Raw genomic sequence first — 113,063 nt, forward strand, 5'->3', positions numbered from 1 at the left:
AGTCTCCCGGAGCAGACGCGCCATCTCCTCGACCCGCAGCATCGTCAAGTACGCCAATGGGGTCTTGCCGTAGGCGTCTGTGAACACCCGGCCGAGCTGTTTCGAGGACAGATGCACCATCCCCGCCAGCTCGTCCAGCGTCCACGGCTCGGCGATCGCAGCGCTGAGCGCTTCACGCACCTCGGCCGCTTCCGCCCGTGTCGGGGCGAACCGCCGAACCCGCGGATGCACCGGAACGCTCTTCGCCCGCTGCGAGGATGAGATGCGACGATCGGTGACTCGGATGTGCGGAGCGATTTGGTCCATGACCGCGAACCAGAGGGCTTGCATCCGATGGAACCGTGCCTCCTCATCGTGGAGGCTGAGTGCGACCAGCTCATCGAGCCATGGCATGAGCAGCCCGGCTTGATGCTCGCCGAGGCGGATGATCTGGGCGGGCTCGGTGAAGGTCTCCTTGACGAACACCGGCGCATCAAGCCGGTCATGCAGGATGCCGGCGTACTGCCAAAAGGCCTGGTCGATCACGTAGTCGGTATCGGCATAGATCGTCGTGACCGTGATGTGCCCCTCGGGCTCGGAACCGCACAATACGTTCGGGCCGAGCAAGATCACATCCCCCGGCCGGACGGGCTTCTGTCCGAACTCGCTGAACAGGATCGCCGACCCATCACGGACGACGATGACCTTCACACAGTCGTATGCGAGCGGCCCGACGGGCCGGTGCACTGTCTGTGTCCGCGCCAGCAGGACTTGATAGTCCTGCAATGCCCGCCGCGCCATGGCCACTCACTACCGGACTCGGCGATACCCGGTGCGGGTGGATGACGGACTCATCCCATGATCCGTGTGTCCAACGGCGGGAACGCGGAGAAGTAGGTGATTTCGACCAGTGCGAACCCAGCGACTGCCCCGCCGGTGCTGCCACAGATGAGGAGCGCAAACTCTGTTCCCGTGAGTGTGACGGTGACCGCTCGTGTGAGTCCGCGCTCGGCGATCCTGCCGCCTAGCCCCGGGTCGCAACAACTTCTCGCGTCTCGTGCTGGGACTGGCGTGCCTGGAGAGCGAGGTCCCATCCCCAGAGCAGCAGGGCAAGGGTGGCGATGACGGCACCGACGGCAGGGATGGCCGGATAGCCGTGGCCGCCGGTGAGAAGGAGGCCTCCGATCCAGGGGCCGAGGGTGATCCCGACGTTGAACGCCGAGATGTTCCCCGACACCGCGAGCGTGGGAGCGCCGGGGGCGATGGCCATGAAACGGGAGTTCAGCGCCGGGTTGGTGCTGAACCCGAGCAGGCCGAGCGCGACGACGAGCACGACGGTCGCGCCCGCGTGGTGCGCGGTGAGAGCGAGCAGCAGCGATGAGACCAGGAGCCCCGTGAAGCCGACGCCCAGAACTCCCCGGGGGAAGCGGTCGGCCGCCTTCCCACCCACCGCGATGCCGATGAGGGCACCGAGCCCGTAGCCGAAGAGCACCGCCGGCACCCAGGCGGAGTCGAGGCCGGTGGTCTCGATCAGCATGGCTGCGAGGTAGGAGAAGGTGCCCAGCAGCGCGGTGGTCGCTACCGCGGTCATCGCGTAGGACAGCCACAGCCTGGGCGGCCTGAGCCCGCGCAGCTCCTCGCGCCAGCTCGCCGGGTTCTCCGGTCGCAGGGCGGGCACGGAGGCGACGAGGGCGACGGCGGCGATGGTCGAGAGGACCGCGACCGTCCAGAACGCCCCGCGCCAGCCCATGTGCTGCCCGATCCAGGTGCCGGCCGGCAGACCGATCACGGTCGCCACCGTGAGCCCTCCTGCCACGACGCTCATCGCCCGACCTCGGCGTTCGGGCCCGACCAGCGCCATCGCCGCGCTGCCGCCGACCGCCCAGAATCCGGCGTAGGCGAACGCACCGACGAAGCGCATCGCGAACAGCAGCCCGTAGCTGTCGGTCAGGGCGCTGACGACATGGCTGAGGACGAAAATCGCCATGAACACCAGCAGCGCGAGGCGGCGCGGCCAGCGCAGGGTCAGCACCGCCAGGATCGGCGCGCCGACGAGCATGCCTAGCGCGAACGCGCTGATGAGCCAGCCGGCCTGCGGGATCGTCACCTCCAGGTCCGCGGCCATCTCCGGGAGCATCCCGGCCAGCATGAGCTCGCTGGTGCCTTGCGCGAAGATCCCGAAGCCGATGCCCCAGACTGCCAGCGGCAGCCCGTCCCGTCTTGCTGTCATACCTCACTCCTTTTTGTAGCGGGCGCTAGTAAATACTGGGAGCCTAGCAGATGTGTAGCGTTCGGTATAAAATGAGTGCCATGGCTGCCACCACGACACCGACGCGAGGGCGTCCGCGAGGCTTCGACCGCGACGCGGCGCTGGACCAGGCGATCCGACTGTTCTGGCGCAAGGGGTACGAGGCGACATCGGTGCGCGACCTGAGCGAAGCGCTCGGCATCGGGCAGCCCAGCCTCTACAACGCGTTCGGCGGCAAACGCGCGCTCTTCGAGGAGGCCGTGGGCGTGTACGACCAGGAGTACGGGGGCTTCATCGATGCTGCGCTGGACGAGGAGCCCACGGCGGCGCAGGCGATGCGACGCATCCTCGCCGAGGCCCCGCGGCGGTACACGCGGCGCGGACTGCCGCGCGGCTGCCTCATGGCCGCCGGCGATCAGGGAACCGACGACGACCACATCCGCACCACGCTGTCCCGGCTGCGTGAGCAGAAAACCCACGAACTCCGACACAGGGTCGAGACGGACATCGCTGCCAGCCTGCTGCCCCAGAGCACGGACGCACCCGGGCTGGCCGGCTACGTCATGACTGTCCTAAGCGGACTAGTGCAACGAGCGCGCGACGGCGCGCCCCGGCGCGAGCTGGAGAACATCGCCAGCATCTCGGCCACAGCACTTCCGTGATCAGCTCGGCTCGACGGATCGAGCGATACTCACCCGCTCGATCGAGGCGCGGTGAGCCTCTGGAGCGCGTCCTTGATCGTCGTGAGCGCGGCGATCCGCCCGTCCGTGGACCTGGAGGTGCTCGCCGCCCCAGTAGTTGGCGCTGAACGCAGGGCGGGTCATTGACGCCTGCCGCTATTGGAGCCAGCAGTACACCGAAGTCAGCACCCTGTCGGATCGCAAAGGTAGTGGCGTCTCCTGCTCTGCGTGATCCAACAACGCCAGCCTAGCGTCGCGACGATGAGTACCCCCGCGAACCGATCCCGAATCGGGGGTCGCTGCCTATCGACACGACCTGCCATGGGGGCATGTGGCGCGGGTCACGGGAAGAGTGACGGACAGGGTTCTGGATTCTTAAGTACAGAATCTGGTAGGGTGGTCCTCATGGCCCGGACCCGCTCCTTCGACGAGACTGCTGCCCTCGATGCTGCCGCCGCACAGTTTCGTGTGTACGGCTACGCCGACACCTCCACCGAACAGCTCTGCGAGGCGGCAGGTGTGCGGCGCAGCAGTCTCTACAATGCGTTCCAGTCCAAGGACGAGCTTTTCGTGCGCGCTCTGGAGCGCTACGTCGAGACCACCGGTGCGGCACAAGCCTTGGTGCTCGAAGATGCGGAGCTTGACGGGATGTCTCGACTGCGTGGCGTGCTCGACCTCATCCTCGCCGAGGAAGATGAGGCGGCCGCCGATGGTCATGCCGCTGGATGTATGGTCGTCGGCTCGCGGATGACCCCCGACGTCCAGGGTCGAGATGAGCGCGTAGGGCGGCTCCTTGACAAGAGTCTCGACCGCCAGCTCTCTCTGCTTGCCCACGCCGTCGGCGTTGGCCAGCGCGACGGTACCGTGCGCAACGACATCTCCCCTCGCGAGGCCGCGTTGCTCGTCGTGTCGGCAATCTCGGGTGTTCGCGTGCTCGCCCAGGCCGGAATCCGGGCGGATGAACTGAGGCGCGTCGCCATGGCCACCCTCGACGGACTCCGCCCCTAACCACCCCCGCCCGCAGGTCGCGACTGCGGGCCACCCGTATGCCTTCATTCTGTACTCAGTAATCCAGAAAGGTTCGTTGTGAAGAAGTACCTCTACCTGCTCATGGTCACCATCATGGTGACGGTCATGAGCGAGCTCCAAGTGGCCGGCATGATGCCCGCCATGTCCGCCGACCTCGGCGTGACGACTGGACAGATCGGCCTGCTGGTCTCGGTCTACGCCGCCGGCATGATGATCGGCGGCCCGCTGTTCGCCTGGTTCCTCCGACACAGCCCACCCAAGGGAGCTCTGCTGACGATCGTCGCCCTCTACGCCGTCGCCCAGGTGCTCGTGCCTGTGGTCGACGCGTTTTGGTGGGTCGCGATCGTCCGGGTCATCACCGGCGCCTTGGCCGGCGCCTCGTTCGGGCTTTCGGTCACCTACGGGGCGGCTCTAGCCGAGAGCCCGCAGAAGATCGGCGAGGCCGTTTCGATCGTGCTGGGCGGCATCATGGTCGGCACCGTGCTGGGCCTGCCCTTGTCGAACTTCATCTCCAACTTCTGGAATTGGCAGGCGAGCTTCTACGTCCTCGGCGTCATCACGTTCGTGCTGTTCCTCGCAAGTCTTGCGATCCTGCCCAAGCGCGGCGCCGCGACTCAGGACGCCGCAGCGCAGGATGTGCGGAACCTGCGCATGCCAAGACTCTGGGCGCGTTACCTGGTGAGCCTGCTCACCATCGGTGCCGCCTACGCCTCGTTCTCATTCTTCACTCCGTTGCTGGAGGAGAACGCGGGCTTCAGCACAAACACGACGACGATCATCCTGCTCGTCTACGGCGTGTGCGCCTACATCGGCAACATGATCGTCGGGAAGTTCGCCGACCGGCACGCGATCGCGGTACTGCGCACCGGTCACGGCCTGCTGCTCGTGGCCCTCGTGCTGTTGGCGGCGTTCAACTACATTCAGCCGCTCACGCTCGTCATGGTCATCATCGTCGGCTTCGTCGGCATCACCATGAATCCCGCCCTCGTGACCCGCGTGGCCGAAGTCGGCGGTGCTGGCACGATGGTGAGCACGATCCACACAGCAGTGATCTCCGCGGGTGTGACCCTCGGCTCCGCCGTCAGCAGCGCCACGATGGGTACATTCGGCCACGACGACCCTGGAGTTGCAATGTGGACGGGGGCAGTCCTGGCGATCCTCGCCGCAATCGTGCTCGCGACTCAGAGTCGTTCACGCGAGAAGGCAAGCGCGGTGCCGGCATAGCCTCCGAGCCACTGAACATCGACGCGGGTCTTGGTGCAACCCTGACGGGGCGCACCAAGACCCGCATTCACTACCTCAGTACGTCGAAAATGGAACCCCGTGCGGTCGCAAAAGTAGCGGCGACCTGAGCCTGATTCTGCTGCTCTGAACCTACCGAGCATCGCCTGCTTCATGTCGCTCGTCGGTCTTGGGTATCCATCGCAGGGCGAGGATGCCGAGGGCTGCGCAGAGCACAGCCGCGATGCCCATCGCGATGTGCAGGCCGGTCAGGAACGCGGTCTTGGCTTCTGAGACCAGGCCCGCGGTCAGGTCGAGGTCGAGGGTTTCGTCCAGTGTCGGGGCGAGGTCGGGGCCGAGGAGCCGGAACAGGAGTGCTGCGGTGGAGCCGAGCAGGGCGATGCCGAGGGCGTTGCCGATCTCGTTGGAGGTTTCCGCGATCGCGCCGGCCGATCCTGCCCGGTTCGCTGGCACGGCGGCGACGGCGGTGTCGGCGACGAGGGCGAAGGAGATGCCGTAGCCGACGCCCGCGACGGCCGTGGAGGCAATGAACCAGCCGATCCCGCCGGTGATGGTGGTGAGGAGGAGCAGGGCGAGTCCTGCGGCCATCGAGAAGTGGCAGAGCACGAGTGCGGCGCGCTGCCCAATCTGCTCGACGATTCGTGGCGTGAGGATGCAGACCGTCGTGAGGACGATCGCACCGGGCAGGGCGAGCAGCGCCGCGGTCAGCACGGGCAGGCCGAGCACCGATTGGAGGTAGATGCCGGTGAGATACGCGGCTGCCGACCACGCGAACAGCGAGAGCACACCGGTGATGATCGCGACAGTGAAGACCTTCTCCCGGAAAAGGGTGACGTCCACGAGCGGGTATTCGAGTTTCCGCTGTCTGAGGATGAACCAGGTCGTCAGCAGCACTCCAGCGACTCCGAAGCCGAGTACAGGCCAAGACGGGCCGTAGGCGGCGAGCTCTTTGATCGCGTACACGGCAGCCAGCAGTCCCGCTGCGGAGAGCACGATGCTGAGCAGGTCGACCCGGCCGGGGCGGGTGGCTCGCACTTCGCGGAGCACGAACGGCGCTGCGGCGAGGAAGATGACGACGACGGGCAGGTTGATGAGGAACACCGACCCCCAGTCGAAGCGGGACAGCAGTAGCCCGCCGATGACCGGGCCGATCGCGAAGCCGGTGGCGAAGGTCGCCGCAAAGATGCCGATGGCCTGCGACCGCTGGCGGGGGTTCTCGAACAGCTCGCTGAGCACCGCGAGCCCGGACGGGAGGAGCGTCGCACCGCCGAGGCCCATGAGCGCGCGGAATCCGATAAGCCATTCCGGTGAGGTCGAGAACGCGGCCCCAGCCGATCCAAGGCCGAAGACAGTGGCCCCGATCATGAGGAGTTTGAGCCTGCCGAACCGGTCGCCCAGGTTCCCGAACGCGATCAGTAGCGACCCGACCGCGAAGCCGTAGATGTCGAGAATCCACAGCGCCTGATCCGCGGTCGGTGCCAGCGCGTGGGTGATGGTCGGCATCGTCAGGAACAGGATCGATCCGTCCATCGACACCAACAGCACCGGACCGAGCACGACCAGCAGGCCCAGCCATGCGCGACGGCCAGCCCGCACCTGATCCGGTGGCGACGAGAGGGAGGCGTTCGGGGTTGAGCTATGAGTCTGTTCGTTCACGCCTCCGATCCTCAGCCGCACTCATCCAGCACAGCCATCCCTGTGTCGTGGGTACCCCTGACAGGTGCAGGCACGCGAAGAGTCGGCAGAACTACGATGGGTCGCATGCAGACCGAGACCCTGGGCGTGTTCCTGAAAACGCGCCGCGACCGCGTCACTCCCGACGACGCCGGCCTGCACTCCTACGGCACGGTGCGGCGGGTGCCGGGCCTGCGCCGCGAAGAGTTGGCCCAGCTTGCTGGCGTCAGCGTCGGCTACTACACGAGGCTGGAACAGGACCAGTCCGGCACCGCCTCACCGCAGGTACTCGACGCGCTGGCCCGCGTACTGCGCCTCGACACCGCCGAGACCGCGCACCTGCACAACCTCGCTCATCGTTCTGGGCTCTCCCGACTTACCCAGCCAGAACCCGAAGTCCTCGCCCCCAGGGTGTCGGCACTGCTGGACTCGCTCGGTGAGAGCGTGCCCGCGATCGTGCTCGGCAGACGCGGCGACGTGCTCGCGTGGAACCGCACCGGTCACGCCCTGATCGCCGAACACCTCGACCACGACGCCCCCAGTAGCGCGGAGTCTCGGCCCTCGATCCCGCGGATGTTCTTCCTCGACCCCCTGCACCGCGACCTCTACCGCAACTGGGACGAACTCGCGCGCATCCACATCGGCTACCTGCGGCTGACCTCGGGCCGCTACCCAGACGACGCGAAACTCGCCGAACTCATCGGCGAGCTCACGATGCACAGTGCCGAGTTCGCGAAGCTCTGGGCCGCCGGCGAGGTCGCCGACTGCACCAGCGGGCCGATGCACCTGCAGCACCCCACGATCGGCGGCATCGAGGTCGACTATCAGGTCTGGCTTCAACCCGACAGCCCCGACCACCGGCTCGAGATCTACACGCCCTGCAACGACCCCTCCCGCGACGCCATAAAGCTCTTGTAGGAGTTCCGAGTCAGGCCCACTCGTCGCGGCGACTACATGCGTCCACGCCGAAACCGGAACGCCGCCTGGTGTCTAGCGCAGGCTTTCGGTACCTGCTGGGTGTGATCCCGACGCACTGCGGGCCAGCTGCGGGCCAGCTGCGGCCGTCAGCGCGAATTGGCGGTGGCGAGGGATCGTGCGGAGGTCGCGAGAGCACGTGTGTCGATGTCGATGAAGGCATCACGCACCGCCTCCAGTGCGGCAGTGCGGGCGGCTGCGTCGAGATGGGCGGGACCGTAGGTGATGATCGGTTGGAGGGCGTCGTAGCCAACGAACTCCAGCATGCCGCGATTGATGTGGAAGAGGAATCCGTCGATGTCGCCGAAGGTGCCCTCGGGCTCGAATGAGCCTGGTGAACCGCCTGTCGTTGCAAGGATCACGGCGCGTCGGCCTGTCATCGCGGCCTGTTCGTAGAGTCCGAACTCTCCACCGAAGACGGCCCCCATGACGAAGACCCGATCGAGCCAGCCCTTCAAGATCGCAGGTACGGAGAACCACCACAGCGGGAAGGACAGCACCAGCAGGTCTGCCCGCAGCAGCGCATCGAGGTCAGCGCGAACGTCCGGGGCAAGGGTGCCGGTATCGACGGCGTGGCGCTGTTCGCGCTGCGGCTTGAAGGCGCCCTCGAACGGGGCGAACTCGCCGCGATCCAGCACAGGGTTCCACTGGGCTGCGTAGAGGTCGATGAACTCCACGGAGTAACCCTGGGCTTCCAGAGCCTCCCGGGCAATCTGTGACTGCGCAGTGTTGAAGGAGGTGGGCTCGGGGTGGGCATGGACGATGAGGGCCGTCGGACGGCGGTCGAGGTGAGTGCTCATGCACCCATCGTATCGAATAATTGCGATATGTCGATCTGAGCTAGTGATCTCCCGCGAGAGCCTCGCCGATCTGACGCATCAGTGCTTCGTTGCGCTGGTAGTGGGTCCACTTGCCCACTCGCGTGGAGCGGACCAGACCCGCACGCTCCAGGGTTGCCATGTAGGAGGAGACCGTCGACTGCGCCAGGCCGCTCTTCGCGTGAATATGACTGACGCAGGCGCCGACCTTGTCACGGTCGGCGATGGGCTCGTAGTCGGAGAACTCCCCATCCGGGTCGCGCAGCCACTCCATGATCTGCAGCCGCACCGGGTTCGCCAGAGCCTTGAGTGCGTCAAGCAGCCGATCGGCTGACAGCTCCGCGTCGTTGACCACAGTGTGTGACCTCCTCACAAATCTACAATCCACTATATGTCGATAGACCTCCTGTTGGGATGCTGCTGACCTGCTCGGCAACGAGTCGGAGAGCTCCCGCGCCACGCCGCCCAAAACGCCCGGTCACCTTGCTGCTACCCGGAGCCGAGCACCCGATGCGGATGTAGGTAGCGTCGCGACCCGTGGCTGTGTCGTTCACCTCGTCGGTATGACGGTTTCGATGCGGGTGATGAGCGCGGGCGACGGCTATGAGTACCTGCTGCGCACAGTCGCTGCCGGTGATGGCGACAGGGATCTCTCGACCCCGCTCACCAGGTATTACACGGAAGAGGGAACTCCTCCCGGGTTCTGGATGGGGTCGGGTCTGCCGTACCTCGGCGCCGGGGAGCTCACCGAAGGTGGGCGGGTCTCGGAAGCGCAGCTCCAGCTCTTGGTCGGGATGGGCCGCGACCCGATCACCGGTGAGGCGTTGGGTGAGGCGTACCGGCAGTACACGAGCGTCCAGGAACGCGTCGACAAACGCGTCACCGACCTCGACCCAGAACTCGGACCCGTGACCCGCACCGAGCAGGTCGCTGCCATCGAGGCGGAGGAGGCCGAGCGCGGCACCCGACGTGCGGTCGCCGGCTACGACCTGACGTTCTCGGTGCCGAAGTCGCTGTCGGCGTTGTGGGGTGTTACGGATGCGGGCACGCAATCGTTGATCGCGGACGCGCATCACCAGGCAGTTGCAGAGGTGGTTGCATTCCTCGAACGAGAGGTTGCGACCACCCGCGTCGGCGCCGCCGGCCCGGAGGGTGCGGTCGCCTTCGCCGATGTCGCCGGGGTCCTCGCAACGGCATTCGACCACTACGACTCACGCAGCGGCGATCCCCAGTTGCACACGCACGTCGTCGTGAGCAACAAGGTGCTGACGGTGCAGGACCAGAAGTGGCGGACGCTGGCCGGTCGGCCGGTCCATGCCTCGGTCGTCGCTTTGTCCGAGCTGTACAACGCGACGTTGGCGGACCGGATCACCGGGACGTTCGGCATCGAGTGGGAGGCCAGGGAGCGGGGCCGGGATCGGAACCCGGCGTGGGAGCTCGCGCCGGTGCCGGAAGAGCTGGTGGCGGAGTTCTCCTCGCGTACCCGGCAGATCGAACAGGAGAAGACCCGCCTGATCGACGCCTACAAGGCCAGGCATGGCCGCGAGCCCTCGGCGAGGACGGTGTTGAAGTTGCGGGCGCAGGCGACGCTTGCGACGCGGCCGGCGAAGCAGGTGCATTCGCTCGCCGATCTCACCACTGACTGGCGGCACCGCGCCAGCACCCTGCTGGGTGAGGACGCGACCGGGTGGGCCCGCACCGTCACCACGACCGCGGAGAAGACTGTCCTGCTGCGGGCCGATGACGTGCCGCTGGACACGATCGCCGATCTCGGCCGCTCGGTGGTCGAGGTGGTGGGTGAGAAGCGGTCGACGTGGCGGCGCTGGAACCTCCACGCCGAGGCCTCCCGGCAGCTCATGGGTGTCCGGTTCGCGACGGCGGAGGATCGGGAGGCGATCGCGGGGATGGTGACCGATGCCGCTGAACAGGCATCGCTCCGGCTCACGCCTCCGGAGCTGGCGTCGAGCCCGTTGCTGTTCCGCCGCGCGGACGGGTCGAGCCGGTTCCGCCATCCGGCCGCCGTCTTGTTCTCGACGGAGGAGTTGCTGGCCGCCGAAGACCGTCTCCTCGACCGCTCCCACGCCACCATCGGCCCGACCGTCGAGTTCGCGAACGTCGAGAAGATCACCAGCAAGCCGGATCTGGAAGGGCGCCGCCTCGGGCAGGATCAGTCCGAAGCGCTCCAGCGAATCGCCGTCTCCGGCCGCGTTGTAGACGTGCTGGTCGGCCCGGCCGGTGCGGGCAAGACGACGGCAATGAACGCCCTGAAACGGGCCTGGGAGCAGCAGCACGGCCAGGGCTCTGTGGTTGGGCTCGCCCCGTCAGCGGCCGCGGCGCAGGTGCTTGGCGAGGAGTTGGGGGTCGAGGCTGAGAACACGGCCCGTTGGTGGCAGATGCACCTCGTCCACGGTGACACCTTCGCGAAGGATCAGCTGGTCATCGTCGATGAAGCCTCCCTCGCCGGCACCGGCTCCCTCGACCGCATCACCGGCCTCGCCGAACACGCCGGCGCGAAAGTGCTGCTGGTGGGCGACTGGTCGCAGTTGCAGGCGGTAGATGCGGGCGGGGCGTTCGGGATGCTCGTGCACGACCGCGACGACGCCCCCGAACTGACCGACGTGCACCGGTTCTCCGCCCGGTGGGAGAAGGCCAACTCCTTGAATCTGCGCCACGGCCGCACCACCGCGATCGACACCCTCATCGAACACGAACGAGTGCGGGGCGGTGAGCAGGATGCGATGGTTGACGCCGCCTACGCCGCGTGGCGGGCAGATGTGCAGGCTGGGCGGGCGTCGATCCTGGTCGCGGAGGCGTGGGAGACGGTGACCCAGCTCAACGAGCGTGCCCGCGCCGATCTCATCCTCGATGGCGCCATCACCCCCGGCCGCGAAGTCACCCTTCATGACGGGCTGAGCGCGTCAAAGGGTGATCGGGTCATCACCCGTGAGAACGACCGGCGGCTGCGGTCGAAGAACGGGAGATCGTGGGTGCGCAACAGCGACCGGTGGACGGTCACCGCCGTCAGCGAGGACGGGTCGATCACCGTCCGCCCTGAGGGGCGTCGCTTCGGCGGCGCGATGGTGCTGCCCGCCGCGTATGTGGCGGAGCAGGTCGAGCTCGGGTACGCGATCACCGGTCATCGCGCCCAAGGGATCACGGTCGATACCGCGCACGCGGTGGTGACGGCGACGACGACGCGGGAGAACTTCTACGTCGCGATGACCCGGGGCCGGCACGGGAACCACGCCTACGTCGCCACCGACACCGCCGACGATGCCCATGTCGCCCCGCACCCGTCCGACAACCCCGACGCCACAGCGCGGAGCGTGCTCTACGGGGTCCTCCAACACGTCGGGGCTGAGCTGTCGGCGCACGAGACGATCACGGTCGAGCAGGACCGGTGGGGGTCGATCGGTCAGCTCGCCGCGGAGTACGAGACCATCGCCCAGGCCGGCCAGCACGACCGCTGGGCGGCTCTCCTGGAAACCTCGGGCCTCACTGAGGGGCAGGTCGATGTGGTGCTCGGCTCTGATGCTTATCGTGCGTTGTCGGCGGAGTTCCGGCGGGCGGAGGCGAATCACCACGACCTCGACGACCTCCTCCCGCGCCTGGTGCGAGCACGGGGCTTCGAGGATGCCGACGACATCGCCTCCGTCCTCCACCATCGCCTTGCCCGGGCCACTGCCCGCCCCGCCGGTTCCGGCCGCACCCGGCAGGCGCCACGGCTCATCGCAGGCCTCATCCCGTACGCCGCCGGGGTCACCGACCCGGAGATGCACCAGGCCCTCACCGAGCGACAGCAGTTCATCGAGCAACGCGCCAGCGCCGTCCTCACCCAGGACTTGGACGAGGGAGCGCCGTGGACGAGCGCGCTCGGGAGGACACCTGCGGATGTGAAGACGGCGGGGGCGTGGCGGCGGTTCGGGCAGGTGGTCGCGGCGTACCGGGACCGCTACCAGATCACCGACGACACCCCGCTCGGAACGATCGCGGGATCGGATGCGCAGAAGATCGACGCCGCCCGCGCCGAGACCGCCCTGAAGCGGGCGAAGCAGCTCAGCCAGCAGACCCCGGACACCGAGCAGCCGGACCTCACCATCGAGACCCGGCAGGGCCGCACCCTCTGAAAGTGCAGGCGGAGCTACAGACGGCGGCCCGGTTCGTCGCGCTCGGCCCGCGCCTGTTCGAGGTCCAAGCTCGATCCCGTGGCCGTCCGGCCCGCCGGTCGGCTCTGCGGCGAGCCGGGGCGGTCCATCAAGGCCTGCGCATCCAGTGCACTGGTGACGAGCGTGGCGTGGCGGTCTTGGATCAGCATGTGCGGTCCCGTGCTCGCAGCGCTCGTAACCGGTCCGGGCACCGCACCCACGCCGCGGCCCAGGCGGAGCGCGTGCTCGGTCGTGACGAGCGCACCCGAGCGCGCCCCAGCCTCGGGCACGATCGTCGCCGCAGACAACGCCGCGAGCACCCGGGAACGGGCCAGGAAACGGGAGCGCGTCGGTGCGGCACCGGGCGGCTGCTCCGAGACCACCGCCCCGACAGCGCGGATCGTGTCCAGCAGCTCAGTGTTGCCGCGCGGATAGTTCCGGTCGATCCCTCCCGCCAGCACCGCGATCGTGCTCCCACCCGTGCTCAGAGCGGCGCGATGCGCCGCCGCCTCAATCCCATACGCACCACCGGCGACGATCACCTTGTCCTCCTCGGCGAGACCTGCCGCGATCTCCCCGGCCACGAGGTCGCCATAGGAGGTCGAGGCGCGGGAGCCGGTGATCGTGACCAGATCAGAGACCGGCCGCGACAGCAACGAGGTCGCGCCCTCGGCCCACAGCACGTAAGGGGCGCGCTCACCCAGATCGACCAGGCCGGCCGGCCAATCCAGGTCGCCGGGGATCAAGGGCGTGTACCTGCCATCGAGCAGGCGCGGCATCAGCTCATCGAAGTCCGCACCGTCGGATGCCAGCCGTACCCGGTGCCGGAGCACCTCGGCATCCTCGCGCCGCAGCTCGGGCATCGCCGTGTCGGTGTCGAGCAGCCGGATCGTTTCGACGCCACCGACTCGGTTCAGCAGCCGCCCCACTCTCGCGTCGCCTGGTTCGGCGACGATCGACAGCATGACGCGGGCGGTGCGGTCATCGGGGGCGTAATCGGCCAGTGAAGCCATGATCGGGTGTCCTTCCACTTCTTGCGGGCACTACCAATCAGGTGCACCGCAGCACGACAATGCAGGGTTCCGTTCGTCGGAGGTCCGGCGTATCGTGGAAGGTGAAGCGGAGCTTCCCATCTGTAGGGCTCTTCGGGGCCGCCCCTTCCTGGGGCCACCACCAACACGCCGCTTCTCGACAGTGTTCGACGTGTTGAATGGAGGCCCGCAATGTTCCCCACCTCAGCCCCGGTCCGCCGCCACTGGCGACGGAGCAAGCGCACCGCCGAAGCCCTCACCCCGGTACGCCGGTTCCTGCCAACGAACCAGATCCGAGACGCCGTGATGACCCGCCGCGGCCTCAAATGGGGCGTGCCCGCGATGCTGCTCGCCGCCCCCTACCTCCTGGCCATCAAGATCCTCACGGACTTCATCGCGCAGGCCGGCCCCGGCTGGGGCTGGCTCCACTTGGTCGTGCTGCTGTGCGCGTACAACACCTGCAAGATGTTCTGGCTCGGACCCATCAGCCTCATCCACCTCGCCCGCGCCCGCCTGCACGAGCACGCCGAGCACCGCAAGGCAGCCCGCGCAGTACAGGTGGAGAACGAGCCGGTCCCCGTGATGGCGGGAGCAGCATCATGACCGCCGTCACCTATCGCCGAAGCGCAACCCAGAACCCGAGCTGGCTGGAGAGCCAGGAAGCCGAGTGCCGCACGTACGCCCGCGAGCACGGCCTGACGATCACCGACACCTTCACGAACATCGGCCGCACCGGCGACGGACTCGCCGACCTCCTCGAAGCCACCCAGAGCGACAGCGTGGACGCGGTGATCGTCAACGACCTCGCCCGCCTCGGCACGAGGACCACCGACCACCTCACCACCGTGCAGCGACTCCACGACGCCAGAGTCGAGATCCACGTCGCAAAGGAGCGCGCGACGAGCCAGCGCGACGGACTTCTGGTCGGTGTCATGCAGGCCTACGTCGAGACCGACACCCGACTCGTCGGCGACTCATCCCGGGAGGACTGAGTACACGCAAGTTCGTGCTCGGAGGTGGGAGGTTCGCACTTCCCGTCGTCAGTTCGAAGCAGGACGAAGTGGGCAAGGCCGCACCGCGTCCTGATGTCGGCGTGGATCGGTAGCCTCAGAGCCGTCCACGATAGACTGAGAGCCACGGATGCTGGCACGAGATTGGGGAGGCAGGACATGGCGCGAGCAGACCTACTCCTAGACCTTGTCGAAGCGGAGCGCCGGGGTGATCGAGACCGCTTCCGGGTGCTAGTCGAGTCGGTCATCGCTGAGGAGCGTGCCAATCAGCACCACTTGGTTGCCGACCGCCTCTCGGAGCTCATCACGACGACCGGCCAGAGCCACGTGCGCGACGACCACTCGGCGGCGATCCGCGACTTGGTACAGGAGATCGTTCCGAGCCGTCGTCTGAGCGATATCGAGCTGGCGCAGGTGCCGCACCGAGTCTTGACGGAACTCGTTGAGGAACAGAAGCGTGCCGAACTGCTGCGCAGCTACGGGATCGAGCCACGTAACCGTCTACTGCTGTCCGGACCTCCCGGCAACGGCAAGACCAGCGTCGCTGAGGCCATCGCTGCCGAGCTTATGCTTCCGTTCTACGTCGTCCGGTACGAAGGCGTCGTTTCGAGCTTCCTCGGAGAGACTGCCGCGAGGCTCGACAACGCGTTCGAGTTCGCCCGCACTCGTCGATGCGTTCTGTTCTTCGACGAGCTCGACACCATCGCCAAGGAGCGGTCGGACGAGCACGAGACCGGAGAGATCAAACGAGTTGTCTCCACATTGCTGCTCCAAGTCGACCGTCTCCCGGCGCACGTGATCTTCATCGGTGCTACTAACCACAGCGAATTGCTTGATCGCGCGGCATGGCGTCGATTCCAGATTCGTGCTGAACTCGACGCGCCTAGCCGCACCCAAGCAACGCAGTTTCTTGAACGACTCGCTGCTCGTCTTGGCGGCGACCTCGGATTCGCCCCCCGCACGCTGGCAGATAAGCTCGCCGGAGCGAGCTACGCGGAGTTGGAAGAGTTCGCCCTCGATGTTCGTCGCCGCGCAATTCTGGAGCTCCCGGAAAACAATCTCCGTCGGATAGTCCAGGAGCGACTTGAGCATCGGCGCGGTCAGGCAACGGGGTGACCGCGGAGCCTAGGCCGCTCCTGGCATTCGCACCGCCAGTCGTTGATGCTCGGCCCTCACAACGTCCGCGCGACATGCCGCGCCTCTCTAAACCAGGCACGGGCCGCCAGAGCGCACGGCTCTCTCCCCAGTTCAGAGAGCTCACTGCCGCCTTTGATGCCGAGCGAGCACGCCTCGCCGAAACCGCCCCGGACGAAGTAGATCCTGCGTTGGTCGTCGTGTTCGATCTGGCGGGCACCGTACAGGACTTCCAGAACGCAATCGACAAGATCGACGGATTCGAGTTCTTGTCCCAGCTCCTGGGGGATCGCACCGATCCCGACGACGACTTCCACATGACCGAACGAGAGGCTGGTCGCACAAACAAGCCCGTACAGCACTCTCTATACATGGTGATGTCGAGTGCTAAAGCGATCGATGAACTCCTGCGACTCTTCGCGCTGTGGCAAGCAGACCCGTCCGCTAAGTTCGAGCATGGACTCGGCAAGTTCAAGGATGCGTTCCATCAGCTGACTTCGATCAGACGATGGGGACCCGAAGACCGCATCCGAGAGACCGGCCTTCGCGAGCGTTGGCAAGAAACCCTCGACATGATTGGCCAATCGGTCAGCACCGTAAGAGTCGAGGTAGAGCTTTGGTATAGGCGGGACTCCTCGCAACGAGCTGCGGCCGAGTCGCACGTGGAGCAGGTTATCGCCGCGAGTGGTGGTCGTATCCTGGATCGTTCACAGATCGGCGACATCACCTATCACGCTCTTCTTGCAGAGCTGCCGATCCAGCAGGTGCGGACGGTGCTCACTGATGGGGCCGCTGCAATCCGTTTGCTCACCACCGACGATGTGATGTTCGTCAGCCCGTTCACACCCATGACTGTTGCTCCGGCCGCCACAGACCCCGTGGCGGAAGTGCGGCTGCCCGCAGGCGAGCGTGTCGAAGGGTTGCCGCGGGTCGCGCTCTTGGATGGGTTGCCCTTCCAGAACCATGATGCGTTGACTGGCCGACTCATGATCGATGACCCAGAGGACCTCGGCGACAACTACTCAAATGCTGCCCGTAACCACGGCACTGCAATGGCATCGCTCATCATCCATGGCGATCTGTCGGCGCCTGCTGAGCCGCTAGATCGTCCACTTTACGTGCGACCAATCATGAGGCCGCACGAACTGTCCACGACCCATGAACAGGTCAATCCGGAGCGACTCTTCCCCGACCTGCTACACCGCGCGATTCGCCGCATCCAAGAGGGTGAAGGCGGCCGGGACGCCACTGCTCCCAGCGTCCGAATCGTCAATCTATCCATCGGAGCTCAGGCACGGGCTCTTGCTCGCCGGATGAGTCCTGTCGGTCGACTACTGGATTGGTTGGCGCACACCTACAACCTTCTCTTCATCGTCAGCGCTGGCAACCACACCGCCCCCATCACGATTCCCGCAACCTCAGCAAGCACGGTGGAGACGGCGCGACACGCGGCGACCCGGGCGGTCCACGAGAAGAGCATCCTCAAAGGAATCCTGCCTCCTGGCGATGCACTCAATGCTCTAACCATCGGCGCCACCCACAACGACGGGCTAGGCGACACCGAGACCTCCGACGCGGTATGGGACATCACCGATCCAGGAGCGCCGGCCTACTACGGGGCGACGGGGCCTGGCGTTGATCGCTCTATCAAACCTGACCTTCACCACATCGGGGGTCGGGCGCTCTACGTCCGACCCGTCATCGTGCCTGGCCAGGACAAGGTGGACCTCGAACTAGCCCATACCGCCCTGACCGGACCCGGACTTCAAGTTGCGGCACCTGGAAGGAGTGGCGCAACGAATCGCACGATTTTCACCTTTGGCACTAGCAATGCCACGGCACTGGTCACGCGTGAAGCGAGCCGTCTGTTCGACATCCTTGAAGCTGACGTTGACGGAAAAGAAGACTCGCCCCTGCCAGGCCCGGAGTATCACCCACTTCTGGTACGAGCACTCCTCACGCACGCGAGCAGTTGGGGGGAATGGGAAGCTCGATTTCGCCGAGATCTCGGTATCCCCGCGCAGGATGCTCGCCGTAAGCTCTCAGCGATGCTCGGATACGGCAGACTCGATACCGCCCGCCTCGGAGCAGCCGCCACCAATCGTGCTGTGCTTATTGCCGGCGGCCGCATTGGCGGAGACCAACGACACACGTACGAGCTCCCTCTCCCGCCATCGCTCCGATCACGAGCGGCGTGGCATCGCTTCACCATCACGCTTGCGTACGCGGTACCTACGGTGGGACAGCTCACGCGTTATCGCGGGGCTAAGGTCTACTTCGACACCCCGGACACGAAGCTCGCGGCAGGAGATCGGATAGAAGGGGAGCACTTCACTGTCAGGCGTGGAAGCCTCCAACACGAACTCGTCCAAGGTTCACGAGCGATGACCTTCGGGGACGGCGACGCGTTCCCGATACACGTCGAGTGCATGGACGATGCCCAGCATCTTCCCAAGAAGAAGAACGTTCGCTACGCCCTCGTCGTTTCTATCGAAACAGCTGAGGAAGTCTCGACTACCATTCATGACGAGGTTCGGGCCAGACTCCGCCAGCAGGCGCGCGAACGAGCCCAAGAGCGTGTGCGGAGCTAGCAGAGCGCTCAACGTGCCATGCGGTATTCGAGGTTAGGCGACTCGGAGAGCAACGAGCGATCTTTCCTTCTGCTTTTGCGGATCGAGATTGGTTTCTTCTGTTGTGCCTCTACCGCTCCCGGCCGTGAGGATCGCGGAGCGCGACACCTGCACGGAGCAGGTTCGTGCGAACTGTGCTCGCGTTGAAGCCCACCTTGGCGCCGACCCGGGCCAGCGACTCGCCCTGCTCGTACCGGCGGCACATCTCCAGCACCTGCTCCGGTGACGGCTGCTCACCACGCAGTCGTACCCCGCGGTCCCGCAGACGCTCAGCGAGCCGCTGACGACTTACCCCCAGATCGCCCGCGATCAGCCGCAGGATCTCACCGGACCTGTAACGGCGCTCTGCCTCGTCCAGCATCGCCTCCGTGAGACGCGGCACCGGGCACGGCAGACGCTGCGCGAACTCCCGCGAAATCGCCGCTGGCCTGGGCCGACGCCGGATCATCCGGTGCGTGGCGATGACCCGTTGCAGGGGCGGGGCAAGGTTCGAGCACTGTCGCGCTACCTCCACGGTGTCGCAAGGCCCGTTTCCACTCAGTCGAGGGGGAACGGGCCTTTCGCATGTCCGGGGCATGCTCAGCTCGCCCCTGTGGACTCAGCCCCCCCCATTCACCGCGCCCCTTGTTTGCCGCCCCGTTCGCCGGACCTGTTCGCCGCACCTGTTCACCGCGCCCCCGGCGATCATGCACACTGGGGAGAATGAGCGACGAGACACCCACCGCCGGTCCGGTGACACCCGTGGAGGACAAAGGTCCCGCCCGCAACGGCGGCATCCCGTGGGGTGACGTGGTCCGCAACTCCCTCCTGGTGATCGTGTTCTTCGCGATGCTGTGGCTGGCGTTCCACGTCCGCCTGCCGTCTGCGGAGGTGCTGCGCGGGGACCTCGACCGCTGGGGCGGCTGGGCCTGGGCGGTGTTCGTCCTCTTCTACGCGGTGCTCGCGATCACTCCGATCCCGGTCTCGGTGCTCGCCACCACCGGCGGCCTGTTCTTCGGTGTGGTCGAGGGAAGTTTCCTGTCCGTCATCGGGGCCATGCTCGGCAGCTGGGCAGCCTACTGGCTCGCGCGGGGGCTGGGAAAAACCACCGTCATCAAGCTGCTGGGCAGCCACGCGGACCTCGTCCAGGAGCGGCTCGCGGAGGCCGGCGCCTCGGGCACCTACCTGCTGCGCCTGACGCCCGGACTCCCCTACTGGGTGGTCAACTACGGCAGCGGGGCCTTCGGCGTCTCGCAGCGTGCGTTCCTGGTTGGCAGCCTGCTGGGCGCGATCCCGGGGCAGGTCTCGCTCGTGGCCATCGGCGCGTTCATCGCCGAGCCGGGCGTGGGCAACGGCGTGGTGGTCGCGGTCGCGTGGATCGTCGTCGCCGTGCTGACGTTCTTCGCCTTCCGCGAGTTGCACCGCACCCGGAAGGCCTCGAACGCCGCCAAGGCCAGCGGCGCCGCCCACACGGCGAGCGCCACCCCGGCCACGAGCACCGCTCAGACCGGGAGCGCCACCCCGACCGCAGATGTGGAGCACCCGGAGCAGCCGGAGCGCTAGCCGCTCAGTTGCAGCGGCGAGGCTCTTCGATCCTCGGGGCCGGCGCGGTGAGGTCCAGGTTCCCGAGCACGCCCTGCGGGTCCGAGACCGTGACCTCGTACCCTTCCGCGAGCAGCGAGCGGATGGACCACTGGGACATCTGCGCGGCCACGTCCGTGACCTCGTCCACCCGGTCCAGGTCGAAGACCACGTGGTGCGTGCTCGGCGGATCGTCCACGAGCCTGCGGATCAGTGCGTCCGTGCTCGCGAAGACCAGGTCGCCCTGCAGCTCGTAGACGGTGCTCTCGTGACCGCCCCTCTCCTCCACGCGCACGTCCCGGATGGCCGAGCGGGAAGGCCGCGCCGCCTCCATGACGTGCAGGTTCATGTCCTCGGAGAGCATCTCCATCATCCGCACGCCGCGCACGCTGTTGCCGTGCGAGTCCAGCCGCGGGGAGAACACCGCCAGGCCGATCTGCCCCGGCAGCACCCCCACGATCCCACCGGAGACCCCGCTCTTGGAGGGGATGCCCACGCTCGTGAGCCAGTCCCCCGCGGCGTCGTACATGCCCGCGGACATCATCACGCTCAGCACGTGGCGCACGAGCCGCGGTTCCAGCAGCCGTTCCCCCGTGCGGGGCTGGACGCCGCCGTTCGCGAGCGTGGCCGCCATCATCGCGAGATCCTCGACGGTCACCGAGACCGAGCACTGGCGGATGTAGCCCTCGACCACGTCCACGAGGTCGTCCTCGATGATCCCCACCGAGCGCAGCAGGTGCCCGAGCGCGAGGTTGCGGTGTGCCTCGCCGAGCTCCGAGTCCGCCACGGCGTCGTCGATCCCCAGCTGCCGCCCGGCGAAGCGCAAGTAGAAGTCGACCACGCGCTCCAGCCGCTGCTCGGGGGTGTCTGCCGCCACGAGGCCGTGGGTCGTGATCGCCCCGGCGTTGATCCTGGGGTTCAGGGGTCGGCCGGTGCCGGGTTCCAGGGAGATCTCGTTGAACGCCTCGCCGGAGGGCTCCACGCCCACCTTGCGCCCCACGCCGTCGATCCCGAGGTCCGCGAGCGCGAGCGCGTACGTGAACGGCTTGGACATCGACTGGATGGAGAACGCGGCGTCCACGTCACCCTGCGTGTAGACGGTGCCGTCCGCCGTGGCCAGCGCGATCGCCACGCGGTCCGGGTCCGCGGCGGCGAGTTCGGGGATGTAGTCCGCGACCGCTCCGCCGGTGGCGGCAGCCGACGCCTCGAGGACGTTCTTCAGGTAGCTCGGGACGGGAGATTCCTTGGTCCCAGCCTAGGCGCTGCGCCCGGTCGAGGGGTGGGGCAGGGTCGTGAGAGGGCGCCCCACGACGCCGGGCCCCGTCAGGCGGGCGGCAGCGCGGCGGGGCGCCGCGGCGTCGTCGTCGGGCGCGAGGACGAGGCGGCCGACGACGACGCGGGGCCCGGCGGCGTCGTACCCGGCGCGTCCGCGAGGGGTGGGGTGCGAGGTGACGACGGCGCGCACACCAGTACCACGAGCACCGCCCCGATGACCGCGAGGCCGGCCCACCCCAGGGCGTTCAGCCGCTCGCCGACCACCAGAACCGCGAGCACGGTGGCGACCGCCGGTTCCAGCAGCGTGACCGTCGTCGCCGTGCTCGCCGGGACGCACGTGAGGCCGAAGCCGAAGAGGACGTACCCGCAGAACATGGGGACGAGGGCCATGTAGGCGGCCACGGAAAAATTCTGCGCGGAGGCCAGCAGGGGCGCGCCGGTGGCAAGAAGCACCGGCACGAGCAGCAGACCGCCCGCGCCGAACACGGAACCCATCGCGGCGCCGCGGCCGATCCCCCGTCCCAGCAGCCGGTGCACGGCCCACGAGTACCCCGCGTAGCTGGCGCCCGCCACAAGTCCCAGCAGCATGCCCCAGACCGTTCCCGCGGAGAGCCCGGCACCGCTCTCCATGGTCGCGGGGCACAGCATGACGCTGCCGGTGACCCCCAGGACGGCGGAGAGGGCCCACCAGCGGTCCAGCGGCACCCTGTCCACGAGCCGATCGAGCACGCCCGAGGCCAGCGGCGCGGAGGCCAAGGAGATCACGGAGCCGATCGCGACCCCGGCCAGGTGCATCGAGCTGTAGAACGCGAGCGGGTACACGGCCACCGAGACGGCACCGAGCAGCACCGTCTCCGCGCTGGAGCGCAAGGACCGCCCTTCCCGGCGCAGGGACGGAAGCGCGATCACGGCCTGCAGCAGACCGCCGATCCCGAGGGCCGCCGCGCCGATCGCGAGCGGCCCCACCCCCGGGGCGAACGTGGCCGCGGTTCCGGTCGTTCCCCACAGCACGGCGGTGAGCGTGATCGCGGCGAGGCCCACCGCGCGCTGCCTGTTCACTGCCCGGCCTGGTTGTTGCCCGTGCGGGCCTTCGGCCCGGCCTTCTCCTCGGTTCCGGCATGCATCGTTGCGCCGGTGGACGTCTTTGCGACGGCGAGCTCCCCCGTCCCGCCAGGACCATGCGGCCCAGCGGGGGCGTGCACTCCGAGAGGGTCCGGTGCTCCGGTAGGGTCCGGTGCTCCGGCCGGCACCGTGGCGAGCATGTCTGCGGCCAGGGCGCGGGCGGTGCGCAGCCGCTCATCCGTTCCTTCGAGCCCGGCGCGGGTCATCGCCCCTTCCAGCAGGAAGGAGAGGCGCTCGGCGAGGCCCGCGGGATTCGGCAGCCCGGCGTCCGCCAGGTGATCGCGCAGGATCTCCTGCACCTGCTCCTTGTGCGCGCGCACCACCTCCCGGCCGGGGGCACCGGCGGGAAGCTCCGCGGCCGCGTTGAGCAGCCCGCAGCCCCGGAAACCGTGCTCGTAGGCGCAGTGGGCGTGGTCCAGGTAGGCATCAAAGACCGCGAGCACCTTCCTCACGGGGTCAGTCAGACCCTCAGCGCGGGCGCGGTACAGCCCGAGCCACTCCTCGTGGCGCGCGTGAATGTACGCGACCACCAGGTCCTCCTTGGACGCGAAGTTGTTGTAGAGGCTCATCTTCGCGACGCCTGCCTCCGCGGTCACGGCGTCGATGCCCGTGGCCGCCATGCCGCGCGCGTAGAACAGGCGGGAGGCCGCGGCAAGGATCCGGTCCTTCGCGGGTTCGCGGGTGCGGGTCGACATGGGTGGCTCCTCGGAGGTGCAGCGGGTGCGGCAAGGGCACCGTGTGGGGATGTTACTAGGTAGATCAGTCTACCTAATTACCTGCCTCCGCCAAGAGGCCCCTTACTCCTCCGTCAAACCCCCGCCGAGGAGGGGCGGATACGGTGAGTTCATGAAGATCCTGGTGACCGGGTTCGAGCCTTTCGGGGGCGAGAGCGAGAATGCGAGCGGCGTCGTCGTGGACAGGCTCTGCGGCACCGCCCTGCTGGACGGTCTGGAGGTCGTCACGGCGATCCTGCCCGTGACGTGGTCCGGCGCGGGCCCCGCGCTGCTACGGGCTGTCGAGGCCCACCGGCCGGACGCCGTCGTCGCAGTGGGTGAAGCGGGTGGCCGGGCGGTCGTCACGCCGGAGCACTGGGCCCGGAACCTGGGACACGGTGGCACCGCGGACAACGACGGCGTGGTCCGGGCCCCGACCCCGCTCGCGCCCGGTCCCGACCGCCTCGAATCCCGCATCAGCCCCACCGCGCTCACCCGCGCGATCCGCGACGCGGGTGTGCCCGCCGAGACCTCCGAGGACGCCGGCGCGTTCCTGTGCAACGCCGTGTTCTGGTCGGCACTGGACGAGACGGCCCTTCCCGCCGCTTTCATCCATGTACCGGCGGTCAGGTCACGCGGGGTCGCAGGTATCGGCGCGGAGACCGACCCGGACGGCGCCCCCGCGCACTCAGCACTCGGGGTCGACGACCTCGTGCGCGCACTGGCAGCCGTGGTGCACGCCGTCACGCTGGAGTCAGGGACCCAAGCATCCTGAGACGACCGACTGGGCGGGCAGCACTCGTGCGGAGGAGCCACCTCGCCGCCCCCCGAGGGGCCAGACAGTGCGGACGGCGCACCGTGCTCGCCGCACCGCTGTCACTCCTGTGGTCCTGTGACGCCATAGAGCGATATCATCGTTCTATGGCGATTGATCCGCAGGAACTCCCCACCCTGGACGCCCGCGCCACCGCGGCGTACTCCCACCTCTTCCAGGCGCTGAGCGAACCCACCCGGCTCGCGGTACTCCAGCACCTCGCGGGCGGCGAGCATCGGGTCCGGGACCTCGTGGAGCACATGGGCCTCGCGCAGTCCACCGTGAGCAAACACCTGGCGTTCCTGGCACAGTGCCACCTGGTGCAGGCACGGCCGGAGGGCCGCTCCACGTGGTACTCGCTGACCCACCCGCACGAGCTCGCCGGCGTCATCACCGCCGCGGAGCACGTCCTCCACACCACCGGCACGGACGCCGCCCTGTGCAGCCATCTGCACCATCCGCTCGCCGCGGGGACGACGCCCGACGCCTCGTCGATCCCCACGGACGACGCCGCACCGGCCGCCGTCGTCGCACCGGGCACCGTCACCCCGGCCACCGCAGGGGGTGAGCGGTGATGGGCGCCGGACACGCGCACGGTCACAACCACGACCACGCCGCCGGCGCGCAGGGCACCACCTGGCGCCTGTGGGTCGCGTTCGGACTCACCGCGGGCATGGTGGTGGCCCAGGCGGCCGGTTCGATTGTCACGGGAAGCCTCGCCCTGCTCACGGACACCGTCCACGCCCTCACGGACGCCCTGGGTCTGCTCGTCGCTCTCGTCGCGGCGCACCTGATGTCCCGACCCGCGAGCTCCAAGCACACGTGGGGCTTCCGACGGGTCGAGGTGATCGCGGCGCTCGCCCAGGCCTCCCTGCTGCTCGCCGTCGGCATCTTCGCCGTGGTCGAGGGCGTCCGGCGCCTCATGGAGCCCCGCGAGGTGCCGCCCACCGAGCTGCTGGTGTTCGGCGCCCTGGGCCTCGCGTGCAACGTGATCGCGATCCTCGTGCTCTCCTCGAGCCGCGGCGCCAACTTCAACATGCGCGCCGCGTTCCTGGAGGTTGCCAACGACGCCCTCGGGTCGCTGGGCGTGATCGTGGCCGCCGTCGTCATCGCCACCACCGGCTTCGAACGTGCGGACACCCTCGCCGCCCTGTTCATCGCCGCGCTCATCCTGCCGCGGGCGCTGCGGATCATGCGCGAGACCGCTGCCGTGCTCATGGAGTTCACACCGCAGGGGCTGGACCTCGACCTGTTCCGCGAGCACATCATGGGTCTGCACCACGTGCTGGACGTGCACGACGTCCATGCCTCGACCGTGGCCACCGGCCTGCCCACCGTGAGCGCGCACGTGGTCGTGGAGGACCAGTGCTTCCGGGACGGCCACGCCGCGGACCTGCTCAAGGACGTCAAGACCTGCGTGGCCGAGCACTTCGACGTCTCGGTGCACCACTCCACGTTCCAGATCGAGACCGCGGAGGTCATGGACTCTGAGTCGCACGAGATGCTGCACGACTGACGCGGACGCCGACGCCGCACCGCGCCTTGGGCGCGTCAGCCGCGGTGCAGCCGCCCCCACGCGAGCTCGGCGAGCGCCGCGGCCTGGGCGCCCAGGACGGCATCGTCGTACCGCACGTTCGGGGAGTGGTTCCACGGTGCGGTGGCGACGTCCACGTCCGCGGGGCTGCACTGCAGGAACATGTAGCAGCCGGGGACCTCGCGGAGCACGAAGGAGAAGTCCTCCGAGCCCATGCGCGGGTTCTCCATCACCCGGACGTGGTCGGCGCCGAACATGCGCGTGAGGGTCTCGCCGGTGAAGCGGGCCTCCTCGGGGTCGTTGATGGTCGCCGGGTAGAACTCGTTCCAGTCGACCTGCGCCCGGAGGCCGTGCGCGGCGGCGATGCCGTCCGCGAGCTCCCGGACCAGGTGCGGGAAGCGCTCGGTCGTTTCACGGGAGAGCGTGCGGACGCTGCCGGCCATGCGAGCGCTGTCCGGGACCACGTTCATGGCCTCGCCCGCCCAGAGCTGCGTCATGGTGGCGACCACGGGGTCGAACACGCTGAAGCGACGCGTGACCATGTTCTGCAGCGCGGTGCCGAACTCGAAGAGCGCGGGCAGCGGATCCTTGGACGTCCACGGCTGGGAGCCGTGCCCGCCCCTGCCGTGGAACGTGACGCTCAGATGGTTGGCGCCCGCCATCAGTGTTCCGGGGCGGTACGTGAACACGCCGGGCTCCCCCGGGCTCACGTGGATGCCGTACGCGGCGACGACGCGCTCTCCCGCGGCGTCGAGCACGCCCTCCTCGATCATCGGGGCCGCCCCGCCGGGACTCTCCTCGCCCGGCTGGAACATGAAGACCACGGAGCCGGGCAGCTCGTCCCGGCGCGCGCTGAGCAGCCGCGCCGCCCCCACGAGGCCGGCGGTGTGCAGGTCGTGGCCGCACGCGTGCATGGCCCCGTTGGTGGAGGCGAAGTCCAGGCCGGTGCACTCCTCGACGGGCAGAGCGTCCATGCCCCCGCGCAGCAGCACCGCCGGACCGGGCAGGCCACCCCGCAGCACAGCGACCAACGAGGTCAGCGACTGCCCGGTGGTGATTTCCAGGTCGCAGCCCTCGAGGGCCTCGATCACACGCGCCTGGGTCCACGGGAGGTCGTTGCCCAGTTCAGGGTGTGCATGCAGGGTGCGGCGCAGGTCCACGAGCTCGGGCTGCAGCAGCTGGGCGTCCTCCAGGAATAACACGTGGGGGCTCCTTCGATCTCGGTCTCGGTCGGTCGGTCAGGCGGTCGGCCGGGCCGCCGGTCGGCCCATCGGCATGAACGCAGGCTCTGCCGGGCGCGTTCGCGGGCTCCTGCCCGGGCCCGTCACGCCCGCGAGTGGTCACTGGCTCCACCATCTCACCTTTTTCCTGCAGACGTGACGTGTCGCACACCATGCGCGGCGACGTCAGTCCCCCTGCTCGGGTCCTCCCGCGAGTTTGGGGCCCGGTGCCAGCCGGACGGGTCCCCGCGCGGTCGCGAGATCCACCGCCTCACCCTTATGGGTCACCGTGGTCTCTCCGGTCCTGGCGAGTTCACCCGCCACCTCACGCACCTGCGGCATGAGCTCCCGCCACTCCTCACCGCCCAGGCACCGGGCCACGTCCGAGGGGCAGATGGTGGACCCGCCCCGGTGGCGCAGCAGGGCCCGGATGGTCGCGGCCTCGCGCGCCCGCAGCCCGTCCTCGGACGGCGTCTCCCACCACGGCTCGCCCCGCTCCCCCAGGGCAACCTTCGCGTCCTGGACCCGCTCCCGTGCCGCACTGTCCCGCGACTTCACGGCCCGGCGCGCGCTCATCAGCTCCTTCACCAGTTCCGCGCGCAGCGTCTCCGGGATCCCCGGATCCGTGGCACGCCACTTCCGCCCGTTGACCACCACGTGGTGCCCGTCCGGCGTGTGCTCAGTCATCGCGTGCTCCGTCATCGTGTGTGCTCCGTCATGGCGTTCGCCGTCATCCGCGCAGCCCGAGTCGCTCGATCAGGCCCGCGTGCCGGGTCAGCCCCGCGCCCACCACCGAGGGGTGCTCCGCGTACCAGCGCAGGTGGGCCCACGTCACCTCCTGTTCGGTGATCCGCTCCCCGCGGACCAGCCAGTCCTCCCGGGGCCCACCCTCGAGGTCTGCAGGATCGTGCCCGAGGGCTTCGAGCGTGCTCTCGTGGATCGGCGCGCGGATGCCTCCCAGCAGCACGCGCCCCGGGTCCGGCACCGGCGCCGAGAGGCCCGCCCTGTCCAGGACCGCGGAGGCCACCGCACGCAGCACCTCGTTGCCCGGGTGGTTGATCACGTGCACCGCGTTGGCCCCGGCCGCGTCCAGGATCGAGGCGGCGTCCACCGTGTCGTGGGCTCGCTGCCGCGTCCACAGCTGCGCGAGGGACTCCTCGCGCGCCACCAGGGCGGCGTGGGGCGAGGGCGGGCCCAGCGTCACGGCGCTCTCGCCCCTGGCCGCCGCGGTCAGGACCCTCAGGTCGTGGTACGGCACCACCGGCGGGTCACCCACCCCCGGGGCCCGCACGATCGCGAGCGTGGGCATCAGCGCGGACCAGCGCATGACGGGGACGCGCACGACCCGCACGTCCGCGCGCAGGTGGAGTGCGACGTCGTCGTTGCCCAGGGGCAGCCCGCGGTACCCGGCCGCGACCGGCTGGGTGACGAGCAGCCCCACCCGGGACAGCAGAGCGCACAGGTGGGGCAGGTCCTGCGCGGTGAGTTCGTGGACGGGTGGCATGCGCACGCCGTGCCACCGGCCCTCCAGGGCACCGTGCATCAGCACGCGCAGGGACTCCGCCTGGCAGTTGCCGTACACGGCGAACAGCGGCAGCTCGGGTGGCTCCACGAGACCGTAGAACTCGCCGTAGTGGGCGCGCCGGCCGGCGTCGTGCGGATCGGTCTCAGCGAGCATGTCCCACCCTGTCCTCGACTCTGCGGCCGGTGTCCGCGGCGTGCACGGGGACTTCTGGGTCCCCGGGGCACAGCTGCGTGGGCGCCGACTCGCCCCGGTGCACCGCGCGGACGTCCCGCACCGTGAGCAGCCCGGGCACCTCACTCTCGCCCCGCTCGCACCAGGTCCGCAGGGCACCGTCCACCGTGAGCGGGGCGTGGACGTCCACGAGGTGGACCGCTCGGTCCACGATCTCCTCCGGGGGCAGGCCCGCCCGCACCCGCGGATCCGCGGCGAGCGCCTCCGGAACGCCCTCACGGTCCACGAACCACACCCCGGCGTCCGTTCCCCGGAGCACATGTGCGGCACTCAGGTACGCCTCGGCGTCGTCGTCGTGGCCGTGGACCCGCACGACCGCCCAGGGCTGCTCGAAGACGACCCCCGCTCCCCTCGTGCTGGGCAGCGGAATGCGCCGGGCCAGGGCGAGCGTCTCCGCATCCTTGACCGCGCGCGTGCTCCCGCGCCCCGCGAGGTCGGGCCCGTCGTGCCAGGCGCGCGCGGCGGGAACGTGACGCAGGGCGGCCCCGAGCCGGTGGCAGCGGTAGGCAAGGTCCCAGTCCTCCCCGCCGTAGCCCACGAGGGTCTCGTCGAAACCGTCGCAGCGTTCGAGCAGCCGCCGGTCCACCGCGAGCAGCGCGCTGATGACGAGCCGGAAGTCCTCGATCCCCGCCGCCCTGAGGTTCTGCGTGCGCGCATAGCCGTCCGCGAGCCACGCAGGGTCTTCGAGTCGCCGGGCACCCTCGGCACGTCCCGCGCTCACCCAGTCCAGCACCGCGGACAGGTCGCATCCGGAGAGGTCCGCGTGGTGGCGCGCTCCCACGACCAGCGCGCCGTGGCCGTCGTCGGCCTCCCTCACCCCGGACACCATGGTCGAGACGAAGCCCGGTTCCGGGATCATGTCGCCGTCCAGGAAGAGGACCACCTCGCCCGAGGACGCCCGCGCCCCCAGGTTCCTCGCGGCGGCCGCCCTGAATCCGCGGTCCTCCTGCCGCACCACGCGGCACGCGAACGGGGTCCGCGGGAGGACCGGGGGCACCGCGGAGCCGTCGTCGCTCACGACCACTTGGGTGTCCGCCGCGGGAAAGTCCTGTCGTGCGAGAGCAGCGAGCAGCCGGTCCAGCCCGCGCTGGTTCTCGAAGTAGGGCACGACGACGCTCACCACGGGGCCCGTCACCGCCCGCCTCCCGCGGTGCGCTCGGAAGGTCCGGAGAAGCCGACGACGCCGCCCCCGCGCCCGTCGTCCGTCCCATCCGCGGCTCGCGAGCCCCGCGATGCGCCCGGCACAGAGGTCGTTGCAGAACCCGTTGCGAAAGCGGAGTCCACGCCGGACGGAGCCGTGATGAGCGACCACTGCCTGGCGGCGGCGGACGCGGTGGACGGCAGGGCCTCCCCGTCCCAGCAGGCGGGATCGATCCACGTGGACACCGGATCCGCGAGCGCCGCGGCGAGCGCGCCGGGGAGGTCGTCGGTCAGGGTCAGCGCCCACGGCGCCCGGGCGGCGAGCTCCTCGAAGAACGGGTGCGGCGTGACGATGGGGGCCCGCCCGGCGGAGATCCACCGTCCGATCGACCCGGAGGCCGAGACGTGGGAGGGCGCAACCACCGGGACCGTGACCCGCTGCGCGGCACGCGTGAGGGCGGCGTCGTCCAGGAAACCCGTGGCGCGGAAGCTGTGCCCGTGCCGACGCGCGGCGGCGTCGAGCCGCGGCACGAGGTCCTCGTGGCCGTCCGAGGGCCTGCCCAGGGCGAGCACCTCGAGCCCGCCCCCGACTCCCGCGAGCGCCTCGACCACCCGGTCGTGACCCTTCCCCGGGTAGAGGAAGCCGAGGACCGCGACGGTGGCCACGGCGTCGTCGCCCGGAGAGACACCTCGGACCGCAACCGCACGGGAAGGCCCCGCCTCCGCGCCCACGAGGCGCCCACCGCCCACGCGGCACCGCTCCAGTCCGGCTCGCCACGATCCAGGCTCCGGCGGGTCGACAGGCAGCGGGTTGACGTCCACCGGCACTGCGGGCGGACCGGGAAGAGACCGCGCGAGCTGATCGCGCTCGGAGGCGCTGCACACGATGACCATGCGGGCACCAGCCACGACCCGCGCGTAGGCCTCACGGCGCGCCGCGTAGGCGTGCCCGTCCGAGGGCTGCGGGATGTCGTGGAGGGTCACCGAGACCGGGCGGACGGCAGCGATCTCCTCGACCGCCCGCGCCGCAGCCTCCGGGGACGCACCGAACACGCGGTCCGTGAAGTGCAGGTGGACCGGGCCGTGGCCGGTGAGCAGCGTGGGCCGCAGCTCCGCGAACGTGCCGGCCACGGCCTCCGCGCCCGCCGTGTGCGAGGCAAGGTCCTGGGCGTGCATGCGGACGCCGTGCTGTGCGGGGCCCACGCAGGCCAGGAGCGGTGTTATCACGCGTTCACCCTATCCAGGGCCTCGGACACGCACAGGAGTGAGCGAGATCATGCCGGGCGGGCAAAGTCTGCACTTGTGCAAGTTTGCACTCATGCATAAAGTTGACGCGTGTCCGAATCCACTCCCTCGCTGCGCGAACGCCACCGCACCCGCACCCTCGCCGAGATCCACCAGGCTGCCCTGGAACTCGTGGGCGAGTGCGGCTACGGGGACACCGCGGTGGAAGCCATCGCAGAACGCGCCGGGGTCTCCCGGCGCACGTTCTTCAACTACTACCCGAGCAAGGAGGCCGCGGTCCTGGGAACCACCACACCGCGGATCTCCGACGCCGCGCGCGAACGGTTCCTGGACACGAGCACCGGCGACGAGTTCGCCCGCACCGTCCGGCTGTTCATGGACGTGCTGCGGGACGCCACCGGTCCTCCGCAGCTCACGGCGCAGCGCTACGAGCTCGTGGAGAACAACCCCGAACTCAAACGCAGCGTGGGCATGCACATCAACACCGTGGAGAGCCTCGTGGTCTCCACGGTCATGGAGCAGCCCGCGCACGGCCCCACTCCTCGTTCCGAGGAGACCTCGCACGCTTTCGTTCTACTGGCGGGTGCGGTCATCAAGTTCGCGTTCCGCACCAACACCCACCTGGCGACCACCCTCGACGACGACGCCGTCCAGCGCGCCCTCGACCACGCCATCGGCGTCTTCCGCACCGCCCTCAAGGAGATTTCATGACAACCACCCTTTCCCGGGCTGAGTTCAGCCCCGCCACCGAGGAGAAACCCACACACCTCGGATGGCTGTTCGCGAGCCTCATGGTCGTCATGCTGCTCGCGTCCCTCGGCCAGACGATCCTCTCGACCGCCTTGCCCACCATCGTGGGCGACCTCGGCGGCGTGGACCACATGAGCTGGGTCATCACCGGCTACATCCTGGCCTCCACCGTGATGATGCCCGTCTACGGGCGCATCTCGGACATCTTCGGCCGCAAGCCGGTGCTGCTCGGCGCGATCGTGCTGTTCATCGCGGGCTCCGTGATCGGCGCCTCCGCGGGCACCATGGGCTGGCTCATCACCGCCCGCGTGGTGCAGGGCCTGGGCGGCGGCGGTCTGATGATCCTCGCCCAGACCTCCATCGCGGACGTCGTCCCGGCACGTGAGCGCGGCAAGTACATGGGCGTCATGGGCGCCGTGTTCGCCGTGTCCTCCGTGGCCGGCCCCCTGCTCGGCGGCTGGATCACGGAGGGTCCCGGCTGGCGCTGGGCGTTCTCGTTCAACATCCCGCTGGGCATCCTGGCGATCGTCGCCGTCATCGCGTTCCTGCACCTCCCCAAGCGCGAGCGCGACAAGAGCGAGCGCATCGACTACCTGGGCATGATCCTGCTGGCCGCGGCCACCACGTGCCTGATCCTCGTGTGCACGTGGGGCGGCACCCAGTACGACTGGAACTCCCCGCAGATCCTGTGGCTGTGCGCCACCACGCTCGCCGGCATCGTGGCCTTCGTGGTCGCGGAGACCCGCGCGAGCAGCCCCGTGATCCCGCTCTCCCTGTTCAAGGACCGCAACTTCACGCTCACCACCGTCTCCGGCCTGGCCGTGGGCGTGGCCATGTTCGGCGCGCTCGGCTACATGCCCACCTACATCCAGATGGTCAAGGGCGTGGACGCCACGGAGGCCGGTCTGCTGATGACCCCCATGATGGGCTCGCTGCTGATCACCTCCATCGCCTCCGGCCAGATCGTCTCGCGCACCGGCCGCTACAAGTTCTTCCCGCTGATCGGCATGGTCGTCATGGGTGTGGGGCTGTGGCTGCTGTCCACGCTGCAGGTGGACGACACCACCTTCAAGATGTGCGCCTACCTGGCGGTCTTCGGCGCGGGCATCGGCCTGAGCATGCAGATCCTGGTGCTGATCGTCCAGAACTCGTTCCCCAACAAGATCGTGGGCACCGCCACGGCGGCGAGCAACTTCTTCCGCCAGGTGGGCGCCACCGTGGGCTCGGCCGTCGTGGGCTCGCTGTTCATCTCCCGCCTGAAGGACCTGCTGGCCGAGAACATGCCGAAGGTCCCCTCTGCCGCCGGTGCCGGGGGCGGAGGTGGCATGAACGCGAACTCGTTCACGCCGCAGAGCGTCCACGCGCTGCCGGAGATGTTCCGCGACCCGGTCATCCAGTCCTACAACGATGCCCTGCTGCCGATCTTCCTCTACATGATCCCGCTCGCGGTCGCCGCGTTCATCATGCTGGCGTTCGTCGTGGAGAAGCCGCTGTCCACCCGCGTGGACCGCGAGGTCGTGGAGGGCGAGGAGCCCGATGCCACCACCGGCCAGCTCGCCGTCGCCACCGCGACCACGGGCGCCGGGCAGAGCTACGACCCGTCGACCTCCGAGCACGACACGACGACGCCCGCGGCCTCGGCACCGCACGCACCGTCCGAGCCGACCCACCGGGCGGGCCGCTCGCGCCGGCGTCGTCGCTCGGCTCCGCGGCACAGGGCGTGACCGGCCACAGGGCCTGATCGCCCACGGGGCGTGACCGTACAAGAGAGGGGCTGGGCGACCGACCGGGGAGAGATCCCCGACCGGTCGCACAGCCCCTTCGTCGTGCCCGAGGGCCGAGGCGGTCAGTGCTTCTCGGGCAGGGTCTCCTGCAGGTCCTCCACGAGGTCCTCGAGGATCTCCGGGGCCTCCAGCAGTCCGTTGCGCAGGTCCGAGAGCTCGATGCCGTGCAGCAGGCCCACGGCGTAGCGGTCCCTGCCGGTGCGCTGCAACGAACGGGCCACGCGCGCCAGCCACTCCTCCATGACCGCGGCGTCCGTGACCACCCCGAGGTCGTCCTGGTAGTCCTTGGCGACGACCGCCGCCCTGATCCGCTTCTTCCCGGCCTTGGCGTGCGCGTGGGCGAGCGCCTCCGAGACGTAGCGCGCGGACTTGGCGGCCTTGCGGGTCTCGTGCAGCACCTCGAAGGCCACCGCCGTCTGACGGGCGTCCTTACCGGGGATGCTCACCCGCTCCCCCACGACCGCCGCCATGGTGCTCACGGTGACCTCCTCCGGATCCTCCGGGGCAGTCGTGGCAGTCGTGGCAGCCGTGCTCAGCACGCGGTTCAGCGCGGCGCCCAGGACGGTCTTGGCGAACCGCTTCGGGGAGAGCTGCGCGGCTTCGTCCGTGATGCCCTCGCCGCGGGAGAGCTCTCGCAGGTCCCGCAGCAGCTGCAGGTAGGCGGGGCTGTCGAGCTCGCGGCGCACGGCGCGCGCGGCGTCGTCACCCCGGTGCTCGGCCGCCTCCCGCAGCTCCCGCGCGGCCGTGGCGCTCACGAGATCCGCCGACTGCGCGTCCAGCAGGGCGTCGAGCCGCTCCCGGGCCACCTCCTGGTCCCTGGCGTCACCGAGGACCCGCGCGAGCAGCTTCAGCCGCTTCTCCAGGTCCGAGCCGACCTCGGGCGAGATGAATCCCCGCGATGCCTGCAGTACGCTGCGCAGCGTACGGGAGCGCACCCGCAGCTGGTGCACGGAGTCGGCCGCGCCCAGACGCACCGCGAAGTCCCAGGACTGCAGCTCTCCGACGAGCCGGTCCAGTACGGCCGCCAGCACGTCCGCGCCCGTGCGCTTCGGCTGCTCTGAGGTCTCGCGCTTCTGGGCATCCTTGCCCTTCCCCGACGACGCGGCCCGGCCCTTGTCCTTGCCTGCGCTCTTGTCCTTGCTCTTGCCCTTGGACGCAGACTTGGTCTTGTCCTTGGCCTTCTTCTTCGCCTTGTCCTTGGACACCTTCTTGTTCTTGGCCAGCCTCGTGCCGGACGTCGACAACGCGCCGTCCTCGTCCTTGCCCTCGCCGGGCGCCTCAACCACCCGCACGACATCCCCGCCGTCCTGACCCAGGGCTCGCGCGATCTTGGCCACGGAGGACGACGTCCGCGCACCCGCCGCGAACAGCACCGCCTCCACGGCGTCGAAGACCGTCCGTGCCTGCTCATCGCCGAGGTCGTGCCGAGAGAGCTCCACCTCGCACTCGAACCACGCGCGGGTGACCCCGGCACGCTCGTCCCGCGCCGTCACGGCGTCCAGGCACAGCTCGGCGTCCTGACCCTGCGCGCCCAGCACGGGGTACTCGGTGCGGTGCGTGTCGATCGTGGCCACCGGCGTGAGCTCTTCACCCAGGGTCAGCCCGAGCAGCACCTTGCGCAGGGCGGCGGGGATCCGGGTGGGCGCGGTCTTCAACGGCTCGTGGTGGATCTCGCCGCGGGCGTCGCCTGTCTGGTACTTCACGTGCCAGCCGTCGTCCGATCCCCCACGACGACGCCGCAGCGCCACCTTCGCACGCGCGAGCTGCAGGTCTGCGGTGTCGTAGTAGGTGGCGCTCATGTCGTGCTCCACGGGTTCCCCCACCGTGAAGCCCTCCAGCTCGTGCAGCGCGAGCTCGGGCCGGTCGTGGCCCGGCACGTCGTACTTGCGTTCGATCTCAACCTGTTGCGTGACCATGGCTCTCCCAGTGTGAAACGCGCCGCGGCCCTGTTCGGGTCCCGCGGCGCGTTGCTGTCGTCAAGGTGGGTGATGCGGTGGGTGTCAGGCGCGGCGCCGCTTCAGGACGTCGTCGAGGTTCAGGGCGGTGCTCTCCTGCTCGCCGGTGCGCACGGCGTCCTTCAGGGTGGTGGTGCGGGCGGCGGGACGGGCCGGGACCTGCAGCGGTTCCGGCTCGCTGCGCTGGACCACGGGGGCCTGGGTGTACAGCGGCTTGGGCACCGGTACCGGCTCCCACGTGGTGGTGTCCGCCCCCGTGCTGCGGGCGACCTTCATGGCCTCCGCGCGCAACTCGGCCACGGTGTACACGCGCTCGGGGGCGCGCTGCGGGGTCTGCTGCTCCTCACGGGGCTGCTCCTCCGCGGCAGGCATGTCCAGAGCGGCTTCCGCCACGCGGTTTTCCTGGTCCCGGTCCTGGCGGACCTCGTCCTCGTTGTCGAAGATGGCGTGCTGGGCGGGTGCGACGGAGCGGGAGGTGGAACGGGCGGCACGCTGGCGGCGGTCCTCGACCGCGAGGTAGCGCAGGCCCGCCACGCAACCGGCGCCCAGCAGCAGGAGCACTACCGGGACGGCCCAGGAGATGGAGGTGAAGGGGGCGAGCAGCGCGCAGATCAGCGCCGCCGCGACGAGGACGGCACCGGTGAGGAACACGATGGTGCGGTCCCACTTGATCCGCAGTCCGGCCAGCGAACCGCGCTGGAGGGTGATGGCGGACGGCGCGTGTGCCGATGTCTCCATGGCGGTGGTCTCCCGTTCGTGTACCTGGGCTGGGGCGGTGGTCGTCACCACTCTACTGGGCGCGGGGGCCGAGCGCTCGTGGTTGTGGAGGGCGCTGCCGATCTGCAGGTCCGGTGCCTCCACCTGGGCGTGGACGGGCATGCTCGTGCGACGCACCACGTGAGGTGCGAACCACATGACACTCAGCACGATCACGACGGCCAACACCGCCGAGCTGCTCACCCATGACAATCCCACCGGTCCAGGGTAGGGCAGTAGGGATAGATTCCCCGCGTGGAATGCGCGTGTTGCCTACATCAATGTAATTCGATGGTGTTTTTTGCGCCGAAACCGCCCCGCAGGCCCCTGACGTGGGGCGCAACGCGGCCCGAGCGGCGTCGTCAGCGCGGCGCGTGCCGCACGGTGATGTCCTCGTCCGCCCCCGTGAAGCGCCGCACGAGGCCCTCCGGGACCTCCTCCGTGGTGAGCGCAAAGCTGCGGTGGTCCGCCCAGGAGCCGGCGATGTGCAGGAAACGCCTGCGCAGCCCCTCGTCGCGGAAGCAGAGCTTCTCGACCACGCGCAGGGACTTGGCGTTCTCGGGGCGGATGTTGATCTCCATGCGGTGCAGACCCAGGTGCTGGAAGCAGTAGTCGGTGGCCATCGCGACCGCCATGGGTGCGATGCCGCGGCCCGCCTGCGCGCCGTCCACCCAGTAGCCGAGCGTGGCGGAGCGGAACGAGCCGAGGGTGATGCTCGAGACCGTCAGCTGCCCCACGAGCTCAGCCCGGCCGCCACCGGGCCCCTGCTCGACGATGAGCCACGGCAGGCTCTGCCCGTTGCGTGCCTGCCGACGCATGAGTCGCACGAACGCCCGGTAAGACGGCGCCGCGCCACCCTCGTCAGGGTTGCTCGCCTCCCACGGCTCGAGCCACTCCCGGTTCCGCGAGCGGACCCGGTCCCACTCGTCCCGGTCCCCCATGGCCAGTGGGCGCAGCACCAGCTGCGCCCACTGCACCGTGACCGGCCACACGGCCTGCGAATCCACGAGAGGTGGAGCCTCAGTCCGCGAGTTTCTGGGCGTAGTCCTTGATCCAGGTGCGCAGCCCGGGACCGAGGTCCTCCCGCTCGCACGCCAGCTCGATGTTGGCCTTCAGGTAGGACAGCTTGTCCCCGGTGTCGAAGCGGCGGCCCTTGAAGACCACGCCGTACATGCCGTTGGCCTCGTCCCCGCGGTCCGCCACGGTCTGCATGGCGTCGGTCAGCTGGATCTCGCCGCCGCGGCCCGGGGCGGTCTGCTCGAGGATCTCGAAGATCTCCGGGTGCAGCACGTAGCGGCCGATGATCGCGAGGTCGGAGGGGGCGTCGTCCGGGGCCGGCTTCTCCACGAGCCCGTTGACCTGCACGTAGTCCTCGCCCTCGACCGCGGAGACGTCCGCGCAGCCGTAGGCGCCGATGCTCTCGTGCGGGACCTCCATGAGGGCCACCACGGAACCGCCGGTGCGCTCCTGGACCTCGATCATCCACGAGAGCAGGTCCTCCTTCTCGTCGATGAGGTCGTCACCGAGCAGCACGGCGAAGGGCTCGTCCCCCACGTGGGTCTTGGCGCGCAGCACCGCGTGCCCCAGACCCTGGGGATCCTGCTGGCGCAGGTAGTGGATCTCGCCGAGGTCCGAGGCGTGCTCGACCTCCACGAGCAGGGCGTCCTTGCCCGATTCCTTGAGCTGGGCCTCGAGTGCCGGGACGCGGTCGAAGTGGTCCTCCAGGGCACGCTTGGAGCGGCCGGTGATCATCAGGACGTCGTCCAGGCCGGCGTCGACCGCTTCCTGGACCACGTACTGGATGGCGGGACGGTCCACGACCGGCAGCATTTCCTTGGGCATGGCCTTGGTCGCGGGAAGGAAACGGGTACCCAGCCCCGCGGCGGGAATGACCGCCTTGTGGACGCGCTTGTTCTCGTGATGACTCATGGAATTAGGGTAGACGAACACCACCCCGTATCACCGCTGTGAATCCCGTGAAATGCACGGATTTCCGGCTTTTCCGGGGAATGTACTCCCAAGAGCGGACACGGCCGGAGGGGCGGGAACGGATGGATGCCACGGACGGGCCCGCTGCGGCCAAGGCGCGGCTGCGCACCCGGGTCCTCGAACGACGTCGACGCCGCCCCGCCGCCGCGCGCGAGCGGGACGCCGCAGGTTTTGCCCGCCACCTCGCGCGGATTCTCGCCGACCACGGTCCCGGCGACGTCGCCGCGTTCCTCCCGCTGCCGGGCGAACCGCCCGTGCTGCCCGCCCTGGCCCGGGTCGACGCCGCCGGGCACCGGGTGTGGGTACCGGCCGTGGAGGCGGGACACCGGATGAGCTGGGTGCGGTGGCGCCCGGACGCGATCCTGGCGCGCGGCGCCCTGCCCGGGCTGCTCGAACCCGCGGGCCCCCGCCACGGCACCGAGGTCTTTGCCACCGTCTCCGTCCTGCTCGTGCCCGTGGTGGCCGTTGACCGCGGCGGGGTCCGGCTCGGCTTCGGAGGCGGGTACTACGACCGCTTCCTCCCCGACCTCGCACGCGCAGGGCACGAGCCCGCGGTCTTCGCGTGCTGCCACGTGGACGAGATCCTCCCCGCCGGGACAGTGCCGCGCGAAGCGCACGACGCGGTGCTGACGCGGGCGCTCACGGAGCGCGGACCGGTGCGCCTCGGGTCCTGACGGAAAGGGTGTGCAGGGACCGGGAAAACAGTTCGGTGTCGGCAAGGCCCGCCAGACATCGTGAAGCACGGCCCCGCGCATGTGGGGCGGCCGGGTCCAGGACGCCGTGCGAGTAGGATGTGACGGCGGCAATCCACCGCACCACCACCCCTCGAAGGAACGCACCGTGCCCGTTTACGCCTATGCCTGCAAAGACTGCGGTCATGAATTCGACATCCGCCAGTCCTTCTCCGACGACGCACTGACGGTCTGCCCCGAGTGCGGCGGTCACCTGCGCAAGAAGTTCAACTCCGTGGGCGTGGTCTTCAAGGGCTCCGGCTTCTACCACAACGACTCCCGCGCGGACGCCGGCAAGAACGGCGGGGGCGGGAAGTCATCCTCCGGCTCGGAGGCGTCCGGTGGCTCCTCTGACAACCACTCGTCGAGCAGCGACTCGTCCTCGTCCTCCGGGAAGGACTCCGGCGCCTCAGGCTCCGGCAGCGGTTCCGGGTCGAGCAGCTCCGGCTCGCAGAGCGCCGGCTCAAAGAGCGCAGGAAAATCCTCCTCGGCGTCCTGATCCCTCCCCAGGTCTCGACCCCTGGTTGCTGGTTTCGGACCACGGGCCATCATTCTCCGAGCACCACGCTTCTCCTCCACGGCGAGCGCACTGCACACCCCCGCTCCTGCGGGGCCCGCAGGATGCCGCACTGCACCCCGCCTGGATCCACTCTCGTATGGTGATTCCCCGCGGTTAGCGTCCGGGCATGAGTTCACGCTCCCGTCCCCGCTATCCCCTGGGTCTGCGGCTGCGCACCGCGGTCCGCCGACGCCACCGGCTCGTGGCCGCCGCGCTGTGCGCCGTGGCCCTGACGCTGGTGATCCTTCGCCTCGCTCCCCCGGACGCCCGCACCACCCCGGTGCTCACCGTGGCAGCGGACCTGCCCGCGGGGCACGCCCTCACCGCGGAGGACGTCACGGTCTCGCAGTTCCCGGTCGCTCTCGCCCCGGCCGCGGCATTCAGCAGCCCGCAGGATGCCATCGGTCAGCGGACCACCGTTGCTCTCACGCAGGGTCAGGCGGTGACGTCCTCCACGGTCCTCGGTCCCGGGCTCCTCACGGGTCAGCCGACCGGAACCACCGCGGCGTCAGTGCGCGTCGCGGATCCCGCCGTGCTGCGGCACATCCGGCCCGGGGACCTCGTGGACGTGGTGCACCACACGGACCAGGCGTCCTCCGGGGCGGGGAAGACGGTCGCCCGCTCGGTCACCGTGCTGTGGGCCGCCACCAGTGACCCGGGCGGCGGCTCCTCGATCCTGTCCTCGGGAGGTTCCGAGGACGACGCCGGTCTCGTGGTCCTCGCCGCCCCGCGGGACACCGCGACCGACCTCGCCACGCTTGACGGCACCGGCAAGATCTCCCTCGTCCTGGTCTCGCCGTGAGAGCACTCCCTGACGGATTGCCCGGTGCGGCGTTTCAGCCCCGGTGGGGCGGCCTCTCGCGACACGACCGCTCATCGTGCGCTACCTCGCTCTGCGTCTCAGGAGGGGCCGGTGCGGGAAAATCCGGGCGTCGCTGTCCCCTCCGCAAAGCTTGTGAGTTACGCGGTCAGCCCCAGTGGGGCGGACGCTGCCGCCTCAACCACTCCTCGTGGCCGGCCTCGCTCTGCCTTTCCCGGGGGTCCGGGGCGTCGGCACCGAGCGTCTCGGACGGCTCACCCCACGCCGGACCGCCCAGGGCACGCTCCGGACGAGGAGCGGTGCCGCCGGTCGCCCGGCGGTGGCTCCCCCGGCGACGCCCGTTCGTCGCACCGCCCTCGGACGGCGTCCCCTCAGAAACCACCCGTGCGGCTCCCGCGGTCCACCCCGGTCGGACCGTCGTACGCCGCCGGGGCTGACGGCGCCGACGCACCGGCGTTGCGTTGCGCACCCGGCCGGGCGGCGTTGTCGTGACCGGAGCGCCCGTGCACGCCGGCGTGACCGGAGCCCGCAGCAGCCCCCGGGGCGCCTCCCTCGGCGGCCTCGGAAGCTCCCAGGCCCAGGTAGCGCTGGACGAGCGACGCGACGGTCTGCGGATCCGTGAAGACCTCCACGGACCACAGGCTCACGTAGTTCCACCCGGCGCGCTCGAGCTGCTGCGGGATCAGCCGCGAACGCTCGCGCACGCTCAGGGCGCGGCTGGACTCGGAGCCGTCGGAGCGCATGGCAACGGGAATCCGCACGGGCTCCTCCGCCGGACCGCGGTGCAGCACGGCACCCGCGGACAGCGACTCCGCGTCCGCGTGGGCCGCCATGTCCACCGCGTGGGCGTAGCCGGTGTGCACGGTGGCGCCGCCGGCACGCAGCCGGCGCGCGAGGTCGTCCACCAGGGCGTCCGGCGCGGTTCCCGTGGCGTCCGCGGTGGTCTCGGCCCGCTCGGACGTGGTGCCCTCGCCGAAGAGCATTTCCAGCATGTGGTACATGTCCTTGGCGCCGTACTGCAGCCGTCGCAGCTCGGTGTCCTTGGGGTGGATCGAGGTGACGATGTGCGTGTGCCTGCGCGCACGGGTCATCCCCCGTACGAAGGCCTGCCGGCCGTCCCGCTCCGACAGCGAACCCAGCTGCGGGGTGCTCCGCCCGGAGGTCGTGCGCCCGAAGCCCAGGGAGAAGATCACGGTGTCCCGCTCGATCCCCGCGGCACGGTGGAGCTCCACCACGCGGAAGGACTCGTGGCCCGGCGCGAAGAACTCCTCGGACTCGCCCGTCTCGCGCAGCCGCCGCTGCACCGCCTGCGCCACGCGGGAGGCGTGCATCGCACTCGCGGTGACCACGGCGAGCGAGCGCTCCGGGTGCCGTGCGGCGTGGGCGAAGACCAGGTCCACGGTGCGGTGCACCTCCGCCGCGGGGGCCTGGACCCCCTCGCTGCCGGCCGTGAGCACACCCACGCCGTCCTCCACGTACTCTGCGGACAGCCCTGTGGTGGGGCTCATCAGCTCGGAGGCGAAGGGCACGCGCGTCAGGGCGCCGTCGTAGAAGGCCTCGTTGAGGTAGGCGAACAGGCGAGGGTCCAGCGGCCGCCGCACGGACGTCAGGGAGCGAGAGTCCACGACCCGCGAGAGGGCGTCGTGGACGGAGTCGACCTCCGCGACGGGCCGCGACTCGTCCCGGGAGACCAGGCGCGGAGCCACCGTGAAGGGCTGCGGCCCGCCCGCGTGACGGTCCCCGAACGCGATGACCTGCTCCGCCTTGACGATCGCGGGCAGTGCGGCGGCGAGCGGCGTGGACTCGGCGTCCAGGACCACCACGGCATCCACGGTCTGGGCCTCGCCCAGGGTCGCGGTGAGCACCAGGGGACTCGCCGTCCACACGGGGACGAGAGACGGGGTCAGGTGCTGCACCCGGTCCAGCTCCTCCGTGCGCACGTGCCCGCTGCGCAGCATCTCGCGCAGCGCGACCGCCTCGCGGGGGTTGCGCCGGGTGTCGCGGGCCCACCGCTCGGCGAGCTCGTGCTCGAGACGCGCGGGTGCGGCGGCAACGTGGGCGGAGTCGGCGCGCCGGAACGCGGACTCGGTGCGGCGCAGCTCGGCGCCGTCCGGCATGGCCACGAAGTCGTCGCCGCTGATCATGGCCTCGAGCACCGACTGCCACCACGCGAGCTCCAGCTCGTCGCGCACGCGCTCCGCGGGCACACCCCGGGTCTCGAGGTCCTGCAGGAACTCGCCCAGGCCCCGGGCCCGCAGGTCGTCCAGGAGCACGGTGCGCTCGGGCAAGGTGCTCAGGTGGGGCTCGTCGTTGATCAGCTCGTCGAGGATCACGCCGAGCTCGTCCACGGTGGCGTTCTCCAGGCGCGCAGCCGTGGGCGAGCCCTCCAGCGCGATGGCCAGGCCCTCGAGGTCCTCGCGGAAGCGCCGGTGCGTGCGCAGGGTCTCCTCCGCACGGTCCGAGACGGCCGGCTGCTCGAGCGTGGTGGCCCACTGCCGCCAGCGCTCGCGCTCGGACTGCACCTTCACCAGCGCTGCGTGCAGGTCCGAGAGGTGCACACCCGGGCGGATGTACTCCTTGGCGGCCTTGCGCAGCCGCGAGCGCTGCAACCCGCTCAGTTCGATCTCGTGCTCTCGGCGCCACGCGGCCGATGCCGTGGCCGCGATCAGGTCCGTCACGGGGCGGTCGTAGATGTCCGGGGTCAGGTGGTCGAGGGACTGCCCCACGTCGATCACGAGTTCGAGCTGCTGCTCCCACTCGGCGATGGTCGTGCCCACGCGCAGGCCGGAGACGCCCAGGACGTTGCGCATGGCGGTGGTGAGCGTGGTCAGCTCGAGCAGGAGGGACTTGGCGAGGTCGTGGGCCTGGTGGGCCTCGTCGTCATTGACCAGCCGGGCACCGTGCCACGGGCTGCTCAGTGCGGACTCGTCGAAGGCTCCGAGCGCCGCCGCGCGCTGCAGCTGCCGCTGCACCTCGCTGCGGTGGGAGACGGCGTCGAGCACCGAGCGGCGGAAGCGCACGGTGGTCTCCGGGCCGGGATCGCGGGCCGTCAGCTCGGCGAGGGACTGCATGGCCTCGTACGGGGAGGCCTGCCAGCGCGGACGACGCGCGTGCAGGGACTCCTCGTGCAGCCGCAGCTGGTCGCGGGAGTGGCGCAGCGCCTCGTGGACGGCCTCGGTGTCCGGCTCCGGGGCGCGCTCGTTGCGGGCGACGGCGCGCACGAGCCGCGCGGCGACGTCGTCCGGGCTCAGGTGCGAGCCCAGGGGGAGCACGAGCGAGTCCAGGCCCGTGCGGTTCCACGCGCGGTTGAAGGAGGCGAGGGTCGTGCGGGACTCCCCCAGTACCAGCACGCTGCGGCCCCGGTGGACGAGGGCACCCACCGTGGCGACCACGGTGTCGATGCTCGCGGTGCCCACCGGCGTGTTCACCACGAAGCTCTCGCCCTGCTCCGCGAGGTCCACGACCTCCTGCTGGTTCGCGTCCAGGTCCGTGAGCAGCAGCTCGCGCGCCGGATCGCGGCCGTCCAGGGCGGGGGCGCGGTTCTCGAGCCGCCGCACCACGGGAAGCTTGCCCACCTCGGGGTTCTTCAGCCGTGCGAGCGCCTCCACGACCTCCGTGCGGGCCACCACGTGCTCATCCGCCGGGCGCTCGTGCAGGTCCGCGAACGTGGAGACCACCAGCTGATGGTCCACGTGCATGCCGGGAACGTCCACGGCGAGCTGACGCAGGATCTCGAGCACCGGAGCGGGGTCCAGCTTGCGGGTGCCGTAGGCCAGCCGGGACATCTCCGCGGTGGCCAGCTCCACGCCGTGGTCCTCGCGCAGTCGACGCACCAGCGCCGGGTTCAGGCGCGCCGGACCCACGATGTGCAGTTCGAAGTCCTTGTGGTCCGGGCGCAGCTTAATGGTCACCGGGGCGAGCAGCACCGGGGCGATGAACCGCCGCAGCCCGTCCGCGACCGGGTCCGCGAGCCACGACGCCGTCCCCGCGGCGAGGTAGGCGGCGTCCAGGCCGTGCATCACGGACAGCTCGTGGATCTTCGTGCGCAGGGCGCGCGCGGAGCGCACCGCGCGGTCGTACGCCGGGGTGTCCTGGTGGATCATCGTGGACAGCCGGGTGGGACGCTGCATGAGCAGCTGCGCCTGCCCCGAGGAGTTGGCCTCCGTGAGGTCGATGCAGACGTTGTCCACCTGGTTGAAGTCCAGCAGCGTGTCCGGACCCGTGTAAGCGTCCATCTGCTGGGTCCAGGACCTCAGGGACACGCGCGGGGCCTCGGACCCGGTGCGCGCACCGTCCGTGACCTGGGGGGTCGGTCGGTCCTGGGCTGGGGGTGTCGACATGGTGCTCCTACTCACGAGTGCGCCGGTCTGCACGCCACGGGGGATGGGGCGGACCGGCGCACCGGGACTGACGATGACTCAGGAAGGGGGATTCATTCCCACTCGATGGTTCCCGGCGGCTTGGACGTGACGTCCAGCACCACCCGGTTGATCTCCTCGACCTCGTTGGTGATGCGGTTGGAGATCCGCGCGAGCAGCTCTGAGGGCAGCCGCGACCAGTCCGCGGTCATGGCGTCCTCGGAGCTCACGGGGCGCAGCACGATGGGGTGGCCGTAGGTGCGGCCGTCGCCCTGCACGCCCACCGAGTGGACGTCCGCGAGCAGCACGACCGGCATCTGCCAGACCTCGTCGTCCAGGCCGGCGCGGGTCAGCTCCTCGCGGGCGATCGCGTCCGCGCGGCGCAGGATGTCCAGGCGTTCCTCGGTGACCTCACCGATGATGCGGATGCCGAGACCCGGGCCCGGGAACGGCTGGCGGCCCACGATGTTCTCCGGCAGGCCCAGCTCGCGGCCCACCGCGCGGACCTCGTCCTTGAACAGCGCGCGCAGCGGCTCCACGAGGTCGAACTGCAGGTCCTCGGGCAGCCCGCCCACGTTGTGGTGGCTCTTGATGTTCGCCGCGCCCTCGCCACCGCCGGACTCGACGACGTCCGGGTAGAGGGTGCCCTGCACGAGGAAGCGCACCGGCTCGCCGTCCTGCGCCTCCTCGCTGAGCACCTTGTGCTCCGCGGCCTCGAAGGCACGGATGAACTCGCGGCCGATGGCCTTGCGCTTGGTCTCCGGGTCCGTGACGCCCTTGAGCGCGTCCAGGAAGCGGTCCTGCTCGCGGGCGATGTGCAGCTTGATGCCCGTGGCGGCCACGTAGTCCTTCTCGACCTGCTCGACCTCGTCCTGGCGCATCAGGCCGTGGTCCACGAGCACGCACGTGAGCCGGTCCCCGATGGCACGCTGCACGAGGGCGGCGGCCACGGCGGAGTCCACGCCGCCGGAGAGGCCGCACAGTGCCTTGCCGTCGCCCACCTGGGCGCGGATCGCGGCGACCTGCTCCTCGATGATGTTGCCGGTGGACCACGTGGGGGTCAGCCCGGCGCCCTGGAACAGGAAGTTCTCGATGACCTTCTGGCCGTACGCGGAGTGCTTGACCTCCGGGTGCCACTGCACGCCGTAGAGCTTGCGCTCCCGGTTCTCGAAGGCGGCCACGGGGGCGCCCTCGGTGGTGGCGAGCGTGGTGAAGCCCTCGGGCGCCGCCGTCACGGAGTCACCGTGGCTCATCCACACGGTCTGCACGTCCGGGGTGCCGTCCAGCACGGTGCCCACGGTGTCCGCGGTGCCGGTGGCCGTGGTGGCGCCGTACTCGCGCACGCCGGTGCGCTCGACCTTCCCGCCCAGGGCGTTGGCCATCACCTGGAAGCCGTAGCAGATGCCCAGGACGGGCACGCCGGTCTCGAAGAGCTCGGCGTCACGCTGCGGGGCACCGGGCGCGTACACGGACGCGGGGCCGCCGGAGAGGATCAGTGCAGCGGGGTTGCGCTGGAGGATCTTCTCGGTGGACCAGGTGTGCGGGACGATCTCGGAGTACACGTTCGCCTCCCGCACCCTGCGGGCGATCAGCTGCGCGTACTGCGCACCGTAATCGACCACGAGTACCGGGCGTTGCTCCAGGTCGCTCAGGTTCTCAGGGGATTCAGTCACGCGGACAAGTCTAGAACACCCCGCCGACACGCCCCGACGGTCTCAGTAGCGCTTCGCGGCCTTGGGATTGGCCGCCAGCTCGGCCTCCGTGGAGCGGTGGATCTTGCGCTCCACGATGAAGGAGAGGAACGGCACCACGCCGCCCAGCGCCATCACGATCAGCTGCGCGAAGGGCCACCGCATGAGCGACCACACCCGCAGGCACGACAGGACGTAGACCACGTAGAACCAGCCGTGGATGATCAGCACCCACGTGGAGATGTTGACGCCGCCGGCCAGGTTCTCCAGGTCCAGGTTCTGCCATCCCAGAGCCACGGTGGCCCCCGTGGCCTTGTCCGTGCCGCCGGCGATCAGGTCGTAGTGGAACACGTAGCGGGTGATCATCTCCACCACGAGCAGCAGCAGGAAGGTGCCGGAGACCCACGCGCACACCTTGTAGACGTTCAGCGCGGTGCGGATCTGGGCCTCGGTGCCGCCGAAACGACGCCGCGGCTTCAGCGCGGCGGCCTTGGCGCGCACGCTGTCAGGCACGGTGGCGCGCTCGGGGCTCGCATCCTCGGGTGCGGTGACGCGCACCCCATCGGTGCGGCGGACCGGGCGGGGGTGCAGATCGGGCTGCGGCGTGTGGTCAGTCATCGGTTGCTCCGTCGTCGGATCTCGGGGTCTGGTTCTCGTGCGGCGACAGGGTCCGGGCGGCGTCCGCACGGGCCTGCTGCGCGACCGCGGGCTGGTCGTCGAAGTAGTAGTAGCACCGGTCCTCGGCATCCCAGTAGTAGTAGGACTGCTCGGCCTCGTCCCAGAAGTAGTCGCCCTCGAAGTAGAAGTACTGCTCGGGGTTCTCCCGCCGCAGCTGCTCGTCGCGCACGAAGCGCCACCACATGAAGAAGGCGAAGCCGGCGAAGACCACCCACTCGATGGCGTAGAAGAGGTTCAGCGCGTGCAGGGAGGTGTCCGTGGGCTGCTGGTCGATCTGCAGGCGCCCCAGCCCCGCGCTCATCAGACCTGCCGACGGCTCGAGCGCGCGGTCTTTGGTGACCGGGGCGAGCTCGGCCGCCGGGTTCTCGGAGAACGCGGCCACGTAGCCGGAGTACACGGGGGCGTCCCACAGGTTGCTCAGCTGCGCGGAGGACACGGACCCCACCTGCCCCGCGGGCAGGTTGTGGTCCGGCAGCGGGGCGTCCGTGGGCAGCAGGCGTCCGATCACACGCACCTCGCCCGACGGCGCCGCGGGGGCCTTCTCGGGTGAGGCCACCCAGCCGCGCGCCACGGCAAGACCGAGGTCCGAGTCCGCGACGTCCCAGCGCCCCCGGGAGTCCGGGATCACGAGCTCCGTGACCACCCAGTACCCGGTGGCCCCGTCCTGCAGCCGCCCGGGGACGAGCACGGTGGAGTCCGCGCGGTAGCGCCCCTCGACCGAGACCACGTGGTCCGCCTGCTGCGAGGTGACCGTCTCACCGGGAGCGGTCACGTCCTGCAGCGAGGACACACGGTCCTTCGCGGGGTCCGCCACGGTGGTGGAGCGCAGGGAGGCATTGAGCTGCCACATGCTCAGGGACACGAAGAGAGCCGCCACGAGCAGGGCTACCGCCAGGAAGGCCAGTGAACGGGGTCGCAGGGCGGTTTTGAGCACGCCTCAACCCTACTGTCACGCCCTGGGCGTTTCCCAACGAGCCGGGCCGGCCTGCCACTGGGCTCAGTCGCGGATGACCACGTCCGCGCGCTGGAACTCCTTGAGGTCCGAGTAGCCGGTGGTGGCCATGGCGTGGCGCAACGCTCCCATGACGTTCGAGGAGCCGTCCACGTGCCGGGAGGGCCCGTTGAGTAGCTTCTCGAGCGGGCCCACGGTTCCCACGTGGGTCCGCACCCCGCGCGGCGAGTGCTGGTGGTGCGCCTCCGCGCCCCACAGCCAGCCCTGCCCCGGTGCCTCCTCCGCGCGGGCCAGCAGGGTCCCGAGCATCACGGCGTCCGCACCCATGGCAATGGCCTTGACGATGTCGCCGGAGGTGCCCAGACCGCCGTCGGCGATCACGTGGACGTAGCGCCCACCGGACTCGTCCAGGTAGTCGCGACGCGCGGCCGCCACGTCCGAGATGGCCGTGGCCATCGCCGCGTGGATGCCGAGGATGGACTCGGTGCGCAGGGACGCTCCCCCGCCGAAGCCCACCAGCACACCCGCCGCGCCGGTGCGCATCAGGTGCAGCGCGGGCGTGTAACCCGCCGCACCACCCACGATCACCGGGACGTCGAGGTCGTAGATGAACTTCTTGAGGTCCAGCGGCTCCTGGGCCCGCGACACGTGCTCCGCGGAGACGGTGGTGCCGCGGATCACGAAGAGGTCCACCCCGGCCTCCAGCACCGTGCGGTAGTGCTCCACCACGCGCTGCGGGGACAGGGAACCGGAGACGATGACCCCGGCCTCCCGGATCTCCGCGAGGCGCGCGGTGATCAGCTCGGGCTGGATGGGCGCGGAGTAGAGCTCCTGCATGCGGCGCGTGGCCTGCGGCAGGTGCTCCGAGCTGAGGTCCGCGATCTCGTCCAGCACGGGCTGCGGATCCTCGTAGCGCGTCCACAGACCTTCGAGGTCGATCACGCCCAGACCGCCGGCGCGTCCCAGCTCGATGGCCGTGGCCGGGGACATCACCGAGTCCATGGGCGCGCCCACCACGGGGATGTCGAACTGGTACGCGTCGATCTGCCACGCGGTGCTGACGTCCTGGGGGTCCCGCGTGCGGCGCGAGGGGACCAGGGCGATCTCGTCCAGGCTGAACGTGCGGCGCGCCCGCTTGGAACGCCCGATTTCCATGTCGTAACTCACGAGAGGTCCTTTCACCGCGCGTCAGGCACGGAGGGTCTGCGGCGTGCTCAGCGCTTGTAGTTGGGCGCTTCCACGGTCATGGTGATGTCGTGCGGGTGGGACTCCTTGAGGCCCGCCGGGGTGATCCGCACGAAGCGGCCCTTCTGCTTGAGCTCCGTGACGTCGTGCGCGCCCACGTAGAACATGGTCTGGCGCAGCCCGCCGTCCAGCTGGTGCAGCACGGAGGCCAGCGGGCCCCGGTACGGCACCTGGCCCTCGATGCCCTCAGGGATGAGCTTCTGGTCGTCGGAGACGTCCGCCTGGAAGTAGCGGTCCTTGGAGTAGGACGTATTCTTCCCACGGGACTGCATGGCACCCAGGGAGCCCATGCCGCGGTAGGCCTTGAACTGCTTGCCCGCGACGAAGACGAGCTCTCCCGGGGACTCGTCGCAGCCGGCGAGCAGCGAGCCGAGCATCACGGAGTCCGCACCGGCCACCAGGGCCTTGCCGATGTCGCCGGAGAACTGCAGACCGCCGTCCGCGATCAGCGGCACGCCGGCGGGGATGGTGACCTGGGCGGCCTCGTTGATCGCGGTGATCTGCGGGACGCCCACACCGGCGATGATGCGCGTGGTGCAGATGGAGCCGGGGCCCACGCCCACCTTCACGGCGTCCGCGCCGGCGTCGACGAGGGCCTGCGCACCCGTTCGGGTGGCGGCCTGACCGCCAATCACGTCCACGTGGGCCGCCGCGGGCTCCTTCTTCAGCCGGGCGATCATCTCGAGCACGCCCTGCGAGTGGCCGTTGGCGGTGTCGATGAACAGGGCGTCCACGCCCGCGTCCACGAGCATCATGGCCCGCTCCCAGCCGTCACCGAAGAACCCGACGGCCGCACCGACGCGCAACCGGCCCTCGTCGTCCTTGGTGGCCAGCGGGTACTGCTCCGCCTTGGTGAAGTCCTTGACCGTGATGAGCCCGGTCAGCCGGTCCTGCTCGTCCACGAGGGGAAGCTTCTCGATCTTGTGCGTGGCCAGCAGCTTGTGGGCCTCGTCCTTGCTCATGCCCACCTTGCCCGTGACGAGCGGCATGGGGGTCATGACGTCGCGCACGAGCCGGGTCTCGAAGTCGCTCTCCGGCAGGTAGCGGGTGTCCCGGTTGGTGATGATACCCAGCAGCCGCTGGTTCTCGTCCACCACGGGCAGGCCGGAGACCTTGAAGTAGCCGCACAGCCGGTCCAGCTCCGCGAGGGTGGCGTCCGGGGACACGGTCACGGGGTTGGTGATCATCCCGGATTCGCTGCGCTTGACGCGGTCCACGTGGTCCGCCTGGTCCTGGATGGACAGGTTGCGGTGGATCACGCCGATCCCGCCCTGACGGGCCATGGAGATCGCCATTGCGGATTCCGTCACGGTGTCCATGGCCGCCGAGAGCACCGGGGCCTGGAGCGTGATCCTGCGCGACAAGCGCGTGGTGGTGGAGGCCTCCGACGGGATCACGTCCGTGTTGCCGGGCAGCAGCAGCACGTCGTCGTAGGTCAGTCCGGTGAATCCGAACGGGTCGTCCATCAGTGCCGTGGGCACGGGTTCAGTCACGAATAGTCCCTTTCAGACGAGGATGTCCGCACCAGTCTACGGCGCGGCTCCGACGCGTTCGCGCCGCGGGCTCAGCCGGCGGTGCCTGCCTCCACGGCGGCCACGAGGCGCTCGCGCAGCAGCGGCGCCATGCTGCGGGTGTAGTCCCCGGTGAGGTGGTGGGAGTCGAGCCACACGGCCACCCGGCCGATCTCCGGCGGGCACGCGTCCCCCGGGCAGATCAGCCCGGTCGGGTCGATCCCCACGAACCCGGGGACCGACTCCAGGGACTCAGCAGGGTTCCGCTCCCCCAGCACGCTCGTGCGCGGCACGCGGCAGGAGGAGTCCTCCCAGCCCTTGCGCTGGGCGCAGCGCGTGGGGTCCACGTCCAGCCTCGGGTTGTCGCGCAGGCCGAGCACCGTGGTGCCCTGCGCCGTGAGCTCCCGGGTCACGGCCTCGAGACCGCTGACCACGTGCTCGGCCCGGGCGTCCATCAGCTCGGAGCGGGTGGAGGTGGTCACCACGGCGTCCGGGTGCAGCTCCTCGAGGTAGGAGAGCACGGCCTGGTTGCCCGCCCTGCACGTGTCCGACTGGCCCTCCAGGCCGAAGCCGCAGCCAGGCTGGAGCAGGGAGACCAGCTGCCAGTGGCGCTGCCGCGCGACCGGGATGATCGCGCCCATGTACTGCTCCATATGGGAGTTGCCCACCACCGCCACGACCCGCGTGGGGTTCTCCACCGGCTCGTCCTGCCGGCAGAATCCCTGGGCCACCGGGTTCGCGCTCGCGTAGTCGGCCTCGCAGGCACGGGGAAGGCCCACCCACTGCTCCTCCATGGTGGCGGGGACCACGGGTGCGCTGGGGTCCCCGGTGGGGTCGTACCCCGGGGCCAGGGACTGCGCCCCCGGGTTGCTGCTCCCCGCCTGCGCCGCCAGCTGCGAGGCGCGGCGGCCGTCCAGCGCGGCCCACGTGCCGGCGGTCGCCAGCACCAGCCCCGGGCACACCGCGATCACCAGCGCGAGCCGCCACCTCCTCGCCTCCGGCCACGCCCAGCGCCGCAGCGGTGTCTCCACGAACCGGGTCAGCAGCACGGCGAGCAGCACGGAGACCACCACGATCCCCGCGCCGGCCCACCACCCGGCGGCCGAACGGTCGCGCACCACCAGCCAGGTGACCAGCAGCGGCCAGTGCACCAGGTAGAGCGCGTAGGCGGCGTCGCCCAGGCGCACCACCGGACCCCACGCCAGGAGGCGGTCGACGCCCACGGGCGAGCCGCTGCGCCCGGCGACGACGATCGCGGCCGCGGAGAGAAGGGGCCACAGTGCGATCCACCCCGGGAACGCCCCGGCCACGTCCACGACGATCCCCACGGACACGAGACCCACCAGCCCGCACCACCCCAGCGGCACCCGCGCACGCACGGGAAGCCTCAGGTACGGCACCGCCAGGGCCAGGAGCGATCCGAGCGCGAACTCCCACAGCCGGGCCCGGGTGTCGAAGTACGCGAAGTTCTGCTGGGTGTGCGTGCTGATCACGGACCACGCCAGCGAGGCCCCGAAGACCGCCCCGAAGCAGACCGCGAGCACCGGCACGCTGCGCCGCCCCGTCCGCCGCTTCACGAGCCAGGCCAGCCCGAAGACCAGGGGCCAGAGCAGGAAGACCTGCCCCTGCACGGACAGGGACCAGAAGTGCTGGAACGGCGAGGCGGCGGAGCGGTCCGCCGCGTAGTAGTCCACGGCGTGCACGGCCAGCAACCAGTTCTCCGCGTAGAGCACGGAGGCCACGCCCTGCGAGCGCAGCCCACTCGCGTCCTCGGCGGGGTAGAAGCACCACACGAGGACGAAGGTCGCCAGCACCACCAGCGTGGCCAGGGGCAGCAGACGCTTGAACGTGTGCAGCCAGTAGCGGCCGATCGTCGGCCGGCGTCCGCCCTCGATCCTGCGCACGAAGGACAGCGTCATGAAGAACGCGGAGAGGAACAGGAATACGTCCACCCCGCCTGCAACCCGGCCCATGAACACGTGGTAGAGCACCACGAGCAGCACGGCCACGGCGCGCAGTCCCTGCACCTCGGGGCGGAAACCGGGCGGTCCCACCACCGGGTCCCGGAACCGGCGGCCCACGGAGGAGGACCGGCGTGCGCTCTGCATCAGGACAGCCTAGACCGGCGGCACCCAGGCCGTGGGCGTGCGTCCCGGCGGAACCGACCGGCTCCGCCGCGGTCCGCACCTGCTACGACGACGACCGGCGGCCACCCCGTTCAGGGTGGCCGCCGGTCGTGCGGTGGACCCGGACCGCAGCCCGGGGCCGTGCCGGGGACTCAGTCCTCCGGCTCGTCCTTCTTCTCCGCGACGAGCGTCTCGGTGGTGAGCACGAGCGCCGCGATGGACGCCGCGTTCTGCAGCGCGGAACGCGTGACCTTCACGGGGTCGATGATCCCCGCGGAGAGCAGGTTCTCGTACTCGCCGGTCAGCGCGTTGTAGCCGTTGCCCGGCTCCATGTCCGCCACGCGGGCGGCCACGACGTTGCCGTCCTGGCCCGCGTTCTCCGCGATCCAGCGCAGGGGCTGGACCAGGGCACGGCGCACGATGTTCACCGCGGTGGCGGCGTCCCCGGTGAGTCCCAGGTCCGTGCCGTCGAGCGTCTTGGAGGCGTGCACCAGGGCGGAACCGCCGCCGGCCACGATGCCCTCCTCGAGCGCCGCACGCGTGGAGGACACGGCGTCCTCGATGCGGTGCTTGCGCTCCTTCTGCTCGACCTCGGTGGCGGCGCCGACCTTGATCACGGAGATGCCACCGGCCAGGCGCGCGAGGCGCTCCTGCAGCTTCTCGCGGTCCCACTCGGAGTCCGTGCGGGCGATCTCCGCCTTGATCTCGGCCACGCGCTCGGCGACGGCGTCGGAGGATCCGGCGCCGTCCACCAGGGTGGTCTGGTTCTTGGTCACGGTGATGCGCCGGGCGGTGCCCAGCTGGGAGAGGTCCACGCCGTCGAGCGAGATGCCGAGCTCCGGGGTGATCACGGTGGCGTCCGTGAGCACCGCCAGGTCCTGCATGATCGCCTTGCGGCGGTCGCCGAAGCCGGGGGCCTTCAGGGCCACGACGTCCAGCGTGCCGCGCAGCTTGTTGACCACCAGGGTGGACAGGGCCTCGCCCTCGACGTCCTCCGCGATGATGGTCAGCGGCTTCTTGGCCTGCAGCACCTTCTCGAGCACGGGCATCAGGTCCTGGATCGAGGAGATCTTGCCCTGGTACAGCAGCACGTAGGTGTCGTCCAGGACGGCTTCCTGACGCTCCTGGTCCGTGATGAAGGACGGGGACAGGTAGCCCTTGTCGAACTGCATGCCCTCGGTGACGTCCAGCTCGACCTCGGTGGAGGAGCCGTCCTCGATGGTGATGACGCCGTCCGTGCCCACGGTCTCGAAGGCGCGGGCGATCAGCTCGCCGATCTCCGTGGACTGCGCGGAGATCGCGGCCACGTGGGCCACGTCCTGGCCCTCGACCGGGCGGGCGTTGTCGAGCAGGCGCTGGGACACGGCGGCCACGGCGGCCTCGACACCGCGCTTGATGTCACCGGGTGCGGCACCGGCGGCGACGTTGCGCAGGCCTTCCTTGACGATGGCCTGGGCGAGGACGGTCGCGGTGGTGGTGCCGTCACCGGCAACGTCGTTCGTCTTGGTGGCGACCTCCTTGGCGAGCTGCGCACCGAGGTTCTCGTACGGGTCCTCGAGCTCGACCTCGCGCGCGATGGTCACGCCGTCGTTGGTGATCGTGGGGGCGCCCCACGTCTTGTCGAGGACGACGTTGCGTCCCCGGGGCCCGAGGGTGACCTTGACGGTGTCCGCGAGGCGGTTGACACCGGCCTCGAGTGCTTTGCGGGCGGTGTCGTTGAACACCAACTGCTTGGGCATGTGTGCTCCTTACGAGAAGAGGAAATGACGGCGCGGTGCCCACGCTGCCCGTGCGGGCGGACGGCGGGCACCGCGCTCAAAAGACGTGGGGTGGTTACTTCTCGATGACGGCCAGCACGTCGCGCGCCGGGAGCACGAGGTACTCCTCGCCGTTGTACTTGACCTCGGTTCCGCCGTACTTGGAGAAGATGACGACGTCACCCTCCTTGACGTCCACGGGGATGCGGTTGCCCTTGTCGTCCACGCGGCCCGGGCCCACGGCCAGGACGGTGCCCTCCTGGGGCTTCTCCTTGGCGGTGTCCGGGATGACCAGACCGGAGGCGGTGGTCTGTTCAGCGGCCAGCGGCTGAACCACGATGCGATCCTCGAGGGGCTTGATGGAGACCGACACGATCTCTCCCTTTCTTCTAGGCGTGTGAGACGGTGTGCGTCCGCGCGGTGTCACGGGGTCCCGTGACCGCGGGCGCCACAGGCCAGTTGGCGTGCCAACCGTCGTCGCGGTGCCGATTGAGCGCCTGGCCTTTAGCACCCTCACCAGGAGAGTGCCAAGAATTACTGTAGGGAGGCCGCCCGCGCCCGGTCAAGGCGGCTTCGCGGCGCTCCCCTGTGGGCTGAATACGGGTCGACGACGACGCCGCGGCGGGGCTCCGCGCGCGACGCCCCACCCGTGGTGTGATGGAGCGGTGAACACCTCTCCCGCCCCCGCCGACCCCGAGGCCGCCGGCCTGGCCCACCTGCTCACCCCCGAGGGCATGCGCCTGCTCGACGAGCTCGGCCCCTACGACCCCTCGGCCACGCTCGCCCTCTCGGAGTCCCTGCGGGCGCGAGGGCACTCCCCCGAGCTGGTCTCCGCCGCCCTGACGCAGTCGCGGCTGCGCGACCGGGCGCGCACCAAGTTCGGGGAGTTCGCGCAGCACATGGTCTTCACGCAGGACGGCGTGGAACAGGCCACGCGCTGGTCCGTGGCGGCCCTGCACGCGCAGCGCTTCGCCCAGGCGGGGGTCCGGCACGTGGTGGACCTCGGCTGCGGGGTGGGTGCGGACTCCCTCGCCCTGGCCGCCCTGGACCGCACGGTCACGGCCGTGGAGCTCGATCCCCTGACGGCGGCGGTCGCCACGGTCAACCTCACGGGCTGGCCGGACGCCCGGGTCGTGTGCGCGGACGCCGAGACGCTGGACCTGGACGGACTCGAGGCCGGCCCCGCGGACGGCGTGTGGCTGGACCCCGCGCGCCGGGCGTCCGCGGACGGCCGCACGCGCCGGATCTTCGACCCCGAGGCCTTCTCTCCCCCGCTGTCCTTCGTGACCGCCCTCGCGGACACGGGCCTGGCGGTGGGCGCCAAGCTCGGCCCCGGGCTGCCCCACGAGCACGTCCCGGCCACCGCGGAGGCGCAGTGGGTCTCCGACCACGGGGACGTGGTCGAGGCGGTGCTGTGGTTCAACACCGTGCGCCGCCCGGACGTCGCCCGCGCGGCACTGGTCCTGGGGCGCGGCCCGGGCCCCGCGGCGTCGTCGTCGGAGCCCGCGGAGGACCACGACGCCGCCGGGGCGGCCGCGGAGCTGACCTCCGACTCGTGGCACTCCCCGGCACCCGAGGGCGAGCTGCTCGGTCCCGTGGGGCGCTACCTGTACGAGCCCGACGGCGCCGTGATCCGCGCCGGGCTCGTCACGGACCTCGCCCAGCGGATGGGCGCGCACCTCGTGCACCCCACCATCGCCTACCTGAGCTCCGACGAGCTCGTGCGGACGCCGCTGGCGCGGGCCTACGAGGTCCGGGAGGTGCTCCCCCACACGGTGAAGGTGCTGAAGAAGTGGGTGCGCGAGCACGACGTGGGGACCCTGGAGATCAAGAAGCGCGGCACGGACGTCACCCCCGAGCAGCTGCGCAAACAGCTCGCCCCGCGCGGTTCCGCACGCGCGACCCTGGTGATGACGCGCGTGCAGAACTCGCAACGTCAACGACGTGTGGTGCTGGCGGTGGACCCCGTAAGCTGATGCTCCCTGTGCCGCGGTGAGGGGCCGGGTCCCGGAGGACGATCTCCGCTCAGGGCCACGACCACCACCCCCGGCGCACCCACGAGAGGACCACGCCGTGCACATTGATTTCCGCAGCTCAGAACGTTCCACCCTCGGCGTGGAGTGGGAAGTGGCCCTGGTGGAACGCTCCACCGGCGAGCTCGCCCCGCGCGCGGAAGAGGTCCTCGAGGCCGTCGTGGCGCAGCACCCGGAGCTCGGCGAGGAGGGGGACCACCCCCGGGTCACCGGCGAGTTCCTGCAGAACACCGTGGAGATGGTCACCGGCGTCAGCGACACCGTGGCCGAGGCCGTCGAGGACCTCGCCCAGACCCAGGACCGGATCCGGGAGATCACCGACCCCCGCTCGCTGGAGATCTTCGGTGCGGGCACCCACCCGTTCTCCGACTGGACCGAGCAGCCCGTGGTGGACAAGGAGCGCTACTACAAGGTGCTGGACCGCGCCCAGTACTGGGGCCGCCAGATGGTGATCTTCGGGATGCACGTGCACGTGGGGATCAACCACCGGGACAAGGCCCTGCCCATCCTGGACGGCCTGCTCAACTACTACCCGCACCTGCTGGCCCTGTCCGCGAACTCCCCGTACTGGTGCGGCCACGACACCGGCTACGCCTCCCACCGCGCCCTGATCTTCCAGCAGCTCTCCACCGCGGGGCTGCCCTTCCACTTCGACACGTGGGAGGAGTACGAGTCCTACGTGGGGGACCTCATGAGCACCGGCGTGATCGAGGAGATCTCCGAGAACCGCTGGGACATCCGCCCCGTGCCCCGTTTCGGCACCGTGGAGATGCGCGCGTGCGACGGGCCCTCCACGCTGCGCGAGGTCGGGGCGCTCACGGCCCTGACCCAGTGTCTCGTGGAGTCCTTCTCGCGCTCCCTGGACCGCGGCGAGGCGATCCCCGTGATGCCCCCGTGGCACCACCAGGAGAACAAGTGGCGCGCGGCGCGCTACGGACTGGAGGCGATCGTGATCCAGGACGCACAGAACCACGAGCGGCTCGTCACCGAGGACCTCACCGAGCTGCTCGAGAAGCTGGACCCGATCGCCCGCGAGCTGGACTGCGCCACCGAGCTCGCGCACGTGGAGGACATGATGACCGGCGCCACCGGCTACCAGCGCCAGCGGCGCGTGGCCGTGCAGAACGGCGGGGACCTGCGCGCCGTGGTCCGTGACATCGTGGAGCAGAACCGCACCACGCGCTGAGGTCTCCGGTTCAGACCGCGGCGGGCATGGCCACCGTGGTCACCGGCAGCCCGGGGTCCGCGGTGAACGCGATCCCCGTGGGAGCCACCCCCTGCGCGACCAGCCGGGAACCGAGGGCCGCGACCATCGCGCCGTTGTCCGTGCACAGGGACAGCGGCGGCACGACCACCGTGATCCCGTGGCGGGCGCAGCGCTGCGTGACGACCTCCCGCAGTCGGGAGTTCGCGGCCACGCCGCCGCCCATGAGCAGCGTGGTGATGCCGTGCTCGGTGCAGGCCAGCACGGTCTTGCGCGAGATCACGTCCACCACGGACTCCTGGAAGCTCGCGGCCACGTCCGCCACCGGAATGGGCCGGCGGGCGGCGTGGAACGTCTCGACCACGCGCGCCACCGCGGTCTTCAGCCCGGAGAAGGACATGTCGTAGCGGTGCGGTCCCGGATTCTCCGCCGAGCCCATGTACTTGCCCGCGGTGAGTCCCCGCGGGAACGAGAACGCCTCGGGGTCCCCCTCCGCCGCCGCCCGGTCGATCGCCGGGCCACCGGGGTAGGACAGGCCGAGCAGCCGGGCGACCTTGTCGTAGGCCTCGCCGGCGGCGTCGTCGATCGTGGAGCCGAGCAGGCGGACGTCGCTCGTGATGTCCTGGACCGCCAGGATCTCCGTGTGCCCGCCGGAGACGAGCAGCGCGCCCAGGTGCGGGGGCAGCTCGCCGCCGTCGCCCAGCAGACCCACCCCCACGTGGGCCACGAGGTGGTTGATGGCGTAGAGGGGCTTCCCGGTGGCCACCGCGAGCGCCTTGGCCGCGGCAACGCCCACCATGAGCGCTCCGGCGAGCCCGGGCCCGGAGGTCACCGCGATCGCGTCGATCTCAGCCATCCTCACGCCGGCGTCCGCAAGCGCGGTGCGCACGGTGGGGACGAAGGCCTCGAGGTGCGCGCGGGAGGCGATCTCCGGGATGACTCCCCCGAAGCGCACGTGCTCGGCCATCGAGGAGGAGACCGTGTTGGTCAGCAGCTCGGTGCCGCGCACGATGCCCACGCCGGTCTCGTCGCACGAGGACTCGATGCCCATCACGAGGGGGTCAGCGGTGTTCATGGACGGTCCTTCCGTCCGCGCTACGCTCCTGCCGGCCGGCGGGCTCCAGCTCGCAGCGCATGATCAGGGCGTCGTGGCCCGGGCCGTAGTAGTCGGCGCGGGTGTGGATGTGGTCGTAGCCGAAGCGGCGGTAGAGCGCCTGGGCCCGTGGGTTGTCCGCGCGGACCTCGAGCATCATCTCGTGCGCGCCGCCGCGCAGGGCCTCCTCGTGGAGCACGCGCAGCAGCGTGGCCCCCAGTCCCCTGCCCTCGTGCTCCCGGGCCACGGCAATGGTCTGCACGTCCGCGACCGGCGGGATGCACATCATCCCCGCGTAGCCCACGACCTCCCGGTCCCGGGTCACCACCCAGTAGCGCCGCGTGGGGTGCGCGAGCTCCTCGTGGAACATCTGCGCGGGCCAGGCGTCCTCGGGGAACAGCTCGGTCTCCAGCGCGTGGACGACCTCCAGGTCCTCCGGCTGCATGGGCCGCAGCGCGTAGCCGCGGGGCAGGCCGGCCACGGCCGCGCTCGCCGCGCCGTGCCCGCTCACGAGGTCGCCCGCTTGGGTGCCCCCGGGACCTTGGCGTCCGACTCGCGCAGGTAGAGGGGCGAGGTGTCGGTGCTCAGCTCACCGCCGCGGCTCGTGACGGACCACGCCGCGCGGGCCAGGTCTGCCGCGCTCGGGGCCACGTCCGTGCCCTCCACGGCCGGGCGGGGCACGCGGTCCGGGTACAGCGCCGTTCCGGAGCCGTAGCAGGGGACGTCCGGCAGCTGCTCGGGGGCCGAGACCTGAGGATCGCCCGCGGGCAGGACGACGACGCCGCCCTCCTCCGCCACGCGGTAGCGGCGCCAGTACAGCTCCTTGCGCCGCGCGTCGATCGCCACGGCGAACTCGGGGTGCCCCGCGGCGAGCGCGAGGGGCCCCACGCGGTGGGCCACGGCGTCGAGCGAGCACAGCCCGTGGACGGGCAGGTCCCAGGCGAAGCCGAGCGTGCGCGCGGTCACGAGCCCGGCGCGAAGACCCGTGAAGGGCCCCGGGCCGGTGCCCACGAGCACCGCGTCCAGGTCCGCGCCGGTGAGTCCCGCGCGGGCCATCAGCTCCTGCACGGCGGGAGCCAGGGCCTCCGCGTGGGAGCGGGTGTCGGTGGTGTCGAAGCGTTCGAGCACCTCACCGTCCCGGGACAGCGCCACGGACGCGATCGACGAGGAATCCAGACTCAGCACAAGCACCCGGACAGTCTAGTCCCGCACGCACGGAGCCCCTCCGGGCACTCCCGGTGGGAGGCTCGGAGGGGCTCCGTGCGGTGGTCGCCTACTCCTGGGTCGCCAGGCGCTGCGCCGCGCGGGCGTCGCTGCGCTCGATCATCCCGAACAGCACGCGGTAGGCCAGCAGGCCCACCAGGGTGATGCCCACGAGCAGCCACAGTATGGTCCCGAAGTAGTCGCCCTCCGGGGTGCCGCCCACGCTCAGCCCGCTGAACCACGTGGGCTTCCCGGACATCAGCATGGCCGTGTAGGCCACGCCGATGGGAGAGGCCACGTTGATCACCAGGTTGTAGAAGCCCACGGCCACGCCGGACTTCGCGGCCGGCATGAGCAGCAGCGCGCTGGACAGCAGCGGCGCGTAGAGCAGCCCGAAGCCCACCGAGAACATGGCCATGGCCACCACCATCGCCACCACGGAGACGTTGACGAAGATCCCCGCGACCGCCAGGGCCGCCGCGAGCAGGCACAGCGCCAGCGTGACCGCCTGCTTCGAGTCCAGCCGCTTGCTGACCACGCCGGACAGCGCCGCCGTGGACGCTCCCAGCACGTAGCCGGGGATGGTGAGCATCGAGACCTTGTCCATGGCCATGCCGTGGACGCCGTGGATCGCGAACGGGAACAGGAACACGAACGCCAGGTTGACCGAGTAGATGATGAACACGATCACCAGGGCGCTCATGTAGGGGCGGTTGGTGAAGAAGGACCAGTCCACGAGCGCGTTCGGGTTGGTGCGCACGTGGCGGATGAACAGGGCACCCGCGATCAGCACCGGGATCCACCACCACCAGGTGAACGCCTGCATGAACATAATCACGCCGGTCGCGATCACCGCCACGAGGAACAGCCCGTAGACGTCCACGCCGGAGCTGGTGTGCGCCACGTCGTCCGGCACGCGCTTCTTGATGAACGGCAGGGAGAGCACCATGAGCAGGGGCACCAGGAACATCCAGGTCCAGGACACGTACGTGGCCAGGAAGCCCGAGATCAGCGTGCCGATCAGAGACGCCAGCTGGAAGGACATGTTGGAGAAGCCCAGGTACTTCTTCAGCTCCACGCCCTGGAAGTGCTTGGTCACGTAGACCACGTAGAGGGTCTCCGCCGCGGCGAGGCCCGCCGTCTGGACGATGCGCCCCACGAGCACCACCCCGAAGGACGCGCTGCCCACGAAGCCGATCACCGAGCCCACCACCACGAGCCCCACGCTGAGGTAGAGCAGCTTGCGGATGGCGATCGAGTCCGCGAGCGCGGAGTACACCACGGCGCCGATGCCGATCAGCACGCCGGTGAGCGTGGCCTGCAGGCTCACCGTGGACTCGCTGAGGTTCAGCGCCCGCGCCATGGGCTGGGACGTGAACTTGAAGCCCTGGTCCACCACCAGGCAGAAGATGAACAGGAACAGCAGCACAGGCACGGCCCGGCGGGGGTCCACGCCACCCGTGCGAGGGCGGGCAGCCGGCGCCGCCGTGCCCGCCCCGGTGGCCGGGACCGCCGCTGCCGGGGTCGAGGCCGCGCTGACGGGTCCCGCGCTCGCGTCGCCCGCGCCGCGGTCCGGGTTCTGGTCTGGGTGCGTCATCTCGCTCACAGCTCCGTCACGGTTGCGGCCAGCTCGATCATGTTCGCGAACCCCGTCTGGCGCTCCTCCGGGGTCATCTGCGCGTGGGTCACGAGGTTGTCCGAGACCGTGAACACGGCCAGCGCCTCCACCCCCGCCGCAGCTGCGTTCGCGTACAGCCCCACGGTCTCCATCTCCACCGCGAGCACTCCCATCTTCGCCCAGCGCTGCGCGGTGTCCTCCTGCGCGTGGTAGAAGGTGTCCGAGGAGAACACGTTGCCGGCGTGGGCGGTGAGGCCACGCTCACCGGCTGCGCGGTACACGTGGTCCAGCAGCCGGAAGGACCCGGTGGGTGCCCACGTGCCGGGCAGGTCGAACTGCGCCAGGTAGTTGGAGTCCGTGGACGCCGCCTGGGCGAGCACCAGGTCACCCAGGTCAAGGTCCCCGGAGAGACCGCCGCACGAGCCCACGCGCACCAGCTTGGTGCACCCGAACACGTGGATCAGCTCCCAGCTGTAGAGCGCGATCGAGGGGATGCCCATGCCCGTGCCCATCACGGACAGCTCCCGGCCGCGGTAGGTGCCGGTGTAGCCGTACATGTTGCGCACGGAGTTGAACTGCACGGCGTCCTCGAGGAACGTCTCGGCGATGAACTTGGCGCGCAGCGGGTCCCCGGGCAGCAGGATCGTCTCGGCGATGGGCGCCCCGTCGGGCTTGATGTGCGGTGTCGATGTCCCTGTCGCGGGCATTGCCTTCTCCTCGGGTCGGTTCGCAAAGTCTGCAGACCGCCCGCGGGCCGACTGCGACGTCGAGACCCCCGGGGCCGTGCCGCCGGGCGTGACGTGCAGGCTCACCCGCATTCTGCCACGCGGGCCCCCGCGACACGCGGGCGGGCGGGCCTGTCGAGCCGGGGCCGACCATGCTCGTCGACGCCGCCCCCTCAGAGGTCCAGGCGGTCCGACCAGCGGGGCCCGTAGCCGCGGATGATCAGCGTGCGGGGCTCGTCGCCGTCCTGATCCTCGTCCTCCCACTCGTGGTTGAGGGCGCGGATCGCGTCCGCCACGTCACCAGCCTCCCCGGCGTCGGGGTCCTGCGTGGTGGCCGGTTCGGCCACCACCGGGACGGCCCCGGTGACAGGGGCCGGCTGCGTGATCACGGGCAGACCGGCGGTGTCGAGGGAGACGGTGCGGCCGGCGTCGTCGCGGTGCAGCTGGTACTGGAGCGTCGGCGGCCCGTGGTGCTCCGGCCCCACGGCGCTGACGCCCTGGGGCCGCACGACGTCGACCACCAGGCGGGACTCGCTCAGGTGCTCGACCTTCGAGGAGCCCCACTCGACCACCGTGACGCACCTGTCGAGCGTGTCCTCCAGGTCGATGGACTCCAGGTCCGCGGCCGTGTCCAGGCGGTACGCGTCCACATGCACGAGGTCCGGGCCCCCGGGGCGCGGGCCGTCCGGGAGGTTGGGGTGACGGCGGCTGAGCACGAACGTGGGCGAGATGATGCCCTCGCGCACGCCCAGGCCGTGGCCGAGCCCCTGCGTGAAGGTGGTCTTGCCGGCCCCGAGCTCACCGTTGAGCATGAGGAGGTCCCCGGCCCGCAGGTGAGGGGCCAGGCGCTCGGCGATCCCCCGCGTCTGCTCCGGGCTCGTGGGGTGCAGCGTGAGCGTCCAGTTGGGCTGCTCGAAGGCCTCGCCCTCCGAGGCACGCGTGGGGCGCGGGTCCTGCGGCATGCTGTGCGCGGCGAGGGCGCTCGCGCTGCGGGAGACGGTGACGTCCCCGAGGGTCAGGTGGCTGTGGCTCGTGTGCTCGCGGGGCACGCGCTGGGAGATCCGGGTGACCACCTCGTAGTTGATGGTCCCGGCGGCGTCGGCCCACTCGGTCACGGAGGGGTGGTCCCCGGCCCCGAAGAGCACGGCCTCGTCCCCGATGTGCACGAGCGGGTCCACGGCCTCGTCCACGACCGCCTCGGCCTCGGGAGCGCCCGCGGGCGTGACCGTGTGGCCCAGGGCGAGGTCCACGACGCACTGGTCCATCGCGATCCGGCCCACCACGGGGTAGACCCGGCCGCCGATGCGCACGGGTGCCCCGGTGGCCACGCGCGGGACACCGTCCGCGTAGCCCAGCGGGATCAGGGCCAGGTGGGTGTCCCGCGCGGTGCGGTAGCCCAGCCCGTAGGAGACTCCGCTGCCCCGGGGCACGGCCTTGACGTTGGCCACGCGGGCGCGCAGCGTCATGGCCGGAATCAGGCCGAAGTCCTGCGGCGTGCGGTCCTCGAAGGGGCTCAGACCGTAGATGCCCAGACCCACGCGCACGGCGTCGCGCAGCATGGAGTCGGGGTCCTCCAGCCGGTCCGCGGAGAGCAGGCCCGGTGTGTTGGCGGCGTGCACGAGCGAGGGCGTGAGGCCGACCCTGCGCGCGGTGCGCACGGCGTCCGTGAGGGCGTCAAGCTGCTGCTGCGTCTCCTCGCGGCCCGGTTCGTCCGCCACGGCCAGGTGCGTGAACACGCCCTCCACCCGCAGCAGGCCCTCCTCCTGGGCACGGGCCGCGCGCTCCACGAGCCCGGGCCACTGCTCGGGGGTCGCGCCGTTGCGGCCCAGCCCGGAGTCGAGCTTGAGGTGGACCACCGCAGTGGTGCCGGTGCGGCGCGCGGCCTGCAGCACGGCGTCGAACTCCCACCCGCTGATGCCCAGCCGCACGTCCTGGTGCAGGGCCTCGTCGAAGTCCGTGGACATGGTGTGCAGCCACGCGATCACCGGCGCGGCGATCCCCGCCTCGCGCAGGGCCACGGCCTCGGACACGTGCGCCGTGCCGAGCATGGCCGCCCCCGCCGCGAGCGCCGTGCGGGCCACCTCCGGCGCCCCGTGGCCGTAGGCGTCCGCCTTGACCACGGCGATCAGCTTCCGGCCGCGGGCGAGCTGCGTGAGTCTCACCACGTTGTGCCACACGGCGGAGAGATCCACCACGGCACTGCGCTCGCTGGGTTCCTGGGGCTGCCACGACGTCATCACACTCACGCACCCCATTGTGCCCTGCGCGCGGGGCGGGCGGCACAGGAGTCGGACGACGACGACGCCGCGACAGCGCGCGCCGGTAGTGTGGTCCCGTGCCCCACCCCGATCCGCGCCACGTCCTGCTGCTGAGCATGCACACCTCTCCGGTGGACCAGCCCGGCTCCGGGGACGCGGGCGGGCTCAACGTCTACGTGTGGCACCTGGCGCGGGCCCTGGGCCAGGCCGGGTGGCGCGTGGACATGGCCACCCTGGACCGCAACCCCTCCCACGAGCCCGGCGTGCGCGAGACCCGCGTGGCGGACGGCGTCCGGCTACTGGGCGTGGCGCTGCCGGGTGCGGCGCAGACCCCCAAGGAGGGCCTGCCGCGCTTCGCCCCGGACTTCGGACGTGCGCTCGCCACGCACTACGGGCGGACAGGACGTCGCCCGAGTGTGCTGCACGCCCACTACTGGCTCTCCGGCGTGGCCGCCCTCGAGGCCGCCCGCAACCTGGACGTCCCGGTGGTGCTGACCCTGCACACCTCCGCCGCCGCGAAGAACCTGCGCGCGGGTCCCGGTGAGACCCCGGAGCCCCGGGAGCGCGAGGACGCCGAGCGCAGCGCCGTCGCCGGCGCCTGCCGCACGGTGGTGAACACGCCCGTGGAGAAGGAGCAGATGGTCCGGCTCTACGGCGCGGACCCGCAACGGGTGACCGTGATCCCGCCGGGGGTGGACCCCACCGTCTTCCACCCGCCCGAGGACCCCGACCGCGCGGCCCGTCCCGGTTTCACGGTGCTCTGCGCCGGGCGCATGCAGCCCTTGAAGGGCCAGCAGGTGCTCGTGCGCGCGCGGGGCATCCTGCGGCGCGAGCACCCGGAGACCCCGGTGCGGGTGGTCCTGGCCGGGGTGGGCTCGCCCGCCTTCCTGGCCGAGCTGCACGCCACGGCCGCCGAGGAGGGTGTGGCGGACGCCGTCGAGTTCATCGGCTCCCTCCCCCGCCGGCAGCTCGCCCGGCTCATGGGTGACGTGGACGCCGTGGCCGTGCCGTCCTCCTCCGAGACGTTCGGGCTCGTGGCCGTGGAGGCCCAGGCCTGCGGGACACCGGTGATGGCCACGGACGTGGACGGTCTCCGGTTCGCCGTGCGCCACGGCGAGACCGGGTGGCTCGTGCCCGGCCGGGACCCGGCACAGTGGGCGAACGCCATGCACCGCGCCGCCCGGGACCCCGGCGCCTGGCGGGCCATGTCCCACGCCGCGCGGCTGCGGGCGGACGAGCTGACCTGGGACGACGTCGCCGCGCACCACGCGGACGTGTACCTCGCCTGTGCGCGTGCCGCCCGCAGCGCCTACACTCCCACGTGTGACCACCGCGTACCTGAGCCGTGACGCCCTCGCCCGCTACCTGGACCGTTCCCGCATCACCGGGGCCGTCGCCACCCCCCGCGAGGCCAATCTCCGCAACATCCAGGGCTTCCTGGACGGCGACCAGCACCAGCACATGGGTGTGAAGCGGCGCAAGGACTGGACCTGGGACTCCGTCTTCGAGCTCATGCGGGACCGGGTGGGCATCAACGACGACCCCTCCTACACGCAGGGCCAGGACTCCATCTCCGCGCAGCTGTGCGTGAGTGCGCTGGACGCCTACGCCGAGGTCTTCAGCCAGGCCGTCCAGGGTCGCAAGCGGCTGCTCTTCGCCACGGGCCACCCCGCAGGACTCGCTCCGGTGTACGCCCGGCTCGCCCGCGTGGCACGCGCCGCGGGCGCCCGCGTGATCCGCTTCGACGAGGCCCTGCCCTTCGAGGACGGCGACGTCCGCCAGGTCGAGGACGTCGTGATGGCCGAGCAGTACGGCGGGCTGCGCCACACCCACTTCCCCGAACCCATGAAGCTCGTGCTCGAGCACCTGCGCGAACAGGGACGAGAGATGCCGGACCTGGTGGTCGCGGACCACGGCATGGCGGGCTACGCCGGCTCCCGCGCGGGCCTGACGACCATTGCCATCGGGGACTGCAACGATCCCGGGGTCTTCGTGGCCCAGGCGCAGGACCAGATCGGCGTGGTCGTGCCCATGGACGACAACGTGGCCCCCCACCTCTACGACCCGCTCGTGGACTACGTCATCTCCCGCGCGGGCCTCGCGGGCCAGGACCGGGCCTGACGGCTCCGCCGCCGCACGCCCCCGCCCGCCTGGAGCACTCGGACATCGGAGCACCGCAACACCGGCGTACCAGAGTGCCTTAACACCGAAGTACCGGAGTACCGGTAAGCCTGGGCAGCGGAAAGCCGCAGCGTCGGAACGCCAGCGCGGCCTCCACGAGCAGACCCGCTGCGACCGCCAGGAAGACGACGCCGGAGACCATCTCCACCTCCGCTGTGCGGTCCCGCAGCCGCGCGGCGAGCGCCGGGATCGAGCCCACCCACGCCACGAAGAGGAACCACACGAGCGCGACCGCGATCAGCAGGCCCAGCGCCGTGAGTGCCCCGGCCCAGGAGACGTCCGCGGGGACGAACGAGCCGAAGAGCGCCACGAAGAACACGAGGGCCTTGGCATTCGCCAGGTTGGTGACCGCGCCCTGAACCAGGGCACGCCACGGGGTGAGGCCGGCGGCCCCCAGGAAGCCCGAGCTCCTGCTCTGCTCCGCGATCTCGTGCTCCAGCACGGCGTCCTCCGCGGCCAGGGGCTGCCCGGCGAGCCCGGGCTGCTCGTCGAGCGAAGGCTGCTCGGCGGACAGGGGACGCTCCGCAGACACCGGCTGCGCGGCGTCGTCGTCACCCGGCACTCCCGTGCCGCCCACCGCCCGCCCCGTCGAGCTCGGCCGAGCGGCGCGCGTGGCCAGACCGCCGCGCAGCGACCCGTAGCCCATCCGCGCCAGGAAGAGCGCGCCCGCGATCTGCACGAGCAGCTTGAGCACGTGGTTGCCGCTGATCAGCACGGTCACGCCCAGCAGGGACAGCGTGATCCACACGGCGTTGCCCACCACGATCCCCACGGCCGTGAGCATCGCGTTGCGGCGCGTGGAGAGGAAGGCGTTGCGCAGGATCAGGAAGACGTCCGGGCCGGGGATCACGATCCCCGCGATCCACACCCCCAGCAGTGCCGCGTACTGCCCAGGGCTCACGCGTGCTTGGATGCGGTGGCCGCACCCCAGATGTTGATGCCCGCGTCCGTGACGAGCTCGTCGATGCGGCGCACCTCGTCCTGCGTGAAATCGAGGTGCTTCACCGCCCGTGCGGAGTCCTCGATCTGGCGCGCGGAGGAGGCCCCCACGAGCGCGGAGGTCACCTGGCCGGTCTCCTGCGGGCGCTGCACCCAGGCAATCGCCATCTGCGCGAGCGTCTGCCCTCGCTCACCGGCCATGGAGTTCAGGGTGCGGACGCGGTCCAGGGTCTCCTCCGTCAACCAGTCCGGGTTGAGCGAGGAGCCCGCCGCCGCCCGGGAGCCCTCGGGCACACCGTCCAGGTACTTGTCCGTGAGCATCCCCTGGGCGAGCGGGGAGAAGGCGATCGAACCCATGCCGCACTCGGTCAGCGCGGCCAGCAGGTTCTTCCCGTCCGCCGCATCCACGGGCTCCTCGATCCACCGGTTGAGCATCGAGTAGGAGGGCTGGTGGATCAGCAGCGGCGTGCCCAGCTCGCGCATGATCCGCTGCGCCTCGAGCGTGAGGTCCGCGCCGTAGGAGGAGACGCCCACGTAGGTCGCCCGTCCCGAGCGCACGATGTGGTCCAGCGCGCGCATGGTCTCCTCGAGGGGAGTGTCCGGGTCCGGGCGGTGGTGGTAGAAGATGTCCACGTGGTCCAGGCCCATGCGCTGCAGGGACTGGTCCAGGGACTCCACGAGGTACTTCCGGGACCCGCCCACACCGCCGTACGGGCCGGGCCACATCTGCCACCCGGCCTTCGAGGAGATCACGAGCTCCTCGCGGTGGCGCGCGAAGTCCTCGCGCAGGATCCGTCCCACGTTCAGCTCCGCGGAGCCGGCGGGCGGACCGTAGTTGTTGGCCAGGTCGAAGTGCGTGATCCCCAGGTCGAACGCCCGGCGCAGCGTGGCCCGCATGCCCGCCACGGGCTTGTCGTCGCCGAAGTTGTGCCACAGCCCCAGCGAGATGGCCGGCAGCTTCAGCCCCGACTCCCCCACGCGCCGGTAGGGCATGGTCTCGTAGCGGTCCTCAGCGGGTGTCCAAACGGTGTCGTCGCCATACGTCAGCATGGTCCCAGTCTGCCACCGACCCCGCGCCGCGCACCTCCCGCGCTCCGTCCGCACCGGGGACGACGACGCCGCGCGGCCCCTTTCGGGGGTGTGCGCCTCCGTCGCGTGGGGAGACCCCGCGAACCACCCGCGGTGGCACGTGCACGGACCGCACGGGCATCTCTCGCCCCGCCCCCGCACACGGACGACGCCCGCCCCGGCCGGGAGCGGGCGTCGTCGTCAATGGGGCGCGGGATCAGACGCGCAGCACCGCCGCCGTCTCCGGGGCCAGACGCACGGTGCCCTCGGCACCCGGCTCCGGCTGCGCGCCGCTCGCAAAGAGCAGCTGCGGCGCATCCCCGCCCATCAGCGGCAGCTCGCGGGGCTCGTGGGCCAGGTTGATGGCCACGACCACGCCGTGCACGGACTCCGGCTCGCTCATGCGCTTGAGCACGAACCACTGCTCGGAGTCGCTGGCCTGGGTGGCCACGGCGTCCCAGTCCTGGTTCGTGAGTTCCGGGGTCTCACGGCGAAGCCGGATCAGGTCCCGGTACGCCGTGAAGATCCGTTCGTGATCGCCCTCGTGGACCTCGTCCCAGCGCAGCTTGGAGCGCTCGAACGTGGCCGGGTCCTGCGGGTCCGGCACGGTGTCGTGGTCCCACGCCATCTGCGCGAACTCCGCCTTGCGGCCCTTGGCCACGGCCTCCCCCAGCTCGGGCTCCGGGTGCGCCGTGAAGAACTGCCACGGGGTGCTCGCGCCGTACTCCTCGCCCATGAACAGCATGGGCGTGAAAGGCTGGGTCAGCAGCCAGGTGGCGGCCGCGACGGCCCGGTCCACGCTCATGGACTGGTTCATGCGGTCACCGGCGGCGCGGTTGCCCACCTGGTCGTGGTTCTGCAGGAACGTCACGAACTGGTACGGTCGCTGCTCGATCGGGTCGATCTCGCGCCCGTGCGAGCGCCCCCGGAACGTGGAGTACGTGCCGTTGTGGAAGTACGCCGTGTGCATGGTCTTCTCGAGCGCGTGCAGGGACGAGAAGTCCCCGTAGTAGCCCTGGGTCTCCCCGGTGAACGCGGTGTGCGCGGCGTGGTGGACGTCGTCGAGCCACTGGGCGTCCATGCCGAGCCCGTGCCGGTCCGTCTCCGCGATCATCCGGGGGTCGTTGAGGTCCGACTCCGCGATGGTCACCAGGTCCTTGCCGGTGCGCTGCGCCTCCTCGGCCACGCGCTCGGCGATCTCCTCGAGGATGTGCTTCGCCCGGGAGTCCGCGAGCGCGTGGACGGCGTCCAGGCGGAAGCCGTCCACGTGGTACTCGCGCAGCCACATGGTGATGTTGTCCAGGATGTACTCGCGCACCCCGTCCGCGCCCCACCCGTCCAGGTTGATGAGGTCGCCCCAGCTCGAGGCTCCGGGCTTGAAGTAGTCCGCGAACAGCGGCAGGTAGTTCCCGCTCGGACCCAGGTGGTTGTACACGACGTCCTGGATGACGGACAGGCCCTTCGCGTGGCACGCGTCCACGAAGCGCTGGTACGCGGCCGGGCCACCATAGGACTCGTCCACGGTGTACCACGCGACGCCGTCGTAGCCCCAGTTGTGGTCCCCGTTGAAGCCGTTGACGGGTAGCAGCTCCACCCCGGTGACGCCCAGCTCCACCAGGTGGTCCAGCCGCCCGATCGCGGAGTCCAGTGTGCCCTCCGGCGTGAAGGTCCCGGGGTGCAGCTCGTAGAGCACGGAGTCCTGCAGCGGCAGCGGCCGCCACCCGGCGTCGTGCCACTCGAACTCGTCCGGGTCGAACGTGCACGAGAGCTCGTGGACGCCCTGGGGCTGGCGGCGCGAGCGGGGGTCCGGCAGCACCGGGGAGACCTGCTCGCGCTCCTCGGACGTGCCCTCGTCGAAGGTCTTGCCCAGGATGTAGCCGTAGCGCACCACACCCTGGGGCGCGGCGTCGTCCTCGGCCAGCGTGAACCAGCCGGGGCGGCCGGGCAGGCCCACCATGGGGTGGTCCTCGCCCTCGATGCGGACGGTCACGGTGCGGGCGTGGGGCGCCCACACGTCGAAGCGGTGGTCAGTGCTCATGGGGTCAGTCGTCTTTCCGGCGCAGGATGGCCACGGGGTAGGGGGTCAGCAGGTCGGCGAGCGCCACGCCCTCGCCCGGGGCGGCGGTGACCTCGCGGAGCGTGAGGACGTCCTGCCACGTGCCGGCGGCGAGCTCCACGGTCTCGTCCGTGAAGCCGCCGGCCGCGGCGAGGCCGGCCGGGAAGCGCGTGACCACGGTGGCCACGCCGCCGCGGTCGAAGCCCAGGGCGTGCTCGGCGAGCGCGCCGCTCACCGTGAGGGGCGTGTAGTCCGCCAAGAGTTCCGGGTGCTCGCGGCGCAGGCGTAGCACCCGCGAGGTCAGCAGCATCCGCGCGGCACCGGAACCGTCCACGGCGGGGGTGGCCTCCGCGCTGCCGGGCGCGGCGGCGTCGAGCTGGTCGAGGAGCCCGGAGCGCGCGGCGAAGTCCACGGGGCGGCGGTTGTCCGGGTCCACGAGGGACGGCTCCCACAGCTCCTGGCCCTGGTAGACGTCCGGGACGCCGGGCAGGGTCAGCTGCAGCGCCGTGGCGGCCAGGGCGTTGTGCCAGCCGGGCTCCGCGAGGCGGGCCACGCAGCCCTCGACGACGCCGCGGGCCCCCGGGTCCGTGAGCAGCAGGTCGATGAACCGGGTGAGGTCCGCCTCGAACTCCTCGTCCCCGTCCACCCACGCGGTGGACACGGAGGCCTCCCGCACGGCCTTCATGGCGTAGTCCACGGCGCGCTCGCGCTCGATGGGCCAGGCACCCACCACGGCCTGCAGCACGAGGTTCGCGGCGGGCCCGTCAGGCAGGCTCAGACCGGCCTCGTGACCGCGGGCGACCAGGGTGGAGACCGTCTCGGACCACGCCTGCGGCTCCTCGGCGAGCACGGTGATCCGCGCGCGCACGGCGGCGGAGCGCTTGGTGTCGTGGGTCGTGAGGGCGTTCATGGTCAGCGGGGACTCCCGCTGCCGCCGTGCCGCCTCCGCGTGGAACTGCTCGGGCGTCAGGGAGAAGACCGACGGGTCGCCGCCCACCTCCGTGAGGGAGGTCAGCTGGGTGTAGCGGTAGAACGCGGTGTCCTCCACGCCCTTGGCCATGACCATTCCGGAGGTCTGCTGGAAGCGGCGCGCGACCTCCGCGAGGTCCTCGGCGCGCGCGGCGTCGGCACCGAGCACCGCGGCGAGGTCGTCGATCACCGGGGCGAGGTCCGGGCGGGACTGCCGCGCCGCGGCCACCGCCTCGCGCAGGTGATCCGCGCCCTCGGGCAGGTAGGTGCGGTAGACGGGAAAGTTCGAGAGGATCTCGGCCAGGGCGTCGTAGCAGCGCTCGGCGTCGTGGCCGAGATCGGCGGGCAGCTCGCGCACCAGCCGGTGCACCTCCGCCGCCAGCCCGTGGTCCGCCATGCGCCGCTTGGTGCCGCGGATCACCTCGTCCCAGCGCACAGGGTCTCCCCCGCGCAGTTTCGTGTCCAGGGACGCGAGCTCGTACTGCCCGTTCGGATCGGTCAGCACGCGGTCGATCCAGCCCAGCGAGTCGTAGCCGGTGGTGCCCGCCGTGCGCCACTCGCCCGGCAGGTACTCCCCCGGCTCCAGGATCTTCTCGACCACGGTCCACGCCCCGCCCGAGAGCTCCGCGAGCTTCTCCAGGTAGTCCTGCGGGTCCCGCACGCCGTCCGGGTGGTCGATGCGCAGGCCGTCCACGAGGCCCTCCTCGAACCAGCGGGAGACCTCCGCGTGGGACTCGTCGAAGACCTCGCGGTCCTCCACGCGCACGCCCGCGAGCGTGGCCACGGTGAAGAAGCGCCGGTAGTTCAGCTCGGAGTCCCCGCGGCGCCAGTTGATCAGCTCGTAGTGCTGGCGGGAGTGCACCTCGGCGGGGTCGTCGCCCTCGCTCCATGTGCCCTCCGCGAGCGGGTACACGTTGTCGTAGTAGTGCAGCGTGCCGTCCTCGACCGTGAGGACGGAGAGGTCCTCGTCACCGTCGCCCAGCACCGGGATCAGCACCTTGCCCCCGCCGGCCTCCCAGTCCACGTCGAACGCGCTCGCGTAGCGGCTGTCCCGGCCCTCGGCCAGCAGCGACCACCACCACGGGTTCTGGTCCGGGGCGGCCACGCCCTGGTGGTTGGGGACGATGTCGACGACGACGCCCAGCCCCGCCCCGTGCGCCGCCTCCGAGAGCGCCGTCAGCCCCTCGGAGCCGCCGCGCTGCGGGTCCACCTGCGTGGGGTCCACGACGTCGTAGCCGTGGTCCGAGCCACTGGTCGCGCGCAGGATCGGCGAGAGGTAGACCCAGTCCGCGCCGAGGCGCTTGAGGTAGGGCACGAGCTCCGCCGCGCGGTGGAGGTCCTGCTCGGAGGTGATTTGCAGCCGGTACGTGGAAGTGGGTGTCAGCACCCTTTCAGTCTTGCGGAGTGCGACGGCTCGTGCCAGTCGGTCCGCCCAGGGCGTGACCTCCCGCGACGGCGCACGGGCCGCTGACCCGCGGGTCAGCGGCCCGTACGCCGGATCAGACCTCGTCCGTGGTGGCGGCGTAGACCGCCGCGGAGGCCGCGACCGAGGCGGCGACGGAGGCGTCCGGCTCCTCCTCCGGCTCGTGCCACGCCCGCAGCAGGACCGTGGACTTGCCCTCCATGCTCAGCACGCTCGAGTGCTCGCGCACGGCGCCGCCCGAGTGCTTGCCCGCCGTGTCCAAGATCGCCTCCCAGCGGTGGCCGTACTCGGCCGGCGGGAGAGTGACGTCCACGGACTCCGGGTTGGAGTTGAAGTACACGATGAAGTTCTCGTCCGTGATCCGGCGACCCCGCATGTCCACCCCGGCGATGCCCTGCCCGTTGAGCCACATGCCCACGGAGCGCGCCAGCGGCTCGTCCCAGTCGGCGGGCACCATGGGCGTGCCGTCCGTGTTCAGCCACGCGATGTCCGGCATGGGATCGCCCTCGGAGTGGTCCCCCATCTCCACCGGGCGGCCGTCGAAGAACTGCGAGCGCCGGAAGGTGGGGTGCTCGTGGCGCAGGTGGGTGATCGCGGACGTGAACTCCACGAGCGGAGCGTCCACCTTCTCCCAGTTGATCCACGTGAGCTCGTTGTCCTGGCAGTACGCGTTGTTGTTGCCGCGCTGGGTGCGCCCCAGCTCGTCGCCGTGCAGCAGCATGGGCGTGCCCTGCGAGAGCATCAGGGTGGCCAGGAAGTTGCGCTGCTGGCGCGCGCGCAGGGCGAGCACCTCGACGTCGTCCGTGGGGCCCTCCTCGCCGCAGTTCCAGGAGCGGTTGTGGGACTCGCCGTCGTTGTTGTCCTCGCCGTTGGCCTCGTTGTGCTTCTCGTTGTAGGACACGAGGTCCCGCAGCGTGAAGCCGTCGTGGGCCGTCACGAAGTTCACGGAGGCGAAGGGGCGGCGGCCGCTGTTCTCGTAGAGGTCCGCCGAGCCCGTCACACGGGACGCGAACTCGCCCAGGGTGGCCGGCTCGCCGCGCCAGAAGTCGCGCACGGTGTCCCGGTACTTGCCGTTCCACTCGGTCCACTGCGGCGGGAAGTTGCCCACCTGGTAGCCGCCGGGGCCGATGTCCCACGGCTCCGCGATGAGCTTGACCTGCGAGACGATCGGGTCCTGCTGCACGAGCTCGAAGAACGTGGAGAGCTTGTCCACGTCGTAGAACTCACGGGCCAGGGTCGCCGCAAGGTCGAAGCGGAAGCCGTCCACGTGCATCTCGGTCACCCAGTAGCGCAGCGAGTCCATGATGAGCTGCAGCGAGTGGGGGTGGCGCGCGTTCAGCGAGTTCCCGGTGCCCGTGTAGTCCATGTAGAACTTGTGGTCGTCGTCCACGGTGCGGTAGTAGGCGTTGTTGTCGATGCCCTTCATGGACAGCGTGGGGCCCATGTGGTTGCCCTCGGCGGTGTGGTTGTACACCACGTCCAGGATGACCTCGATGTCCGCCTGGTGCAGCGCGCGGACCATGGCCTTGAACTCCTGCACCTGGCTGCCCAGGTGGGAGGCGGCGCTGTACTCGTTGTGGGGCGCGAAGAACGCGATGGTGTTGTAGCCCCAGTAGTTGCGCAGGCCCTTCTCCAGCAGGGTGGAGTCCTGCACGAACTGGTGCACGGGCATGAGTTCCACCGCGGTCACGCCGAGCTTCTTGAGGTGGGCGATCACGGACGGGTGGGACACGCCCGCGTAGGTGCCGCGCTGCTCCTCGGGGACCTCGGGGTGCTGCTCGGTGAGCCCCTTGACGTGGGCCTCGTAGACCACTGACTTGTGGTACGGGGTGTGGGGAGTGCGGTCGCCGTCCCAGTCGAAGAACGGGTTGATCACCACGCCCTTCATCATGTGCGCGGCGGAGTCCTCGTGGTTCTCGGAGTCCTCGTCGCCGAAGTTGTAGGAGAACAGGGACTCGTCCCAGTCGATCCCACCCTCCACTGCCTTGGCGTAGGGATCCAGCAGCAGCTTGTCGGGATTGCAGCGCAGCCCCTGGGAGGGGTCCCACGGACCGTGCACGCGGTAGCCGTAGCGCTGACCGGGCTGCACGGACGGCAGGTAGCAGTGCCACACGTGGCTGTCCACGGCGGTGACCTCCACGCGGGTCTCCGTGCCGTCCGCGTCGAACAGGCACAGCTCCACGCGGTCCGCGACCTCGGAGAAGAGCGCGAAATTGGTCCCCGTCCCGTCGAACGTGGCGCCCAGCGGGTACGGGTGTCCTGGCCAAACTTCCATGTACTTCTCTCCTCAGCGTGTGGTGGGGCCGGTGCGCGGGTGCCCGCTCACCGGCCGACAACCCACCCTAGCCGCTCCCCCCGGGGCCTACGGACGGGTGAGAACCGCCCTCACGTGCTCCGCGAGCACCGACGGCGGCACGGGCCCCTCGCCCCCGGCCCGCGACGCGAGTGCGTGCAGTCCCGCGCCGAGCGCAGCCGCGGCGGCCCAGCGGCCCTCGCCGCGCGCCCACGGTCCGAGCTCCGCGAGCGCGTCCGGGTGCTCGGCCACGTGGGCGAGCACGGTGCCCAGCACCCCGGCGAGAGTGTCCCCGGACCCGGCGGTCGCGAGCCACGGGCTCGCGTCCCCCACGCTCAGGCACAGGCACGGCTCAGCAGGCTTCCCGCCCTGTCGGCCACCGCCCTCGGAGGCCGACGCCGCCGCGGCACCCGGGGCGGCGTCGTCGCCGTTGCCCGTGGTCCCGGCCGACGACGTCCCGGCGTCCGTGGTCCCGGCCGACGACGTCCCGGCGTCCGAGGTCCCGGCCTCCGACGCCGCGGTGTCCTGGGTGCCCGCCTCACCCCCGGGCACGGCCACCGGGGAGGCGATCACCGTCGTCGCCCCCTTGAGCAGCACGGTGGCTCCGGTGAGCCGGGCCGCCTCGCGGGCCCAGTGGAGCGGGCTGGCCTCGATCTCCGTGCGCCGCACGGGGGCGTCCGCCACGCCGAAACCGGCGAGCCACTCGAAGATTTGCGAGAGCTCCCCCGCGTGCGGTGTAAGGATCTTGTGGGGTCCCAGGGGCCCGTCCGCGACCGAGCGTGCGGCGGCGTCGAGCGCCCCGGCGTCCAGCACGGCGGGCTCCTCGGCCTCGATGATCGCCTGGACGCGCGCGGCCTGGGACTCGTCCCCGACCACGCCGGGCCCGGCGAGCCACGCCTGCACGTGCACGTCCCACGGCTGCTCGTCCGAGCGCACGACCTCCGGGCTGCGCGCGAGCACCATGGCCCGCGTGGTGGAGTCACCCAGGAAGCGCACCATGCCGGCGCCCGCCTGGATCGCTGCCTGCGTGCACATGATCGCCGCACCCGGATAGCTGGGAGCACCGGCGACGATGCCGAGCACCCCGCGCGTGTACTTGGTGTCGGTCGCGCCGGGGCGGGGCCATGCGGCGAGGACGTCCGCGGCCTGCACCCGGTGCACGTCGACCTCCCCGAGCCTCTCCTCGATCCCGATGGGCACGACCGTGAGCGCTCCCCCGGCCTGCTCGCCCGGCGAGACCACGTGCCCCGTCTTCGCGGCACCGAACGTGATGGTCGCGTCCGCCCGCAGCAGGGGTTCGGGAGCCTCACCGGTGTCCGCGTCGACCCCCGAGACCAGGTCGCACGCCACGATGCGCGGAGTTCCGTTCTCCGCCGTGCCGCGACGCTCCCGCTGACCACCCCGAAACGCCGTCACGAGCTCGGCGGGCAGTCCGCGCAGTCCGCCGCGCGCACCGGTGCCGAGCACCGCGTCCACCACGAGGTCCGCCGAGGCCATCAGCTCCGCGGCCGCCTCGACCCCCACCGGCCGCGACGCCGCCATGGCCTCGGACGTGCCCTGCCCGGGCGCCCCCGCACCGGATCCGTCCGGCACGAGCCGCACCGCGCTGCCGCCCGCGGCCAGCAGCGCGCGCAGACCCGCCTCGTGAGCCCTCGTCCCGGTGAGGATGGCCGTCACGGCCACCCCCGCGGACCGCAGGAAGGACCCCGCCCACAGTCCGTCACCGCCGTTGTTGCCCGGGCCCACGAGGACCACCGCGGTCTTCCCGACCACGGTTCCCCGGGGTTCCGTGAGCCGCAGCTGCTCCTCGCACCCGCGGAACAGTCCGTGGGCCGCGCGACGCATCAGGGTGCCCCCCAGGCCCTCGTCCAGCAGCGGCTGCTCGGCGGCGCGGATGCTCCCGCCGGAGTACGCCTCAATCATGTGCCTCACCTTCCCGGCCCTCGGCCACCACGAACGCCACGGCCATGCCGCCGTCGTGGGAGATCGTCACGTGCCACGTGCTCACGCCCTGGCGCCGCGCCTGCTCGGCCACGGTGCCGCGCGTGTGCAGGTGCGGCGCGCCGTCGTCGTCGTTCGTGACCCAGCAGTCCTGCCAGATCATCCCCGGCGGCGCCTTCAGTGCCTTGGCCGCGGCCTCCTTCACCGCGAAGCGCGCGGCGAGCGAGCGCAGCGGCAGCTCCCGTTCGTGGGGCACGAACAGCCGTTCGACCAGCCGCGGCGCCCTGGCGACCTGCCGCTCGAAACGCACGATGTCCACGATGTCCACGCCTGTGCCCACGATCATGCCGCCAGCCTACCGGCGGCCCCGGACGTCCTGGAGGTCCTCGACCGCCGCCCCGGCCTCCGGTGCGCTCGAACACGTTGCCAGGTCCGTGGTGGCGGGGGAGCAGGAACACCGGGGGCGAGACCCGGCCCGGCAGGACGGCACGGGACGCAGCGGGAACGACGACGGCGGGTGGCACCTCCCCGCGAGGAGCGCCACCCGCCGTCGTGGCAGGATCCGTGCGGTCTACTCGACCGTGACGGACTTCGCGAGGTTGCGCGGCTGGTCCACGTCGTAGCCCTTGGCCCCGGCCAGCTCCGCCGCGAAGATCTGCAGCGGCACGGTGGCCAGCAGCGGCTGGAGCAGCGTGGGCGACTCGGGCACGTAGAACACGTGGTTGGCGAACTCGCGCACCGCCTCGTCCCCCTCCTCCGCGATCACGATGGTCTCGGCGCCGCGGGCGCGGATCTCCTGGATGTTGGAGACCACCTTGGCGTGCAGCGAGTCGCGGCCGCGCGGCGAGGGCACGATCACGATGACCGGCTGGCCCTGGTCGATCAGCGCGATCGGACCGTGCTTGAGCTCACCGGCGGCGAAGCCCTCGGCGTGGATGTAGGCGATCTCCTTGAGCTTGAGCGCGCCCTCCATGGCCACGGGGTAGCCCACGTGACGGCCCAGGAAGAGCACCGAACCGGCGTCCTTCATGCTCGAGGCGAGCTCCTTGACCTGTGGCTCGACCTCGTCCAGCACCCGCTGGATCTTGCCCGGCATGGCCTCGAGCTCCGCGAGCAGCGAGGCGATCTCGTCCTTGTACTTGTTGCCGCGCAGCTGCGCCAGGTAGAGGCCCAGCAGGTAGGCGGCGGTGATCTGCGCGAGGAAGGCCTTGGTGGAGGCCACGGCAATCTCCGGGCCGGCGTGCGTGTAGAGCACGGCGTCCGCCTCGCGCGGGATCGTGGAGCCGTTGGTGTTGCAGATCGCCACGACCTTGGCGCCCTGCTCCTGCGCGTGACGCACCGCCATGAGGGTGTCCATGGTCTCGCCGGACTGGGAGACCGCAACCACGAGGGTCTTCTCGTTCACGATGGGATCCCGGTAGCGGAACTCGTGCGCGAGCTCCACCTCGGTGGGGATCCGGCACCAGTGCTCAATGGCGTAGCGCGCCACCTGCCCGGCGTACGCGGCGGTGCCGCAAGCGATCACCACGATCTTGTCGATGGAGCGCAGAACGGACTCGTCGATCTTGATCTCGTCCAGCGTGAGGCTGCCGTTCTCGTCCAGGCGCCCGAGCAGGGTGTCCCCCACGGCGGAGGGCTGGTCGTGGATCTCCTTCTCCATGAAGGAGGGGTAGCCGTCCTTCTCGGCGGCGGCGGCATCCCACTCGATCTCGAAGGGCTTGCCCTCCGCCGGGTTGCCGTCGAAGTCGACGATCTCGTAGCCGTCCGCGGTGATGGTCACGATCTGGTCCTGGCCCATCTCCACCGCACGCTTGGTGTAGTCGATGAAGCCGGAGACGTCCGAGCCCAGGAAGTTCTCGCCGTCGCCCAGCCCGATCACGAGCGGGGAGTTGCGGCGGGAGGCGACCACGCGGTCTCGGACGTCCGCGTGCACGGCGAGCAGCGTGAAAGCACCCTCGAGCCGGCGGGACGTGTCCTGCATCGCGACCGTGAGGTCCTTGTGCGCGGGGTCCTGGGCGTTGTACATGCGCGCCAGCAGCACCGCGGCAACCTCGGTGTCCGTCTCGGACACGAACGTCTCACCCGCGGCGGTCAGCTCGCGCTTGATCTCGCTGAAGTTCTCGATGATGCCGTTGTGGATCATGGCGAGCTTGCCGCCGTCCACCACGTGCGGGTGGGCGTTGACGTCCGACGGGCCACCGTGGGTGGCCCAGCGGGTGTGCCCGATCCCGATGTTCGACTCGGGCAGCGGATGCTCCTCGAGCTCCTCGAGGAGGTTGCTGAGCTTGCCCGCCTTCTTGCGGTACTCCACCTCACCGTGCGCGATGACCGCGACACCGGCGGAGTCGTACCCGCGGTACTCCAGGCGGCGCAGCCCCTCGAGAATCACGTCGAGTGCAGTGTGCTTCCGCCCGTCAGCACGATCCGAGCCCACATATCCCACAATTCCACACATGAAAAGTACTGTACCGGAAACCGGCCCCGGGCCCTGCGGTTCACGTCACCGTCCAGAACCTCTCGGGCCTACACTGGTCCGAGCATGAGCACACAGCCCACCACCCAGCGCGTCTCCCCGTTCGTGGAGTTGGACCGGCAGACCTGGTCGCGACTCTCCACGGAGATCGACGTCCCCCTCACCGCGCAGGAGATCGAGAACCTGCGTGGGCTGGGCGACCGCCTGGACGTGGACGAGGTGCGCGAGGTCTACCTCCCCCTCTCCCGGCTGCTCACGCTCTACGACATGTCCTCCACGCAGCTCAACGCCGCGACCAACGCGTTCCTGGGCGAGCACCACGCGCGCACCCCGTTCGTGATCGGCATCGCGGGGTCCGTGGCCGCCGGCAAGTCCACCACCGCGCGACTGCTGCGGGAGATGCTCGCCCGCTGGCCCTCCACCCCGAACGTGCAGCTCGTGACCACGGACGGCTTCCTCTACCCGAACGCCGAGCTGCGACGCCGCGGGCTCATGGACCGCAAGGGGTTCCCGGAGTCCTACGACCGCCGAGCCCTGCTGCGCTTCGTCGCGGAGATCAAATCCGGGGCCCCGGAGGTCCGTGCCCCCAAGTACTCCCACGTCACCTACGACATCCTCCCGGACGAGGAGGTGGTGGTGACCCGCCCGGACGTGGTGATCGTCGAGGGGCTGAACGTGCTCGCCCCGGCCAAGCTGGAGACCGGCAGACGCACCACACTGGCCCTGAGCGACTTCTTCGACTTCAGCATCTACGTGGACGCGCGCACCGACGACATCGAGCGCTGGTACGTGGACCGGTTCCGAGCCCTGCGCTCCTCCGCGTTCGCGGACCCGGAGTCCTACTTCCACCGCTACGCCAACCTCACGGACGAGGAGGCGCGGGGCGTGGCCACGGACATCTGGCACCGCATCAACGAGCCCAACCTGGTCCAGAACGTGCTGCCCACCCGTGGCCGGGCCCGCCTGATCCTCTCGAAGGACCACGACCACAAGATCCGCAGGGTGCTGCTGCGCAAGAACTGAACCGTCCACTCCCGGTCGACCGGAGTGCCCGCAGGTAGGGGCTGCGGTATATGACGTCCACGATATTTCGTCCCGCCAACTTCATTGTCCATGCAGTTGCTCAGTACTGTGAACGCCATGATCAAAGGTTTCAAAGAATTCATCATGAAGGGCAACGTGATGGATCTCGCGGTTGCCGTCATCATCGGCGCCGCTTTCGCGAAGATCGTCAACGCTCTCGTGGAGAGCGTGCTCATGCCGGCGATCTCCGCGATCGTGGGCTCGCCCAACTTCGACAACTTTGCCGTGCTCACCCTGCGCGGCAACGACCTCAAGTTCGGGGTCCTGCTGACCGCGATCGTCAACTTCCTGCTCATCGCCGCGGCCGTGTACTTCTGCCTGGTGATGCCCATGAACAAGATGATCGAGCGCCGCAACCGCCGCCTCGGCATCCAGCCCGCGGAGGAGGAGGCGGACCCCAACACCGTCCTGCTCACCGAGATCCGCGACGCGCTGACCGCAGGCCGCATCGGCACGGCCGCCACGGGCGCCGAGACCGGTCGCCACGAGGCTCCCGGGAACACCGCGCTCTGACCCAGACCACCCGTCCGCACGACCAGGGCCCCGCATCCGTGACGGATGCGGGGCCCTGGTCATTTCGTGTGGAGGTCCTTGCCGACTGACCCGGCACCTCGCGCTGCGGGCTCCCAGCCCACCGCCCGTCAGAGACTCAGGTGCTCCTCGACGACGGCGACGAGCGCCTCGGCCTCTCGCTGGGCGTCCTCGGCGGTGGCCGCCTCGACCATCACGCGCACCACGGGCTCCGTGCCGGAGGGGCGCAGCAGCACGCGGCCCTCCTCCCCCAGACGACGCTCGGTCTCGGCCACGGCGGCGAGCACGGCGCTGTCCGTCTTCGCGGCGGCCTTGTCCACGTTCTTGACGTTGATCATCACCTGCGGCATGCGGGTCATCACCGTGGCCAGCTCCTGCAGGGGCATTCCGGTCTGGGCCACGCGCGAGGCGAGCATCATGCCCGTGAGCAACCCGTCGCCGGTGGTGGCGTAGTCCGCCATGATCACGTGCCCGGACTGCTCGCCACCCAGGTTGTACCCGTTGGCGACCATCGACTCCAGCACGTAGCGGTCCCCCACCGAGGCGCGCACCAGGTTGATCCCGGCCCGGTCCAGCGCCAGCTGCAGCCCCAGGTTGCTCATGACGGTGGCCACGAGCGTGCCCTGCTCGAGCCGCCCCGCCTCCTTCATGGCCATCGCCAGGATGCACATGATCTGGTCGCCGTCCACCTCGGTGCCGGTGTGGTCGACCGCGAGGCAGCGGTCGGCGTCGCCGTCGTGCGCGATGCCCAGGTCCGCACCGATCTCACGGACCGTGCGCTTGAGGGGCTCCAGGTGCGTGGAGCCCACGCCGTCGTTGATGTTCAGTCCGTCGGGCTCCGCACCGATCACGTGCACGGAGGCGCCGGCGTCCCGGAACGCGTCCGGGGAGACGCCCGAGGCCGCACCGTTGGCGCAGTCGAGCACGATGGACAGCCCGTCCAGGCGGCGCGGGATCGCCCCCACCAGGTGCAGGATGTAGCGGTCCTCGGCGTCCGAGAGGCGGTGCACCCGCCCCACTTCCGCACCCGTGGGCCGCTCGAACTCCTTGGCCTCGTAGACCTGCTGGATCGCGTCCTCCACGGCGTCCGGGAGCTTCTTGCCGCCGTGGGCCAGGAACTTGATCCCGTTGTCCGGGGCGGGGTTGTGCGACGCGGAGATCATCACGCCGAAGTCGGCGTCGATGTCGCCCACGAGGTACGCCGCCGCGGGGGTGGGAAGCACACCGGCGTCGTACACGTCCACGCCCGAGCTCGCGAGACCCGCGGTCACCGCAGCACCCAGGAACTCGCCGCTCGCGCGGCCGTCCCTGGCCACCACCGCCGTGGGGCGCCGCCCCTCGGCCGCGTGGCGGTGTCCCAGGACGATCGCCGCGGCCTGCGACAACTCCATGGCAAGGTCAGCTGTGAGGAGGCCGTTCGCGAGACCGCGCACGCCGTCCGTTCCGAAGATTCTAGACATCGCAGATCATCCTACGACCATTCTGGGGACAAACCCGACCCATGCCGATCAGTCCTTCCCGGGGCGGACCACCGGGAAGCCGTCGGGATTGGTGCCGTTGTCCTCCGCGAGGTCCGCGGCCCCGCCCACGATCTTGGTGTCCACGTCCCCCACCAGGGAGCGGTCCTTGTTGGGGTAGTCGAACTGGGCGAGCACGTAGCGCATGGCCTCCAGACGGGCCCGCTTCTTGTCGTTGGACTTGATCACGGTCCAGGGTGCGTCCCCGGTGTCCGTGTAGAAGAACATGGCCTCCTTGGCCTCCGTGTAGTCGTCCCACTTGTCCAGGGACGCCACGTCCGTGGGGGACAGCTTCCACTGCCGCACGGGGTCGGTGCGCCGGGATTGGAAGCGCGCCAGCTGCTCGGCCCGCGTCACGGAGAACCAGAACTTGATGAGGTGCGTGTCGGAGTTCACCAGCATCCGCTCGAACTCCGGGGCCTGGCGCATGAACTCGTAGTACTGCTGGGAGGTGCAGTAGCCCATCACGCGCTCCACACCGGCCCGGTTGTACCAGGAGCGGTCCATGAGCACGATCTCCCCGCCGGAGGGCAGGTGCTTCACGTAGCGCTGGAAGTACCACTGCGTCTGCTCGATGTCCGTGGGCTTCTCCAGTGCCACGACCCGCGCGCCACGGGGGTTCAGGTGCTCGGTGAAGCGCTTGATCGCCCCACCCTTGCCTGCGGCGTCACGGCCCTCGAAGATGATGAGCAGCTTCTGGCCCGTCTCCTTGATCCACAGCTGCAGCTTCAGCAGCTCGATCTGCAGGGCCCGCTTGGTGCGCTCGTACTCCTTGCGGGAGAGCTTCTCATCGTACGGGTAGCCGATCTTCCACGCCTGCGAGCTCTCGATGCCCCGGTCCTCGTGCAGCTTCTTGCCCAGCTCCGCGATCTCGTCCAGCTCCGCCGCGTAGTCCTCGACCACGGCCACGCGGTGCTGCTCCTTCTTGAGGGCGTCGTCCACCGCAGTGCGCTGATGAGGTCCGGGGGTTGCGTCCTTCGCCTTCCCGGCGGGTGCGGTGGTGTGCTTCTGGTCCGGTTGCTTGCTCATGCGGGCCCTCTCGTGACGGTGCGGCGGGAGCGACGGTGCCCCCGGGCACGATTTTACGCCCGCGTCACCCCACTGTTACCCGTGCCACACCGACACGACGCCGAACGGCCAGGTTTCGACAGCGCCGCGCCGTGGGGCGTCGTCGGCCGCCGGGTTGCCAAGCGCAAAACGACGCAGGGCCCCGGCCCTCGGCCGAAGCCGGGGAACGGGACCCAGTAGAACCAACTCCGGCCGAAACCCGAGCGGCGTCGTTCAGCGCGAGGGGAGCCAAGCGCAAAACGACGCAGGGCCCCGGCCCTCGGCCGAAGCCGGGGAACGGGACCCTGTAGAACCAACTCCGGCCGAGGGCCGGGTGGCGTCGTTTAGCGCTTGGAGTACTGCGGCGCCTTGCGGGCCTTCTTGAGGCCTGCCTTCTTGCGCTCGATGACGCGGGCGTCACGGGTGAGGAACCCGGCCTTCTTCAGCGCCGGGCGGTTGTGCTCGGCGTCGATCTCGTTGAGGGCACGGGCCACACCCAGGCGCAGCGCGCCGGCCTGGCCGGAGGGGCCGCCGCCGCTGATGCGGGCGATGACGTCGTACGCACCCTGGAGCTCGAGCAGCGTGAAGGGGTCGTTGACCTCCTGCTGGTGCAGCTTGTTGGGGAAGTACTCCTCCAGGCTGCGGCCGTTGACGGTCCACTTGCCGGAGCCGGGGACGAGGCGCACGCGGGCGATGGCCTGCTTGCGGCGGCCCACGGCCTGGCCGGGGACGGTCAGCGCGGGACGCTCGGACAGGACGGCGCCGCCGGTCGCGGATTCGGTGGACTCGGAGGTGTAGCTGGTGAGCTCCACGTCCTCGTTGATCTGCTCTTCAGTGTTCTGAGCCACGATTCTCCTTATGTGTTTTCGTTGGCCCGAATTACTGGGCGACCTGCGTGAATTCGTAGGGCTTGGGCTGCTGGGCCTGGTGCGGGTGCTCGGCACCGGCGTAGACCTTCAGCTTGGAGAGCTGCTGGGCCGCCAGCTTGTTCTTGGGAAGCATGCCCTTGACGGCCTTCTCCACGGCGCGCGTGGGGTTCTTCGCGAGCAGCTCGGCGTAGCTGGTGGACTTGAGTCCGCCCGGGTAGCCGGAGTGCCGGTAGGCGCGCTTCTTCTGGAGCTTGGCGCCGGTCAGGGCCACCTTCTCCGCGTTGATGATGATGACGAAATCGCCGGTGTCCACGTGGGGAGCGAAGGTCGGCTTGTGCTTCCCGCGCAGCAGCGTTGCGGTCTGGCTGGCAAGACGACCCAGGACGACGTCGGTGGCGTCGATGACGTGCCACTGACGCTGGACGTCACCGGGCTTCGGAGTGTACGTACGCACGTTGATCTGCCTTCGTTTGTCTGCTGAAGACACGAATACTCGTGTCGATCGGTTCCGTTGTGCTTCGGGGCCCGGGTGAGATCCGGGCGGCATCCGTGCGTCCACAACCCGGTGCACCGCACGGCCCTGCGCTCTGCAACATGAGCGACCGTTACGGGTACACGTGAACCGGGGCAGAACACGCACAACAGCATTCCATGTTACCGGATCACCGCCGGGGTCGCCACTCACCACTCACCGCCGCGGGCGCGGGACAGCCAGACGACGGGACGGAGCCAGGGGCCACGGGCCAGGAGCCAGGGTGCTAGGACGTCGCCCGCTTCGCCCTCGTGAGCTCCGCCCGTCCCAGCAGCCCCTCGGGCCCCGGGTAGTGCACCACTTCCAGGACGAGACCGTGGGCCGGGGCCATGAGCACGCTCGCGTCGCGTTCCCTGGCCAGCAGCCGTTCGTGCGGCCAGTCCGACGGGCGGCGCCCCTCCCCCACCCGCACGGCCGCCCCCACCACGGAGCGGACCATGTGGTGGCAGAAGGCGTCCGCGGTCAGCGCCACGGTGATCGTCCCCCGCTCGTCGCGCCGCACGGAGGCCGCCTGCAGCTCGCGAACCGTGGTGGCACCTTCTCGCGGCTTGCAGAAGCTCAGGAAGTCGTGGAGTCCGAGCAGCCCGCGCACCGCCTCGTCCATCGCGGCCACGTCCACCTCGCGGTCGAGCCACCACGACTGGCCGCGGGTCAGGGGGTCGTGCCCGGCCACGGCATCGGAGATCCGGTACGAGTAGCCGCGGGACAGCGCCGAGAAGCGCGCGTCGAAGCCCGGAGCCGCCACGGCGACGTCGTGCACCACCACCGCACCGGTCGCCGGCTCCCAGCCCCGGTCCGCGCGGTCCTTGCCGAGCACGCGGTTCAGGGCCCCGTTGAGCTTCCGTGCGGCGGCACGGGAAACCTCCTCCGTCCCGCCAGCGCAGGTCTCGCGCTCCCGCGCTACACCGGTGAGGGGCTCATCCTCCCCCGCTCCTCCGGGGCGCGACGCCTCTTCGTCTACGGCGGCAGCACGGGACGTCCTCTCACTCCTACCAGCGCTGCGCTGCGGACCTTGCCCCGCGCCACCGGGCACCGGGCGGCGTCGTCCCTCGGCAACCCGCCGCCACGCCTGCTCGGGGACGTCCACGTGCACCGTCTGGTGCCGCGCGTGGACACCGGTGTCCGTGCGACCGGCCACCACCGTGGTGTACGGCATCCGGAAGACCAGTGCGAGGGCGTCCTCCACCGCGGCCTGCACGCTCGGCAGCCCCGGCTGGCGGGCCCACCCGCGGAACGGAGCGCCGTCGTAGCCCAGTCCCATCCGCAGCCGCACCGTCTCACCGTCCATGCCGTTCGTCCTTCCGTCCATCACGCTCCCCGGGTACGACGACGCCGCCGCAGGAACCTGCGACGGCGTCGTGACCGGTGTGCTCACCGGGTGAAGAATTCCGAGCTACTCGGAGATCTTCTGGGCGGCGGCGCCGCCCGCGGGCTGGAAGCCGGCTGCCTCGGCGTTGGCCGGGGAGTCGAACCAGATCTCCGCGGTGGTGCCGGAGTACCAACGCGAACCAGGCACGTGGTACTTCATGGAGTTGCGGTTGCCCTTGATGGCGAAGCCCTCGGGGGCCTCACCGGACTCGAGCGGCGCGTGGGAGCCGGCAAACTCGGCGTCCTTGTTCTCCGCGGCGACCTCGGCGGCCTCGTCCGAGCCGACGGCGGGAGCCTGCTCGTCAGCGGGGATCTCCTTGGCCTTGACGTCCTCAGCGGTGGTGTCCGCCGGGGTGTCGACCGGAGCAGCAGGAGCCGGAGCGGCCTTGGCGGTGGCGCGCTCGGCCTCGGCGACGGTCTCCTTGTTGGCGACCGGCTCCATCACCAGTTCGATGACGGCCATGGGGGCGTTGTCGCCCTTGCGGTTGCCGATCTTGGTGATGCGGGTGTAGCCGCCCTCGCGGCCTTCCATGGCGGCGGCGATGCTGGTGAACAGCTCGTGCACCACGGACTTGTCGGTCAGCTGGCGCATGACGCGACGGCGGGACGCGAGGTCACCGCGCTTGGCGAAGGTGATCATGCGCTCGGCCACGGGACGCAGGCGCTTGGCCTTGGTCACGGTGGTGGTGATGCGCTTGTGCTCGAACAGCTGCTGCGAGAGGTTCGAGAGGATCATGCGCTCGTGGGTCGGCCCGGCGCCGAGACGGGGTCCCTTGGTAGGGGTAGGCATAGTAGGTCTCCTGGAGTTCGGGCCCTCGCGGTCCGCTCAGCGGCCGCGGGGCACAAGAAGTGAAGTGGGCGTCAGTCGAGATCGACGTCGAACGGGTTGTTGTCGTCGTCCTCGTCCTCGAGGGACGCCGCGTGGGCGGCGAGGTCGTAGCCCGGAGGGGAATCCTTGAGGGCCAGGCCGAGCTCACCGAGCTTGTCCTTGACCTCGTCGATGGACTTCGCGCCGAAGTTGCGGATGTCCATGAGATCCGCCTCCGAACGCCCCACCAGTTCACCCACGCTGTGGATGCCTTCGCGCTTGAGGCAGTTGTACGAGCGCACGGACAGCTCGAGGTCCTCGATGGGCAGCGCCATGTCCGCGGCCGCAGCGGCGTCCGTGGGCGACGGCCCGATCTCGATGCCCTCGGCCGACGAGTTCAGCTCGCGGGCGAGACCGAACAGCTCGACCAGGGTGGTACCGGCAGAGGCCACCGCGTAACGCGGGGAGATGGCCTCCTTGGTCTCCACGTCCAGCACGAGCTTGTCGAAGTCGGTGCGCTGCTCGACACGGGTGGCCTCCACGCGGAAGGTCACCTTGAGCACGGGCGAGTAGATGGAGTCCACCGGGATCCGGCCGACCTCCGCGTCACCCGACTTGTTCTGCGACGCCGAGACGTAGCCGCGACCGCGCTCGATGGTCAGCTCGATCTCGAGCTGGCCCTTCGAGTTCAGCGTGGCGATGTGCAGCTCGGGGTTGTGGACCTCGACACCGGCCGGTGCGGAGATGTCCGCAGCCGTGACCTCACCCGGTCCCTGCTTGCGCAGCCACGCCGTGACGGGCTCGTCCTCCTCCGAGGACAGGGAGAGCTTCTTGATGTTGAGGATCAGCTCGGTGACGTCTTCCTTGACACCCTCGACCGTGGAGAACTCGTGCAGCACGCCGTCGATGCGGATGCTGGTCACGGAGGCACCAGGGATGGACGAGAGCAGCGTGCGACGCAGGGAGTTGCCGAGCGTGTACCCGAAACCAGGCTCCAGCGGTTCGATCACGAACCGGGAACGGTTCTCGGCCACAGCCTCTTCCGTGAGGGTGGGGCGCTGTGCGATGAGCACTGATGTTTCCTTTCAGCGTGCCTCCGCCATATGACGCACGCAGGTGGTGGAAAACAAAATGGGTGGATGCCGCGGTGAGCAGGCGAGTTCACCGCGTCGATGCGCGGCCACCCCGGCCCGGCAGGGTCGTGGTGGCCGCGCGTGACGTGTCAGACGCGACGGCGCTTCGGCGGACGGCAGCCGTTGTGCGCGGACGGGGTGACGTCCTGGATCGAGCCGACCTCCAGGCCGGTGGCCTGTAGGGCGCGGATCGCGGTCTCTCGACCGGACCCCGGGCCCTTGACGAACACATCCACCTTGCGCATGCCGTGCTCCTGCGCGCCCTTGGCAGCGGCCTCGGCGGCCTGCTGCGCGGCGAACGGGGTGGACTTGCGCGAGCCCTTGAAGCCCATGCCGCCGGCCGAGGCCCAGGACAGGACCGCACCCGAGGGATCGGTGATGGAAACGATGGTGTTGTTGAACGTGGACTTGATGTGCGCCTGGCCTTGGGTCACATTCTTGTTCACTTTGCGACGGGGCTTACGAGCAGCCGTCGCGCGGGTCTTCTGGGCCATGGATTCTCCTACAAAGATCTTCGACGTTGATCAGCCACCCGCTCGGTGGCGACCACGATTACTTCTTCTTACCGGCGACCGTGCGCTTGGGACCCTTGCGGGTACGGGCGTTGGTCTTGGTGCGCTGGCCGTGGACGGGCAGTCCACGACGGTGGCGCAGGCCCTGGTAGCTGCCGATCTCGACCTTGCGGCGGATGTCGGCGGCCACTTCGCGGCGGAGATCGCCTTCGACCTTGTAGTTGCCTTCGATGTAGTCACGCAGCTCCACGAGCTGCGGATCGGTGAGATCCTTGACGCGCACGTCACCGGAGATGCCAGTGGCCTCCAGGGTTTCCAGTGCACGGGTACGGCCCACGCCGTAGATGTAGGTCAGCGCAACTTCCAGCCGCTTTTCACGGGGAAGATCGACGCCTGCGAGACGAGCCATAGTGGCGGTTCTCCTTGTTTTCCCGGAGGTCCTGAACACCGCGTCCCGATCGAGAGCCGATCGGTCTCCGGCCTCCGTGCCGGGGGTTGCCGCGCCCGGGGGCGGCGGCTGCGGTGTCCGTTCTTGTCAATCCACTTGCGTGGGCGGGAGAGTTCCCGTCAGCCCTGGCGCTGCTTGTGCCGGGGGTTCTCGCAGATCACCATGACCCGGCCGTTGCGGCGGATCACCTTGCACTTGTCGCAGATCTGCTTGACGCTCGGTTGGACCTTCATCGCATTCCTTCGCGTACTAGTAATGGCGTATGCACTCGCACCACCGTGCTCGCGCAGGTTCCCCTGCCCGTTCCACCGTGGGCGCGGATGCTACTTGTAGCGGTAGACGATCCGGCCTCGGGAAAGGTCATAGGGGCTCAGCTCCACCACGACACGGTCCTCGGGGAGGATCCGGATGTAGTGCTGGCGCATCTTGCCAGAGATGTGGGCGAGCACCTTGTGACCGTTGGTCAGCTCAACACGAAACGACGCATTGGGCAGTGCCTCGACCACAGTGCCTTCGATCTCGATGACTCCGTCTTTCTTGGCCATATCCTCCGCTAACTTCTCGAGGGGTCCGGTTGTCTATCCGGACGGCGGTGCCCGCAGCGATCCGGCTCCCCAGACGAACAACCCCGCACCGCGCGTGGGAGTGGGGGTCGAGGTGGGTGGGCACGGCTCTGTCAGCGAGCACAAACAACCAACGCACGATACTACGTGGTTCCGGGGCGCTACGCAACCGCGCCCCGAGCCCGCAGGGCTGCCGCGGCTCGGGCTGCGCGGCACGCACCGCGGATCAGGGCTGACGACGACGACGCGGCGGCGTCGTCACACGTCCGTGGCCAGCTGGCCGCACGCACCGTCGATGTCGGAACCGCGGGTGTCGCGCACCGTGGTGGGGATGCCGTGGGCGCGCAGGCGTTCCACGAAGTTCTGCTCCACGCCGGGGCGCGAGGCGGTCCACTTGGACCCCGGGGTGGGGTTCAGCGGGATGGGGTTCACGTGCACCCAGCCGCCGCCTCGCTTGTTGAGCTTCTCGCCCAGCAGGTCCGCGCGCCAGCCCTGGTCGTTGATGTCCCGGATCAGGGCGTACTCGATGGACACGCGCCGGCCCGTCACGTCGTAGTAGTCACGGGCGGCGTCGAGGGCCTCGTCCACCTTCCACCGGGTGTTGATGGGGATCAGCTCGTCGCGCAGCTCGTCGTCCGGCGCGTGCAGGGACAGGGCCAGGGTGATCGGCAGCTTCTCGCGCGTGAACTTCCGGATGCCGGGCACCAGCCCCACCGTGGACATCGTGAGCCCGCGCGCGGAGATGCCGAGGCCCTCCGGGGAGGGGTCGATGATGCGGTGCACCGCACCCATGGTCGCGCGGTAGTTGGCCAGCGCCTCCCCCATGCCCATGAAGACGATGTTCGACACCCGCTGCGGGGCCTCCTCCGGGTCCCCCACGGCGCCGTCGCGCAGGGCCCGCACGCCCTGGACCACCTGGTCCACGATCTCCGCAGCAGAGAGGTTGCGGGTCAAACCGGACTGTCCCGTCGCGCAGAACGGGCAGTTCATGCCGCAGCCGGCCTGCGAGGAGATGCACATGGTCACCCGCTTGTCGTAGCGCATCAGCACGGACTCGACCATCGCGTTGTCGAACAGGCGGTGCACCGACTTCACGGTCATGCCCTGGTCCGCGCGCAGCTGCTTGACGGTCTTCAGCAGCGGCGGCATGGCCTTGGCCACCAGGTCCTCCCGCTGGTCCGCGGGCAGGTCCGTCATCGCGGCCGGGTCCGACTCGAAGCGCTCGAAGTAGTGCTTGGACAGCTGGGAGGCGCGGAACGCGGGGTAGCCCGCCTCCTTCAGCAGCTGCTTGCGGCCCGCCATGTCCAGGTCCGCCAGGTGCACGGGCGGCTTGCCGCGACGGGCGGGCTTGAAGACGAGCTGGCCCGCCTCCGGGCGCGGGGTGATCTCTACGGGCTGGGCAGTCATGGTTTTCCTCTCCCTGTTCTCAGGGGTGACGGGGCCGGGTGAAGGCTCCTCAGACGGTGGCGCCCGGTAGGCGGGGCCGGTCAGCGGGGCATGGCACCGGGTGAACTCAGTCGGTGGGGACGGGAACGGGGTGCACACCGAGCGGCTCGAGCTCGGAAGCGCCGCCGTCCTCGGCGGTCAGCACCCACACGCCCTGGCTGTGCCGGCACACGGTGTGCTCCCACTGGCTCGCGCGCGAACCGTCCACGGTCACGACGGTCCAGTCGTCCTCGAGGGTACGGGTCTCGATGCCGCCGCGCACGAGCATGGGCTCGATCGCCAGCGCCATGCCGGTGACGAGCCTGGGGGTCCTGCCGTCCACGGCGAAGTTCGGGACGTCCGGGTCCATGTGCATCTCGGTGCCGATGCCGTGGCCCACGTAGTCCTCCAGGATGCCCAGGCGCGAGCCCACCGTGGTGCGCACGTAGGTCTCCACGGCCAGGCCGATGTCCCCCACGTGGGTTCCGGTGGCCATGGCCGCGACACCGCGCCACATGGCCGCGCGCGTGACGTCCGAGAGCTCCTGGTCCGCGGGGTCGCGGTGCTCCCCCACGAGCACTGTACGCGCGGAGTCCCCGTGCCAGCCCTCGACGATCGCGCCGCCGTCGATCGAGATGATGTCTCCGTCCACGAGCTCCCGCTCGCCCGGGATCCCGTGGACCACCTCGTCGTTGACGGAGGTGCACACCGTGGCCGGGTAGCCGTAGTAGCCGAGGAAGTTGGACCCGGCGTCGTACTCGTCCAGGACGGCGCGGAACGCGCGGTCCAGGTCCGCGGTGGTGGCACCGGGCACGGCCGCTGCCACGGCGGCGTCGAGCGCGCGCGACGTCACCACGCCCGCCCGGGCCATGACGGCCAGCTCGGCGTCCGACTTCACTTGGATCTTGCGGCGTCCGAACACGGTGCCACGTTCCTTCCTCGAGGGGGCCCACAGAGGCCTCGGTGCCGAGACCCGGCGGGTGTCAGTGCTGAGCCCCCGGCGCGATGCCGCGCATCGGTGCCGGGGGCTCGGGGTGGTGAGGCGGACTCAGCTGGGCAGCTCCGTGAGGATCCGCTCGGTCACCTCGTCGATGCTGCCGAGGCCGTCCACGCGCGAGACGATGCCGCGCTGCTCGTAGACGTCGACCACCGGGGCCGTCTGCTCGTCGTAGACGTCCAGGCGGTGGCGGATGACGTCCTCGGTGTCGTCCGTGCGGCCCTGCTCCCGGGCACGGCCGAGCAGCCGGGCCACGAGTTCGTCCTTGTCCGCCGTGAGCAGCAGCACCACGTCCAGCGAGACGCCGTTGGCCTCGAGAATGCGGTCCAGCTCCTCGACCTGCGCGACCGTGCGCGGGTAGCCGTCCAGCAGGAAGCCCTGCTCGACGTCCTGCTGCGATAACCGGTCCCGGACCATGCGGTTGGTCACGGAGTCCGGTACGAGGTTGCCGGCGTCCGTGTAGGTCTGGGCCTCGTGGCCCAGCTCCGTCTGCTCCTTGATGTTCGCGCGGAAGATATCCCCCGTGGAGATGGCGGGCACGCCCAGGCGGTCGCAGATCCGCTCGGCCTGGGTACCCTTGCCCGCGCCGGGCGGTCCGATGATCAACATGCGGGTCATGCTCTCTCCTTGCGTCAGCGTGCACTTCCTACCGGATTCTACCGGCCCGAGGACGCGGTCCACCGGCCGCGTCCCAGCCCCCGGGCGTGCGGGCCAGGGTGCACGCCGGGCCCGACGAGCTCAGGCGCGCAGCAGGCCCTCGTGGTGACGCTGCTGCAGCTGGGCGTCGATCTGCTTCACGGTGTCCAGGCCCACACCCACCATGATCAGCAGCGAGGGACCGCCGAACGGGAAGTTCTGGTTGGCGCCGAAGGCCACGAGCGCGATGAGCGGGATCATCGAGATGACGCCCAGGTACAGCGCTCCCGGCAGGGTGATGCGGGTCAGCACGTAGCGCAGGTAGTTCTCGGTGGGGCGCCCGGCCCGGATGCCGGGGATGAAGCCGCCGTAGCGCTTCATGTTGTTGGAGACCTCTTCCGGGTTGAACGTGATGGACACGTAGAAGTACGTGAACGCCACGATCAGCAGGAAGTACACGGTCATGTAGACGGGGTGGTCGCCGCGGGCGAGGTAGGTGTTGATCCACGTGACCCAGCCCGGGATGGGGCTGCCGTCGTCCGGAGTGGCGAACTGGGCGATCATCGTGGGCAGCATCAGCATGGAGGACGCGAAGATGATGGGAGTCACGCCGGCCATGTTGACCTTCAGCGGGATGTACGTGCTCGTGCCGCCGATGGTGCGGCGCCCGACCATGCGCTTCGCGTACTGCACCGGGATCCGACGCTGCGACTGCTCCACGAACACCACGCACGTGATGACCACCAGGCCGATCGCGCACACGCCCAGGAAGATGCCCCACCCGCGGGTCCGAAGGATCTCGCCGAGGGCGTTGGGGAACGTGGCGGCGATGGAGGTGAAGATCAGCAGCGACATGCCGTTGCCCACGCCGCGGTCCGTGATGCGCTCACCGAGCCACATGATCACGGTGGTGCCCGCGGTCATGGTGAGGATCATGATGACCAGCACGGGCAGCGAGTCGTCCGGGATGATCGGCAGCGAGCAGTTGCCCAGCAGGTTGCCGGAGCGGGCCAGGGAGATCACCGTGGTCGCGTTCAGCGCGGCGAGCCCGATCGTGAGGTAGCGCGTGTACTGCGTGAGCTTCGTCTGCCCCTGGGCGCCCTCGTCGTGCAGCTCCTGGAAGCGCGGGATGACCACGCGCAGCAGCTGGATGATGATGCTCGCCGTGATGTAGGGCATCACGCCCAGCGCGAAGATCGACAGCTGCAGGAGTGCGCCGCCGCTGAACAGGTTGACCAGGTCGTACGCACCACCGGTGGTGTTGCCCATCGCCAGGCACTGCTGGACGTTGCCGTAGTCCACACCGGGTGCGGGGATGAACGTTCCCAACCGGTAGATCACGATGATCCCGAGGGTGAACAGCAGCTTGTTGCGCAGTTCCGGCGTGGTGAACGCCCGCGCGAAAGCACTGAGCACAGGTCCTCCTTCAGAAGCGTGGTGGCCCGGTCGGTTCCGACCCCGGGCAAGTCTAGCCAAGGATGCGCGCGCAGCCGCGTGGCCCGCGTGACAACATCCTGGTAAAGCAGCGGGCCCCGCGCCGGCAATCCGGCACGGGGCCCGCTCCAGTTCAGGGATTCACCCTACAACCGGACGCTGGTCTGCGCTCACGCGTTCTGCGTGGACCCGCCAGCCGCGGCGATCTTCTCGGCCGCGGAGGCTGAGAACTTGTCCGCGGTGATGTTCAGGGCCACGGAGATCTCTCCGCTGCCCAGCACCTTGACGGGCTGGTTCTTGCGAACCGCGCCCTTGGCGACCAGATCCGCGACGGTGACGGTGCCACCCTCGGGGAACAGCTCGCCCAGACGGTCCAGGTTCACGACCTGGTACTCCACGCGGAACGGGTTCTTGAACCCGCGCAGTTTGGGCAGACGCATCTGCAGCGGCAGCTGGCCGCCCGCGAAACCGGCCTTGACCTGGTACCGCGCCTTGGTGCCCTTGGTGCCGCGACCGGCGGTCTTGCCCTTGGAGGCCTCACCGCGGCCAAGACGGGTCTTGGCCTGGTGCGATCCGGGGGCGGGACGCAGGTGGTGGACCTTCAGAGCGTGGCGCTTGCTCTCGGTGTTCTCAGCCATGCTCAAGCCTCCTCAACCTCTACGAGATGCGACACCGTGTTGATCATGCCCACGGTGGCCGCATCGGCCTTCCGCTCCACGACCTGGCCCGGACGCTTGAGACCGAGCGAACGCAACGTGTCGCGCATGTTCTGCTTCTGACCGACCACGGAGCGGACCTGCTTCACGAGCAGGGTCGCGCCGGTGGCCTGAACGCGCTTTCCGTTCATCAGGCACCTGCCTTCTGGATCTCACGCAACAGCGGCGCGGGAACGACCTCGTCCATGGGCAGCCCACGACGGGCGGCCACGGACGCGGGCTCCTCGAGCTCACGCAGCGCCTGGATGGTCGCGTGCACGATGTTGATCTGGTTGGACGAGCCGAGCGACTTCGACAGCACGTCGTGGATGCCGGCGCACTCCAGCACGGCGCGCACCGGACCACCGGCGATCACACCGGTACCCGGCGTGGCCGGACGCAGCATGACGACACCGGCCGCCGCCTCACCCTGCACACGGTGCGGGATGGTGCGGTCCTCGATGCGGGGGACCCGGAAGAAGTTCTTCTTGGCCTCCTCGACACCCTTGGAGATCGCGGCGGGAACTTCCTTAGCCTTGCCGTAGCCGACACCGACCATGCCGTTGCCGTCACCGACGACCACCAGGGCGGTGAAGCTGAAGCGACGACCACCCTTGACGACCTTGGACACGCGGTTGATGGTCACGACGCGCTCGAGGAACTTGTCCTTGTCGTCGTCCCGACCGCCACGTCCTCCGCGGCCACCGCGGTCGTTGCCACGGCCGCCACGGTCGTTGCCGCGACCGCCACGGTCGTTGCCGCGACCGCCGCGCTCGTTGCGGCTGCCGCGTCCACCGCGGTTCTCGTCGGTCCCCTGACGGCTCGAGGCGGAGGCCTCGGTCGTCTCGTTGGAACCGGTGGTGGCTTCACTCACCTGAGTTTCCTTCTCGTTCTTCTGCTCGCTCACAGCGCCAGACCTCCTTCACGGGCACCCTCGGCCACCGCGGCCACACGGCCGTGGTACTTGTTGCCGCCGCGGTCGAACACGACGGTCTCGATCCCCGCGGCCTTGGCGCGCTCGGCGATCAGCTCACCGATGCGCTTGGCCTTGGCGGTCTTGTCGTCCGACGAGGCGCGCAGGGCGTCCTCCATGGTGGACGCCGAGACGAGGGTGAAGCCCTTGTCGTCGTCGATCACCTGGGCGACCATGTGGCGCGTGGAACGCGTGACCACCAGGCGGGGGCGCAGCGCGGTTCCGGCGATGTTCTTGCGCACGCGGCGGTGACGCCGTGCCCGCTGAGCAGCCTTCGACTTGCCCTTGATTACGAGAGCCATGATTACTTACCAGCCTTTCCGGCCTTGCGGCGGATCTGCTCGCCGGCGTAACGAACACCCTTGCCCTTGTAGGGATCGGGCAGACGCAGGGAGCGGATCTTCGCGGCGACCTGGCCAACCTGCTGCTTGTCGATGCCGGACACGGCGACCTTGTTGTTCCCCTCGACCGAGAGCGTGATGCCCTCCGGCGCGCTGAAGGGAACCGGGTGGCTGTAGCCCAGGGCGAACTCGAGGTCGGCGCCCTTGGCCTGCACGCGGTAACCGGTGCCCACGATCTCCAGCTGCTTGGTGTATCCCTCGGACACACCCTGGATCATGTTGGCGATCAGGGAACGCGTGAGACCGTGCAGCGAGCGGGACTCGCGCTCGTCGTTGGGGCGGGACACCTGAACGGTGCCGTCCTCGACGACCACGGTGATCGGCGCCGCGACGGTCTGGGTGAGGGAGCCCTTGGGGCCCTTCACCGACACCACGGAACCGTCCACGGAAACCTCCACACCGGCGGGCACAGAGATCGGGAGACGTCCAATACGTGACATGTCTTCTTCCTTTCTTCTTCTGTGCTACCGGTTACCAGACGTACGCGAGGACTTCCCCGCCCACGCCCTTCTTGCCGGCCTGCTTGTCAGTCAGCAACCCGGAGGAGGTGGACAGGATCGCGATACCGAGGCCACCGAACACCCGAGGGAGGTTGGTGGACTTCGCGTACACGCGCAGGCCCGGCTTGGAGATGCGGCGAACACCGGCGATTGAGCGCTCACGGTTGGAACCGAACTTCAGCGACAGGGTCAGCGTCTTGCCGACCCGCGCGGGCTCTTCGCTCCAGTCCGCGATGTAGCCCTCGGCCTTGAGGATCTCCGCGATCCGAGCCTTCAGCTTGGAGTACGGCATGCTCACGGTGTCGTGATAGGCGGAGTTCGCGTTGCGCAGACGCGTCAGCATGTCTGCCACAGGATCTGTCATTGTCATGTGGGCTTCAGCCCTTCCTCGTCAGGGTTTCCCTGCCGGTTACAGCCCGCAGGGACCTTCTGACGTCGATGAATCAGTTGGTCTTGAACGGGAAGCCGAGCGCCTTGAGCAGCGCGCGACCCTCGTCGTCGGTCTTGGCGGAGGTGACCACGGTGATGTCCATGCCGCGGACGCGGTCGATCCGGTCCTGGTCGATCTCGTGGAACATGGACTGTTCCGTCAAGCCGAAGGTGTAGTTGCCGTTGCCGTCGAAGTGACGGTCCGACAGGCCACGGAAGTCACGGATGCGCGGCAGCGCGAGCGTGACCAGACGGTCCAGGAACTCCCACATGCGGTCGCCACGCATGGTGACGTGCGCGCCGATGGGCATTCCCTCGCGGAGCTTGAACTGCGCGATGGACTTCTTGGCACGGTTGACCACGGGCTTCTGGCCGGTGATGGCGGTGAGGTCCTTGATGGCGTTGTCCACCAGCTTGGAGTCCTTGGCCGCCTCGCCCAGACCCATGTTGACCACGACCTTGACCACGCGGGGCATCTCCATGACGTTCGAGTAGCCGAACTGTTCCTGAAGGGCCGGGGCCACGGTCTCCTGGTACTTGGTCTTGAACCGGGGGGTGAACTTGATTTCGGTCGTTTCGCTCATCACAGATCCTTGCCGGTGCTCTTGGACACGCGAACGCGGACGGTCTTCTGCTTGCCGTCGCGCTCCACGGTCTCGGTGCGGTAGCCCACACGGGTCGGCTTGCCGGTCTCGGGATCCACGAGCATCACGTTGGAGATGTGGATCGGAGCCTCAACCTTGACGAGGCCGCCGGCTTCGCCCTGGGCGTTGGCGCGCTTGTGCTTGGTCACCACGTTGACACCCTCGACCACCACGCGGGAGGTCTCGGTGTTCACGCGCAGAACCTTGCCCTGCTCGCCCTTGTTCTTGCCGGTGATGACCTGCACGAGGTCGCCGGTCTTGATCTTGAATTTCGCCATGTCAGAGCACCTCCGGAGCCAGCGAGACGATCTTCATGAACTTCTTGTCGCGCAGCTCGCGGCCCACGGGACCGAAGATGCGCGTGCCGCGGGGGTCCCCGTCGTTCTTCAAGATCACTGCGGCGTTCTCGTCGAAACGGATGTAGGAACCGTCGGGACGGCGCCTCTGCTTCTTGGTACGGACCACAACCGCCTTCACGACGTCGCCCTTCTTGACGTTGCCGCCGGGGATGGCGTCCTTGACGGTGGCGACGATGACGTCACCAATGCCTGCGTAGCGGCGTCCGGATCCACCGAGCACACGGATGGTGAGAATTTCCTTCGCACCCGTGTTGTCGGCCACCCTCAGCCGCGATTCCTGCTGAATCACTGAATACTCCTGTCGTCGCGCTGGTTCTCATCCAAACCTGCTGAATGTCGAGCCTTGCGGAACGGTGGTCGTGTGAACGCTCCGCGTCACGGTGCTCCCCGTGGCCGTAGGAGGGGCCCGGGGCGTGTGCAGAGTTGTACGCGGTGGACGTTCGCACGTGGTGGGCGGGTGATCCCGCCTGCTGCTCCCCTCGGATTCGCGACCGTGCGCAGAATCAACGAGCAAGATGTGCAGCCTTCGCCGCACCTCGGTGCAGCGGAGCCGCACCGTGGCGTGCCACGGCGGCTTGCTTCCGTCCTGCGGCCCGCGCTCGAGGCGCACACCCGGGACGTGATTCTGACTCAGCAGGGTCGAAGTCAGAGTGAGAGCACACGTGCGTCGACACGCGTACCGGCCCACTCTACCGCGTTCGGGGCAGATCACCAACCGGGGTCGACGCCCTGGAGACGGCCGTCCCCGGCCGGCCCGGCGGCGTCGTCGCCGCGTGGTCCGGTCCGTGAGGGCCGGGGAAGAGCTCCACGAGAGCGGGGACGAGCCCCTCCCGCCAGCAGGCATAGTCGTGGCCCCCGTTGAAGCGCCGGTAGCGCAGGCTCGCGGGGGTCTGTCGCAGCTGCTCGGCGAAGTGGTCGTGGGGACCGGTCAGGACCCACTCCTGCTCGCCGACCTCCATCACGATCCTGGTCCGCTCCAGCGCGCGTGCACCGTCCGCCTCGACGAGGGCCCGCAGCTCGTCCTCCGGGTAGGGCTGCCACAGCGACGACGACTGCGCGACGGCGCCCGCCACCGCGTCCGGCCGGCGCAGGGTGCACAGGATGGCCGAGAGACCGCCGAGGCTCTGGCCCGCGGTGGCCACTCGCTGCGGTTCGAGGCACACCCCCGCGCGCTGCGCGACCCACGGCAGCAGCTCGTCCGCGAGGTAGTCCTCGATCCCGCCGGTTCCGTCCAGCTCGACCCACCGTTTCCTGGTGCCGCCGGAGTCCAGGAGCACCAGGTGCACAGGAGCCAGTGCACCGGCCGCGACCGCTGCACGCACGGCACCCACCACCCCCTGCTCCCACCAGACCTCGCCGTCGAAGAGCACGACCACCGGGGCGGTGCTCGCCCCCTCCCCCGGTGCCACACCGCAGGACTCCACGAGCACCCGGTGATCAGCGGGTGCCGAGAGCCACTGCGGCACGGGGGCCTCGGGGTCAGGGCGCACCGGCCACGGGGACACGCCTGCCTCCGCCAGGGAGACGACGCTCAGCTCCCGTCCGCCCCGGGCCGGGCAGCGCTCGGGGTTGCGGGGATCGGGCACGCCGCGGTCCAGGGCTGCGCGGACGCCCACCTGGTCGGAGACCGCGCTCCACGGCGCGGGACGACCCTGCGGGACGGGCAGGAAGCAGTAGGAGGCACGCCAGGTGGCGGCCATGAGGTAGCCCAGGTGCCACACGTCGGTGCCCGGCAGACGGCGCATCAACGAGTCCTGGAGACGGGACTCGTCCGTCAGCCGGTTGACGAACAGCAGCACCTCGTCCGCATGGGCGTCCTCGTAGAGGAACGTCACGTACTCGCATCGGCTGCCGTCCACCCCGGCAGGCCCCGTCTCGCGCAGCGGGGTCCCGGCCCGCAGGGCCTCGGCGATCGCACGACGCACCGTCTCGCCCTCCGCAGGGGAACCGGGCGTGAGAGCACGCTCCCACGCGAGCACCGACGGACCATCCGCCAGCGGTACCGGCTCCGGCCGCGGCAGCTTGGGCGGGCGGCGTCGGGCCCCCGGCTCGTGCGCTGATGCAGGACTCATGGGTGCACGACCTTCCGAGCGGTGCGCTTGCGAATGCGTGGGTCGAGGTTCCCGATGACGCCGTAGCGGCGCCCCTGGGTACGACGAAGGCCCCGCTCCGGAACGAACCGGAACGGGGCCAACGAATGATCGCTCATCGCGAAGGACTTACTTGGCCTTCTCGACGATCTCCACGATCCGCCAGTTCTTGTCGGCGGACAGCGGACGGGTCTCGGCGATGCGCACGAGGTCGCCGACGCCGCAGGCGTTCTCCTCGTCGTGCGCCTTGACGCGCTTGGACTTGCGCAGCACCTTGCCGTAGAGCGCGTGCTTGACGCGATCCTCGACCTGGACCACCACGGTCTTGTCCATCTTGTCGGAAACCACGTAGCCCCGGCGGGACTTGCGGTCACCGCGCTCGGCCGCGGCCGTTTCGTTGTTGACCTGCTCGCTCACTTGGCATCACCCTCGGACTTGGCAGCCTTCTTCGAGGCTTTCTTCTCGGTCTTCTCAGCAGCCGGCGCCACGTCCTCGCGGATCCCGAGCTCGCGCTCACGCAGCACGGTGTAGATCCGGGCGATGTCACGCTTGACGGACTTCAGCCGACCGTTGCCCTCGAGCTGACCGGTTGCCGCCTGGAAGCGCAGGTTGAACAGCTCTTCCTTGGACTTGCGCAGCTGATCGGTGAGGGCACCGGTGTCAAGAGCCGAGAGGTTGTCCATGTTCAGATCCTTGGACCCAATAGCCATTGATCATTCACCGCCTTCGCGACGCACGATGCGTGCCTTCATCGGGAGCTTGTGGATTGCCAGGCGCAGCGCCTCACGGGCCACTTCCTCGCTCACACCGGAGATCTCGAACATCACGCGTCCGGGCTTGACGTTGGCGATCCACCACTCGGGGGAACCCTTACCGGAACCCATGCGGGTCTCGGCGGGCTTCTTGGTCAGGGGACGGTCCGGGTAGATGTTGATCCAGACCTTGCCGCCACGCTTGATGTGGCGGGTCATGGCGATACGCGCGGCCTCGATCTGACGGTTCGTGACGTACGCCGGGCTCAGAGCCTGGATGCCCCACTCACCGAACGTGACCTGCGTTCCGCCCTTGGCCTCTCCCCGACGGCGCGGGCGGTGCTGCTTGCGGAACTTCACACGACGTGGGATGAGCATTACTTACCACCCTCTGCGTTGTTGGCCTCCGCGGCGGTGTTCTGCTGCGGGGCGGCCGCGGAGTCGCGCTCACGGCGCCCACCACGGTCGTTGCGGTCATTGGGACGACGACGACGCTCGCCGGCACCGCCGCCGCGGCGGTCGTTGCGTCCGCGCGAGGACGGAGCAGCGGCCTGCTGGGCAGCCAGTTCCTTGTCGGTGAGGTCGCCCTTGTAGATCCAGACCTTCACGCCGATGCGGCCGAAGGTGGTCTTGGCCTCGAAGAACCCGTAGTCGATGTTCGCACGCAGGGTGTGCAGGGGCACACGGCCTTCGCGGTAGAACTCCGAACGGGACATCTCCGCACCGCCCAGACGGCCGGCGCACTGGATACGGATACCCTTGGCGCCCGCACGCTGCGCGGACTGGATGGCCTTCTTCATGGCGCGACGGAACGCGACACGCGAGGCGAGCTGCTCGGCAACGCCCTGGGCCACGAGCTGAGCATCGATCTCGGGGTTCTTGACCTCGAGGATGTTCAGCTGGATCTGCTTGCCCGTGAGCTTCTCGAGCTCACCGCGGATCCGGTCCGCCTCGGCGCCGCGGCGGCCGATGACGATGCCCGGGCGAGCCGTGTGGATGTCCACGCGGACACGGTCACGGGTGCGCTCGATCTCGACCTTGGAGATGCCGGCGCGGTCCATGCCCTTGGACATGAGCTCGCGGATCTTCACGTCCTCGCGGATGTAGTCCTTGTAGCGCTGACCCGGCTGGTTCGAGTCCGCGTACCAGTGCGAGACGTGGTCGGTGGTGATGCCCAGACGGAATCCGTTGGGGTTGATTTTCTGTCCCACTTAGCGGACCTCCTCCTTCTCCGGGGTCGCCACGACCACGGTCACGTGGCTCGTGCGCTTGTTGATGCGGTACGCACGGCCCTGGGCACGCGGCTGGAACCGCTTCATGGTCGGACCCTCGTCCACGAAGGCGGCGGAGACCACGAGGTCTTCCGGCTTGAACGCGAGACCCTCGCGGTCGGCCTTCTGCCGGGCATTCGCCACGGCGGACTCGAGCACCTTGAACACCGGCTCGGAAGCTGCCTGGGGGGCAAACTTCAGAATCGCCAATGCCTCATTCGCCTGCTGGCCACGAATCAGGTTGACGACGCGCCGGGCCTTCATAGGCGTCACGCGGATGTAGCGCGCAGATGCCTTGGCTTCCATTGCTTTCCTTCTCTCGTCTTGTCGAAGAAGTGCAGCGTTCTCACCCCGAGGGGTCAGCGACGCTTGCCCTTCTTGTCGTCCTTCACATGGCCGCGGAACGTGCGGGTGGGGGCGAATTCGCCGAGCTTGTGCCCGACCATCGACTCAGTGATGAACACCGGGACATGCTTGCGTCCGTCGTGCACGGCGATCGTGTGGCCGAGCATGTCGGGCACGATCATCGAGCGGCGGGACCACGTCTTGATGACGTTCTTGGTGCCCTTCTCGTTCTCCTTGGCGACCTTCACGAAGAGGTGCTGATCAACGAAAGGGCCCTTCTTGAGGCTGCGTGGCATTAGTCAGGCTCCTTAGCGCTTGTTCTTGCCGGTACGACGACGACGCACGATGAGCTTGTCGCTTTCCTTGTTGGGGCGACGGGTGCGTCCCTCGGGCTTACCGTTCGGGTTGACCGGGTGACGACCACCGGAGGTCTTGCCCTCGCCACCACCGTGCGGGTGGTCCACGGGGTTCATGACCACACCGCGCACGGTCGGGCGGATGCCCTTCCAGCGGTTGCGGCCGGCCTTGCCCCAGTTGATGTTCGACTGCTCGGCGTTGCCGACCTCGCCGATCGTCGCGCGGCAGCGCACGTCCACGTTGCGGATCTCGCCGGAGGGCAGGCGCAGCTGGCCGTACTTGCCCTCACGGGCGACGAGCTGCACGGAGGCACCGGCGGAACGGGCGAGCTTGGCTCCCCCACCCGGACGCAGCTCCACGGCGTGGATCACGGTGCCCACGGGGATGTTGCGCAGCGGCAGGTTGTTGCCCGGCTTGATGTCCGCGTTGGGACCCGACTCCACGACGTCGCCCTGCTTCAGGCGGTTCGGCGCGATGATGTAGCGCTTCGTGCCGTCCACGTAGTGCAGCAGCGCGATGCGCGCGGTGCGGTTCGGGTCGTACTCGATGTGGGCGACCTTGGCGTCCACGCCGTCCTTGTCGTGACGACGGAAGTCGATCACGCGGTACTGGCGCTTGTGCCCACCACCCTTGTGACGGGTGGTGATGCGGCCCGTGTTGTTGCGGCCGCCCTTCTTGGGCAGGGGACGCACCAGGGACTTCTCGGGCGTGGTGCGCGTGATTTCTACGAAGTCCGACACCGACGAGCCGCGACGGCCCGGGGTTGTCGGCTTGTGCTTACGGATAGCCATGTTTTGAGTTCCTCGTTAAAGTGGTCTCCGCTCAGGAGAGCGGACCGCCGAAGATGTCGATGGAGCCTTCCCGGAGGGACACGACGGCACGCTTGGTTGCCTTGCGCTGTCCCCAGCCGAAGCGCGTGCGCTTGCGCTTGCCGGGACGGTTGAGAGTGTTCACGGACGCAACCTTCACACCGAAGATGTGCTCGATCGCGAACTTGATCTCGGTCTTGTTCGCCGAGGGATCCACCTGGAAGGTGTACTTGCCCTCGTCGATCAGGCCGTAGGACTTCTCGGAGACCACGGGACGGATGATGACGTCGCGCGGGTCCTTGTTGTAGATAACGCTCACTTCGCGTCCTCCTGCTTGCTACCGGACGCAGCTGCGACGAACGAGTCGTAGGCGGCCTTGGTGAAGACCACGTCGTCCGAGACGAGCACGTCGTACGTGTTGAGCTGGTCGGCGTACACGGCGTGCACGTCCACCAGGTTGCGCACGGACAGCGCGGCGGTGTCCTCGCCGCGGCCCAGCACGACCAGCAGGTTCTTGCGCTCGGAGACCGAACGCAGAGTGTCCTTGGCGGCCTTCGTGGACGGCTGCTCGCCGCTCACGATCTGCGCCACCACGTGGATGCGGCCGTTGCGTGCCCGGTCCGAGAGGGCACCGCGCAGGGCGGCGGCCTTCATCTTCTTGGGCGTGCGCTGGGAGTAGTCACGCGGCGTGGGGCCGTGCACCACGCCACCGCCGGTCATGTGAGGAGCGCGGATGGAGCCCTGACGAGCCCGGCCGGTGCCCTTCTGCTTGAACGGCTTGCGGCCCGCGCCCGAGACCTCGGCGCGCGTCTTGGTCTTGTGCGTGCCCTGGCGGGCGGCGGCCAGCTGGGCGACGACGACCTGGTGCAGCAGCGCCACATTGGTCTGCGCGTCGAAGATCTCAGCGGGCAGCTCGACGTTGACGGTTTCAGTTGCCATGAGTATCAAGCTCCCTTCACGGAGGAACGGACGAGGACGACCGATCCCTTGGGGCCCGGCAGGGCGCCCTTGATGAGCAGCAGGGAGTTCTCGGCGTCGACCGCGTGCACGGTCAGGTTCATGGTCGTGTGACGGGCGTTGCCCATCCGGCCGGCCATGCGCATGCCCTTGAACACGCGTGCGGGGTACGACGCGCCGCCGATGGAACCCGGCTTGCGGTGGTTCTTATGTGCACCGTGGGAGGCGCCCACGCCGGAGAAGCCGTGACGCTTCATGACACCGGCGGTGCCCTTGCCCTTGGTGGTGCCGACGACGTCAACCTTGGCGCCGGACTCGAAGAGCTCCACGGACAGTGCCTGTCCCAGCTCGTAGTCGGCGGCGTCGGAAGTACGAAGCTCGACGACGTGGCGGCGGGGCGTCACGCCGGCAGCGGCGAAGTGACCGGCCAGGGGCTTGGTCACCTTGCGGGGATCGATCGCACCGAAGCCGATCTGGACGGCGTTGTAGCCGTCCTTGTCCTCGTTGCGCAGCTGCGTCACGACGTTGGAGTCGGCCTTGACCACGGTCACCGGCACGAACTTCCCGTTCTCGTCCCAGACCTGGGTCATGCCGAGCTTGGTGCCCAGCAGGCCCTTCACCTGGCGTTCGAAAGTGGTAGTCATTGGGGTGCGATCCTTTTTACAGCTTGATTTCGATGTTCACGTCAGCGGGCAGGTCGAGACGCATGAGCGAGTCGACGGCCTTGGGCGTGGGGTCGATGATGTCGATCAGCCGCTTGTGCGTGCGCATCTCGAAGTGCTCACGGCTGTCCTTGTACTTGTGCGGCGAGCGGATGACGCAGTACACGTTCTTCTCGGTGGGCAGCGGGACGGGTCCCACCACCGTTGCACCTGCGCGCGTCACCGTCTCAACGATCTTCCGGGCCGAGACGTCGATGACCTCGTGGTCATAGGACTTCAGCCGGATGCGGATTTTTTGTCCCGCCATGGCGTCGTGACTCTCTTTCTTCAAGTACTTCCCTGTATGGAGTCCAGGACTCCTTGTGCTCGGCGGTGTCTCCCGCCACCCCGCACAGACTGAATCCGGACGATTCCGGGTTCCTCACCCTGTCGGGGCTCCGGCACCCGAACTCGGGCGTGTCGCGGGGAGCGACGCGGCCGAATCCACACACATTGATCCGGTGCCGGTGAAAAGTGGCTGTTCGCGGCGCGGTCGCGCGGACTTCGGTGCATTGCGTTTGCTTCGGTTGCACAACTGCCTTGCACCCGGTTCTCGCGATGACGTCCGTTCGTGCTGAGCGCGCGATTTCTCGCGCCGCTGAGCGAACAACAGCGGCCATTCTGCCAGAGAATGGCGGGGGTGCGCAAACCCGGGCACGGAAAAGCCCCGCACTCCCCTGAGGGGAGTGCGGGGCGTTTCACAGGTCAGGCGCAGCGCCTCACCCGGTGATCATCGACATTACTTGATGATCTTGGTGACGCGGCCCGAGCCCACGGTGCGGCCACCCTCACGGATGGCGAAGCCGAGGCCCTCCTCCATGGCGATCGGCTGGATCAGCTCGACCGTCATCTCGGTGTTGTCACCGGGCATGACCATCTCGGTGCCCTCGGGCAGCGTGATGACGCCGGTGACGTCCGTGGTGCGGAAGTAGAACTGCGGGCGGTAGTTCGAGTAGAACGGGTTGTGACGCCCGCCCTCTTCCTTGGACAGGATGTAGACGTTGGCCTCGAAGTCCGTGTGCGGGGTGATGGAACCCGGCTTGCAGACAACCTGGCCGCGCTCGACGTCGTCGCGCTTGAGACCGCGCAGCAGCAGGCCGCAGTTCTCGCCGGCCATGGCCTCGTCCATCTGCTTGTGGAACATCTCGATGCCAGTGACCGTGGTCTTCTGAACGGGGCGGATGCCCACGATCTCGACCTCGGAGTTGATCGGCAGGGTACCGCGCTCGGCGCGGCCCGTCACCACGGTGCCACGACCGGTGATGGTGAAGACGTCCTCGATGGGCATCAGGAAGGGCTTGTCGGTGTCGCGGACCGGGTCCGGCACGTTCTCGTCCACGGCCTCCATGAGGTCCTCGACGGACTTGACCCACTGGGGGTCACCCTCGAGGGCCTTCAGCGCGGAGACGCGCACGACGGGAGCGTTGTCGCCGTCGAAGCCCTGGTCCGACAGCAGCTCGCGGACCTCCATCTCGACGAGGTCGAGCAGCTCTTCGTCGTCGACCATGTCGGACTTGTTCAGCGCGACCAGCAGGTAGGGCACGCCCACCTGGCGGGCGAGCAGCACGTGCTCGCGGGTCTGCGCCATGGGGCCGTCGGTGGCGGCGACCACGAGGATCGCGCCGTCCATCTGAGCGGCACCGGTGATCATGTTCTTCACGTAGTCCGCGTGGCCCGGGGCGTCCACGTGGGCGTAGTGGCGCTTGTCGGTCTGGTACTCGATGTGCGCGATGTTGATCGTGATGCCGCGCTGCTTCTCCTCCGGGGCGGAGTCGATGGCACCGAAGTCGCGCTGCTCGTTGACGTCCGGGTACTTGTCCGCCAGGACCTTGGAGATCGCAGCGGTGAGCGTGGTCTTGCCGTGGTCAACGTGGCCGATGGTGCCGATGTTGAGGTGCGGCTTGTTGCGCTCGAACTTGGCCTTCGCCATGGTGTGTTCCTCCTAGAACATTGAGGTGAGACTTGCTCGACTGCTCCGGGCCACGGAGCCTGTGACCACAGCGCGGCAAGCGCTGCGCGTGTCGAAACCTGTGCAAGTCTACTTCTGGATTGTGATCTTACTGAAATTGTGGGGTGGGACCCCGGTGGGTCACTCGCCGCGGTTCTTCTGGATGATCTCCTCGGCGACCGCCTTGGGGACCTCCGAGTAGCTGTCGAACTGCATCGAGTACACGGCGCGGCCCTGGGTCTTGGACCGCAGGTCGCCGATGTAGCCGAACATCTCGGACAGCGGCACGAGTGCCGAGACGAGCTTGACGCCCGTGACGTCCTCCATGGACTGGATCTGGCCACGGCGCGAGTTGAGGTCGCCGATGACGTCGCCCATGTACTCCTCGGGCGTGCGCACCTCGACGGCCATCAGCGGCTCGAGCAGGACCGGGTTGGCGCGGCGGGCGCCTTCCTTGAAGACCATGGAACCGGCGATCTTGAACGCCATCTCCGAGGAATCGACGTCGTGGTAGGCGCCGTCCACCAGGGTGGCCTTGACGCCCACGACCGGGTAGCCGGCCAGGATGCCGAGCTGCATGGCGTCCTGGATGCCGTGGTCCACGGAGGGGATGTACTCGCGCGGCACGCGACCACCGGTCACGGCGTTGTCGAACTCGTACAGCTCCTCGGCGTCGAGCGGCAGCGGCTCGAAGGAGACCTGCACCTTCGCGAACTGGCCGGAACCACCGGTCTGCTTCTTGTGGGTGTAGTCGACCTTCTCGACGGCCTTCTTGATCGTCTCGCGGTAGGCCACCTGGGGCTTGCCCACGTTGGCCTCGACCTTGAACTCGCGCTTCATGCGGTCCACCAGGATGTCCAGGTGGAGCTCGCCCATGCCGCCGATCTCGGTCTGACCGGTCTCGTCGTTGAGGGACACCGTGAAGGTGGGGTCCTCCGCCGAGAGCTTCTGGATGGCCGTGGAGAGCTTCTCCTGGTCACCCTTGGTCTTGGGCTCGATGGCCACGAAGATCACCGGCGCCGGGAAGCTCATGGACTCCAGCACGATCTGGTTGCTCGGGTCCGAGAGGGTGTCACCGGTGGTGGTGTCCTTCAGACCGATCGCGGCGTAGATGTGACCGGCGGAGATCTCGTCCACCGGGTTCTCCTTGTTGGAGTGCATCTGGAAGAGCTTGCCGATGCGCTCGCGCTTGCCCTTGGTCGAGTTCATGACCTGCTCGCCGGCCTTGGCCTTGCCGGAGTACACGCGGATGTACGTGAGCTGGCCGTAGAACGGGTGCGAGGCGACCTTGAACGCCAGCGCCGCGAAGGGGCCGTTGGCGTCCGCGGTGCGGGTCATGACCTCTTCCTCGTCGTTGACCGCGTGACCCTGCACGTCCTCCACGTCGAGCGGGGAGGGCAGGTAGTCCACCACGGCGTCGAGCATGGGCTGCACGCCGCGGTTCTTGAACGCGGAGCCGCACAGCACGGGGTACGCCTGCGAGTTGATCGTGAGCTTGCGGATGCCGGCCTTGATCTCGGCCTCGGTGAGCTCCTCGCCGCCGAGGTACTTCTCCATGAGGTCGTCGTCCGCCTCGGCCACGGCCTCGACGAGCTGGTTGCGGTAGTCGTCCGCGCGGTCCTTGAGGTCCTCGGGGATCTCGCGGGTCTCGTACTTGGCACCCAGGGAGACGTCGCCCTTGGAGTCGCCCTCCCAGACGAGCGCCTTCATGGTCACGAGGTCGATGACGCCCACGAAGTCGTTCTCCGCGCCGATCGGCAGCTGGAGCACGAGCGGCGTGGCACCGAGACGGGACTTGATGGTGTCCACGGTGAAGTAGAAGTCCGCGCCCAGCTTGTCCATCTTGTTGACGAAGCAGATGCGGGGGACCTCGTACTTGTCCGCCTGACGCCACACGGTCTCGGACTGGGGCTCCACGCCCTCCTTGCCGTCGAAGACCGCCACGGCGCCGTCGAGCACGCGCAGGGAGCGCTCGACCTCGACCGTGAAGTCCACGTGGCCCGGGGTGTCGATGATGTTGATCTGGTAGTCGTGCCAGTAGCACGAGGTCGCGGCGGAGGTGATGGTGATGCCGCGTTCCTGCTCCTGCGCCATCCAGTCCATCGTGGAGGCACCGTCGTGCGTCTCGCCGAGCTTGTGGTTGATGCCCGTGTAGAACAGGATTCGTTCGGTGGTCGTGGTCTTACCGGCATCGATGTGAGCCATGATGCCGATATTGCGGACCTTGTTGAGGTCGGTAAGCACGTCGAGTGCCACGATGGTTCCCTTCGTAAAAGGTGGTGCCGGGCCCTGACGTCGGCCCCGCACAGGGCGGGGCCGACAGGACTACCGAATTTTACCAGCGGTAGTGGGCGAAGGCCTTGTTGGATTCGGCCATCTTGTGGGTGTCCTCGCGGCGCTTCACAGCGGCACCGAGACCGTTGGAGGCGTCGAGGATCTCGTTCTGCAGACGCTCGGTCATGGTGTTCTCGCGGCGAGCCTTGGAGTAGCCGACGAGCCAGCGCAGGGACAGCGCCTGGGCGCGGCCGGCCTTGACCTCGACCGGCACCTGGTAGGTGGCGCCGCCCACGCGACGGGAGCGGACCTCGAGGGCCGGCTTCACGTTCTCGAGGGCCTTCTTCAGGGTGGCCACGGGATCGGAGTTGGTCTTGTTGCGCACACCCTCGAGGGCACCGTAGACGATGCGCTCGGCGGTGGACTTCTTGCCGTCCTGCAGGACCTTGTTGATCAGCTGCGTGACCACGGGCGAGCCGTAGACGGGATCGACGACGAGGGGGCGCTTGGGAGCGGGACCTTTACGAGGCATTACTTCTTCTCCTTCTTGGCGCCGTAGCGGGAGCGGGCCTGCTGGCGACCCTTGACACCCTGGGTGTCGAGCGCGCCACGCACGATCTTGTAGCGGACACCGGGGAGGTCCTTCACACGACCGCCGCGGACGAGCACGATGGAGTGCTCCTGCAGGTTGTGGCCCTCACCGGGGATGTAGGCCGTGACCTCCACGCCGCCGTTGAGCTTCACGCGGGCGACCTTGCGCAGCGCCGAGTTCGGCTTCTTGGGCGTGGTGGTGAACACGCGGGTGCAGACGCCGCGCTTCATGGGGTTGCCCTTGAGCGCGGGAGCCTTGGTCTTCACGACCTTGGAGTGCCGGCCCTTGCGGACCAGTTGCTGGATAGTTGGCACAGTGCCTCCTGGTGGAGCGGACTCCGGCGACTGCCGGACCCGCTGGTGACGGGACGGTGACTCCGGGCCTCACGCGCGGACGGCCACCGGGCGCGAGGGCTGGTGAACGGTGTCCGTGCATGACGAAACATGGCATCTAGGTACAAGGTGCGTACCAGTGGACCGTGTCCAAAGTGCCATCTCATTGCAGACTGCCCGGAATCGAGCAATTCCGAGCCATCGTATCAGCTTCGACCCCCGAACGGGAAACCGGTGTTCCCCGAGGCCGCGGCCCGGCGGATCAGCCCGCCGGGGTGAGCTCGACGTCGAGCTCCGCCGCGAGCTCCTCGTGTCCGATGCCGAACGTCTCCCGCACCACGACGGCTCCGTCCCCGACCTCGAAGACCCCGAGGTCCGTGTAGACGCGGGACACGCAGCCCACCCCGGTCAGGGGCATGGTGCAGCGCTCCACGAGCTTGGGCTGGCCCTTCTTGGACAGCAGGGTCATCATCACGAACGTCTGCCTGGCGCCCGTGGCGAGGTCCATGGCACCGCCCACGGCGGGGATGGCGTCCGGCTTACCCGTGTGCCAGTTGGCGAGGTTGCCGTGGCGGTCCACCTGGAACGCGCCCAGCACGCAGCAGTCCACGTGCCCGCCGCGCATCATGGCGAACGAGTCCGCGTGGTGGAAGTAGGAGCAGCCCGCGGTCTCGACCACCGGGATCTTCCCGGCGTTGATGAGGTCGGGGTCCACCTCGTCCCCGTGCGCCTCGCCGCCCATCCCGAGCATGCCGTTCTCGGTGTGCAGGGTGACGTCGTCCTCCGGGCCCAGGTAGTTGGACACCAGCGTGGGCTGGCCGATGCCCAGGTTCACGTAGGCGCCGGCGGGGATGTCGCGCGCGACCACCTCCGCGAGCTCCTCCGGGGACAGGGGGTGGTCGCTGCTCTGCGGGACGCTCATGCCGCGCCTTCCTCTCGGGGGTCCTGCTGCCGGGGGTCCGCCACACGGACCACGGTGTCCACGTAGATCCCGGGGGTCACGACGACCTCCGGGTCGATGCCGCCGCGCTCCACGATCTCGTGGACCTGCACGATCGAGTGCTTCGCGGCGGCGGCCATGACCGGCCCGAAGTTGCGGGCGGTCTTGCGGTAGACCAGGTTGCCCGCGGTGTCCGCGCGCAGGGCCTTGGTCAGGGAGAAGTCCGCGTGGATGGGGTGCTCGAGCACCTGGTGCCTGCCGTCCAGCACGCGCACCTCCTTGCCCTCCGCGAGCGGGGTGCCGTAGCCGGTGGGCGTGAAGAACGCCCCGATCCCCGCACCGGCGGCGCGGATCCGCTCGGCGAGGTTGCCCTGCGGGACGACCTCCAGCTCGATCTCCCCGACCCGGTACTTCTCGTCGAAGTGCCACGAGTCCGACTGCCGCGGGAACGAGCAGATGATCTTCCGCACGCGCCCCAGCCGGATCAGGGTCGCCAGGCCGACGTCCCCGTTGCCGGCGTTGTTGCTGACCACGGTGAGGTCCGTGGCCCCGTGGTCGATCAGCGCGTCGATGAGCTCCACGGGCTGGCCCGCGACCCCGAAGCCGCCGATCATCACGCACGCGCCGTCGTGGATGGGCTCCACGGCCGCCGCGGCGGTGTCTGCGATGGTGAGCATG

The 113,063-nt window shown here is 69.6% G+C and carries 107 protein-coding genes and 1 pseudogene (1 of these 108 only partly in view); 24 read left to right on the forward strand and 84 right to left on the reverse strand.

Going from position 1 to position 113,063, the window contains the following annotated elements:
• Both KVA01_RS00285 and KVA01_RS00290 read right to left on the reverse strand, forming a co-directional pair.
• On the reverse strand, positions 1-690 hold the 5' portion of the coding sequence (locus tag KVA01_RS00285) for a helix-turn-helix domain-containing protein (RefSeq protein WP_307723008.1). The gene continues 141 nt to the left of window position 1, outside the view; only the first 690 of its 831 coding nucleotides appear in the window; its start codon is at positions 688-690; its stop codon lies beyond the left edge, outside the window.
• A gap of 313 nt (positions 691-1,003) precedes the next feature.
• On the reverse strand, positions 1,004-2,209 hold the full coding sequence (locus KVA01_RS00290; protein WP_218023586.1) for a Cmx/CmrA family chloramphenicol efflux MFS transporter: 1,206 nt from the start codon (positions 2,207-2,209) through the stop codon (positions 1,004-1,006).
• A gap of 80 nt (positions 2,210-2,289) precedes the next feature.
• On the opposite strand from KVA01_RS00290, the gene KVA01_RS00295 reads away from it, so the two are divergent.
• The 3 genes from KVA01_RS00295 to KVA01_RS00305 all read left to right on the forward strand — a co-directional run bounded on the left by KVA01_RS00295 (position 2,290) and on the right by KVA01_RS00305 (position 5,160).
• Entirely contained in the window at positions 2,290-2,889 is a 600-nt protein-coding gene (locus KVA01_RS00295; protein WP_141268442.1) for a TetR/AcrR family transcriptional regulator, read from the forward strand.
• Positions 2,890-3,312: 423 nt separating this feature from the next.
• Complete coding sequence (locus tag KVA01_RS00300; protein WP_141268444.1) at positions 3,313-3,915, forward strand: TetR/AcrR family transcriptional regulator; 603 nt, start codon at positions 3,313-3,315, stop codon at positions 3,913-3,915.
• 78 nt (positions 3,916-3,993) lie between these two features.
• Positions 3,994-5,160 (forward strand): MFS transporter, encoded by a 1,167-nt coding sequence (locus KVA01_RS00305; protein ID WP_141268446.1) that lies wholly within the window; start codon positions 3,994-3,996, stop codon positions 5,158-5,160.
• Between the two features lie 150 nt (positions 5,161-5,310).
• On the opposite strand, the gene KVA01_RS00310 is transcribed toward KVA01_RS00305, so the two are convergent.
• Entirely contained in the window at positions 5,311-6,834 is a 1,524-nt protein-coding gene (locus tag KVA01_RS00310) for an MFS transporter (protein WP_218023587.1), read from the reverse strand.
• Between the two features lie 105 nt (positions 6,835-6,939).
• Between KVA01_RS00310 and KVA01_RS00315 the strand changes: the two genes are divergently transcribed.
• The gene (locus KVA01_RS00315) at positions 6,940-7,770 is read left to right on the forward strand and encodes a helix-turn-helix transcriptional regulator (protein WP_141268448.1); all 831 of its coding nucleotides are present in this window, start codon (positions 6,940-6,942) and stop codon (positions 7,768-7,770) included.
• Between the two features lie 146 nt (positions 7,771-7,916).
• On the opposite strand, the gene KVA01_RS00320 is transcribed toward KVA01_RS00315, so the two are convergent.
• Both KVA01_RS00320 and KVA01_RS00325 read right to left on the reverse strand, forming a co-directional pair.
• On the reverse strand, positions 7,917-8,627 hold the full coding sequence (locus KVA01_RS00320; protein ID WP_141268450.1) for an NAD(P)H-dependent oxidoreductase: 711 nt from the start codon (positions 8,625-8,627) through the stop codon (positions 7,917-7,919).
• A 40-nt stretch (positions 8,628-8,667) separates the two neighbouring features.
• Entirely contained in the window at positions 8,668-9,000 is a 333-nt protein-coding gene (locus KVA01_RS00325; protein WP_141268452.1) for an ArsR/SmtB family transcription factor, read from the reverse strand.
• Between the two features lie 208 nt (positions 9,001-9,208).
• Here KVA01_RS00325 and mobF point away from each other — a divergent pair, with 208 nt between their 5' ends.
• On the forward strand, positions 9,209-12,772 hold the full coding sequence (gene mobF / locus KVA01_RS00330) for a MobF family relaxase (RefSeq protein ID WP_141268454.1): 3,564 nt from the start codon (positions 9,209-9,211) through the stop codon (positions 12,770-12,772).
• Positions 12,773-12,786: 14 nt separating this feature from the next.
• On the opposite strand, the gene KVA01_RS00335 is transcribed toward mobF, so the two are convergent.
• On the reverse strand, positions 12,787-13,803 hold the full coding sequence (locus KVA01_RS00335) for a DNA-processing protein DprA (RefSeq protein ID WP_141268456.1): 1,017 nt from the start codon (positions 13,801-13,803) through the stop codon (positions 12,787-12,789).
• 210 nt (positions 13,804-14,013) lie between these two features.
• Here KVA01_RS00335 and KVA01_RS00340 point away from each other — a divergent pair, with 210 nt between their 5' ends.
• From KVA01_RS00340 to KVA01_RS00355, 4 genes are all read left to right on the forward strand, one after another.
• Positions 14,014-14,424, forward strand: a complete 411-nt coding sequence (locus KVA01_RS00340; protein ID WP_141268458.1) for a hypothetical protein — start codon at positions 14,014-14,016, stop codon at positions 14,422-14,424.
• Positions 14,421-14,813: a recombinase family protein gene (locus tag KVA01_RS00345; RefSeq protein WP_141268460.1), complete on the forward strand. Its 393-nt coding sequence runs from the start codon at positions 14,421-14,423 to the stop codon at positions 14,811-14,813. Before KVA01_RS00340 ends, KVA01_RS00345 begins: the two co-directional genes overlap by 4 nt.
• A gap of 177 nt (positions 14,814-14,990) precedes the next feature.
• Positions 14,991-15,947, forward strand: coding sequence for an AAA family ATPase (locus KVA01_RS00350; RefSeq protein ID WP_031273379.1), 957 nt, complete (start codon positions 14,991-14,993; stop codon positions 15,945-15,947).
• Between the two features lie 74 nt (positions 15,948-16,021).
• The gene (locus KVA01_RS00355; RefSeq protein ID WP_141381546.1) at positions 16,022-18,556 is read left to right on the forward strand and encodes a S8 family peptidase; all 2,535 of its coding nucleotides are present in this window, start codon (positions 16,022-16,024) and stop codon (positions 18,554-18,556) included.
• Between the two features lie 109 nt (positions 18,557-18,665).
• Here KVA01_RS00355 and KVA01_RS00360 read toward each other — a convergent pair whose 3' ends face one another.
• A complete protein-coding gene (locus tag KVA01_RS00360; RefSeq protein WP_141268464.1) occupies positions 18,666-18,956 on the reverse strand; it encodes a hypothetical protein in 291 nt (96 codons plus the stop codon).
• A gap of 341 nt (positions 18,957-19,297) precedes the next feature.
• Here KVA01_RS00360 and KVA01_RS00365 point away from each other — a divergent pair, with 341 nt between their 5' ends.
• Positions 19,298-20,137, forward strand: a complete 840-nt coding sequence (locus tag KVA01_RS00365; RefSeq protein WP_197461422.1) for a TVP38/TMEM64 family protein — start codon at positions 19,298-19,300, stop codon at positions 20,135-20,137.
• Positions 20,138-20,141: 4 nt separating this feature from the next.
• Here KVA01_RS00365 and KVA01_RS00370 read toward each other — a convergent pair.
• From KVA01_RS00370 to KVA01_RS00380, 3 genes and pseudogenes are all read right to left on the reverse strand, one after another.
• A pseudogene (locus KVA01_RS00370) lies at positions 20,142-21,386 on the reverse strand (glutaminase); the annotation flags it as partial.
• Positions 21,387-21,478: 92 nt separating this feature from the next.
• Complete coding sequence (locus tag KVA01_RS00375; protein WP_141268468.1) at positions 21,479-22,489, reverse strand: DMT family transporter; 1,011 nt, start codon at positions 22,487-22,489, stop codon at positions 21,479-21,481.
• Positions 22,486-23,247: a TetR/AcrR family transcriptional regulator gene (locus tag KVA01_RS00380; protein ID WP_082810161.1), complete on the reverse strand. Its 762-nt coding sequence runs from the start codon at positions 23,245-23,247 to the stop codon at positions 22,486-22,488. Before KVA01_RS00380 ends, KVA01_RS00375 begins: the two co-directional genes overlap by 4 nt.
• A 151-nt stretch (positions 23,248-23,398) precedes the next feature.
• Here KVA01_RS00380 and KVA01_RS00385 point away from each other — a divergent pair, with 151 nt between their 5' ends.
• The 3 genes from KVA01_RS00385 to KVA01_RS00395 all read left to right on the forward strand — a co-directional run bounded on the left by KVA01_RS00385 (position 23,399) and on the right by KVA01_RS00395 (position 25,595).
• On the forward strand, positions 23,399-24,040 hold the full coding sequence (locus KVA01_RS00385) for a pyroglutamyl-peptidase I (protein WP_141268470.1): 642 nt from the start codon (positions 23,399-23,401) through the stop codon (positions 24,038-24,040).
• Between the two features lie 146 nt (positions 24,041-24,186).
• On the forward strand, positions 24,187-24,654 hold the full coding sequence (locus tag KVA01_RS00390; protein WP_141268472.1) for an ArsR/SmtB family transcription factor: 468 nt from the start codon (positions 24,187-24,189) through the stop codon (positions 24,652-24,654).
• Positions 24,654-25,595, forward strand: a complete 942-nt coding sequence (locus KVA01_RS00395; protein WP_068466908.1) for a cation diffusion facilitator family transporter — start codon at positions 24,654-24,656, stop codon at positions 25,593-25,595. The genes KVA01_RS00390 and KVA01_RS00395 overlap by 1 nt, the downstream gene beginning before the upstream one ends.
• A 35-nt stretch (positions 25,596-25,630) precedes the next feature.
• Here KVA01_RS00395 and KVA01_RS00400 read toward each other — a convergent pair whose 3' ends face one another.
• From KVA01_RS00400 to KVA01_RS00420, 5 genes are all read right to left on the reverse strand, one after another.
• Complete coding sequence (locus KVA01_RS00400; RefSeq protein WP_141268474.1) at positions 25,631-26,815, reverse strand: M20 metallopeptidase family protein; 1,185 nt, start codon at positions 26,813-26,815, stop codon at positions 25,631-25,633.
• A gap of 204 nt (positions 26,816-27,019) precedes the next feature.
• Entirely contained in the window at positions 27,020-27,520 is a 501-nt protein-coding gene (locus KVA01_RS00405) for a DUF3253 domain-containing protein (RefSeq protein WP_233438713.1), read from the reverse strand.
• Positions 27,521-27,563: 43 nt separating this feature from the next.
• Complete coding sequence (locus tag KVA01_RS00410; RefSeq protein ID WP_141268478.1) at positions 27,564-28,511, reverse strand: WcbI family polysaccharide biosynthesis putative acetyltransferase; 948 nt, start codon at positions 28,509-28,511, stop codon at positions 27,564-27,566.
• A complete protein-coding gene (locus KVA01_RS00415) occupies positions 28,501-29,724 on the reverse strand; it encodes a glycosyltransferase (protein ID WP_068466899.1) in 1,224 nt (407 codons plus the stop codon). Before KVA01_RS00415 ends, KVA01_RS00410 begins: the two co-directional genes overlap by 11 nt.
• Positions 29,721-30,956: a glycosyltransferase family protein gene (locus KVA01_RS00420; RefSeq protein WP_174805687.1), complete on the reverse strand. Its 1,236-nt coding sequence runs from the start codon at positions 30,954-30,956 to the stop codon at positions 29,721-29,723. The genes KVA01_RS00415 and KVA01_RS00420 overlap by 4 nt, the downstream gene beginning before the upstream one ends.
• 108 nt (positions 30,957-31,064) lie before the next feature.
• Between KVA01_RS00420 and KVA01_RS00425 the strand changes: the two genes are divergently transcribed.
• Positions 31,065-31,685 carry a TetR/AcrR family transcriptional regulator gene (locus tag KVA01_RS00425; RefSeq protein WP_068466897.1) on the forward strand — a complete coding sequence of 207 codons (621 nt, stop codon included), beginning with the start codon at positions 31,065-31,067 and terminating at the stop codon, positions 31,683-31,685.
• Positions 31,682-33,448 carry an MDR family MFS transporter gene (locus tag KVA01_RS00430; RefSeq protein ID WP_082810160.1) on the forward strand — a complete coding sequence of 589 codons (1,767 nt, stop codon included), beginning with the start codon at positions 31,682-31,684 and terminating at the stop codon, positions 33,446-33,448. Before KVA01_RS00425 ends, KVA01_RS00430 begins: the two co-directional genes overlap by 4 nt.
• Before the next feature lie 122 nt (positions 33,449-33,570).
• Here KVA01_RS00430 and KVA01_RS00435 read toward each other — a convergent pair whose 3' ends face one another.
• From KVA01_RS00435 to galU, 4 genes are all read right to left on the reverse strand, one after another.
• Positions 33,571-35,424 (reverse strand): CYTH and CHAD domain-containing protein, encoded by a 1,854-nt coding sequence (locus tag KVA01_RS00435; RefSeq protein WP_141268480.1) that lies wholly within the window; start codon positions 35,422-35,424, stop codon positions 33,571-33,573.
• An 84-nt stretch (positions 35,425-35,508) separates the two neighbouring features.
• Positions 35,509-36,438 (reverse strand): hypothetical protein, encoded by a 930-nt coding sequence (locus KVA01_RS00440; RefSeq protein ID WP_233438714.1) that lies wholly within the window; start codon positions 36,436-36,438, stop codon positions 35,509-35,511.
• A gap of 143 nt (positions 36,439-36,581) precedes the next feature.
• Entirely contained in the window at positions 36,582-37,226 is a 645-nt protein-coding gene (locus tag KVA01_RS00445; RefSeq protein WP_141268482.1) for a GNAT family N-acetyltransferase, read from the reverse strand.
• A 13-nt stretch (positions 37,227-37,239) separates the two neighbouring features.
• Positions 37,240-38,148, reverse strand: coding sequence for a UTP--glucose-1-phosphate uridylyltransferase GalU (gene galU, locus KVA01_RS00450; RefSeq protein ID WP_141268484.1), 909 nt, complete (start codon positions 38,146-38,148; stop codon positions 37,240-37,242).
• A 122-nt stretch (positions 38,149-38,270) separates the two neighbouring features.
• Between galU and KVA01_RS00455 the strand changes: the two genes are divergently transcribed.
• From KVA01_RS00455 to cpaB, 3 genes are all read left to right on the forward strand, one after another.
• A complete protein-coding gene (locus KVA01_RS00455; protein WP_141268486.1) occupies positions 38,271-38,882 on the forward strand; it encodes a 5-formyltetrahydrofolate cyclo-ligase in 612 nt (203 codons plus the stop codon).
• 166 nt (positions 38,883-39,048) lie between these two features.
• Positions 39,049-39,438 carry an FmdB family zinc ribbon protein gene (locus KVA01_RS00460; RefSeq protein ID WP_141268488.1) on the forward strand — a complete coding sequence of 130 codons (390 nt, stop codon included), beginning with the start codon at positions 39,049-39,051 and terminating at the stop codon, positions 39,436-39,438.
• Between the two features lie 187 nt (positions 39,439-39,625).
• Positions 39,626-40,300 (forward strand): Flp pilus assembly protein CpaB, encoded by a 675-nt coding sequence (gene cpaB / locus KVA01_RS00465; RefSeq protein ID WP_141268490.1) that lies wholly within the window; start codon positions 39,626-39,628, stop codon positions 40,298-40,300.
• Between the two features lie 389 nt (positions 40,301-40,689).
• On the opposite strand, the gene KVA01_RS00475 is transcribed toward cpaB, so the two are convergent.
• From KVA01_RS00475 to groES, 9 genes are all read right to left on the reverse strand, one after another.
• Positions 40,690-44,658, reverse strand: a complete 3,969-nt coding sequence (locus KVA01_RS00475; RefSeq protein WP_233438715.1) for a hypothetical protein — start codon at positions 44,656-44,658, stop codon at positions 40,690-40,692.
• A 92-nt stretch (positions 44,659-44,750) separates the two neighbouring features.
• Positions 44,751-46,349 (reverse strand): glutamine-hydrolyzing GMP synthase, encoded by a 1,599-nt coding sequence (gene guaA / locus KVA01_RS00480; protein WP_141268492.1) that lies wholly within the window; start codon positions 46,347-46,349, stop codon positions 44,751-44,753.
• A 42-nt stretch (positions 46,350-46,391) separates the two neighbouring features.
• Positions 46,392-46,985: a DUF3817 domain-containing protein gene (locus KVA01_RS00485; RefSeq protein WP_141268494.1), complete on the reverse strand. Its 594-nt coding sequence runs from the start codon at positions 46,983-46,985 to the stop codon at positions 46,392-46,394.
• The gene (locus KVA01_RS00490) at positions 46,978-47,979 is read right to left on the reverse strand and encodes an SURF1 family protein (RefSeq protein ID WP_141268496.1); all 1,002 of its coding nucleotides are present in this window, start codon (positions 47,977-47,979) and stop codon (positions 46,978-46,980) included. Before KVA01_RS00490 ends, KVA01_RS00485 begins: the two co-directional genes overlap by 8 nt.
• 63 nt (positions 47,980-48,042) lie before the next feature.
• Positions 48,043-49,164 carry a GuaB3 family IMP dehydrogenase-related protein gene (locus KVA01_RS00495; protein ID WP_141268498.1) on the reverse strand — a complete coding sequence of 374 codons (1,122 nt, stop codon included), beginning with the start codon at positions 49,162-49,164 and terminating at the stop codon, positions 48,043-48,045.
• A gap of 47 nt (positions 49,165-49,211) precedes the next feature.
• Positions 49,212-50,708, reverse strand: coding sequence for an IMP dehydrogenase (gene guaB, locus KVA01_RS00500; RefSeq protein WP_068466958.1), 1,497 nt, complete (start codon positions 50,706-50,708; stop codon positions 49,212-49,214).
• Positions 50,709-50,806: 98 nt separating this feature from the next.
• The gene (locus KVA01_RS00505; protein WP_141268500.1) at positions 50,807-52,861 is read right to left on the reverse strand and encodes an acyltransferase family protein; all 2,055 of its coding nucleotides are present in this window, start codon (positions 52,859-52,861) and stop codon (positions 50,807-50,809) included.
• 170 nt (positions 52,862-53,031) lie between these two features.
• Positions 53,032-54,618: a chaperonin GroEL gene (gene groL / locus KVA01_RS00510; protein WP_068466875.1), complete on the reverse strand. Its 1,587-nt coding sequence runs from the start codon at positions 54,616-54,618 to the stop codon at positions 53,032-53,034.
• A 94-nt stretch (positions 54,619-54,712) separates the two neighbouring features.
• Positions 54,713-55,009: a co-chaperone GroES gene (gene groES / locus KVA01_RS00515; protein WP_035959438.1), complete on the reverse strand. Its 297-nt coding sequence runs from the start codon at positions 55,007-55,009 to the stop codon at positions 54,713-54,715.
• Positions 55,010-55,301: 292 nt separating this feature from the next.
• Here groES and KVA01_RS00520 point away from each other — a divergent pair, with 292 nt between their 5' ends.
• Together KVA01_RS00520 and KVA01_RS00525 are read left to right on the forward strand one after the other, a co-directional pair.
• Positions 55,302-56,612, forward strand: a complete 1,311-nt coding sequence (locus tag KVA01_RS00520; RefSeq protein WP_082810156.1) for a THUMP-like domain-containing protein — start codon at positions 55,302-55,304, stop codon at positions 56,610-56,612.
• A gap of 97 nt (positions 56,613-56,709) precedes the next feature.
• Positions 56,710-57,855, forward strand: a complete 1,146-nt coding sequence (locus tag KVA01_RS00525; RefSeq protein ID WP_068466873.1) for a glutamate--cysteine ligase — start codon at positions 56,710-56,712, stop codon at positions 57,853-57,855.
• A 10-nt stretch (positions 57,856-57,865) separates the two neighbouring features.
• On the opposite strand, the gene tsaD is transcribed toward KVA01_RS00525, so the two are convergent.
• The 6 genes from tsaD to alr form a co-directional block, all read right to left on the reverse strand.
• Positions 57,866-58,948: a tRNA (adenosine(37)-N6)-threonylcarbamoyltransferase complex transferase subunit TsaD gene (gene tsaD, locus KVA01_RS00530; RefSeq protein WP_141268502.1), complete on the reverse strand. Its 1,083-nt coding sequence runs from the start codon at positions 58,946-58,948 to the stop codon at positions 57,866-57,868.
• Complete coding sequence (rimI, locus tag KVA01_RS00535) at positions 58,935-59,477, reverse strand: ribosomal protein S18-alanine N-acetyltransferase (RefSeq protein ID WP_371858558.1); 543 nt, start codon at positions 59,475-59,477, stop codon at positions 58,935-58,937. The genes tsaD and rimI overlap by 14 nt, the downstream gene beginning before the upstream one ends.
• Positions 59,474-60,157 carry a tRNA (adenosine(37)-N6)-threonylcarbamoyltransferase complex dimerization subunit type 1 TsaB gene (gene tsaB, locus KVA01_RS00540; protein ID WP_141268504.1) on the reverse strand — a complete coding sequence of 228 codons (684 nt, stop codon included), beginning with the start codon at positions 60,155-60,157 and terminating at the stop codon, positions 59,474-59,476. Before tsaB ends, rimI begins: the two co-directional genes overlap by 4 nt.
• A gap of 82 nt (positions 60,158-60,239) precedes the next feature.
• The gene (locus KVA01_RS00545) at positions 60,240-61,766 is read right to left on the reverse strand and encodes an MFS transporter (protein ID WP_141268506.1); all 1,527 of its coding nucleotides are present in this window, start codon (positions 61,764-61,766) and stop codon (positions 60,240-60,242) included.
• Positions 61,767-61,771: 5 nt separating this feature from the next.
• Positions 61,772-62,494, reverse strand: a complete 723-nt coding sequence (deoD, locus tag KVA01_RS00550; protein ID WP_068466865.1) for a purine-nucleoside phosphorylase — start codon at positions 62,492-62,494, stop codon at positions 61,772-61,774.
• A gap of 191 nt (positions 62,495-62,685) precedes the next feature.
• The gene (alr, locus tag KVA01_RS00555) at positions 62,686-64,749 is read right to left on the reverse strand and encodes an alanine racemase (RefSeq protein WP_068466863.1); all 2,064 of its coding nucleotides are present in this window, start codon (positions 64,747-64,749) and stop codon (positions 62,686-62,688) included.
• A gap of 98 nt (positions 64,750-64,847) precedes the next feature.
• Between alr and KVA01_RS00560 the strand changes: the two genes are divergently transcribed.
• Together KVA01_RS00560 and KVA01_RS00565 are read left to right on the forward strand one after the other, a co-directional pair.
• Positions 64,848-66,119 carry a glycosyltransferase gene (locus KVA01_RS00560; protein WP_233438716.1) on the forward strand — a complete coding sequence of 424 codons (1,272 nt, stop codon included), beginning with the start codon at positions 64,848-64,850 and terminating at the stop codon, positions 66,117-66,119.
• Positions 66,094-66,891, forward strand: a complete 798-nt coding sequence (locus KVA01_RS00565; protein WP_068466861.1) for a phosphatase — start codon at positions 66,094-66,096, stop codon at positions 66,889-66,891. The genes KVA01_RS00560 and KVA01_RS00565 overlap by 26 nt, the downstream gene beginning before the upstream one ends.
• Positions 66,892-66,970: 79 nt before the next feature.
• Here KVA01_RS00565 and KVA01_RS00570 read toward each other — a convergent pair whose 3' ends face one another.
• The 8 genes from KVA01_RS00570 to glmS all read right to left on the reverse strand — a co-directional run bounded on the left by KVA01_RS00570 (position 66,971) and on the right by glmS (position 80,095).
• On the reverse strand, positions 66,971-67,852 hold the full coding sequence (locus tag KVA01_RS00570) for a LysE family translocator (RefSeq protein WP_141268508.1): 882 nt from the start codon (positions 67,850-67,852) through the stop codon (positions 66,971-66,973).
• Positions 67,849-68,940, reverse strand: a complete 1,092-nt coding sequence (locus KVA01_RS00575) for an aldo/keto reductase (RefSeq protein WP_141268510.1) — start codon at positions 68,938-68,940, stop codon at positions 67,849-67,851. The genes KVA01_RS00570 and KVA01_RS00575 overlap by 4 nt, the downstream gene beginning before the upstream one ends.
• A gap of 235 nt (positions 68,941-69,175) precedes the next feature.
• A complete protein-coding gene (treZ, locus tag KVA01_RS00580) occupies positions 69,176-70,996 on the reverse strand; it encodes a malto-oligosyltrehalose trehalohydrolase (RefSeq protein ID WP_141268512.1) in 1,821 nt (606 codons plus the stop codon).
• Between the two features lie 4 nt (positions 70,997-71,000).
• Positions 71,001-73,370, reverse strand: coding sequence for a malto-oligosyltrehalose synthase (treY, locus tag KVA01_RS00585; protein WP_141268514.1), 2,370 nt, complete (start codon positions 73,368-73,370; stop codon positions 71,001-71,003).
• A 112-nt stretch (positions 73,371-73,482) separates the two neighbouring features.
• Positions 73,483-75,681: a glycogen debranching protein GlgX gene (gene glgX, locus KVA01_RS00590; protein ID WP_068466852.1), complete on the reverse strand. Its 2,199-nt coding sequence runs from the start codon at positions 75,679-75,681 to the stop codon at positions 73,483-73,485.
• Positions 75,682-75,768: 87 nt separating this feature from the next.
• The gene (locus KVA01_RS00595) at positions 75,769-77,622 is read right to left on the reverse strand and encodes a bifunctional ADP-dependent NAD(P)H-hydrate dehydratase/NAD(P)H-hydrate epimerase (protein ID WP_068466850.1); all 1,854 of its coding nucleotides are present in this window, start codon (positions 77,620-77,622) and stop codon (positions 75,769-75,771) included.
• Positions 77,615-77,986 (reverse strand): holo-ACP synthase, encoded by a 372-nt coding sequence (locus KVA01_RS00600; RefSeq protein WP_068466849.1) that lies wholly within the window; start codon positions 77,984-77,986, stop codon positions 77,615-77,617. Before KVA01_RS00600 ends, KVA01_RS00595 begins: the two co-directional genes overlap by 8 nt.
• A gap of 225 nt (positions 77,987-78,211) precedes the next feature.
• Positions 78,212-80,095 carry a glutamine--fructose-6-phosphate transaminase (isomerizing) gene (glmS, locus tag KVA01_RS00605; protein WP_068466847.1) on the reverse strand — a complete coding sequence of 628 codons (1,884 nt, stop codon included), beginning with the start codon at positions 80,093-80,095 and terminating at the stop codon, positions 78,212-78,214.
• Positions 80,096-80,179: 84 nt separating this feature from the next.
• Here glmS and coaA point away from each other — a divergent pair, with 84 nt between their 5' ends.
• Both coaA and mscL read left to right on the forward strand, forming a co-directional pair.
• Positions 80,180-81,136 carry a type I pantothenate kinase gene (gene coaA / locus KVA01_RS00610; protein WP_068466845.1) on the forward strand — a complete coding sequence of 319 codons (957 nt, stop codon included), beginning with the start codon at positions 80,180-80,182 and terminating at the stop codon, positions 81,134-81,136.
• A gap of 117 nt (positions 81,137-81,253) precedes the next feature.
• Positions 81,254-81,709, forward strand: coding sequence for a large conductance mechanosensitive channel protein MscL (mscL, locus tag KVA01_RS00615; RefSeq protein WP_068466842.1), 456 nt, complete (start codon positions 81,254-81,256; stop codon positions 81,707-81,709).
• A 128-nt stretch (positions 81,710-81,837) separates the two neighbouring features.
• Here the strand turns inward: mscL and glmM are convergent, their stop codons facing one another.
• From glmM to KVA01_RS00825, 42 genes are all read right to left on the reverse strand, one after another.
• The gene (gene glmM / locus KVA01_RS00620) at positions 81,838-83,187 is read right to left on the reverse strand and encodes a phosphoglucosamine mutase (protein ID WP_141268516.1); all 1,350 of its coding nucleotides are present in this window, start codon (positions 83,185-83,187) and stop codon (positions 81,838-81,840) included.
• 48 nt (positions 83,188-83,235) lie between these two features.
• On the reverse strand, positions 83,236-84,273 hold the full coding sequence (ppk2, locus tag KVA01_RS00625) for a polyphosphate kinase 2 (RefSeq protein ID WP_197461420.1): 1,038 nt from the start codon (positions 84,271-84,273) through the stop codon (positions 83,236-83,238).
• Between the two features lie 362 nt (positions 84,274-84,635).
• Positions 84,636-85,139: a 30S ribosomal protein S9 gene (rpsI, locus tag KVA01_RS00630; RefSeq protein WP_068466838.1), complete on the reverse strand. Its 504-nt coding sequence runs from the start codon at positions 85,137-85,139 to the stop codon at positions 84,636-84,638.
• 31 nt (positions 85,140-85,170) lie between these two features.
• Positions 85,171-85,614 (reverse strand): 50S ribosomal protein L13, encoded by a 444-nt coding sequence (gene rplM / locus KVA01_RS00635; RefSeq protein ID WP_055085393.1) that lies wholly within the window; start codon positions 85,612-85,614, stop codon positions 85,171-85,173.
• A gap of 304 nt (positions 85,615-85,918) precedes the next feature.
• A complete protein-coding gene (locus KVA01_RS00640; RefSeq protein ID WP_141268518.1) occupies positions 85,919-86,980 on the reverse strand; it encodes a tRNA pseudouridine synthase A in 1,062 nt (353 codons plus the stop codon).
• 105 nt (positions 86,981-87,085) lie between these two features.
• A complete protein-coding gene (gene rplQ / locus KVA01_RS00645; protein WP_141268520.1) occupies positions 87,086-87,850 on the reverse strand; it encodes a 50S ribosomal protein L17, sunset domain variant in 765 nt (254 codons plus the stop codon).
• 71 nt (positions 87,851-87,921) lie between these two features.
• Positions 87,922-88,941: a DNA-directed RNA polymerase subunit alpha gene (locus KVA01_RS00650; protein ID WP_068467973.1), complete on the reverse strand. Its 1,020-nt coding sequence runs from the start codon at positions 88,939-88,941 to the stop codon at positions 87,922-87,924.
• A 149-nt stretch (positions 88,942-89,090) separates the two neighbouring features.
• A complete protein-coding gene (gene rpsK, locus KVA01_RS00655) occupies positions 89,091-89,495 on the reverse strand; it encodes a 30S ribosomal protein S11 (RefSeq protein WP_012397714.1) in 405 nt (134 codons plus the stop codon).
• A 58-nt stretch (positions 89,496-89,553) separates the two neighbouring features.
• A complete protein-coding gene (gene rpsM, locus KVA01_RS00660) occupies positions 89,554-89,922 on the reverse strand; it encodes a 30S ribosomal protein S13 (RefSeq protein ID WP_012397713.1) in 369 nt (122 codons plus the stop codon).
• Positions 89,923-90,080: 158 nt separating this feature from the next.
• On the reverse strand, positions 90,081-90,194 hold the full coding sequence (gene rpmJ, locus KVA01_RS00665; RefSeq protein ID WP_012397712.1) for a 50S ribosomal protein L36: 114 nt from the start codon (positions 90,192-90,194) through the stop codon (positions 90,081-90,083).
• Between the two features lie 90 nt (positions 90,195-90,284).
• Positions 90,285-90,506 carry a translation initiation factor IF-1 gene (gene infA, locus KVA01_RS00670; RefSeq protein ID WP_012397711.1) on the reverse strand — a complete coding sequence of 74 codons (222 nt, stop codon included), beginning with the start codon at positions 90,504-90,506 and terminating at the stop codon, positions 90,285-90,287.
• Positions 90,507-90,782: 276 nt separating this feature from the next.
• Positions 90,783-91,931, reverse strand: coding sequence for a dual-specificity RNA methyltransferase RlmN (gene rlmN / locus KVA01_RS00675; protein WP_141268522.1), 1,149 nt, complete (start codon positions 91,929-91,931; stop codon positions 90,783-90,785).
• A 106-nt stretch (positions 91,932-92,037) separates the two neighbouring features.
• Entirely contained in the window at positions 92,038-92,871 is an 834-nt protein-coding gene (map, locus tag KVA01_RS00680; protein ID WP_082810251.1) for a type I methionyl aminopeptidase, read from the reverse strand.
• Between the two features lie 126 nt (positions 92,872-92,997).
• A complete protein-coding gene (locus KVA01_RS00685; RefSeq protein WP_141268524.1) occupies positions 92,998-93,564 on the reverse strand; it encodes an adenylate kinase in 567 nt (188 codons plus the stop codon).
• Positions 93,565-93,684: 120 nt separating this feature from the next.
• A complete protein-coding gene (secY, locus tag KVA01_RS00690; RefSeq protein ID WP_068467979.1) occupies positions 93,685-94,998 on the reverse strand; it encodes a preprotein translocase subunit SecY in 1,314 nt (437 codons plus the stop codon).
• A 188-nt stretch (positions 94,999-95,186) separates the two neighbouring features.
• Positions 95,187-95,654 (reverse strand): 50S ribosomal protein L15, encoded by a 468-nt coding sequence (gene rplO, locus KVA01_RS00695; protein ID WP_068467981.1) that lies wholly within the window; start codon positions 95,652-95,654, stop codon positions 95,187-95,189.
• A 2-nt stretch (positions 95,655-95,656) separates the two neighbouring features.
• Entirely contained in the window at positions 95,657-95,863 is a 207-nt protein-coding gene (gene rpmD / locus KVA01_RS00700; RefSeq protein WP_068467983.1) for a 50S ribosomal protein L30, read from the reverse strand.
• Positions 95,863-96,618, reverse strand: coding sequence for a 30S ribosomal protein S5 (rpsE, locus tag KVA01_RS00705; protein WP_068467985.1), 756 nt, complete (start codon positions 96,616-96,618; stop codon positions 95,863-95,865). Before rpsE ends, rpmD begins: the two co-directional genes overlap by 1 nt.
• Complete coding sequence (rplR, locus tag KVA01_RS00710) at positions 96,615-96,986, reverse strand: 50S ribosomal protein L18 (RefSeq protein ID WP_068467987.1); 372 nt, start codon at positions 96,984-96,986, stop codon at positions 96,615-96,617. The genes rpsE and rplR overlap by 4 nt, the downstream gene beginning before the upstream one ends.
• 2 nt (positions 96,987-96,988) lie before the next feature.
• Positions 96,989-97,525 carry a 50S ribosomal protein L6 gene (gene rplF, locus KVA01_RS00715; RefSeq protein ID WP_068467989.1) on the reverse strand — a complete coding sequence of 179 codons (537 nt, stop codon included), beginning with the start codon at positions 97,523-97,525 and terminating at the stop codon, positions 96,989-96,991.
• A gap of 31 nt (positions 97,526-97,556) precedes the next feature.
• Positions 97,557-97,955 carry a 30S ribosomal protein S8 gene (gene rpsH, locus KVA01_RS00720; RefSeq protein ID WP_012397701.1) on the reverse strand — a complete coding sequence of 133 codons (399 nt, stop codon included), beginning with the start codon at positions 97,953-97,955 and terminating at the stop codon, positions 97,557-97,559.
• Between the two features lie 73 nt (positions 97,956-98,028).
• Positions 98,029-98,598, reverse strand: a complete 570-nt coding sequence (gene rplE / locus KVA01_RS00725; RefSeq protein WP_068467991.1) for a 50S ribosomal protein L5 — start codon at positions 98,596-98,598, stop codon at positions 98,029-98,031.
• On the reverse strand, positions 98,598-98,936 hold the full coding sequence (gene rplX, locus KVA01_RS00730) for a 50S ribosomal protein L24 (protein ID WP_068467993.1): 339 nt from the start codon (positions 98,934-98,936) through the stop codon (positions 98,598-98,600). The genes rplE and rplX overlap by 1 nt, the downstream gene beginning before the upstream one ends.
• Position 98,937: 1 nt before the next feature.
• Complete coding sequence (gene rplN, locus KVA01_RS00735) at positions 98,938-99,306, reverse strand: 50S ribosomal protein L14 (RefSeq protein WP_012397698.1); 369 nt, start codon at positions 99,304-99,306, stop codon at positions 98,938-98,940.
• 400 nt (positions 99,307-99,706) lie between these two features.
• A complete protein-coding gene (locus tag KVA01_RS00740) occupies positions 99,707-101,089 on the reverse strand; it encodes an enterochelin esterase domain-containing protein (RefSeq protein WP_141268526.1) in 1,383 nt (460 codons plus the stop codon).
• 147 nt (positions 101,090-101,236) lie between these two features.
• Positions 101,237-101,524, reverse strand: coding sequence for a 30S ribosomal protein S17 (rpsQ, locus tag KVA01_RS00745; RefSeq protein ID WP_141268528.1), 288 nt, complete (start codon positions 101,522-101,524; stop codon positions 101,237-101,239).
• A complete protein-coding gene (gene rpmC, locus KVA01_RS00750; RefSeq protein ID WP_068467999.1) occupies positions 101,521-101,817 on the reverse strand; it encodes a 50S ribosomal protein L29 in 297 nt (98 codons plus the stop codon). Before rpmC ends, rpsQ begins: the two co-directional genes overlap by 4 nt.
• A 3-nt stretch (positions 101,818-101,820) precedes the next feature.
• Complete coding sequence (rplP, locus tag KVA01_RS00755) at positions 101,821-102,237, reverse strand: 50S ribosomal protein L16 (RefSeq protein WP_068468000.1); 417 nt, start codon at positions 102,235-102,237, stop codon at positions 101,821-101,823.
• Complete coding sequence (gene rpsC, locus KVA01_RS00760) at positions 102,237-103,070, reverse strand: 30S ribosomal protein S3 (RefSeq protein ID WP_068468002.1); 834 nt, start codon at positions 103,068-103,070, stop codon at positions 102,237-102,239. The genes rplP and rpsC overlap by 1 nt, the downstream gene beginning before the upstream one ends.
• Positions 103,071-103,436, reverse strand: a complete 366-nt coding sequence (rplV, locus tag KVA01_RS00765) for a 50S ribosomal protein L22 (protein ID WP_055085353.1) — start codon at positions 103,434-103,436, stop codon at positions 103,071-103,073.
• Between the two features lie 53 nt (positions 103,437-103,489).
• Positions 103,490-103,771 (reverse strand): 30S ribosomal protein S19, encoded by a 282-nt coding sequence (gene rpsS / locus KVA01_RS00770; protein WP_035959716.1) that lies wholly within the window; start codon positions 103,769-103,771, stop codon positions 103,490-103,492.
• A 12-nt stretch (positions 103,772-103,783) separates the two neighbouring features.
• A complete protein-coding gene (rplB, locus tag KVA01_RS00775) occupies positions 103,784-104,623 on the reverse strand; it encodes a 50S ribosomal protein L2 (RefSeq protein WP_068468004.1) in 840 nt (279 codons plus the stop codon).
• Between the two features lie 31 nt (positions 104,624-104,654).
• The gene (gene rplW, locus KVA01_RS00780; RefSeq protein ID WP_068468007.1) at positions 104,655-104,960 is read right to left on the reverse strand and encodes a 50S ribosomal protein L23; all 306 of its coding nucleotides are present in this window, start codon (positions 104,958-104,960) and stop codon (positions 104,655-104,657) included.
• Complete coding sequence (rplD, locus tag KVA01_RS00785) at positions 104,957-105,580, reverse strand: 50S ribosomal protein L4 (protein WP_068468009.1); 624 nt, start codon at positions 105,578-105,580, stop codon at positions 104,957-104,959. The genes rplW and rplD overlap by 4 nt, the downstream gene beginning before the upstream one ends.
• Before the next feature lie 5 nt (positions 105,581-105,585).
• On the reverse strand, positions 105,586-106,242 hold the full coding sequence (gene rplC / locus KVA01_RS00790) for a 50S ribosomal protein L3 (protein WP_068468011.1): 657 nt from the start codon (positions 106,240-106,242) through the stop codon (positions 105,586-105,588).
• A 16-nt stretch (positions 106,243-106,258) separates the two neighbouring features.
• Positions 106,259-106,567 carry a 30S ribosomal protein S10 gene (gene rpsJ / locus KVA01_RS00795; RefSeq protein WP_003803825.1) on the reverse strand — a complete coding sequence of 103 codons (309 nt, stop codon included), beginning with the start codon at positions 106,565-106,567 and terminating at the stop codon, positions 106,259-106,261.
• 471 nt (positions 106,568-107,038) lie between these two features.
• Positions 107,039-108,229 carry an elongation factor Tu gene (gene tuf, locus KVA01_RS00800; RefSeq protein WP_141268530.1) on the reverse strand — a complete coding sequence of 397 codons (1,191 nt, stop codon included), beginning with the start codon at positions 108,227-108,229 and terminating at the stop codon, positions 107,039-107,041.
• Positions 108,230-108,388: 159 nt separating this feature from the next.
• A complete protein-coding gene (gene fusA, locus KVA01_RS00805; RefSeq protein ID WP_068468012.1) occupies positions 108,389-110,503 on the reverse strand; it encodes an elongation factor G in 2,115 nt (704 codons plus the stop codon).
• Between the two features lie 79 nt (positions 110,504-110,582).
• Entirely contained in the window at positions 110,583-111,053 is a 471-nt protein-coding gene (rpsG, locus tag KVA01_RS00810; protein WP_012397685.1) for a 30S ribosomal protein S7, read from the reverse strand.
• Entirely contained in the window at positions 111,053-111,427 is a 375-nt protein-coding gene (gene rpsL, locus KVA01_RS00815) for a 30S ribosomal protein S12 (protein WP_012397684.1), read from the reverse strand. Before rpsL ends, rpsG begins: the two co-directional genes overlap by 1 nt.
• Positions 111,428-111,707: 280 nt before the next feature.
• Positions 111,708-112,367, reverse strand: a complete 660-nt coding sequence (locus tag KVA01_RS00820; RefSeq protein ID WP_141268532.1) for a 3-oxoacid CoA-transferase subunit B — start codon at positions 112,365-112,367, stop codon at positions 111,708-111,710.
• Positions 112,364-113,062 carry a 3-oxoacid CoA-transferase subunit A gene (locus KVA01_RS00825; protein ID WP_141268534.1) on the reverse strand — a complete coding sequence of 233 codons (699 nt, stop codon included), beginning with the start codon at positions 113,060-113,062 and terminating at the stop codon, positions 112,364-112,366. Before KVA01_RS00825 ends, KVA01_RS00820 begins: the two co-directional genes overlap by 4 nt.
• Position 113,063 lies beyond the last annotated feature (1 nt).

The sequence above is a fragment of the Kocuria varians genome (genome assembly GCF_006539885.1).
Classification (GTDB): domain Bacteria; phylum Actinomycetota; class Actinomycetes; order Actinomycetales; family Micrococcaceae; genus Kocuria; species Kocuria varians.

Excerpts from the sequence above, each read along its gene's own strand:
- KVA01_RS00360 (WP_141268464.1), bottom strand. The coding sequence starts at position 18,956 with ATGCTGGACGAGGCAGAGCGCCGTTACAGGTCCGGTGAGATCCTGCGG.
- cpaB (WP_141268490.1), top strand. The coding sequence starts at position 39,626 with ATGAGTTCACGCTCCCGTCCCCGCTATCCCCTGGGTCTGCGGCTGCGC.
- rplD (WP_068468009.1), bottom strand. The coding sequence starts at position 105,580 with ATGGCAACTGAAACCGTCAACGTCGAGCTGCCCGCTGAGATCTTCGAC.
- KVA01_RS00430 (WP_082810160.1), top strand. The coding sequence starts at position 31,682 with ATGACAACCACCCTTTCCCGGGCTGAGTTCAGCCCCGCCACCGAGGAG.
- KVA01_RS00485 (WP_141268494.1), bottom strand. The coding sequence starts at position 46,985 with ATGACTGACCACACGCCGCAGCCCGATCTGCACCCCCGCCCGGTCCGC.
- deoD (WP_068466865.1), bottom strand. The coding sequence starts at position 62,494 with ATGCCCGCGACAGGGACATCGACACCGCACATCAAGCCCGACGGGGCG.
- KVA01_RS00435 (WP_141268480.1), bottom strand. The coding sequence starts at position 35,424 with ATGGTCACGCAACAGGTTGAGATCGAACGCAAGTACGACGTGCCGGGC.
- KVA01_RS00345 (WP_141268460.1), top strand. The coding sequence starts at position 14,421 with ATGACCGCCGTCACCTATCGCCGAAGCGCAACCCAGAACCCGAGCTGG.
- treZ (WP_141268512.1), bottom strand. The coding sequence starts at position 70,996 with ATGAGCACTGACCACCGCTTCGACGTGTGGGCGCCCCACGCCCGCACC.
- KVA01_RS00395 (WP_068466908.1), top strand. The coding sequence starts at position 24,654 with ATGGGCGCCGGACACGCGCACGGTCACAACCACGACCACGCCGCCGGC.
- infA (WP_012397711.1), bottom strand. The coding sequence starts at position 90,506 with ATGGCCAAGAAAGACGGAGTCATCGAGATCGAAGGCACTGTGGTCGAG.
- rpsG (WP_012397685.1), bottom strand. The coding sequence starts at position 111,053 with ATGCCTCGTAAAGGTCCCGCTCCCAAGCGCCCCCTCGTCGTCGATCCC.
- KVA01_RS00340 (WP_141268458.1), top strand. The coding sequence starts at position 14,014 with ATGTTCCCCACCTCAGCCCCGGTCCGCCGCCACTGGCGACGGAGCAAG.
- rpmJ (WP_012397712.1), bottom strand. The coding sequence starts at position 90,194 with ATGAAGGTCCAACCGAGCGTCAAGCAGATCTGCGACAAGTGCAAGGTG.
- KVA01_RS00595 (WP_068466850.1), bottom strand. The coding sequence starts at position 77,622 with ATGATTGAGGCGTACTCCGGCGGGAGCATCCGCGCCGCCGAGCAGCCG.
- KVA01_RS00740 (WP_141268526.1), bottom strand. The coding sequence starts at position 101,089 with ATGAGTCCTGCATCAGCGCACGAGCCGGGGGCCCGACGCCGCCCGCCC.
- rplP (WP_068468000.1), bottom strand. The coding sequence starts at position 102,237 with ATGCTCATCCCACGTCGTGTGAAGTTCCGCAAGCAGCACCGCCCGCGC.
- KVA01_RS00335 (WP_141268456.1), bottom strand. The coding sequence starts at position 13,803 with ATGGCTTCACTGGCCGATTACGCCCCCGATGACCGCACCGCCCGCGTC.
- KVA01_RS00315 (WP_141268448.1), top strand. The coding sequence starts at position 6,940 with ATGCAGACCGAGACCCTGGGCGTGTTCCTGAAAACGCGCCGCGACCGC.
- KVA01_RS00295 (WP_141268442.1), top strand. The coding sequence starts at position 2,290 with ATGGCTGCCACCACGACACCGACGCGAGGGCGTCCGCGAGGCTTCGAC.
- groL (WP_068466875.1), bottom strand. The coding sequence starts at position 54,618 with ATGCCCAAGCAGTTGGTGTTCAACGACACCGCCCGCAAAGCACTCGAG.
- glmS (WP_068466847.1), bottom strand. The coding sequence starts at position 80,095 with ATGTGTGGAATTGTGGGATATGTGGGCTCGGATCGTGCTGACGGGCGG.
- alr (WP_068466863.1), bottom strand. The coding sequence starts at position 64,749 with ATGACGTCGTGGCAGCCCCAGGAACCCAGCGAGCGCAGTGCCGTGGTG.
- ppk2 (WP_197461420.1), bottom strand. The coding sequence starts at position 84,273 with ATGAGCAAGCAACCGGACCAGAAGCACACCACCGCACCCGCCGGGAAG.
- KVA01_RS00600 (WP_068466849.1), bottom strand. The coding sequence starts at position 77,986 with ATGATCGTGGGCACAGGCGTGGACATCGTGGACATCGTGCGTTTCGAG.
- KVA01_RS00640 (WP_141268518.1), bottom strand. The coding sequence starts at position 86,980 with ATGGACGGTGAGACGGTGCGGCTGCGGATGGGACTGGGCTACGACGGC.
- rpsM (WP_012397713.1), bottom strand. The coding sequence starts at position 89,922 with ATGGCTCGTCTCGCAGGCGTCGATCTTCCCCGTGAAAAGCGGCTGGAA.
- rlmN (WP_141268522.1), bottom strand. The coding sequence starts at position 91,931 with ATGACTGCCCAGCCCGTAGAGATCACCCCGCGCCCGGAGGCGGGCCAG.
- KVA01_RS00320 (WP_141268450.1), bottom strand. The coding sequence starts at position 8,627 with ATGAGCACTCACCTCGACCGCCGTCCGACGGCCCTCATCGTCCATGCC.
- KVA01_RS00825 (WP_141268534.1), bottom strand. The coding sequence starts at position 113,062 with ATGCTCACCATCGCAGACACCGCCGCGGCGGCCGTGGAGCCCATCCAC.
- rpsK (WP_012397714.1), bottom strand. The coding sequence starts at position 89,495 with ATGGCCCAGAAGACCCGCGCGACGGCTGCTCGTAAGCCCCGTCGCAAA.
- KVA01_RS00365 (WP_197461422.1), top strand. The coding sequence starts at position 19,298 with ATGAGCGACGAGACACCCACCGCCGGTCCGGTGACACCCGTGGAGGAC.
- KVA01_RS00475 (WP_233438715.1), bottom strand. The coding sequence starts at position 44,658 with ATGTCGACACCCCCAGCCCAGGACCGACCGACCCCCCAGGTCACGGAC.
- tuf (WP_141268530.1), bottom strand. The coding sequence starts at position 108,229 with ATGGCGAAGGCCAAGTTCGAGCGCAACAAGCCGCACCTCAACATCGGC.
- tsaD (WP_141268502.1), bottom strand. The coding sequence starts at position 58,948 with ATGAACACCGCTGACCCCCTCGTGATGGGCATCGAGTCCTCGTGCGAC.
- rpmC (WP_068467999.1), bottom strand. The coding sequence starts at position 101,817 with ATGGCTATTGGGTCCAAGGATCTGAACATGGACAACCTCTCGGCTCTT.
- KVA01_RS00380 (WP_082810161.1), bottom strand. The coding sequence starts at position 23,247 with ATGTCGACCCGCACCCGCGAACCCGCGAAGGACCGGATCCTTGCCGCG.
- mobF (WP_141268454.1), top strand. The coding sequence starts at position 9,209 with ATGACGGTTTCGATGCGGGTGATGAGCGCGGGCGACGGCTATGAGTAC.
- rplC (WP_068468011.1), bottom strand. The coding sequence starts at position 106,242 with ATGACTACCACTTTCGAACGCCAGGTGAAGGGCCTGCTGGGCACCAAG.
- KVA01_RS00390 (WP_141268472.1), top strand. The coding sequence starts at position 24,187 with ATGGCGATTGATCCGCAGGAACTCCCCACCCTGGACGCCCGCGCCACC.
- KVA01_RS00410 (WP_141268478.1), bottom strand. The coding sequence starts at position 28,511 with ATGCTCGCTGAGACCGATCCGCACGACGCCGGCCGGCGCGCCCACTAC.
- KVA01_RS00455 (WP_141268486.1), top strand. The coding sequence starts at position 38,271 with ATGGATGCCACGGACGGGCCCGCTGCGGCCAAGGCGCGGCTGCGCACC.
- rplF (WP_068467989.1), bottom strand. The coding sequence starts at position 97,525 with ATGTCACGTATTGGACGTCTCCCGATCTCTGTGCCCGCCGGTGTGGAG.
- coaA (WP_068466845.1), top strand. The coding sequence starts at position 80,180 with ATGAGCACACAGCCCACCACCCAGCGCGTCTCCCCGTTCGTGGAGTTG.
- rplB (WP_068468004.1), bottom strand. The coding sequence starts at position 104,623 with ATGGCTATCCGTAAGCACAAGCCGACAACCCCGGGCCGTCGCGGCTCG.
- rpsJ (WP_003803825.1), bottom strand. The coding sequence starts at position 106,567 with ATGGCGGGACAAAAAATCCGCATCCGGCTGAAGTCCTATGACCACGAG.
- rplV (WP_055085353.1), bottom strand. The coding sequence starts at position 103,436 with ATGGAAGCCAAGGCATCTGCGCGCTACATCCGCGTGACGCCTATGAAG.
- KVA01_RS00385 (WP_141268470.1), top strand. The coding sequence starts at position 23,399 with ATGAAGATCCTGGTGACCGGGTTCGAGCCTTTCGGGGGCGAGAGCGAG.
- KVA01_RS00820 (WP_141268532.1), bottom strand. The coding sequence starts at position 112,367 with ATGAGCGTCCCGCAGAGCAGCGACCACCCCCTGTCCCCGGAGGAGCTC.
- KVA01_RS00405 (WP_233438713.1), bottom strand. The coding sequence starts at position 27,520 with ATGACTGAGCACACGCCGGACGGGCACCACGTGGTGGTCAACGGGCGG.
- KVA01_RS00355 (WP_141381546.1), top strand. The coding sequence starts at position 16,022 with ATGCCGCGCCTCTCTAAACCAGGCACGGGCCGCCAGAGCGCACGGCTC.
- rplR (WP_068467987.1), bottom strand. The coding sequence starts at position 96,986 with ATGGCTCTCGTAATCAAGGGCAAGTCGAAGGCTGCTCAGCGGGCACGG.
- KVA01_RS00545 (WP_141268506.1), bottom strand. The coding sequence starts at position 61,766 with ATGACGCACCCAGACCAGAACCCGGACCGCGGCGCGGGCGACGCGAGC.
- KVA01_RS00290 (WP_218023586.1), bottom strand. The coding sequence starts at position 2,209 with ATGACAGCAAGACGGGACGGGCTGCCGCTGGCAGTCTGGGGCATCGGC.
- galU (WP_141268484.1), bottom strand. The coding sequence starts at position 38,148 with ATGAGTCATCACGAGAACAAGCGCGTCCACAAGGCGGTCATTCCCGCC.
- mscL (WP_068466842.1), top strand. The coding sequence starts at position 81,254 with ATGATCAAAGGTTTCAAAGAATTCATCATGAAGGGCAACGTGATGGAT.
- glmM (WP_141268516.1), bottom strand. The coding sequence starts at position 83,187 with ATGTCTAGAATCTTCGGAACGGACGGCGTGCGCGGTCTCGCGAACGGC.
- guaB (WP_068466958.1), bottom strand. The coding sequence starts at position 50,708 with ATGGACGACCCGTTCGGATTCACCGGACTGACCTACGACGACGTGCTG.
- rpmD (WP_068467983.1), bottom strand. The coding sequence starts at position 95,863 with ATGAACGGAAAGCGCGTTCAGGCCACCGGCGCGACCCTGCTCGTGAAG.
- KVA01_RS00575 (WP_141268510.1), bottom strand. The coding sequence starts at position 68,940 with ATGCTGACGTATGGCGACGACACCGTTTGGACACCCGCTGAGGACCGC.
- KVA01_RS00685 (WP_141268524.1), bottom strand. The coding sequence starts at position 93,564 with ATGACCCGCATGTTGATCATCGGACCGCCCGGCGCGGGCAAGGGTACC.
- rplQ (WP_141268520.1), bottom strand. The coding sequence starts at position 87,850 with ATGCCTACCCCTACCAAGGGACCCCGTCTCGGCGCCGGGCCGACCCAC.
- KVA01_RS00350 (WP_031273379.1), top strand. The coding sequence starts at position 14,991 with ATGGCGCGAGCAGACCTACTCCTAGACCTTGTCGAAGCGGAGCGCCGG.
- glgX (WP_068466852.1), bottom strand. The coding sequence starts at position 75,681 with ATGGAAGTTTGGCCAGGACACCCGTACCCGCTGGGCGCCACGTTCGAC.
- KVA01_RS00300 (WP_141268444.1), top strand. The coding sequence starts at position 3,313 with ATGGCCCGGACCCGCTCCTTCGACGAGACTGCTGCCCTCGATGCTGCC.
- rplX (WP_068467993.1), bottom strand. The coding sequence starts at position 98,936 with ATGGCGAAATTCAAGATCAAGACCGGCGACCTCGTGCAGGTCATCACC.
- rpsS (WP_035959716.1), bottom strand. The coding sequence starts at position 103,771 with ATGCCACGCAGCCTCAAGAAGGGCCCTTTCGTTGATCAGCACCTCTTC.
- rplO (WP_068467981.1), bottom strand. The coding sequence starts at position 95,654 with ATGGCTGAGAACACCGAGAGCAAGCGCCACGCTCTGAAGGTCCACCAC.
- rplE (WP_068467991.1), bottom strand. The coding sequence starts at position 98,598 with ATGAGCGAAACGACCGAAATCAAGTTCACCCCCCGGTTCAAGACCAAG.
- rpsH (WP_012397701.1), bottom strand. The coding sequence starts at position 97,955 with ATGACAATGACAGATCCTGTGGCAGACATGCTGACGCGTCTGCGCAAC.
- KVA01_RS00505 (WP_141268500.1), bottom strand. The coding sequence starts at position 52,861 with ATGCAGAGCGCACGCCGGTCCTCCTCCGTGGGCCGCCGGTTCCGGGAC.